Source organism: Xanthomonas sp. WHRI 6108 (assembly GCF_040202385.2).
GTDB lineage: Bacteria > Pseudomonadota > Gammaproteobacteria > Xanthomonadales > Xanthomonadaceae > Xanthomonas > Xanthomonas arboricola.
In genome coordinates, this window is the sequence record NZ_CP168198.1 from 2,799,600 (window position 1) to 2,914,187 (window position 114,588).

A 114,588-nucleotide genomic window follows, 5' to 3' on the forward strand; every position below is an offset into this window, starting at 1 on the left:
GCAGCAACGGCGCAGCGCCCAGTTGCCGCCCCCTGCCATTTAGCCACGTGACTTTCTGGCCACGCCGGCATCTGCGGTGACAGCCACACTGGCTGCACAGACGCAGGCAGCACTGTCGCCAGACCGCCACGCAACCCAACCCCACCCACAAGGACCGTCATGCAGCCATCCCTACCGCGCGTCGCGCACAGTGCCCGCGCCGCAGCGCGATTTTTCGATGTCGGCAGCGCGTCTGCCAGGCGGTTGCAACGTCCGGCGCATCGCTGGCTGTGGCTGGCCTTGATCGCGCCCTGCATCGCGCAGGCGCAGGTGGATCTGTCGCAACTGGATGCCGAGATGGCCGCGCCACGCACCCAGGTGCTGGTGCTCGGCAGCGTGCATCTGTCGCAGTTGCCCAAGGGCAGCAATATCGGTGCAGCACGGCTGCAACCGTTGATGGACCGGCTGGCCGCGTACGCGCCCACCATCATCACCACAGAGGACCTGGCGGGCGAAACCTGCGACCTGATGCGGCGCCATCCTGCCGTCTATCTGCCCGAGGACACCACGACCTATTGCCCCGACACCAGCGAGGCGGCGCGTGCCACCGGGCTGGACGTTCCCACCGCTCTCGGCCAGGTCCGTGCAGCGCTCCGCAGCTTGCCCAGTGCGCCCACGCCGGCACAGCGTCGGCACCTGGCTGCGCTGTTTCTGGCCTCGGGCGAATCACCATCTGCGCTGGTGCAATGGCTGCAGCTTGCGCCGGCAGAACAGCGCAGCGGCGATGGCCTGGATGCGGCGCTGGTGGCGCGACTGCGCAGCATGGAACAGCGCCCCAACGAGAGTTACCAGATCGCCGCACGGTTGGCGGCACGCCTTGGCCTGCAACGCGTCCACCCGGCCGATGATCACACCGGCGACAACGTTGACCTGGGCGACCCGGCGGCGTACGGCAAGGCGATCCAGGCCGCCTGGGACAAGGCCGCACCGCGGGCAAGCGCCATGCGTGAGCGCGAGGACCAGCTGGCAAGTCAAGGCAAGTTGCTGGAGCTCTATCGCGCGATCAACCTGCCGGCCAGCCAGCAGCTGGCCATCGCGGTAGATTTTCGCGCCGCACTGAGCGAGGGCTCGCCGCAGCGCTACGGTTACCGCTACATGTCCGGCTGGGAAATCCGCAACCTGCGCATGGTGTCCAACGTGCGCGCCAGCTTTGCCGACCAACCCGGTGCACGGGTGCTGGCGGTGGTGGGCGCTACGCACAAGCCCTGGTTCGACAACTGGCTGGGACAGCTGCAGGGCGTGGATATCGTGGATGCGGCGCAGGTGTTGGGTAATGACGGAAAGTGAGTACAACGACTTCAGCGTGACGCTCTAAGTCAAAAGCCTGATTGGCCGAGGGCGCGGTGCCCTCGCCGCTCGCGGGACACGCCGTAAATCCTTCCCTGGGGGCTCGGTGTCGGCATCCATGCCGCCACACGGTCCCGCAACCGGCGAGGACACCGCATCAGAGAGTTGGTCGGTGATTTGGCAAAAATCTGCTTGTTGCTCGGGGTGCATTGGAAGGCTGATCGGAGGCGACGCTATCCAAACAACACACGTCATGGTTTGCTTGCGACCTTGCGCGCCGACCATCTCGACTGGTCCTTGCCCGCCTACCGTCGCGGGACCTTACGCGGCATGGATGCCGCGTAAGAGCCTACACGGACGTACTTGCGGCGTGTCCCGCGATGGTGGGCGGGCAAGGGCCCTGCAGCCAGGTAACAGATCAGCCGCTCTACGCTTGCGGGCTGCCCGCACGGTCCCAACACCCGCAGACAAAACAACTGCAGTTATCGATACCAGCATAAGCAGCAGCCATCACTTCGCTGACTCCACAAAATGCAGAACGTAAATCCGGTTTCAGGTGCGGCCAGATGCGGCACCAAGGCGAAGGCCGCGCACCTAATGCACTAGATCGACAACCGGCCTTCGTCAATCCAGGCTCTCAGCTCAGCACATCCAGCAAGCTACCCAGCATTTCGTCGGAGCGCCGCAGCGCCGTGGCGTTGGCCTGGAAGTCGTTGCGTGCCGAGAGGCCTTCGACCAGATCGCTGGCCGGTGCCGATGGATTGGCGTTGGCGTCGACCACGCTGGCTGCCACTCCACCATTGAGCTGCGTGCTGGCTGCAACGGCCTGACGTGGACTGCCGTCGACCGGCTGACGCGCCACATTGCTGGTGGCCACCTGCTGGCGCAGTGCGGCGACCTGCATTCCGGAACTGGCGATACTGCTGATGCTCATGATTGCTCCGGTGCAGAAACTGAGAAATAACCAATGACGTTTGTTTACCAACCAATCAACACAATCGTTGCCGGCAATCGCGCCGCACTGCTGTCTTTCCTACGCCCACCGAGGCGCGTGGCGAGCGTGTCTCACAAGGTGGAACCAGCTGACAGGAACCGCAATGACGTGTCCCACCCACCGATTCCGATCACGCCCACCTCACGGCTGCCCAGCCGCCTCACGCAGGCTCAATAGGTGCCTACCCGCACACGCAAGACCACTGGAACCTCTCCCGCCGCATCCACACGACCGAAGTTGAGCCCGTAGTCGGTCTGGTCGCCGTTGAGCTGTCTTTCGACCTGCCAGCGCCCGTCCACGTACCGCCCCTGCTCCACCCGCAACAGTTGTCCATGACGGGTATCGGCCGCCTCGCGGAAAAATTCAATGCGGGCGGCCATGCCGGTGACCAGGAACTCCTCCGGCCCCAGCTGCGCCACCAGCAGCCGGCCGGCGTGGTCGTCGTTGCCGGGCAGGATCGCCGGCGCATCGCCCCACATCGGCGCACCGAACGACACCTTGGCCTGCCAGTCGCCAAAGCGCAGCGTGCGTTGCGGCGCGCCGGGCTGTTCGGCCACCGCCTGCAGCCGGCCGTCGAAGGCGGCCTGGGCGATCACGCGCTGCAGCGGGGCCAGCAGCTTGAAGTTGGCGGCGTGTGCAGCGATCGCGTCGCGGTTGGCCTGGCTGTCCTGGTTGCCATCCATGCCGAACACCGAAAAGCCGATCCCGCCCTGCCCCAGCACATGGAACAGATACGGCGCGGTGGCCGCCTCGAAGCCGGTCTCCGAAACCCAGGCCGGGTTGTCCGGCCGCGCGTACTGGCCGATGACCTTGGTGTACTCGTTGTAGTCGTTGGTGTAGATATCGGTGCCGATGAAGTCGACCGACGGCGTGGCCGCGCGCCACAGCGCGAACACATTCACCGTCGCACCGCCGGACGGATAATCCATGCCCGGGTAACGCTTGCCCTTGTAGCGCAGCCAGGTGTTGACGTAGAGCGGCAGCGGATAGGCGCGCTTGCCGGCTGCGGCCACCTGTTCGATATACGCCGCCGTCGCATGCGCATTGAAGGCTTCGGCCGCTTCGGCACCAAACAGCTGCTGCCAGCTGCCCTGCGGTTTGCCCAGTTTTTGCGCGATCGCGGCGGGCACCGGTTGCGCGAACGCCGCCTCACCGGCCGGGCCATGGTCGCGCACCGTGCCGATTGCGCCGGGCTCGTTTTCCACCTGTACCAGGATCACCGTGTGGCGGTCGCCATCGACCTTGCGCAGGTGCTGCATCAATGCGGTGAACGCACGCACATCTGCCTGCACGTTGGCGGCCACATGCGGCGACAGCACATCCACCGGCTCACCATTGGCATCGCGCATGCGCGGGTAGGTGGCGTCGTCGCGCTTGATCCACTCCGGCACGTAATGCATCTGGCCGTTCTTCCAGCTGCCGAACCACAGCAGGGCCACGCGCAGGCCACGCTTGCGCGCGCCGGCAATCAAGGCATCCACGTTGGTGGTATCAAAGCGCCCGGGCGCCGGCTCGAACTGCTCCCAGTACACCGGCGCTTCCACCGTGTTGGCGTGCAGCGCGACCACCTCGTCCAACGCCTTGGGCAGCACCGCCGGCCAGGCGCTGGAATTGTGCAGCTGCGCGGCCAGCACGGTGTATGGCGCGCCATCGACGAACAGCGCATGGCGGCCATTCTGGGTAACGAAGCGCGGCAGTTCTTCCGCGCTGGCCAGCAGCGGCACGCAACCGGCCAACATCGCCAGCGACCACAGCAGGGCTGCGATGCGGCCGCGCGGCCGCGGCATCTTCAGGACAAGCAAACGCATCATCGCGCCTCCGACGGTAGTGAATTCCAATGCGGCGTGGGTTCGTCGCGCAGATGGCGCACGAAGAAGTCGTACTGGCGACGCTGCACATAGTCGATCGGCCCGCTAGAGCGGCCTACCGAATGCTCGCCACCAGGCACGTTGAGCAGCTCGAAGTCCTTGCCGGCCTTGATCAGCGCATCGACCACCTGCGCGGTGGAGGCCGGGTCCACATTGCTGTCCTGCTCGCCGACGATCAGCAGCAGGTCGCCCTGCAACTTGGCCGCATTGACCACGCCCGAGGCCTGCGCATAACCGGCATCCACCGGCCAGCCCATCCACTGCTCGTTCCAGCTGATCTTGTCCATGCGGTTGTCGTAGCAACCGGCGAACGCCACGCCCACCTTGTAGAAGTCCGGATGGCGTTCGAGCGCGCCCAGCGTGCTCTGCCCACCGGCCGAGGCGCCATAGATGCCGACCCGGCCGATGTCGTAGGAAGGGTCCCTGGCCGCCAACGCACGGTGCCAGGCAATGCGATCGGCAAAGCCGGAATCGCCCAGGTTCTTCCATGCCACATCATGAAAGGCCTTGGAGCGGTTGGCGGTACCCATGCCGTCGATCATCACCACGATAAAGCCCAGATCCGCCTGCGCCTGCATGCCGATCTGCTTGTCGCCACCGGAGTGATAGCCAAACGGCCAGAACGTCTTGGGCACAAAGGAATCGTGCGGGCCGGCGTAGATGTTCTCGATCACCGGATACTTCTTGTGCGGGTCGTAATCGCGTGGGCGCACCACCATGCCCCAAATGTCGGTGCGGCCATCGCGGCCCTTGGCCACGAAGGTCTCCGGCGCGCGCCAGCCGGCGGCCAGCAACCTGTCGATCTTGCCCTGTTCCACCTGCTGCAGCAGCCGGCCATCGATTGCGTGCAGCTCCATCACCGGCGGCAGATCCGGGCGCGAGTAGACATCGACGTAATGCCGGCCGTCGTCTGCGATCGCCACATCGTGATCGGCATCGCTGTGGGTCAGCCGGGTCAACTGGCTGCCATCGAAATCCACGCTGTACAGCTGCCGGTAGTACGGGTCCTTGCCCGCATCCATGCCGCTGGCGGTGAACCAGATGCGCCGCTGCGCGTCGTCCACGCGCAGCACATCGCGCACGATCCACGGCCCGTGCGTGAGCTGCCGCTTGAACCTGCCGCTGCGGCCATCGACCAGGTACAGGTGCCGCCAGCCGTCGCGCTCGGAGATCCACAGCAAATCATCGCCGCGCCCATCCACGTCATGGCGGAAACTGCGGTCGGCGTAGACGAAGGTGCGCGCATCTTCGCCGACCGCCACGTGCGCGCGACCGCTCTGCGCATCCACCGCGATCACCCGCATGCGCTGAAAGCCGCGCTGCACGTAGTCGAAGCTCACGCTGCGGCCATCGCTGCGCCACTGCAGCGGCGACAGCGCATACGGATTGGCGAACAAGGCGGTGTCCACCTCGCGGCGTGTGCCGTCCACGGCAAACAGCACCGGCCGCTCCACATCCACCGCATCGCCAGGCTTGGGATATAGCTGGGTGCGCACGCGCGGCTGGCCGCCGCCTGCAGGCGCCGCTTCCACGCGGGTGACGCGGCGGGCCAACCCGGGACGCACGCGATACACCGCCAGCCTCTGCGAGTCCGGCGACCAGGCGATGCTTTCCGGGTCGAAATAATCGTCTGCGCGGCCATCGTCGCTGAGCCGGGTCAGCTGGCCATCGGCAACACGACGCAGCAGCAGGTTCCAGCCATCGGCGAGCGCTTCCCAACGGCCATCGGGCGAACGGCGCGGCGTGGTGTCGGCTGGCACCGCAGGGTCGCGCACCACACCGAAGCCGCGTGGACGCTGCTGCGTGGCGGCGTCATCGCGGGCGCAGCGGTCGTCCGTCAGGCTGCAACGCCAGGGCGCTTCGCCAAGCGCGAAGCGAATCGCCCCGTCGCTGCGCTCGCCGTCCGGCGCATAGGCAAAGCGCTCGAACGGCAACTGCAACGCGGTGTAGGGTGTGCCGGTCGCTGCACTCAATGCCTGCGCCACGCGCAGCTGGTCGAACGCCGGCGTTTTCTGCAGCGTGGCGACATCCATACGGACGAAGGCGAATCCGCCCGGCACCGTCTTGCGGTAATAGAACGTGCCGTTGTCCTGCCATTGCGCCGGCCAGGCCACGTTCTCGGTCAGCGTGCTCCAGTGCGCGCGCAAGCCCAGCGCGCGTTGGTAGTCGGCCACGCTGGGCGCGGCCTGTGCCGCCGTCGATAGGAACACGATGCACGCAGCCACCCCGTTCAAGCAGCCACGCAACCAACGCGATGCACCCGCGCTGCGGCGCAGCTCACTCGCCATCGTCCTCCTCCAACACCAGCTCATCGCTGCGCAAGCCGCTACGCGCGCCCCAGTGATAGATGAAGAATGCAATCACCGCCACGCTCAAGGTGTCGAACGGATGCACGATCCAGCCGTGACCGCCGAACGTACCGGCCCAGGACACCGCCATCACCAGCACGAAGAACACGATCAACCACAGCGATGCGCGCACCTGGCGCAGCAGGCGTGCCCTGCCCTGGCGCGATGGCAGGCGATACAGCACATACAGCACGAACGCGACCACCTGCAGGCCCAGCAACCACGACAAGGTGGGCCAGGTCGACCAGTAGACGATCAAGGCGGCGACGATGAACGACAGCGGCCCCAGCACGGCAAGGCCACGGACGCGAAACGGCCGCGGCAAGTCCGGCGCACTGCGGCGCAACGCCGCCACCGTCACCGGCGCCACCGCGTAGCTCAGCACCAGGGCCGCCGACACCACGCCGATCAAGGTCTCCCACGAGGGGAACGGCAGCGTCCAGAAGATCGACAAGCCCAGGCTCAACCACAATGCCGGACGCGGAATGCCCGATTGCGGATCCACCCGCGTCAGCACCGGCAAGAACCCGCCGCTACGCGCCCAGCCGTACACCACGCGCGGGGTGGCATTCATGTAGATGTTGCCGGTACCGCTGGGCGAGACCATCGCATCGCAGATCACCAGCGCAGCCAGCCACGCCATCCCCAACGCCAGCGCGATGTCGTGATACGGCAGCGCAAACACCTTGTCGATGCCGCTCCAGCCCGGTGCCAGTTGCGTGGCGGGAATGCTGCCCAGAAACGCCAGCTGCAGCAGCACGTAGATCACCGTGGACAAGGCCACCGACAGGATCAGGGCGATCGGGATATTGCGCTGCGGGTCGCGCACCTCGCTGGCCACCGACACGATCGGGGTCAGGCCCAGATAGGCAAAGATGATGCCGCCGGCAGAGATCGCCGCTTCCACCCCGGCCATGCCCGAGGGCGCAAACCCGTGCACGCTCAGGTTGCCCGGATTGAAGTGCTTCATCAGCAGCACGATCACCAGGATCGGCACCAGGAACTTGAAGATGCTGACGATGTTGTTGGCCAGCGCGAAGGTCTTGACGCTGAAATAGTTGAGCAGGAAGAACAGCACCAGCAGGGCCAGTTGTACCAACCAACCCCACACGCTGGGATGGCTGCCGCCGGGTTGGTTGAGCAGCGGAAACCACGCCGCCGCGTACTGGCGCGCCGCTTCCACCTCGATCGCGATCAGGCTGGAAAACGCGATCAGGGTGATGAAGCCGGTCAACGAGCCCAGCAAGGCGCCATGCGAATACTCCGGGTAGCGCACCACGCCACCGGCACGCGGCAGCGCGGCGCCGAGTTCGCAATACACCAGGCCGAGCAGCAACACCGCGATGCCGCCAAGGATCCACGACAGGATGCCGGCCGGCCCGGCAATGGAAGAGACATGGCTGGCCGAGAACAACCAGCCCGAGCCGAAGATCGAACCCAGCCCGATAAAGGTCAGGTCGGTCAGGCTGAGTCGCTTGTGGAACTTGCCTTGCGTGGTCGCACCGTGTGTGGTCATTGGTCGCCCCGAAGCGTGAATAGCGCGGTTGGTGTTGCGAGGAACGTCGGCTGGTGATGTTCCGGATCAGTCGCTGGCAGCGGCCTTGGCCGCTGCTGCCGCCGAACCGGCAGCATCTTCGGCGGCATACGGCGAGACACCACCGTCGGCGATGAAGCGGTCGATGCGCGCCTCCAGTACTGGCAGTGGCACCGAGCCGGTCTGCAGCACCGCATCATGGAAATGGCGCAGGTCGAATTTTTCGCCCAGGGCGGCTTCGGCCTTGCGCCGCAGCTCCAGGATCTTCAGTTCGCCCAGGTAATACGACAACGCCTGCCCCGGCCAGGCGATGTAGCGGTCCACCTCGGTGGTGACTTCGTGCTCGCTCAAGGCGGTGTTGTCGCGCAGATAGGCCTGCGCCTGCGCGCGCGTCCAGCCCTTGTGGTGGATGCCGGTATCGATCACCAGGCGGCAGGCGCGCCACATCTGGTAGGTGAGATAGCCGAAGCGGTCATAGGGCGTGTCGTACATGCCCATTTCCTGGCCCAGGTACTCCGAATACAGCGCCCAGCCTTCGCCATAGGCAGAAATGTAGGCGTAGCGGCGAAACTCCGGCAGCCCCTGCGCTTCTGCCGCCAGCGGCATCTGCAGCGCGTGGCCGGGCGAGGACTCGTGCAGCGTCAGTGCGGTCAGGTTGTACAGCGGCCGCGACGGCAGGTTGTAGGTGTTGACCAGATAGATGCCCGGGCCACCGCGCCCGCCGGTGTAGAACGGCGCCAGCTCCGGCGGCACCGGTTCGATCGCGAAGCGTCGGCGCGGCAGCCGGCCGATGTAATCGCCCACCTTGGCGTCCACGCGCTTGGCGATCCAGGCGGCCTGCTTGAGCAACTGTTCCGGCGTCTTGGCATAGAACTGCGGGTCGCTGCGCAGGAACTGCAGGAAGGCCGGAAACACCGCCTGCCCGGCCGGTGCCTTGAAGCCGCTGTCGGCGATGGTCTGATCCATCTGCGTGCGCAGCTTGGCCACTTCCTGCAGCCCGATCTGGTGGATCTGCTCCGGGCTCAACTCCAGCGTGGTGAATTCGCGGATCTGCGCGCGGTAATACGCCTGCCCGTCCGGCAAGGCTTCGCCGGCCAGCGTGGTGCGCGCGCGCGGCTGGTACTCGTTGCGGATGAAGTCCAGCAGCTTCGCGTAGGCCGGCAGCACCTGCGTATCGATGGTCTGCACTGCCTGCTGGCGCAATTGCGCCTGCACATCGGCAGGCAGCGTCGCCGGCATCTGCTTGAACGGTGCGTAGAACGGATTGGCCTCGCCCTTGGCCTGCACCACGTCGGCGATGGACTGGTCGCGCCCGGTCAGGGTCACCCGGGGCTGGCTGAAACCGCGCGCCAGGCCGGCACGCATATTGTCGGTGTGCTCGGCGAAATAGCGCGGGATATCGGCCAGCATCTTGAGATAGCGCTGGTAGTCCTCGCGCGTGCGCAGCTTGGCCTCGGCGCTGAAGCCCAGGTCGCTCCAGAACGCCGAGTCGCTGTTGAACGGCATTTCCCAGGCGCGAAAATGCTGCTGGTCCAGCAGCACCAGCAGCTGCTGCCGGTACACCTGGTAGCTCACCTGATCTTCGGCCGGCAACTGCGCTGCCGGAATCGCATCCAGCTCCTTCAACGTCTGTTGCCAGTAGGCGGTGCGCAGGTTTTGCGTGGCCACATCGACCTTGGGCAGATGGTCGGACTGCCTGTCCTGCGTGGCCTGGTTGTCTTCATCCACCGCACCGGACAGCTGCGCCTGGCGCCAGCGCCATTCGCGCGTGTACAGCGCCTTGAAGCGTGCCGCTGCACTGTCTTGCGTGCTTGCTGCGGGTGCAGGTGCTGCGGCCTGTGCTTGCGACACCGTGCCGCCCAGGCTGGCAACAATCAGCACGCTCAATGCGCTCGCGCGCCAGACACTGCTGGTCTTCATCCGCGTGCCTCCGGCGCCGCCTTGGCCTGTGCAATCCACTGGCGCACGCGCTGCTGCAGCATCGCCAGCGGCATTGCGCCGCCGCCGAGCACCGCATCGTGGAAGGCGCGCACATCGAAGCGATCGCCGAGTTCTTTTTCCGCCTCCGCACGCAGCGCAAGAATCTGCAGCTGCCCCAACTTGTAGCCCAACGCCTGGCCCGGCCAGACGATGTAGCGATCGGTTTCGGACTGGATGCTGGGCTCGTCATCGGACGGATGCGCATGGAAGAAATCCACCATCTGCTGGCGGTTCCAGCGCTTGTAATGCACGCCGGTGTCGAGCACCAGGCGATTGGCGCGCAACAGCTCGCCGGACAGCCGGCCGTAGTCGTTGTACGGGTCCTTGAAGAAACCGATCTCCTTGCCCAGGCGCTCGGCGTACAGCGCCCAGCCTTCGATATAGGCGTTGTAGCCGGCCTGCTGGCGGAACGGCGGCAATGGCAACGTCTGCGCAAGCGAGATCTGCAGGTGATGGCCCGGCACGCCCTCGTGATAGGCGGTGGTTTCGATATTGACCAGCGTGCGGCTGGCGAAGTCACTGGTGTTGACTTTGACGATGGCCGGCTTGGTGCCTTCCGGATTGCTCTGCCAGTATTCGGCGCCGGGCGCGCTGCGCCGGAATGCGGGCATCGCCTGCACTTCCAGCGGCGTCTTCGGCAAATGACCGAACAGCTTGGGCAACTCGGGTTCCATCGCGGCGATGTAATCGCGGTACTGCTGCAGGATCTGCTCGCCGGAGCTGGCGAAGTGGCGCTTGTCGGTATCCACCGCCTTGCGGAAGCTGGCCAGGTCGGCAAAGCCCTGCGCCTTGGCGATCACCGTCATCTCGCCTTCGATGCGCGCCACTTCCTTCAGGCCGATCTGATGGATCTCCTCCGGCGCCATGTCGGTGGTGGTCTGGGTGTGGATGGCGTAGCGATAGCGGCGTTCGCCATCGGGCAGCGACCACAGGCCTTCCTGCGCACGCCCTTGCGCGGCGTACTCGTCACGCACGAACGCCGCCAGCTTGGTGTAGGCCGGGCGCACCTGTTGCTCGATCGCGGCCAGCAACTGCGTGCGCAGCGCAGCGCGCTGCTCGGCCGGCACCGCGGCATCGAGTTTTTTCAGCGGCGAGGCGAACGGGCTCTGCTCGCCGCTCAGCGCGGCGATCTTGTCGATCTGCTCGGGCAGGCGCTCCAGCAGATAACGCGGCTGCACCAGCCCCTCCTTGGCGCCCTGCCGCGACACCGCGATCACCTGGTCGATCACCGTCGGAATGGTCTGCAGGCGCTTGATGTAGTCCTGATAATCCTTGGCGTTCTCGAACGGAAACGCATCGCCGTAACCGGCCAGCCCCAGCTGGATGCCGCCGATCGGCTCCAGCGGCATCGCATAGGTTTTCAGGTCGATGCCTTCCAGCTTGTCGCGCAACTGGCCAAGCATCATCTGCAGGCTGAGCTGGCGCTGTTCGTCCAGCGTCTTGCTGTCGATCGCTTCGAATTGCGTGAGCAGCTCGGCAGTGGCGGTGCGCTCGGCCTGCACGGCCTGAAGCGAATAGTCGCTCCAACGATCGTTGTACCGCTTGTCGCCGATGATGCTGGCGAACTCCGGGTTGTGCTGCAACTGGTACTGCCATTGCTTGTCCAGCAGCGCATCGAAGGCCTTGGCGGCTTGCTCGCCGGTTGGCGCAGCGGTGGCTGCAGCCGACGTTTCCGCTGCCGGCGGCGCCGGCTTGCAGGCAGTGAACAAGGCGGCGGCCAGCAGGCCGATGGCGACGGGACGCAGGTGGTTCATGCAGTTACTCCAAGAGGCAATGGCGGCTGTAGGAGCGCGCCTGAGCGCGACGGCTTTATCGGGACTGCCCGTTGCGCCCGGGCGCGCTCCTACGCGTGCGTGAGCCTGTAACGGCTCATGCAAACGGTTGGTCGATCGCCGGCGACGGCGGGGTAAACCACTGCGCGCCGGTATCGGTGACGTAAAAGTGGTCTTCCAGGCGCACCCCGAACGCACCGGGCACCACGATCATCGGCTCGTTGCTGGCGCACATGCCCGGCTGCAGCGGCTGCGCATTGCCGCGCACCAGATACGGCGCTTCGTGGATCGCCAGGCCGCAGCCATGGCCGGTGCGGTGCGGCAATCCTGGCAAGCGGTAGTCCGGGCCCAGCCCAGCGGCCTCCAGCACGCTGCGCGCGGCCTGGTCCACCGCTTCGCAGGCGAGCCCGGGGCGGATCGCCGCAAACGCCGCTGCCTGCGCCGCCTGCTCCAGGTCCCAGATGCGCCGTTGCGCGTCGTCGGGCGTGCCGTAGATCCAGGTGCGGGTGATATCGGAGTGGTAGCCCTGCACGGTGCAGCCGGTGTCGATCAGCACCAGCTCGCCTGCACGCAGGTGCTGCACGCCGGGAATGCCGTGCGGAAAGGCGGTGGCATGGCCGAACTGCACGATGCAGAAGGTCGAGCCGTTGTCCGCGCCCAGCGCGCGATGCGCCTCGTCGATGAAGCGCACCAGCTGGTCGGTGCCGATGCCCTCCTGCGCGATGCCGGCGGCCAGCCGCTGCACCAGCAAGGTCATGTCGCAGGCCTGCTGCATCAGCGCCAGCTCGGCCGGCGACTTGCACATGCGGCAGCCGTCGATGATGGCCGCGGCATCGCGGATCGCCGTGCCCAGGTGCGCGCGCAGGCCGGTGTGTACGGCAAAGGCGATGCCCGGATCCAGCGCCAGTGCATGCGCGTGGCGGTCGTCCATCACCTGCACCACCAGTGCGTACGGGTCCTCGTGTTCTTCCCACAGATGTTTGGCGACCGCGATCTTCAGCACCGCATCCAGCGAGCCTTCTTCGAACGCGGGGCAGATCAGCACCGGGTCGCCGTCCAGCGTGAGCAGCAGCGCGACCAGCCGCTCGCTCGCGCCCCAGGGCACGCCGGTGAAATAACGCAGCGACGTGCCAGCGCCGATCAACAGCGCATCCACGCCGTGCGCGCGCATCAGGCGGCGTGCGCGTTCGATACGCTGTGTGTATTCCTGCGCGGCGATCGGCGCGGCGCGCTGCGTCCACGGCGTCAATTGCGCGCGCGCCTGTTCCAGCGACAGCCCGCCGATCTGGCTGCTCATGCGCCGGCTCCAAGGTCGGCGGTGCTCCATTGCCCATCGACCAGGCGCGCCACGCCACCCGGATTGCGCTGGCGCAAGTCGGCCGGCAGCAAGGCGTCCGGCACCGCGTCGTAGCTGTGCAGGGCGGCGAAGCGGCGGATCGAACCGGGCATGCCCACCGCGGTGAAGCCCGGGTGCCCGGTGCTGGGAAACGGCCCGCCATGGTTCTGCGCCGCGCTCACCGCCACGCCGGTCGGCATCTTGCTGTTGATCAAGCGCCCAACCCGCGCCCGCAGCACCGGGGCGATGGCCCGCCAGGCCGCATCGTCGCTGCCATCGTCCGCGCGGTACAGGGTGCCGGTGAGGTTGCCTTCGAATGCAGCGGCGATTTGCGCCATCTGCGCCACGTCGCGTGCACGCACCAGCAGGCTCACCGGGCCGAAGGCCTCGGTCTGCAACGCATGCGGGCTGGTGAGGAAGGCCTGCGCATCCACGCTCAACAAGGTCGGCGCATGGCGATAGCCGTCTTCGCCGGTATGCCCGCCGGCAAGCAGCGCGGCGCCGGCAGCGCGCAGCGCTGCCACACCGTGTTGCACGCCTTCCACGCCTGCGCTGGAAAACAGCACCATCGGCATGGCGGATTCGAAATGCGCCGTGGTCGCGGCCACGAATGCATCGCCGGCCTCGCCCTGCGGCACCACCACCACCCCGGGATTGGTGCAGAACTGGCCGCTGCCCAGCGTGCACGAGGAGAAGAATTCCTGCGCCAGCGCCGCGCCGCGTTCGGCCAGTGCGCCCGGCAGCAGGAACACCGGGTTGACGCTGGACAGCTCGGCATAGAACGGCACGCCGGCCGCATCGGCGGCGGCCTTCAGCGCCAGCCCGCCCGCACGGCTGCCGGTGAAGCCGATCGCCCCCAGCCGCGCATCGCCGGCCAGCCGCAGGCCGGTGGCGTTGTCGAAGTGATACAGCAACTGCACCGCCGCAGCCGGCAGGCCCGCCGCAAGCAAGGCTGTGTGCGCAAGCTGCGCCATGCGCTGGCTGGTGGCCGGATGCAGCGGATGCGCCTTGGCGATCACCGGGTTGCGCGCGGCAATGGCCGAGGCGAAATCGCTGCCGGCAATCGCATTGAAGGCGAACGGGAAATTGTTCGGGCCAAACACCACCACCGGCTTGCCGAGTGGCGCCAGATGCGAACGCAGGTCGGCAGCGGTGTCGATGATGGGTTGGGTCCAGCTGTAGCTGCGCACCGCCTGGGCGGCCTGACGCAACTGCCCGCTGGTGCGTGGCAGCTCGTTGCCACGCAAGCGTGTGGGCGCCGGCAATGCGGTTTCGGCATGGGCCAGCGCGACCAGCGCGTCGGCATCGGCATCCAGCGCGTCGGCGTAGGCGTCCAGAAACGCCGCAATCTTCTCGACCGGTGCCGCGGCAAGTTCCGCCGCAACCGCTTGCGCTGCCGCAACCGCGGTTTCGACATCCTCCGCACCGCTGACCGGAAACTGCGGCCCGATCGCCTCGCCCGTGCTCGGGTCGGCGGCACGGAAACTGGCGCTCGCCGCGCGGCTGGGTTGCCACCGGCCGGCCAGCAATACCTCGGCCTGCTGTGCGGGAGGGGATTGGAGCGTCTCGTTCATTGCGGCACCTTCGGTTGCATGAGGACAGACCCTGCGCACTGTGCGGCAGCGGCCGACCAAAAAACGACGAGGATGCCGCGCTGATGCGACATCCTCATCGACCCACCTCGCGCTACGCCGGCCACCGCGTCCGCGCGTGCATCCGTGCGCGGCGCTCATCCAGTGGCGTGCAGCGCGAGCTCATCGTCAGGACAGTGTGGGCGCAGTGGCGATGGCGTGGTCGATGACCTTGAGCGCGGCCTCGCGCTCGGCACCGTCGACCACCAGGCGCGGCGCGCGTACGCGCTCGCTGCCCAGGCCGACCTTTTCCTGCACCAGTTTGATCAACTGCACGAACTTGGGCACGGTATCCAGGCGCAGCAGCGGCAGGAACCAGTCGTAGAGTTCCTTGGCCGCAGGGTATCCACCGTCACGCGCGAGTTCGAACAGGCGCACCGATTCCTTCGGGTAGGCGTTGACCAGGCCGGCGATCCAGCCCTTGGCGCCCATGCTCAGGCCTTCGACGATGGCATCGTCCATGCCCACCAGCAGCGCCAGACGATCGCCCAGCAGCTCCTGCAGCGCGGCGAAGCGGCGCACGTCGCCCGAGGATTCCTTCACTGCCTGCAGGTTGGGGAATTCGGCGGCCAGCTCGGCGATCTGCGCCGGGCCGAAATCGGTCTTGTAGGCCACCGGGTTGTTGTACAGGATCACCGGCAGGTCGGTGGCGGCGATCACCGCGCGCACATGCGCGCCCATCTCGCGCCAGTCGGTGGAGTAGACGTAGGGCGGCAACACCATCAGCCCGCCGCAACCGAGGTCCTTGGCCGCCTTGGCCAGCGCCACCGCCTCACCGGTCGCCAGGCTGGCGATGCCCGGCACCACCGGCACGCGGCCATTCAATGCGCTAACCAGCGTCTTGAGCACGGCGATCTTGTCGTCCACGCTCAAGGTGGCCGCTTCGCCCAGCGAGCCCAGCGGCACGATCGCGGTGCAGCCGGCATCCACCAGTTGATTGGCGTGCTTGGCGAGGAAGTCGTGATCGATCTCGCCGGAGGCGGTGAACGGGGTGGTGATGGCCGGCAGCACGCCATGCCAGAACGCAGCAATACTCATGGATGATTCCCTTGCGAGTCGGAAGTGAACGGGTCGGCCAGCGCCGCGAGGCGGACCGGGAACAACGGCGGCCGGCGGCCGGCGTCGGTGGAAAGCGCGGGCGGGCAACGCCCCAGTTCGGCGAGCGCGGTGCCGCAGATGCGGCCCTGACAGGCGCCCATGCCGCAGCGCGAAGCGAGCTTGGCATCGCGTGCATCGTTGAAGTTGTCCAGCGCGCCCAGCGGCACGTCTTCGCAGCGGCACACCAGCGTGTCGGGCTGCGCCAGCGCGCGGATGCGTGGATCAAGAGCGAACTGCTGTTGCAGCACCCCGGCGAACGCACGCGCGGCACGCCGCCGCGGCTGCAGGCGCAGCGCCGCATCCGGCGCGTCGGCAGCCATATGCCCGGCCATCGCACCTTCGATCAGCGCGCAATCGCGTCCGCCAATGCCGCAGGCCTCGCCCGCTGCAAAGACCTGCCGCACGCTGGTGCGCAGCAGTGCGTCCACATGCACCTGTTGATGCGCGCCGTACGCGTCCAGCCGGCAACCGAGCAACTGTGCGAGCTCGGTGTTCGGCACCAGGCCATAGCCCACCGCCAACTGGTCGCAGGCAACACGCGTGCGGCCGGCCGGCCCTTCGATCTCGATTTCACGCAGTTGCGTGTCGCCGTGTGCGGCAACGACAAAGCTGCCGGCGCGATACGCCACCGCGCGCAATTGCAGGCGCAGCGCCACCGCCTGCGCCGCCTTGCCCGGCCAGCGCCACAACTGCAGCGCAAAATGCCGCAACGCAGCTTGAGAGGTCTGTTCGTGGATGCCAAGCACCTGCGCGCCATGCCGTTGCAAGGTGGCCGCACTTGCCAGCAGCAGCGGGCCGCTGCCGGCGACCACCACGCGCTTGCCGGCCAGCGGCCAGCCCTGTTTGGCCAGCGCCTGCGCCGCGCCGGCGCCGGTGACGCCGGGCAAGGTCCAGCCCGGAAACGGCAGCAGCAATTCGCGCGCGCCGGTGGCCAGCACCAGGGCGGCGTAATGCAGTTGCAGGGAACCGTGCGGGCCATCGGCCAGCAGCCAGCCCGGCTGCGCCAGCAGGATCTGCGTTTGCGTCAGCAGCGTGATCGACGCCGCGCCCTGCACCTGCCGCAACAGCGCGCGCGCATCGGCCGGCGCGCCGTGCCGCACATCGTTGCGCCACACCTGCCCGCCGGCACGCGGCTGCAGGTCGACCACGCCCACCCGCACGCCATGACTGGCCGCTGCCTGCGCCGCCGCCAGGCCGGCCGGGCCGGCGCCGATCACCAGCACATCGAAATGCTGCACGCGCTCAACCATCGGTGCGTACCTGCATGCCGTCGCGCGCATCCACCAGGCAGGCGCGTTGCTGACCGATGCCGTCGATGCGCACCCGGCATTCGAAACACACGCCCATGCCGCACAACGGCGCGCGCGGCTGGCCGCTGCACGACTGCCGGAACTGCAGCGTCGCCAGCGCCACCGCAGCGGCCACGCTGGCGCCGGCCGGCACCTCGACCGCTTGCGCATCCACGTGCAGGCGCACCGTCGCGCTCATGCGGCTGCACCATGCACGGCGCGCGCCGGAGCGTATGGGCTGGGGTCGATGGCCGGCGTGCGCCCGAGCAGGCTGTCCACGATCACCCGGGCGCTCCCCAGCGCCGTGGTGACGCCCAGCCCCTCATGGCCAGCGGCCACCCACACATCGCGCCGGCCGGGCACCGCCCCGAGGTACGGGCGCCCGTCCGGCGTGGCGGGGCGCAGTCCGGTCCACACCCGGATCGCCTGCAACTCGCGCAGCACCGGCAGATAGGCGAATGCGCGCTGCAGCATCTGCTGCAGTACCGGCAGCGACAGCGCGCGGTCGTGCTCGCCGAACTGGCGCGAGGAGCCGATCAGGATCTGCCCGGTCGGCCGCGGCTGCACATTGAAGGCCACGCTGGTGGCGTCGGCGCCATGCGCCGAATCGGCATAGCCCAGTTCCAGTAGCTGATGCCGGATCAAGCCCGGGTGCCGGTCGGTGATGACCAGATGGCCCTTGCGCGGGCGCAGCGCCAGCTCCGGCAACAACTGCGGCAAAGCTACTCCGCTGGCCACCAGCACCGGGCCGGCCAGCAGTTGGCCATCGTCCAGACGCACGCCCTGCGCCTGCAACTGCTCCACCTTCCGCCCGGCAAACAGCTGCGCGCCCGCCTTGCAGGCCAGGCTCACCAGATGCCGCGCCACCCGCGGCGGATACACCACGGCCTCATCGGGCACGCGCATGCCACCGGCCAGGCCCGCCACCAGTTGCGGCTCCAGTGCATACAACTGGCTGGCATCGATCGCGTCGGCATGCAGGCCGGCCGCCGCCAGCCGCACGATCTTGGCCGGCACCGCCGCCAGCTCGCGCGCATCGCGGGCCACCCACAGCGTGCCGCAGCGGCTGAATTCGGCCTCGCTCAGTTGTGCGAAGCGCTCCCACAGCCGCAGCGAATACGCCGACAACGCCAGCTCGGCCGGGTCGTCGTCCATCGCCACCAGGTGCCCCATCGCCGCCGCGGTGGAACCGCCGCCGATCGGCCCCGGCTCGACGATCGCCACGCGCAGCCCTTCGCACGCGGCCGCCTCGGCGCAGGCCGCGCCGACGATGCCCGCGCCCACCACGATCAGGTCGTAGCTGCGTCGCGTGGACGCTGCCGACGGCGCCGCATCGGCGGCCGGCGCGCTGCCAACTCCCTCCGATGCGGGCCGCACGTCGTCCATCAGGCCACGATGCCCCAGGCGAACGGGTCGGCCGGGTCGATCAGCAGCTGCGCGCGCGCGGTGATGTAGGCGTGCCCGCTGATGCGTGGCGCAATGCCGCGCCCGCTCAGGCGATAGCTCCCTTCGAAGGCGCTGCCCAGAATGCCCTGCTGTACCCAGCGCTCGCCTTCGGCCAGCTTGCCGTCGGCGGCCAGGCAGGCCAGCTTGGCGCTGGTGCCGGTGCCGCACGGCGAACGGTCGTAGGCCAGCCCCGGGCACAGCACGAAGTTGCGCGCCACGCCACTGCCGTCCGGTGCGCTGCCGTTGATTTCGATATGGTCGATCTCGCCACCGGCCTCGCCGGTGATGCCGGCCGCTTCCAGCGCCAGCCGGATCGCTTCGGTATAGGCGGTCAGCTCGCGCTGATGCGCCAGGTCCAGCGCACACGGCGCCTGCCCGGTGATGAAGAACCAGTTGCCGCCCCAGGCCACATCGCCACGCACCGGCCCGTAACCGGGCACGTCCACGTCCACCTCGGTCGCGACGCGATAGCTGTCGACATTGTCGACCGACACCGTGCCGTCTTCGGCCAGTTCCACGCCGACCGTGCCGACCGGCGTCTCGATGCGGTGCTGGCCCGGTGCGATGCGCCCCAGCTCGGCCAGCGTGCGCACCACCCCGATGGTGCCGTGCCCGCACATGCCCAGGTAGCCGACGTTGTTGAAGAAGATCACCCCGGTGCAGGCGCTGGGGTCGCGGGCCGGCAGCAGCAAGGCGCCGACCATGGTGTCCGAGCCGCGCGGTTCGCAGGCGATCGCGCTGCGCCACTGGTCGAAATCGCGGCCAAACCGCTCGCGGCATTGCGCCAGATCGCCATCGCCCAGATCGGGGAAGCCGGAGAGGACCACGCGGGTAGGTTCGCCGGCCGTATGGGAGTCGATGACGTCGATGGTGTGCATGGCTCATGCTCCCACTGCCGGCTGGCGGACGACTAGCGTCCAATGCGAGTTGCAAATGCGGAAATCCGCACAATCGACAACCCGCTTCACAGCCCCGCGTTTGCGCTAGGATCAATACAGGGCCGCGCCTTTCGTGCAGCCGTCAATCGTGACCGCCACCATGACGCCGATGGACCTCAATCTTCCCGCGCTGGAAATGCAGACGCTGTTCGATGCGCTGCCGGACGTGGTGTTCTTCATCAAGGACAGCGAGGGCCGCTACACCCATTGCAACCTGACGCTGGTGCGCCGGCTCGGACGCAAATTGCGCAGCGAAATCATCGGCCGCTCGCCACTGGAAGTGTTCCCGCTGCCGCTGGGCGGCAGCTACATGATGCAGGACCGCCGCGTGCTGTGTGGCGAGCTCATCGACAACCAGCTGGAGGTGCATCTGTATCCCAACCGCCTGCCCGGCTGGTGCCTGACCTTCAAACGCCCGCTATGCGAGGCCAATGAAGTGATTGGCGTGGTCGGCATTTCGCGCGATCTGGGCCAGCCCGACAGCCGGCACTCGGCGTACGAGCGCCTGAGCCAGGTGATGGATCACATGCAGGCCAACTTCGGCGACAACCTGCGGGTGCAGAGCCTGGCCGACCTGGCCGGCCTGTCGGTGGCGCAGCTGGAACGGCACTTCCGCCGCGTGTTCCAGGTGACCCCGCAGCAACTGCTGACCAAGCTGCGGATCGAATCGGCGATGCGGCTGCTATACGGCGACGACAGCATCGCCAGCATCGGGCAACGCTGCGGCTTTGCCGACCAGAGCGCATTCGCGCGTCAGTTCAAGGCAACCGTCGGCATGACCCCGCGCGATTACCGTGCGCTCAAGGGGCAGTTGTAGGCGCGCAAACACAGGCTGACACACCGCTGGCACAAATGCCGAATTCGGCAGCATTGGCGATACTGCGGCGATGTAGTTTGCGCAGGTCGTTGCACCGCTGTCGCGACGCGCAGGAGGTGGCACAGGCAGGGCCGCGCTGAAGGTCGCGTCAAGGCGACCCCGGGCCCGGATGGTAGAATTTCTGGTTTCCCCTACCGCGTTGCCAATGGCCAGCTTTTTCCGCCGTAACAAGCCCACCACGCCCGACAGCGCGCGTACCTCGCGCTATAGCCTGGAAGAACTGGCAGCCGCATTCCCCACCGCGCCGTCTGCCGCCACCCCGGCATCGCCGGTCGAGGCAATGCCGACTGCCGAACCCGGCACATCGGCCACACCAGCGTCGTCCGCGCCTGCTGCACCGGCTCGCAGCGATGCGGTAACGCCGACGCCAGCCGTAACGCCGCCGGCCGCGGCACCGGCCGACCAACTTGCCCAGGACATCGCCACGCGCACTGGCCAGGCGCAGAGCATTGCCGCAGTCCCCAACGCACCCACGCCGTCGGCCACGCCGGCACCTGCGGCCCTGCAGGCGCTGCCCGATCCGCTTCCGTCTGCCGCGCCGCACGCACCCACGGTAGTGGTGCCGCCACCGGTGGTCGTGCCGCCGCACAGCGCACCCGCGCAGCCGGCAGGCACGCCTGCGCAAGGCGCCGCGCCCGCCGTCGTACCGTCGACCGCAACGCCTGCTGCCACGCCTGCTGTCGTGACACCTGCCGCCGCAACAGCTGCGCCCGCAGTGACACCGGCCGTTGCCCCGTTGCCTGCCGCCGCGCCCGGCGTCGTCGCCCCGGCCGTGATCAGCGCCCCAGTGCCGGCCAGTTCCGACAACGACAGCATCGTCGGCCAGCGCGATGCGCTACCGGCCGCCCCGGCCGGCAAGCCGGGCTGGCGCGACCGCCTGCGCAACAGCAGCTTCGCGCGCAGCTTCGGCGGCCTGTTCTCGCGCAACCCCAAGCTCGACGACGACCTGCTCGACGAGATCGAAACCGCGCTGATCACCGCCGACGTCGGCATCGGCGCGACCACCGCCCTGGTCGAAGGGCTGCGCAAGCGCATGAAGTCGCGCGAGTTCGCCGATGCGCAGGCGATGTTCAAGGCCTTGCGCGCCGATCTGATCGCGCTGCTGCAGCCGGTTTCCAAACCGCTGGTCATCGACCGCTCGGCCAAGCCCTTCGTGGTGCTCACCGTCGGCGTCAACGGCGTCGGCAAGACCACCACCATCGGCAAGCTGGCCAAGCGCTTCAAGGACGACGGCAACAGCCTGATGCTGGCCGCCGGCGACACCTTCCGCGCCGCTGCGGTGGCGCAGCTGCAGGCCTGGGGCGATCGCAACGGCGTGGCCGTGATCGCGCAGGGGCAGAATGCCGATGCCGCCTCGGTAGCGTTCGACGCGCTGCAGGCTGCCAAGGCGCGTGGCACCGAGGTGTTGATCGCCGACACCGCCGGCCGCCTGCACACCCAGACCGGGCTGATGAACGAGCTGGGCAAGATCCGTCGCGTGCTCGGCAAGATCGATGCTGCCGCACCGCACGAGGTGCTGATGGTCATCGACGGCACCACCGGCCAGAACGCCATCTCGCAGCTGCGCCAGTTCCATGCCGCGGTCGGCGTCACCGGCCTGGTCGTCACCAAGCTCGATGGCACCGCCAAGGGCGGCGTGGTGTTCGCACTGGCGCGCGAATTCAATATCCCGATCCGCTTCGCCGGCATCGGCGAACGCCCGGAAGACCTGCGCGTGTTCGACCCGGTCGCCTTCGTCGACGCCCTGCTGCCGGAAGCCCTGGGCAGCTGAGTGGCAGAGGCCTGCCCGCATCTGCAAGCGCTGTGCGCGCAGGCGCTGCAGGCAAGCTGCACGGTGCGGGGAGTGTCCGGCGACTGGTCGCGCGCCAGACGTGTCCTGGAGTTCTCCCAGCCGTTGCCGGCGGCGTTGCGCAAGCAGGCGCGGCGCCATGCAGAGCTGGTTCATTACCATGCACCGGCCGCACCGCACTGGCCTGGCGATGAAGGCTTCTTCTGCGACCAATGCCGGGTTGGGCTTGCGTTTCCGCTGCACTGACCGGCCTACCGCCATACGCGTACAGCCGGGCGTCATCCGCCCGCCGTCATCGCCTTCCTTCGCCAGCAGACCTCATGCCAGCCGATCACGCCACTGCCACCGCTGACTCCTTCGTCGACCGCCTGCTGCACTGGTTCGACGGCCACGGTCGCCACGACCTGCCCTGGCAACATCCGCGCGCGCCTTACCGGGTGTGGTTGTCGGAAATCATGCTGCAGCAGACCCAGGTTGCGGTGGTCATTCCGTATTTCCACAAGTTCGTCGCCCGCTTTCCGACCCTGGCCGACCTGGCCGCAGCCGACAACGACACCGTGATGGCGCACTGGGCCGGGTTGGGCTACTACGCACGCGCACGCAACCTGCATGCCGCAGCCCGGCAATGCGTCGCCCTGCACGATGGCGAGCTGCCACGCGATGTCGATGCCTTGCTGGCGTTGCCCGGCATCGGCCGCAGCACCGCCGGCGCGATCCTCAGCCAGGCCTGGAACGACCGCTTCGCGATCATGGACGGCAACGTCAAACGCGTGCTGACGCGCTTCCACGGCATTGCCGGCTACCCCGGCCTGCCGGCGATCGAAAAGCAGTTATGGCAACTGGCGACGACGCATGTGGCGCAGGTGCCGGCCGGCCGCCTGGCCGACTACACCCAGGCGCAGATGGATTTCGGCGCCACGCTATGCACACGCGCCAAACCGGCCTGCGTGCTGTGCCCGCTGCAGGACGATTGCGTGGCGCGCCGCGATGGCCTGGTCGACGCACTGCCCACGCCCAAGCCCGGCAAGGCGTTGCCCGAGCGCGAAGCCACCGCCTTGCTGCTGGAAAACGCAGACAGGCAGATCCTGCTGCAGCGCCGCCCGCCGACCGGCATCTGGGCCTCGCTATGGACGCTGCCGCAGGCCGAGACCGACAGCGGCATGCGCGCATGGTTCGACAAACACATCGATGGCAACTACGACCGCGCCGACGAACTGCCGCTGATCGTGCACACCTTCAGTCATTACCGCCTGCATCTGCAGCCCTTGCGCATCGGCAAGGTCGCACTACGCCCGGCGGTACGCGACAATGACGACCTGCGCTGGGTCGCCCGCGCCGATCTCGCATCGCTGGGCTTGCCGGCGCCGATCCGCAAACTGCTCGACGCCCTCTAGGCGCGCACTCAGAGGAATCCGCATGTCCCGCACCGTGTTCTGCCAGTACCAGCAATGCGACACCGAAGGCCTGGATTTTGTGCCGTATCCCGGCGAGCTCGGCCAGCGCGTGTTCGCGCAGATCGGCAAGAGCGCATGGCAGGCCTGGCTGGCGCATCAGACCATGCTGATCAACGAAAACCGGTTGTCGCCACGCGACCCCAAGCACCGCGCGTTTCTCGAAGCCGAGTTGCAGAAGTTCCTGTTCGAACGCAATGCCGACAAGCCGGATGGCTATGTCGCGCCGATGAGCGAAGAATAAGCACGTCGGGATTCAGCGCGGCCAACAGACCACTGCGCTCACTGCCGGGCGGGCGCGGCCGGTAACCGGGATCGGCATGCATCACGCATGCCGTCCAGGTCCTGCGCAACCCTTCCTTCGGGCCGGGCACTGCTGGCCGCGGTTTTAGCCGTTGTCAGACAGGACAGAGCGAGCGCAGCGAAGGATAGGCCTGCAACGCAGCAGCCGCTACACGACCGCAGCGACCATCTGCAGGCGACTTCAGGGCATCGCACCGCCCTGAATCGCACCGCCCGAATGCGTGGCCTCAACCGACGCCGGTCGGCCCGTCCAGCAGCATGCGGATCCGCTTGAGCAGCTCCTTTTGCGTATACGGTTTGTTGACCACGTCGAACTCCGCGCCGCCCACGTCGGTGCGCTGAATGCTGGCGTCGGCATAGCCGGTGGTCAGCAGGACCTTGATCCTGGGCAGCATGCGCCGCGCCTCGCGGGCCAGCACCACACCATTCATGCCGCCGGGCATGATCAGATCGGTGAACAGCGCATCCACTTCCGCATGCTGCTCGAGTAACTCGATCGCCTCGCGCCCGCTGGCTGCAGAGAGAATGCGGTAACCGGCGTTTTCCAGGAACATCCTGGCCACCACCGCCACGTCCTGCTTGTCTTCCACCACCAGGATGGTTTCGCTGCCGCCCTTGTCGATGGCACGGCTCTTGACGGCCTGCAGGTCGTTCTCGAATTCGTTGGATGCGGGGAAATACAACCGCACCGTGGTGCCTTCGCCCACTTCGCTGTAGATGCGCACGGTGCCGCCGGACTGCTTGACGAAGCCGTACACCATCGACAGACCCAGGCCTGTGCCCTGCCCCTCGTCCTTGGTGGTAAAGAACGGCTCCATGACGCGGCTGGCCACCTCCGGCGGCATGCCCAAGCCCGTGTCGCTGACGGCAATGCTCACATAACGACCCGGCGCCAACTGGTGGTGCATGGCCAGATCGTGGCTGGTGATTTCCACGTTCTGGGTCTGCACGGTGACTTCCTTGCGCTCGGACTGTGCCATCGCATCGCGCGCATTGATCAGCACGTTCAACAGCGCCACTTCGGCCTGGGTGGTGTCGATCTGGCAGTTCCACAGCCCCTCTTCCAGCGACTGCCGCAGGCTGATGCCGCCCCCCAGCGTGCGCTCGGCCATGTTGTTCATGCCCGACACCAGGCCATTGAGATTGACTACCCGCCCCCGCAATTTCTGCTTGCGCGAAAACGCCAGCAATTGCTGGGTCAGGGTGGCCGCCTTGGCCGCGGCCGTTGCGGCATGTTCGGCGCTGAAGGCGATGCGTTCGGCATTCCTGGCGGCATCGCCGGAGACCATCATCTGGATCACTTCCAGATGCCCGGACATCACCTGCAGCAGATTGTTGAAATCGTGCGCGATGCCGCCGGTCAACTGCCCCAGCGCTTCCATCTTCTGCGCCTGGCGCAAGGCGTCCTCGGCATCGCGACGACGACTCACGTCCAGCTGCGAACCGAAGAAGTAGACCAGGTTGCCTTGCTCGTCGAACACCGGCGAGACGAACAGCGCGTTCCAGAACGAGGAGCCATCCTTGCGGTAATTCAGCACCTCGGTGGCGAATTCGCGGCGTTGCTCGATGGACTCGCGCACGTCCTGCACGCTGGCCGGATCGGTTTCCGGGCCCTGCAGGAAACGGCAGTTGTTGCCGATGATCTCCTCGGACGAATACCCGGTCATTTCCAGGAACGCCCGGTTGGCGAACACGATCGGATTGTCGGGCAGGTGCGGGTCGGTGACCGTCATCGGCATGCGCGTGGTTTCCACCGCGGCAAAAAAGATATCCGAGCGATGCTTCTCCACAGGCAGGCTGCGAGATTCGCTGATATGAGGCGCCCGCAGCTCTCCGTTACCAGGATCGTTCAAGTGCATGTTCTCCGCGGGGCCATTCCCGTGGCGATAGTCTAGTTGGGGCCGGTGAGTTGATTCCTCACATCCATGAGCCTTTCCCGTACGGCCGCGCCCGCCGATGCAACCCGGTGTGCGGGAGGCAGCACGCGCTAATGTGGCGCCACCTTGGAAAACACGTTGATGACCACCGCACCGGCCACGATCAGGCCCATGCCCAGCAGCGCTGGCGCATCCACCCGTTGTCCGTGCACGGCCCAGGCCACCAGCGAAATCAACACGATGCCCGCGCCCGACCACATGGCGTAGGCGATGCCGACCGGGATCACGCGCAGCGTCAGTGCCAGGAAATAGAACGAAATGCCGTAGCCCAGCACGGTGAGCAGCGATGGCCACATGCGCGTGAAGCCTCCGCTCGATTTGAGCGCCGCCGTGGCAGTGACTTCTGCGCAGATCGCGATTGCCAGGAATATCCAGTTCTTCATCGCCGCACCTTGCCCGTGGAATGCGGCGACCATAGCGGCAGGCACCGGCTTGCATGCAAGCCCGCCGCTGTGCGCCATTGCCTGCGCCGTCGCTTGCTGAAAGCAGGCTAATGAAGGCACGGCGGGCGAGCATTGGCAGGCAGGTGCATCGGTCGTTTTGCCGTAGCATGCGCGGGCAGCAAGCAGCTCTTGCGCTTCATTCGGCCGTTCTGGCGCCGTTGCGCGCGTCTTTCCAGCCAGCGCAGGCTCTGGCAATCATGCGATGCCACCATGCCGGGCTACCAGACCCAGATTCACGAGTTGACCTTCGGGCAACTGACCTACGTCATCCGCGCACTTGCCGATAAACAGCAATACGCCGATCCGGACGAGAGTGCGGCCGATGCCGGCATCTCCTCGGCGCAGTGGAGCCTGTTCGGGCAGGTCTGGCCTGCCGGCCAGCTACTGGCCGAAGCCATGGCCACGCGCCCGATCGAAGGCAAGCGCATTCTCGAACTCGGCTGCGGCCTGGGGCTGGCCAGCCTGGTGTTGCGCCGGCGCGGCGCCGACGTGGTCGCCAGCGATCATCACCCGCTGGCAGAGGTGTTCCTGGCGTACAACGCCGCACTCAACTCCCTGGACTCGGTGCCGTATCGCCGGCTCGACTGGGACGCCGGCGCGCTGAACATGGGCCAGTTCGACATGATCATCGCCAGCGACGTGCTGTACGAAACCCGCCACGCCACCATGTTGGCCAGCCTCATTCCCGCGCTGGCCAGGCCTTCGTGCGAGATCGTCATCAGCGATCCGGGCCGCGGCAACGCCAACGCGCTCTCGCGCATGCTGGCGGACATCGGGTTTTCGTTGGTCGCCGGCGAACGCCAGGCCGCAGCGCAGGTGGCCAAGGCGCCGCGCCTGTTCGTCTACCGGCGCAACATGGACAACTGGTAGCGGGCAGGCGGCTGAGGGCACCGTGCCTCAGGGCGCAGGCGTGTAGTCGGACAACAGCACCGGCTTGCGCGGATCGGCCTTGATCTCTTTGTGCTCGCTCAGGCGCAGCGCATCGGCGTCCGGCGTGTCGTCGGTATTCAGTTCCCAGGCTTCGATCACGCGCTTGTGGAACAGGAATGCACGGCGTGTGCGGGCGTAGCGGAAGGTGATGTAGTCGGTCCAGTGCTGGCCGCAGGCCACGCCATTTTGCACGGTGAAGTAGGCGCCCTTGGCCACCAGGCCGTGTTCGTCATCCAGAAACGGATCGCACTGCCCGCCCTCGTCGGCCTTGAAGATCACCCGCGTGTTGCGTGCGGCTTCGACAACGCCACCGTCCGCGGTCGCAACCAGAACCAGCAAGGTCCGCGCCGGCGCCGCGCGGCCATCCGCACGCAACGTCTGTTCTGCGGATGCACGTAATGCGACCACATAATCCTGCCGGCCATCGCCAGTCAGATCTGCGCTGGCGACACGCATCACCGACTGCCCGGCAGGCAATACGTTGGCAGCGGCTGCGGGCAGCGTGGCGGCGCCAGCTGGCGGCGCCATTGCCATTGCCATTGCCATTGCCATTGCCATTGCCATTGCCGCCGTCCACCACCAGCATCGTATTGTCATGGCCGTTCCCTCATCTGGTCTGCGTCGAGCGCGCAAGCATAGCCGGCCATCCTTGCAGTCGCGCGATGCCTGCGGCTCGACCACACGCTCGATGACGATGCCGACCTGGGCGCCGCTCAGGAGCGGACAGTAAGTCCACCCACCCAACTACAGACGGCGCCCCTACCGCACGACAGCGCTCAGTCGCGCTCTTGCACGGCCTCGCTCGGTGGATGCTTTCGACATCGTGCGCCAGAGGTCACCGTGCCGTTTAGCACCCCATCACCACGCAACCGCGCCTTATCATCGACGCAGGCGAAGCCGCGCTGCAGGCGCGCCAAGCCCGCACCGCCCCACCGGGCAACAGCCCTGCACCGCACTTCTTGGAACTCCATGAAACGATTCATCGCCTGTCTCGTACTCGCCACATGCTGCCTTTGCGCCACAGCGTCGGCCGAAGAGTTAGGGGCTTATCTGCGTACCCACTACCCCTCGTTGAGATACGTCGAGCGCTACCGCGCCACGCATCCGGAAGACGTGCTGGGCAGCGCTGACGCATGGGCGGCAAGCGCCAGACTTGCGCCCGAAACGACAGCCAGCGCTGTTTCGCGGCGCCTCGTCGGCCTCGCGGATCAGCACGTCGCGCTCACCGGGGCCAAGGCCGGCAAGACCGAGACCCTGGGCGTTCTGTTCAGAACCTCGAGCGATGGTCACATGATCGTGTGGCGCATCCTCGATGCGCGCATCACCGGCCTCGCGCAAGGCGACACGGTTCTGCAAATCAACGGAACCCCTACGGCGGCATGGCTGAAAAGCGCGGCAGACCTGACGTTCGGCGGCAACACGCGCGCGAGACAAGCCGAAGCCGCCCTGTCGCTCGCACTCGGCACCCCTGCGGCGCATCAGGTGGCCGGTGCCGGCAAGACGGTTGCGCTGCGCGTGCAGAGGTTTGCGCAGGCGCCGCGCCAGGTGGCGCTGCACTATCAGCCCATGACCCAGGAGCTTGCGCGCATGCTGGCATCGGCGGTCGACGTGCCCGATCTGCCGGAGGTTGTGCAAATCGGGAACACCAGGGTGGGCAGCATTCGCCTGGGCGCGTTTGCGCCGCAGTACAACCCCACGTTCACCCAGGCGGCGGACGCCAGGGAGACCGCAACGCCACAGACCAACGACCCGGACGCTGCCATGTTGGCCGGGTTTTGTGCGGTCACCCGGGAACTGATCGGTCGCTACGATGCCATTGCCGGGCGCTCGGATGTCATGCTGATCGACTTGCGCGGAAACATGGGTGGGTTCGCCCGCGAAGTTCGCGGATTTTCCTGGGCGCTCACTGGACGCAAGCCAGTGAAGACGTACGAGATGCGCGCCTCGGGAACGCCGGGAAGCGTGCGCCTGGAAGCGCTGCAGGACGATGCCAGCTGCGGCAGCGTCGCTTCGCACAAGCCGCTCCTCGTGCTGGTGGATGCAGGCACCCGATCGGCCGGCGAATTGCTGGCCGCCTACCTGTGGGCCAGCGGCGCCACGATCATGGGCGAGCGCACCATCGGTGCCGGCGGCGGCCGGGATTCGGAAAGCCAGGGTGTGGCGTTGGGCGATTCCGGATATCGCGCGCTTGTCAGCGAAAATTTTTATATTTTCGATCCGACGGAAGATCTGCGCGTTGGCGAGATGGACGAAGCGACGCTCGTTGATCGCGTGGCGGCAGACGGTTTTCGCCCGAGCCGAACGCACCCGTTCGCGACCCAGTCCATCGGCGTCGTGCCTGATGTGCCGCTTGCGATCGATGCGGCGGACTTGAACGATGGCGGTCAGGGTCTATTGCTGCGCGGCTTGGTCGCCGCCGGATTGACCAAGTGATTCTCCGCCGCTCCACCGCAGGCCTGTGAATACATCAGCGCTGATTGCGATCATGCCGCGTTGCATCGATCGCCGGATGCAGCCACTCCAGTGGCGATGGCAAGGCAATGGCGCGGCTACAACTGCCCAGCGACTGCCAGAGCTTTGCTGACTGCGTTGTTGGCGCGGTTGTCTTGGCGCGGTTGCGCTCGCGTCCAAGTAAGTGAGCATATTGCAACCCAGCCATGCAAAAGCGCGCAGGCCAATCAATCAACTACGGCATGACGTAAACCAGAATGCATTGCATGCCAGCAGGAAGAACACCTGCGCGCGGCGCTGCAACATCTCGAGCGGCGGTGCGGCCACTGCCGGTGCGGTGGCGCTGGAGGAACACGGCGCATCCGACCCAGGCCCGCGTGCTGCGCGATGCGGCGTTATCGGGGCAGCAGCACGTCGCTGACGGCTGCGCGCAAGCTCACGATCGCGCCTGGCGGTGTCGGCCGCGACAGCGGGCGCATCCTGCGCGAAGGACTGCAAATGCAACTGCATTGCGTGGTGCTGCTCCAGCGGAACGGTGAGCGACGGACTGCAGCGAGGGCTGGGGTATATCGACGCGCCGACCGACAAGGCGTTACTGCCCATCCAGTTCGCAGGCGCGGTATTCCTTCGGGTCGAGAAAATCCGCCAGACAGGACCCCACGCGCAAGGCCTGTTCCCGCGCATCGCCGCGATAGTCGCCCTCGCCCGCCCCTTCGATGGTGGCGATCGGTGCGGCGCGGTCGCGGTGATAGACGAATGCGGTCGACGACCAGCGCGTCTGCCCGGGCGCCTGACTTTCCATCGTCTCCACGCGGAACTCGCCGCAATACCCGTGGATCAATGTGCGTCGAAGTGTCTTGTGCGTCATGCGCAAAGTATCGCCATGCCGAGTTGAAGATGACGTGGAAACACGCGCCGACCACCCTGCGCATCTCAATGCGTGTCGCCGCACGACGCATAAACAGAGGCCAGAGACCCCTACCGGTAGTCGCATCGCATGGCGTCGAAACAGACAGCAACCGGCACAGCCAGCTGCAAGCGCTGGCAACCAGTGCAGAGTCAATCAAATCGAAGTGAGATGTTGCCGTCATCAGCAACGCGAAGGAATCACCCACTTGCGCTGCGAGACTGAAGAAATGGTGGCCGAGGACGGAATCGAACCGCCGACACGGGGATTTTCAATCCGGAGCCGCAAAACTAAGTAGTTGATCCTAAAGCCTTCCTCCAACTAACGTGGAGGAAGCGGGAATGAAACAGAAGGCTCTGACGCGGCATGACAAGCCGGCATTGGTGCAGAATTGGCTCAAGCTTCTGCTACTGACTTGGGCCATTTGGATCAGCCCAGCAAGCGCCGCTCAACGGATGACACACCTGTCCACCGAGCTCTCCCAACCAGGTGAGAGCATGGATGACTTCATCCTCCGCATAGCGCCAAAGCTGAACAAGCTCACAGCGGACCTGCGCGCGGAAGTGTGCGGAACAATCCGCACAGAGCAGGGTCAGCATGCCGTGGACATCCGCACCTACCATCACCGGTACAGCTGCTTCGTCGAGCGAGATGGACTGCTGCCATACGTGCATACCCATCCGAGCTTGCTGAAGGAGTGCTGGACGTTCAGCCTAGAGGACTGGAAGCGACCCGGGTATTTGGTGACGGAGATAGGGGTGCGCTACCAAGACACTCGCCGCTCGAGGAAAATCAAGCCGCCAGCTGGCCGGACGGTGCGATGAGGGGACTATCTAGCCGAGTGACGCGCGAACTCTGCCGCCACCTCGAAAGCTTGAGCGATCGGCAGCGTTACCGCCGGCGGTATCACTGGGCTTCCCGCGACCTTCAGCGACACGTCGGCCTCACTCGCCCCATTACGCCGAATCCTTGCCAGGACTTCTGAGTCCCCTGGACCGACACGCAGCACGTGCCATTCTTCCCGCTCGAATTTATCGCCGATGACAGAGTTGTTCCAGTTCATACCGCGAGGGAGAGACGGTAGCGTCACACCTTCGGGAGCAATGACGCTGGGCTCCTTAGATCGCTGAAGCGCGGCGCGATGTGCAGATCGTGATGGTATGGCTATCTATCCTGGATGTGGGTGCTGCAGGTCATGCTGCTAGCCGGTGCTCGTAGAACGGGTGCTGCTTGTCGTCGAAGATGGCGTACAGAGCACCCAGGTTGCTCGGATCCGGATTGAGCCAGGCGTCGAGGTGCTCGGGCTTGATGTTGATGATCGTCCGGTCATGGCCAGCGGCGGCGACCTCCGGCTCCGGCTTATCGGTGATCGCGGCGAACGACAACAGGTCGGGTTCGACGCCTGCGGGATCGCGCCAGTGCGACCGGAGGCACGCCACCAGCATCGGCTCGCCGGTGCGCGGCACGAACTCGATGCGCTGGTTCTGCCCGTTTGGGCCTTCGACGTTCTCGTGGAACCTGTCGGCCACCATCGCCCCTGGGTGTAGCCGAACTGCCGGCGCCAGAACCCTTCCAGGTTGTCGCGGCGGGCATTATAGGTGCCGGGAGATTTCCGGTCGTACATCGCCGGCGTGCCGGCCGGGCGGCACTGGTAGCGCATCGGCTTGATGACACGCGGGCCGTTCTCCACCACCAACACCGGGCAGTAGACGCCCGGGAATATCCGGCCGCGCGTGCCCTTGAGCGTATCGAGACGCCGCTGGGCCTGTTGGATCTTGTTCGTGCCGATGCGCACGTCCTTGCCCGTAATGGCGCCGTCCTCAATGACGTCCGCCATTCCGGAAAAGGCCTGCCAGAAGTGGCAACGGTCGGGGCTGCTCTTCAATAGCGCCGGCACCGCGGCATCGAGGTTTTCGAGATGGGTTCGGAGTTGGGCTCTTTCCATGCCCGCAGTATCGGCACGGCCATCTCAGGGCGTGAGACAAGGGGACCTAGAATCTGCCGACATGGACACCCCGCCCCCCAGCCTCTTCGAACAGCTGCAGCAGCGGCTGGCGTGCACTTCCGAGCCGCTGGAAATGCTCAACCAGTTCGAAGCGGAGCTGCTGTATGCATTCCCTTCCGAGGCGACCGTGATTGTCGAACTGGTTGCGTCCTGGGGCCATCGTCCGGGTGCGCTCACACACGACGACCTTCAAGGCTACGTCTAGGGTGCCGGCTTGGCGCTGCTCAGGCGCCACGCGGGCGAGCGGCCAGTGGCCCCCGTCCGGCATCTAATAATCGGCTATCTTCCAAGCGGCAAACATAAGCAAATTGCTTTTCGCGTTGTAAGGCTTTTCTGCCCTCGGATCAACATCGATTAGCGGCCAGCCGGATGTTAAGCTCATATTAGGCTAAGGGGACGACAAGCGCACACCAAGGCGGGTAGAGGGCAGCGGTTTAACCTTCTTCGCGCCCGTATGACTCTCAAGCATAGATTCGAACCGCTTGAGTCGATCCTCAATCTCAATCGACTTCTGCCCGTGGACGAGGGGCGATATTTTTCCAAGCGAAAAGGCCCGATCCAACTTTTGCCGCTGAGATTGCGTCTTTATAATATTAATTCTAAGCTGCGCTATTGCCATCAATGTATTAAGGCGATACTCAACTACCGAAGAGTCGTTCAGATTAAGTAGAGTTACAGTGTGAGCCCCATGAAAGTCCTTTGAGTTAACCTCCCCAGAAGCCTTATCAAAATGGAGATGAGAGGCCATAACATGATCACACGGATTCACAATAACCGGACCCTTTTTTTCGTCTATAGGCCAGTAATCGCTTTTGTAGGTATTACAATTTCCACAACAGTAATACAAATTTTCATAATCACACACAAGTGCGGGAAATACTGACTTAGGCCGATAGTGATCGACACCAAAAGATAAGTTAGGCGCACTTGTGTCGGGTTGACGGCAGTAAACGCAAGTGCGCCCAAATTCCAGCTGTAGATACTTTTTATAAGTACGATAACGCCTAAACTTTCTGGGATTTTGCACCCTTTTATGCTTTCCCTTCGGATAATAAAATACTTCCATCAATTAAAATCCAAACATTAAAGTTCAGCTAGGAATTCGTCAAATTCACGACTCTCTTGCTCTAAATACTTCATCTCATTCACCGTCCCCTCGAGAAATGCAACTTGCTTGTCCGAAACGCGAGGAAGACGTTGCGCAAGACGCCTATTTAGGATCTCTAAACGCGCAATTATTTCCGAATTGTTCCCCTCTTGAGAAACATAGCTCGCTGCTAAGATTTTCACACGCTGCGCAGCAAGGCGTTCTATGTCGGACTTTTCAACCCCGCCAATTGCAAAACCAGTATTCTTATGAGACGCGAGCGCTATAACTTCCGTAGAGGTAGGCAATTTCGAATTGGCGACAATAGGGTTAGCTGTATCACCGCCACCAATGACTGTTGTTTTCTCCAGCTGCCCGCTTCGCTCGGCAGTAGAAATTAGTTGAGTAAACTGACTTTCAAACCTTGGCTCAGAAATTACCCAGGCAGATCGGCCAGAAAATCTCGACGACGAGTCCCATACTTCATTTGGCAACGTATAATCCATAAATTCCTCAATAGTTAACTATATAAGAATTGCCGTGCCTTATCGCCCAATGACCAATCAAAGACATTAAAAGCAACGCCATGAAGTCCGTCTAAAATGCTGATTGTATCTCCCAAAGAAACTTCGTTGTAGTAGGCGTCGATGTCAATATTATACTTAGGCATTTCTCTCGGCGCGTCCCTTTTGATTCCATGCTGAAGCAAAAACCCAGCTCTACCCGAAGGTTCACCACAAACAATGCGCCCTTGGAAGTCATCAATTAATCCAAGCCCTTCGGATAAAATCGGAGCCACCAACTCAGGATTCAACCACCCCTCAAACGATTCCTCAGCGCCATTTCGCAATGTGTTCATATACCGAAGGCCAATGCGCGTCCAGAAATCGCTGTCGATCACGTCTTTTGCGGCGTCTAGAACCTCCTGAACCCTAGCTTTGAGATCAGCGTAACCTGAATAAGAGGCTGATTCTACGGATAGCGAGCTCTGCTTCACAGAAACGGCCCAGGAACCACGCAGAGATCGTAAGACATGTGAGTGTACGGGCTTCCCGCCACTAAACTCGCCTGAAAAAGTGACTTCACTCACCTTTTCAAGCTGAGGATATTTTTTTCTAAGCCGCTTAACCAATACAGCTGGAGGACTCGAATCCCCAAACTCAAGCAAGGTTGGGAACCGCAGCTCACACACCAATGTGCCAACCAAACTCTTCCTGAACTTATTCACGTTCGGGGACGCATACCTAATTAGGCTCGCTAGCTCTTGCGCGTCATTCATCTTATTGGCGGTGGCAAAGGCGTGGGGAAGCCTAAGTTTGCCACGGATTGTTGTAACTCGCATGTCAGCGGCATGACCGGCCCGAGCGCGTCGGCACCACTATTCGTTGTGGAGACCACCGGAATAGCGTACTTAGGAGCTTGCAAGTCCCCATCTTAATTCGTCCACCTAGCCCCCGAAGGACTGCTCAGCACTGGCCGAACTGCTGGAGATGGCACTGTCCGTTGCCGACGCGATCAGTGCCTTGAGCTTCCAGCCCTCCAGCGCCTTGGTCGCTTCCGCGCCGGGATAGCGGATGGCGTAGGTCGGAGCGATCAGGTCGGCGATCGGCGACGCCAGCACGCCGAGGGCGGTACCGCGGTCCTCGACTTGGAACGTGACTGTGCCGGTATCGTTAATCGGGTTCCAGATGATCGTGATCTGCTGCGCAAGCGGGTCCGCATCCGGGTCCGGCATCACCACGTTTGCATCGTAGGCGGCGCGGGTAGCCGCCTTGATGCCCAGCAGCAAGTGCACGCCAGGCTCGGTGACCGTTTGGCCCGGCACCTCCACTGCCCTGGCAGTCGCCGGGTAGACATCAGTCGTAGCCGGCGCGGTGATGTCGTAGCTGCGGCCGATCAGGTCGCTGATCTGCACAGTGAGCACGCGCAGGAAGAATCGCTCCAACGTCTGCGTCCACCCATCCGGGTGCGGCTTGGTGGTCATCTGCTCGAGGTGAAACTCGACCGGCCCGTCGTTGGTGGCCGGGTTCCATCGGATCTCGATGCGCGGCGACACGATCTTTGTCTGCGTGCCGAAGGTAGGGTTTTCGCTGATGAGCATGGTCAGTATCCAGTAACGTCAAGGATGGGGGCGCGCACCCAGGCCTGGCCGTAATTGCCAGGGGGCGGCTGGGGAGTTCCGCTAGTGCCTGTGCGCAGCTCCTGGGCAGTATCAATGGTGGCAATCGACGCGACATTGCCGTTGATATTGACCACGCCCTTGCGCCACAACTGCTGCACCTGCCATTGCGGGCCGCCGCCGACGAGGCCGCCGATAGCGAGCATGATGTTGCCGGTGGAGCCGGCCAGCGCAGCGTACGTCCGACCTGCAGGCAAGGTGATCGAGCCACCCTGATTGGCATTACCCTGCAGCAGCCCGCGCACTTTCATGTACTTGAGGGTGGCATCAAAATGCACCTCATCGGTGTCGGGATTGGTGACCACCAAGTAGTCTCGCCGCCCGAAGTTCGGATAGTCGAAGACCATGGCAGTGAAGCTGCCGCTGGTGGTGAAACCGGTGAAAGTGAAGCTGTTCCCGCTCTGGGTTCGCGTTGCAAGCGTGGCATTGTTCTCACCCAGAAACGCAAGAACTGGATTGGTGCCGGTGACCGTCAGGCTTCACGTCTTCAAGACGCCACTACCGGTCGGAGTGATCGTCTGCGTGGACGCCTTCGCCAAGTTCTTCCACGTCTCGGAGATCACGACCCGATTCGGGCCGGCCTCGAAGATTGCATAGGCCATCAGAACCTCCCATAGAACAGAGTGCCGCCTGCTCGCGCTCCGAAGTTCGCTCCCGGCGACGACCAACTGATCGTGTTGCCGTCATCGCTGAGGTACCGCAGCAGGCTGTTGCCTGCGCCGGTGTCGGCTACGAACCAGTAGTACAACTGGTTGGCGCTTCCGGTGACCGGTACCGGCACGGAGCCGTTGCTGCCGCTCGCGATTGCGACAGCGCCCATGTGCTGTGTCAGCAGATCCGAGTCGGCCTGATCGGTGATCTGCAGCAACACAACGCCGGTGTCGGCGTCGTTGATGATCAGGACGTTTGTCATGTCACTCCATACCCGAGTGCCACCAAACGGCGACCGTTGGGGGCGTATGCGTAGAACTTCCCGCCCACGAACTCGTTGCGACCGCCGCCAGGTGTGGCGCTGATGATCTCCACCACGTCAGCCGAAAACGTGATCTTGCCGATGGTGCCATTGTTGACTGAACGCATGCCGATGACCCTGTTGTTGACGTCAAGCGCCCACGTGTAAGAAGCCTCGTAGTTGGCCACCCCGTTCTCCACGCTGGTGATTCGTGTGGACATCGACTGGCTCACCTGCGCGTACTTCGCATCGATACCACTCGCGGAAGGCTGCCACTTCGAAGGCTCGGTCTGTGCTGCACCGGCCTCCTCCAGCATTGGCATTAGCCAGAACACGTAGGGGTTGCTGCCCTGCCCCGACCACAGCTGGATACGTGCGGCCACGGTCCCTGACGGAGATGTCACAGCGACAAACGGGCGACGCCAGTTTTCAATCAATCTGCCGCCGCCACCGCCGGGGTCGTAGGGCAGCTCGGTGGTCTGCCCGCCGTTACCGATCTCATTGCCATTGACGTCGAGAAACACGACGCGGGCAAAGACCCCATAGGCGCGGTTTGCCGCTACGTAGATCGACAGCATGTACCGCTTGTTGGCCTTGGCAGCGAACGGAGCGGTGTTCCACATGTAGATGCAAAAGACATTGCGCGGGTCGCTCCATCCGAAGCATGCCGGCGATCGCGTTGCCACTGCCCCAGTCGCGCGCCAACTTGCGGCTGCGCGATGGGCGGGTCACCTCATGGGCGCGTGCTAGTACGCGCAACTGCTCGTTGCGCTGGGCGAGCTCGGTTTCCTTAGCCGTGATGACATCGGCGGCGCGGGCCTCAATGGCACGCACGTTCCGGTCGTGGGAAATAGCGACGCTCAGCCGGTCGCGGGCAACAACAGCGGTAGCCATCAAGTCCGGCCACCGAAATCAACCGTCGCCCAGCGAGCGCGACGGCCAGTACAGGCCTGCCGGTCAACGGCGGCCTGCCACTCCTGACGGCCCTTGCGGATCTCGGCCAGATCCGCGCGGGTAAGCATGCGCTCACCGAACCGAACGCTCTGCCCTTGCAGCACGGCAATTTCTGCCTGCTGGTACGTGGTGAGCATTTCCTGAGCCGTCTTCATGACGAGTCAGGCTAGGGATTGAGATCTCCCATAACTAGGCAAAACCTGCAACGAAGGCTTTCCCCAAACAACTGAAAGTCATGGATTTTCTACAAAAGTAGTCTCCACTTTTGGCAGAATCGCTACACATGGCCAAAATTGGAAGTGTGAGCAGACAACAGCCGCTCGCATTGATCCAATGGGGATTTCTAGAACGCACCGGTTCAAAATGCTATTCTCAGAAGGCAGGGGAAGATTTTCACCACAAGGAGCGTCATATGAAGTGGATTCATCGCGCAGCAGCACTCTCGTTGTTGGCACTTTCGCCCAGCCTGGTCATAGCACAAGCGAACCAGGCTGCGCCGCAGGCTGTCACTGCAAGCGTCTGGGCCGACGTTCAACCGCAAATTCAGGCTTCCATACAAACTTTTGTAAACAAGCAGAAGAGATATCCAGGTCAAGACACGACGATCGTTGCGCGCGTTTCATACGAGCCATCGACTAGACTTGTGATTATTGACCTTGGAAGGGGCTTTCTCCCCAAAACCATGACGAAATGGAAGGAGGGCTTTAGTCCAACTTATAACCAGGTCAGCCAGTACGGACACGACTTAGTCGACAATATATTTGATGTCTCGACAGTCACACTCCGCTTTGACGGCTTGTCCATCAATGAAATATTTCCAGATGATTTCCCCGTACAAGTTGCCAAGATTGAGTCACCCAATCCTCCATCCCCTCCGACCCTCTTATTAAACCCAGGGGGCGGATACTATTACAATCTAAAAAGTAAAAAATGGGTCACACAACAAGCCAAAGCCAATGAAATTGATGAGGACGTAATCACCTCAACCCTCGCATCATTGACTGATGACAAAATTAAATCTTATTGGCCATATTTAACGTACAAACCCTACTTTTCCAATGTTGTATTCAGCCGAGAGCTTGGTAACTATTGGGTTGAACCGATCAGCAAAGTATCTCATGAAAGGCTTGGTACAAGGTATTACACAAAGGCACTATACCCTGACAAAAGCGCTACGTTGTGGAACATCTTCCCCCAGGGCACCGACGACACAGCGCGAAGCCATTTGCGCGAATGGGATGAAGATTATGCCGCCAGGGCGCTCTATGCGAACCTTTTGAATGCAGATTATCTCATCACCTTTCACACGAACGGTGGGTCGGCGGTGAAAAAGGGCATCGAGGTTGTGGTTCAGACCGGTAGCCCTGGCGCCCAACAACTTGGGAACAGCATTCTTTGCTATGCCAAAGAACAGATACATGCCGACCCCGCCTATAGCGACTTCAAAATTGCAGGAAGCGTTACTGAATTAGATAAGATCGAAAACCGCCTAAGCACCATGCCAGCAATTAGCATAGGCGTTGGATATACCACCGATGTTGCAGATGCCAACGCACTGAAAGATCAATTTTTTAGAGAAGCTCTCGCGAGAGCGATCGAGAAAGGATTGAGACTTCGGGCTGAGCCTTGCTCACCCTTTAAATTGGTTAGTGTTGAGAACGCAACTACGGGCCCATGGCAGAGTGTTTATCCGAAACTCACCTACTCGGGCGACTTCGACTACTGGCTCCACGCGGAGACAACCTTCATTAGTTGCCCCACCAATGACTGCAAGGTAAAAAAGTTCTCCGAGGTTCACAACCCGGATAAAACCAATAAAACCATAGAACTGGACTTTCATTGCCCAGGACCTTTAAAGGCTCCTTTAACCTACATCGCCAAGACGAAAATCTTCGACAGATATAACGTGCAAGGCGGCGAAGTTCAGCATCAATACACTTGTAAAAATTAGTATTTCCAAGCCCGGGCGCGCTAAGCGCCAGGGAATTTTCAAGAGCCCGCTCTGTTGGAGCGGGCTTTCAGCCCGCCTGGAAACAACCTGTACAGATGAGCTCTGGACAAACCGTGTTTGGCGGCCACGGAAGCAACCGGCACGCCCGCGTCCAGGTCTGACTCGATGGCTTGCAAGTGATGGATCCTTGGTCTCGCAGGGAAGTATGGCCGTTCTCCTGCAAAGCACCCCAATATGGATTCTGCGAACGGCGCAGCGAGCTGACGGCTTACGCCGACGTCTCGCTGCATTGCAGAGATGATGCGCTCGCGAAGCTGATCCGCCGATTTCTTTTGTTTTTCCATTAGAGCGACCACCCATCCCGTGCGAATCCGGTCACACGTGTCTGATGGAAACCTGCGGCTTCACGGGAATCCACTGGTGACTTCGGAGTGCACCGCAAATCTTGTTCAGAAGCGTTGACATCCTGATCGAATAATCCGTTCGTAGCCGGTTGATATTGTTTTTCCAGCATCACCCATTGGGACTCACTAGTCACATCAGCCTTCACTGCGGGCGCGAGCGACGCCCATATCGCATACACAGCCGTATCCAGCGGCTCGTTTCTCGCCCCTTCGGCTTGATCCAATAACCTGACTCTTTGTCGTAGAACTCCACCGTAAGCCCCTTGTAGTACGCCGGCAGCAGCGCGCCCTGATCTGGATTAATTGGATCCAGCACCTCATCACCATGGCCAGACGCTGGCGCTGATGATCTGCACCGACTGGATCTGGGCTGGCCTGTACGACGGCAAGGTCACCCCGTCGCTAGATGGCTGCGCCGTTGCGCCGCGCCTGCGTGCACGCACCACCGCCCGCCATCTGTGCATCGGCAGCGACACGTTCGCACTGGCACCACGCGTGCTGCTGCGTGCAACGCGCTGCTGCGGCAACACGGCGTGCAGGTGCGGGAGCCACGCGCATGAACCGCACTTATCAGCGCGCCCTCGCCGTTGGCTGGACAGTCGTGGCAATCACCGCGGCCATCTGTGTGCCGCTGCGCCTGGTCGAACTCCACACGGCGCATCGCAGCGCCGGCGCAACGCACGCGGTGGATAGCGAGCAATCGCCCGCCCTCCCCCACGTTCGGCTGGCGCAAGCGGAGGACTGACATGCGCCAGGAAGCCATGCCGCTGCCGCCCACCATTCCGCAGTGCCAGCCGGGCCACCGCCCGCAGCTGGTCACCACCCACGGCGCGCCGCACCGCTACCGCATCGGCGGCCCGGCGCCGACCACGTTCCACATTGAGTGCTGCCGGTGCGGCAGGGCCACCGCGCCAAGCACCAGCCGCGCGCTCACCGAGAGCCGCTGGACCGAACCTACCGGCCAGCACCGCATCCCGTTGTCCCACCTGAGCCGTGCGTGCGAGCAGCTGTTTGCCCAGCTGGCGCACGCGGCCCTCGCCGCCTGATCGAGGTCACCATGCATCTCCAACCCAAAGCACAGGCCGCGCTCAAGGCAGCCTACGGCGCCCAGGGCCGCACCCTGCGCCGCACCCGCGGCGGCTTTGCCGCCATGCCCGCACAAGTGCAAACCAGCGGCCCCGTGCAGATCCAGGCGTTCACCCGCCGCTGCATCAACTGGCTCGACGAAGCCGGCCTGGTGCAATTCGACGACCCGCAATTCCCCAACGTCATCACCCTCAACCCGCGCGGCATCGCCTACGCCGAGCAGCTGCTGCGCGACGAACCCGCTGCACGTAGCAAGGCAGGTGCGCAATGAGCGCCTTCGCCCTCTCCACCGTCCGCCACAAAGACCGCGAACGCGCCGACTTGGCCAACGACCTCAAGGCCTTCGCCAAGCGCGGCGGCAAAGTGCAGAAGCTGGGGACCACGCCCGTGCGCAGGAGCCTCTCGCGGCGCGAGGTCAATGATGCGCGTCCAATCAAGACCCGGGAGAACGTGCTTTGAGCCAACGTATCAGAGCCGTGAACCCGGCCCATTTATTGCTTATCCGCATCGCCGCCGCGCTCAGCAGCGTTCAACCGCTTAGCCTCCTCTTCAGCCTTCTGTGCGTTGAATGCGCGTATTTCTTCCACGGTAAACACCTGGATACCTGGAAGGTCCGCAAAGTAGATATGCAATTTGTCTTTTGTCTCCCCCATCAGCTTCACGACTTCCTTTACCTCCGCCAGCAGCTTCGGCCGGATACGTACCAAATCGATCCCAGCCGCAGTATCAAGGCCTTCGGAGAAGAGAGTAATGCTGGACCAGTTGGTCCTATTGTTTACGATCTCGATCGCCAAGTCGTCCGGGAAAACGTCAAGCTGATCGATAAATCGATCATGCATCTGAAAAACCTCTTTATTGAGCGGCTTTTCATAGATTTCTCTAAATTGATCTTCATTGTTCGGGTTGAGAGCACCGATCAACTTGATCAAAGCGAGAAGCTCGCGAGCGGCCTCTGTAAGCTCCCGATCAAAAATTTTCGCGAGTCGCCTAGCCTTGGACTTTCGAGATTCTTCCTGACGATTCAACTCCGCAATTTCGCGCTCGCGTGTCGAGGTCAGTTCTTGAAGCCTAATCTCGTCGGCACGGTTTCGCTCCATATTTCGATGCTTGTTTTCACTTTTAATCGCGATCATTGCCACTACGACAGCAGCAGACGTCGCAATTGCGGCCAGAGCATCCCAATCGAGTACACAAGCAGCACTCAAGGGGGCACATTGAACGACGCCGTCGAGCCAGCACATTGGAATCCCTTCTACGTTGCAGAGATGGCCATTGTGCGCTCACGGCTGGATCGCAGGACCACCCTCTCTCAAGAGAACTTCACGGCCGGGACAAACTGCAAGCTAACTCAGCCGGAACTTTTAAATGGCTGACGGCTCGCACTCCTTCAACTTCCCCGCTCCGCAGGTCTCGTGCCTGCGCCCCGGCGAAATCGTGGTCGACCTGTTCGCCGGTGGCGGCGGTGCCAGCGAGGCGCTGAAGCAGGCGCTCGGCGTCGATCCGGTCCTGGCCTACAACCACGACGAGTGGGCGATCGGCATGCACGCGGCCAACCACCCGCTGACGACCCACCACCGCGAAGATATCTGGCATGCGGACCCGCGCAAAGACGTCGCAGGCCGGCCCGTGGGCTGGTTCCATGCATCGCCAGACTGCACGCACTTCAGGCAGGCCAAGGGCGGCCAGCCGCGCAGCCGCAAGACGCGCGCCTTGTCGTGGGTAGTGCTGAAGTGGGTCGGCCAACTGCGCCGTGCCGACGAGCGCAACGACACCAATACCGCACCGCGCATCCTGTCGCTGGAGAACGTGTGGCAGATCCTCACCTGGGGTCCGCTGGTGGCCAAGCGCTGCAAGATCACCGGCCGCGTGATCACGCTCGATCTGGTGATGGACCCAGCTACCGGGCGTATGGTCAACCGCGTGGCTGCGCGCGGCGAGCAGGTGCCGGTGGCGAATCAGCAGCTGGTGCCGGACAAGCGACGCAGCGGGCGCACCTGGCGCCAGTTTGTGGACGCACTGGAATCCAAGGGTTATCGCGTGGAGTGGCGCAAGCTGACCGCCAGCGATTACGGCGCCGGCACCAGCCGCGAACGGCTCTTCCTGCTGGCGCGACGCGACGGTCAGCCGATCGTGTGGCCGGCGCCGACGCACGGCACTGCACCGGGCTTGCAGCCGCGCGTGCGCGCCGCTGACTGCCTGGACTTCGCTATTCCCTGCCCGTCGATCTTCACCCGCAAGCGTCCGCTGGCGGATGCCACCCTGCGCCGCATCGCCAAGGGCGTCATGCGCCACGTGCTGCGGTCGGCCGACCCTTTCATCGTGCCGGCCACGCACCAGGGCTCGGACCGGGTCAACGACATTCAGGCGCCGCTGCCGACGATCACCGCCGCAAACCGCGGCGAGCTGATGCTGGTCGCGCCAGAATTCGCGCCCTTTATCGCTGAGCATGCGAACAGCAGCCACACGATCGGCAGCATGCGTGCAGATGAGCCACTGCGCACGATATGCGCCGGGGTGAAGGGCGGGCACTTCTCGGCCGTGGCGCCAATCCTGGCCGGTGTGGGCGGCCGTGCCGGACAGTCAGAACCGCGATCAGGCGCCGAGCCTCTCTACACAATGACCACAAAGGCAGACACCGCGCTAGTTGCGCCGCTGCTGGTACAGACCCGCTACGGCGAGCGTCAGGGCCAGACACACCACGCCCTGGATATTCAGCAGCCCCTCGGCACGGTCGTGGCCGGCGGCGTGAAGCACGCTACGGTGGCTCCGATCATGGTGCAGGCCGGTCATGGCCAGGGGCGGCCTGGCGGTGTGCAGCGCTGGGGCGTCGGCAGCAAGGATGCCCGCACACCGGTGGGGACGGTGACTGCAAGCGGCAGCGGCGGGCACGCGGTCGCATGCGCCTTCCTTGAGCAGGCGAACAGCGGCTTCTACGAAGGCGGTGGCCGCGACGCGCGCGAGCCGATGAGCACCATCACCGCGACCGGCAGCCAACAGCAGCTCACAACCGCGCACTTGGTGACAATGCGCAAGAGCGCACACGGCCAGGATGCAGCAGATCCGCTGGGCGCGGTGTGCGCCGGCGCGGTGCATCACGGCGTGGTCGAGTGCAAGCTCAGCGCCGAGCAGCAAGCCGGCGCGCTGCAAGTCGCTGCGTTCCTGGTGAAGTACTACGGGAGCGGCATCGCCGTGGACCTACGTGAGCCGCTGGACACCGCGACCACGCGCGACCGCATGGCCCTGGTCACGGTAACGATCCACGGCACGCCGTATGTCATCGTCGATATCGGCCTGCGCATGCTCAAGCCGCACGAGCTGTTTCGGGCCCAGGGCTTCCCGGCCAGCTACCAGATCCAGCGCACCGCAGACGGCCGCGCCATCAGCACCAGCGCCTCGGTGCGAATGTGCGGAAACAGCGTCAGCCCGCCACCGCTGGTCGCCCTTGCGAAAGCCAATCTCAACATGGCGCCAGCACCGATTGTGGTGGCCGCATGACCAGTGTCCCGTCGGCTGAGCGCTCGCCATCGCGCAGCACAACATCGCAGGCAGGCCACGCCATGTCTAACGAAGTCGCCCCACGATCAAGTGCGATGCCGAAGGCAGGTACTGATCCAAACCGTGGCGCCATGTCCTTAAGAAACGGGGTCTTCCTCCGGGCCTCTCTCACCCATAGAGATAGCTTCGCGAGCAAGCTTTACGGCGGCTTCGTGCGCTTGATTTACATCATCGAATTTCGTCGCACTCCAACTCCAGACATCGTCGTTGAGTCGATAGCCCGCCTTGAAGCCCCCTTGCGCATGCACGCCAGATCTAGCTTCGTATCGCACATGGTTAAAAACGTTACTGGATTTTCTACCCATTACAGCAATCTTCATGTCAGCAGCTCAAGGTGGATTGAGGCAATTAGGTTACACCGCTGCATCTTCCGACGACTCGTAAAGAATGGCGCTGCAGCGGAGGAGGCAGATGGTTGATGCCGGAGCCACCGAGGTGATGACGCTCCCGCAGGCCGCTGATTATCTGAAGCTCCACCCAGTCACCCTGCGCGGAATGATGAAGACCCGCAAGCATCCACCCGGCCGCAAACTCGGCGGCCGATGGAGATTCCACAAGGCGGCACTCGACGCCTACCTATCCGGTGAACCATGGCAAGAAGCCCTACACCCTCGTCCCACGCGGCAAGAAAAACACCTGGTACGTCCGCTACACCGACCCAAGCGGACAGCGCGTATTTCGAAGCACTGGGACTGCCGACCGGACGCTTGCAACCGAGTGGGCGTCAAAGCTCCACGCCGAAACGTACCGAACGAGCCGCCTAGGCGAGAAACCACAGCGCCGATGGGTCGAAGCAGTGCCGCGCTGGCTGGCCGACAAACAGGCCAAGCGCAGCCTCGGCAAAGACCTGCATAACCTGCGCTGGCTGGATGCACATCTGCGTGAGAAAACGCTGGGCGAGATCGACTCGGATCTCCTTGCGGAGCTGCTGGTCCTCCGCATGGCCGAGCCGCGCGTGAAGCGCGCTGGCCGTAAGGACGAACGCACGACCTCCCGTTGCACCGCTGAGAAGATGCTTGCATTGATCCGCTCGATCCTGCGCGCGGCGCACAGCTGGGGGTGGCTGGATCATGTCCCTGCGATGCGCCTGCAAGAAAACGGCAAGGCAAAAGAGGACTACCGCTGGCTCACCGTGCGGGAGGCTGAGAGGCTGCACGACGAGTTAGCCGAGCACCTGCGTGCGCCCTACCTCTTTGCGCTGGCCACCGGCTGGCGCGAGCAGAATGTGCTGCGCCTGGAGTGGAGCCGGATCGATCTGCGCCGCAAGGTGGCATGGGTGGCCGGCATCCAGGTCAAGGCGAAGCGCGCGATCGGCTCACCGCTCAACGACCAGGCCATGGCCGTGCTGGCCACACAGAAGGGCAAGCACCCGTGCTGGGTGTTTCCGAACGACGAGGGCGAGCCGTACGACCGTGGCAATAACCACGGCTTCAAGGCAGCCCAGCGGCGCGCACGCATCGCGCCACTGCGTTGGCACGATCTGCGGCACACCTGGGCGAGCTGGCACGTCATGGCCGGCACGTCGCTGCGCTCACTCATGGAGCTGGGTGGCTGGCGCTCGTACCAATCCGTCTTGCGCTACGCTCACTTGTCGCCGGAACACCTGGCGATCGACGCAGCACGTCTACCGACTTCGGCAACTGGTGCAAAATCGGATCAAATCACCTGGAAGGCTGTTGGATCAGCAGCGGTTAGAAGGGGCGAAGTGCCCGCGCTGCAACGCTTAGAAATGGTGGCCGAGGACGGAATCGAACCGCCGACACGGGGATTTTCAATCCCCTGCTCTACCAACTGAGCTACTCGGCCACTATCGCAACATGCTGCCTGCGTTGCGAGGACGCGCATCATAGCGAGCAGGCGCAGTTTGAGCAAGCGTTGCGATGAACTTTGTTGCGGCCTGACGTCAGGGCCTGCATTTCTTGCGCCGGTTCACGCCGCGCGGCGGGGGCGATGGCCTAGCCTGCGCGCGCCAACCGGAGATCGTCATGCGCCTGCCTCGCCTGCTGTTGTCGTTCCTCCTCCTGCTGCCGCTTGCTGCGTCTGCGCAGCAACCGGTGCGTGCGGTGACGCAGCTGGACCTCTCGCGCTATGCCGGGCAATGGCATGAAATCGCGCACCTGCCGGTGTCGTTCCAGAAGAAGTGCCGCAGCGACATCACCGCCAGCTACACCTTGCGCGACGACGGACTGATCGGCGTGCGCAATGGCTGCCGTACCGCCAATGGCACCATGGCGCAGGCCGAGGGAGTGGCGAAACCGGTCGCCGGCCACGCCGGGCAGTTGCAGGTGCGCTTTGCGCCGGAGTGGCTGAGCTGGTTGCCGCTGGTGTGGGCCGACTATTGGGTGATCGCCCTCGACCCTGACTATCAGTGGGCGATGGTCGGCGAGCCGGATCGCAAATACCTGTGGATCCTGTCGCGCTCGCCACAGATGCCGCGCGCGCAGTTCGAGCAACTCAAGCGTCAGGCCACGCAGATGGGCTACGACCTGTCGCCGCTGATCGTGGCTGCGCCCTTGCGTTGACGCCAGCAGCCTGAACGCAGGCCGTGCCGCGTGATGTGCCGCAACGCCTGCATACGGACACGCCGCAAGGCAGCAAGGCAGCGTCCGTACTGCGTAGTATTCTTGGCGCCGCCTTACACCCGCCAAGGACCTCAGTACATGCGTCGTGCCTACCGTCTCCTGATCGTGTCGCTGGCCTGCGGCCTGCTGCTGAGCGCCTGCGGCGGTGCGGTCCGCCGCGTGTCCGAGCCGGCCGCCAGCATCCAGCAATTGACCGTGCGTGCCGACGGCTCCTGGTCGGTCGATCTGCGGCTGCAGAACTACAGCAGCATCCCGATGCAGTTCGAGCGCGTGGCGCTGGAGATTTCCGCCGGCGATCAGCTGGCCGGCAAGCTCGACCAGAGCGTCGGTATCTCGATCGGCCCGGAAACTGCCGACGTGGTGACCGTCAGCGTGCAGCCGACCTCGCTGGGCCGACTCACCGTGGCCGATGTGCTCGCCGGCGGCCGCTCGCTGCCTTACTCGCTCAAGGGCACGGTGTGGGCGACGCCGCAGGACAAGAAGCAGCGCGATTTCAGCGTCGAGTCGCGCAACACGCTCAGCCCGGCCCCCGGCCTCAACGGCGTGCTGCGCTGACGCGCACGCCTTCCCGCACTCGTTTGAAGGATTCCGCATGAGCAGCTACACCGCCCCGCTGACCGATTTCCGCTTCGCCCTGCACGACGTGCTCGGCGCGCAGGCCCTGTTCGCCCGGCTCGGCTATTCCGACGCCAGCACCGACATCATCGACGCCGTGCTCGAGGAAGCCGGCCGCTTCACCGCGCAGGTGCTGGCGCCGCTCAACAGCATCGGCGACGAAATCGGCTGTGCCTTCGACAAGAGCACCCACGCGGTGACCACCCCGCCCGGCTTCCGTGCGGCCTACGACCAGTTCGTGGAAGGCGGCTGGAACGGGCTCACCGCCGAGACGCAGTTCGGTGGCCAGGGCATGCCGCACACGCTGGGCGTACCGTTGAGCGAAATGATCAACGCCGCCAACCTGGCCTGGGGCAACTTCCCGCTGCTGTCGCACGGCGCGATGGAAGCGCTGCGCCAGCACGGCGAAACCTGGCAGCAGGATGTCTTCCTCAAGCCACTGATCGACGGCCGCTGGACCGGCACCATGTGCCTGACCGAGCCACATTGCGGCACCGACCTGGGCCTGCTCAAGACCCGCGCCGAGCCCAACGCCGACGGCAGCTATGCCATCACCGGCACCAAGATCTTCATCACCGCCGGCGAGCACGACCTCACCGACAACATCGTGCATCTGGTGCTGGCCAAGTTGCCGGACGCACCGGCCGGCGCCAAGGGCATCTCGCTGTTCGTCACCCCCAAGTTCAAGGTGGACCGCGACGGCAACGTGGGCGAACGTAATGCGCTGCACTGCGGCTCGATCGAGCACAAGATGGGCATCAAGGGCTCGGTGACCTGCGTGATGAACTTCGAAGGCGCGCAAGGCTATCTGGTCGGCCAGCCGCACAAGGGCCTGCAGGCCATGTTTACGATGATGAATACCGCGCGCCTGAGTGTGGGTCTGCAGGGCATCGGCCTGTCCGAGCGTGCGTATCAGAACGCGCTGCGCTACACCCGCGAGCGCCTGCAGTCGCGCGCGCTCAGCGGTGCCAAATTCCCCGACAAGCCGGCCGACCCGATCATCGTGCACCCGGACGTGCGCCGCATGCTGCTGACCATCAAGTCGCTGACCGAAGGCAGCCGCCTGCTGGCGCTGCACGCGGCCAGCCTGGTCGATGTGGCCCACCGCGGCACCTCCGAGCAGGAACGCGCCGATGCCGAGACCCTGGTGAGCTTCCTCACCCCAATCTCCAAGGCCTGCCAGACCGAGTGGTCGATCGAGAACACCTACCACGCGCTGCAGTGCTTCGGCGGCCACGGCTATATCCGCGAATACGGTATGGAGCAGCTGGCCCGCGACGCGCGCATCACCACCATCTACGAAGGCACCACCGGCATCCAGGCGCTGGATCTGATCGGCCGCAAGACCGCTGCCAGCCAGGCGGCGGGACTCAAGCTGTTCCTGGCCGATGTGGAAACCTTCGCCAATGCGCAGGAAGGCAATGCCGCGCTGGCCGAGTTCATCAAGCCGCTGCGCGACAAGTGCAGCGAGTGGGCGATGCTGACCCGCGACGTGCTCGATCGCGCCGCCCGCAACCCGGACGAACTCGGCGCCGCCAGCTACGACTACCTGTTCTATTCCGGCTACGTGGTGCTGGCGTACTGGTGGGCGCGCAGCGTGGCCGCTGCCGATGCGTCCGCGCACAGCGAGGAGTTCAAGCGCGCCAAGCGCGAAACCGCCCGCTTCTACTTCGCACGCGTGTTGCCGCGCACGCTCACCCATGCCGCCACCATCCGCAGCGGCGCAGCGCCGTTGATGACGCTGGAAGCGGAATTGTTCGGCGAAGCCTGAGCAAGCGTCATCGTCGCGGTGGGCTGCCGCGGTCGTAGCAGCGGACCTGGCCGCGACGAGGTGGTGCCGCTCGGCAAGACGTCGCGCCCGGGTGCGCGCCTACGGCAACACCGCAGAATTCCGCCGCCGTCGTAGGAGCGGACCTGGCCGCGACGAGGCAGTACCGATCGGCAAGACCTCGCGCCCGGGTGCGCGCCTACGGCAACACCGCAGGATTCCGCCGCGGTCGTAGGAGCGGACCTGGCCGCGACGAGGCAGTACCGATCGGCAAGACCTCGCGCCCGGGTGCGCGCCTACGGCAACACCGCAGGATTTCCGCCGCCGTCGTAGGAGCGGACCTGGCCGCGACGAGGCACTACCGATCGGCAAGACGTCGCGCCCGGGTGCGCGCCTACGGCAACATCCCAGGATTCCGCCGCCGTCGTAGGAGCGGACCTGGCCGCGACGAGGCGGCACCGCTCGGCAAGACGTCGCGCCCGGGTGCGCGCCTACGGCAACATTCCAGGATTTCCGCCGCGGTCGTAGGAGCGGACCTGGCCGCGACGAGGCACTACCGATCGGCGAGACGTCGCGCCCAGGTGCGCTCCTACACGGCTAAGCAAGGCCTGCAAGGCGTCAGAAGATGGTTGCGCAGCGCGGCGGCCGGGGCGGCTGCGCGGAGACGTGCCGACCGATGATTGCAAGACGCGCACCAAAGCAATTCGCTGCGATACACAAACTGTCAACGATCGGGTATAAGCTGTTTTCCCGATGGAGACAGACACGCACGCAGGTGATGTGATCTTCCCCGGAGGCTCTTCTGCTCCGGTCGCGGGCAGCGCTGTCGCTGCAATCCAGCAACTTCCCACCTTGCGCCTGCTGTCGCTCGATGCGCATGGCCGCGTGCTGGACTGGATCAATTGGCAGGACGCCGCCTGTCTTTACGCACGCGATGCGGTGTCCTGGACGCTGGGCGAGCCCTGCATGCAGATCCATGGCGGCATCTCGCGCCTGACAGGCGAGCGCAGCGTGCTGGAACTGCATCCCATCATCGCCGCACGCGGGCACGCGCGTTCGCGTGCGCTGGACCCGACGCCGACGCTCAGCAACACCGCCCTGTTCGCGCGCGACGCGCAGCTGTGCATGTATTGCGGCCAGCATTTCAGTCGCCCGCAGCTGACCCGCGATCACGTCATGCCGGTCTCCAAGGGCGGCCGCGACAGCTGGGAAAACGTGGTCACCGCCTGCTTCCAGTGCAACTCGCGCAAGGCCAACCGGACGCCACAGCAGGCGCATATGCCGTTGCTGGCCGTGCCGTACCGGCCGAGCTGGATCGAACATCTGATCCTGTCCAACCGCAACATCCTCTCCGACCAGATGGCGTTCCTGCGCGCGCAGTTGCCCAAGCGCTCGAAACTGTCGCTGTAGTCCGCCATGCCGGCTCGGCGCGATGTTGCGAGCGCCAAACACGACCGTTGGCAATGGCCGATCGAGAGAGAGGCATCGTCGACGGTGTCGAGCGTATCGGCTCACGACGGCGCATTGCCCCGCATGGCCTCCTACCCGTTCTCCCCTGTGCGCCGGCTTCACCCGCGAGCCATACGACGGCCAGGCAACCCTGACCTATCCCCAGGCCACTGACCCAGGTGCGGCAGATTGCCGCAGCCCTGGAAACCCGGCGCGCCCGCCTGCGCTGCCAGCGCGCTCGGCCATCACTTCCCGCTGACAGCTGAACCGGTTTGCTTGCCGGGCCTTCGCATGGGGAGGACAATACGGCTTCAGAACATTGACACGATGATGATCGACTCCACCCGCTATCCGCGCCTGTCCCGCATCCAGACCCCCGACGATCTGCGCACTTTCGACGAGGCCGATCTGACCGCGATCGCCGAAGAGCTGCGCGCCTACCTCATCGAATCGGTGGGCAAGAGCGGCGGGCATTTCGCGGCCGGGCTGGGCGTGATCGAGCTCACCGTCGCCCTGCACTACCTGTATCAGACCCCGGTCGATCAGCTGGTGTGGGATGTGGGCCATCAGACCTATCCGCACAAGATCCTCACCGGCCGCCGCGACCAGATCCACACGGTCAAGCAAAAGGACGGCGTGGCGCCGTTCCCCAAGCGCGAAGAGAGCGTCTACGACACCTTCGGCGTCGGGCATTCCTCGACTTCGATCTCGGCCGCGCTGGGCATGGCGATCGCCGCGCAGCGCAACGGCGACGAGCGCAAGGTGGTGGCGGTGATCGGCGACGGCGCGATGACCGCCGGCATGGTCTACGAGGCGCTCAACCACGCCGGCGGCATGGACCCGGAGCCGAACCTGCTGGTGATCCTCAACGACAACCGCATGTCGATCTCCGAAGCGGTCGGCGGGCTGACCAAGATGCTGGGGCGTGCCAGCGGCAGCCGCACCCTCAACGCCATCCGCGAGGGCGGCAAGAAGATCCTCGGCGACAAGAAGAACAATCCCACCGCGCGCTTCGTGCGGCGCTGGGAAGAACACTGGAAGGGCATGTTCGTGCCGTCCACGCTGTTCGAGGAAATGGGCTTCCACTACACCGGCCCGATCGACGGCCACGACCTGCCCGGCCTGGTCGGCGCACTGAAGACCCTGAAGACGCTCAAGGGCCCGCAGCTGCTGCACGTGATCACCACCAAGGGCAAGGGCTACGAACTGGCAGAAGGCGACCAGATCGGATACCACGCGGTGGGCCCGTTCGATCCGAGCAAGGGCCTGGTCGCCAAGGCCGGCGCCAAGAAGCCGACCTATACCGATGTCTTCAGCGACTGGGTCTGCGACATGGCCGCGGCCGAACCCAGGTTGCTGGTGATCACCCCGGCGATGCGCGAGGGCTCGGGCCTGGTGCGTTTCAGCAAGGAATATCCGCAGCGCTATTTCGACGTGGCGATCGCCGAGCAACACGCGGTGACGCTGGCCGCCGGCATGGCGACCCAGGGCGCCAAACCGGTGGTGGCGATCTACTCCACCTTCCTGCAGCGCGGCTACGACCAGCTGGTGCACGACGTGGCGGTGCAGAAGCTCGACGTGCTGTTCGCGATCGACCGCGGCGGCGTGGTCGGCCCGGATGGCGCCACCCATGCCGGCAACCTGGACCTGAGCTTCCTGCGCTGCGTCCCGCACATGGTGGTGATGGCGCCGGCCGATGAGGCCGAGTGCCGTCAGATGCTCACCACCGGCGTGCGTTACGAAGGCCCGGCGGCAGTGCGTTACCCGCGTGGCACCGGCCCGGGCAGCGCACTCGATGCATCGCTCACCAGCCTGCCGATCGGCAAGGCGCAGCTGCGTCACAGCGGCACACGCATCGCCCTGCTGGGTTTCGGCGCCAGCGTCGATGCCGCAGAAGCGGTCGGCCGCGAACTCGGCCTGACCGTGGTCAACATGCGCTTCGTCAAACCGCTCGATAAAGCCATGCTGCTGGAGCTGGCCAAGAGCCACGAAGGCTTCGTCACCATCGAAGACAACGTCGTTGCCGGCGGCGCCGGCTCGGGCGTGGCCGAGCTGCTCAACGCCGAAGCGGTCACCATGCCGATGCTGCACCTGGGCCTGCCGGACAGCTTCCAGCATCACGCCAGCCGCGAAGACCTGCTGGCCGAAGCCGGCATCGACCAGGCCGGCATCCGCGCCGCCGTGCTCAAGCGCTGGCCGCAGCTGATGGCAGGCAAGCCGCCCGCGTTGAATGCCGCTGCAGGCTGAGGCCTGCGCGGGTCACACACGGCGGCAGTTGCGGCAGGCGGTTACAGAACCGCCTGCCTGTGCCGGCAATGACGGATGCCGCGTGCTGACGCCGATGTAATGACCCGCAACACGAGCGATCCCGCGCGATGACGCATCACACCTGCGGCACCGCCCCGGTGCGTGCAAACGCCTCCACCAGCCGCACGATGCGCGCCTGCGCATCGATGTCGTGCAGCTCCGTCTGCAATCTGCGCACGCCCGCCGGCAGCTCGGTGGCGGCAAGTGCCGCGCGCAACAGCGCAGGCAGGCCGTCCAGCTCGCGCAGCCACCACGACGCACCTGCGCTGTGCAGGCGCGCGGCATGGTCGAACTGATCGTAATCCAGCGGGTAGACGATCGACGGCAAGCCCGCGGCCAGGCAGGCATACAGGATGCCGGCACCGCCATGGTGGACGACCAGGTCGTAGCGATGCAGCTGCTGTGCGTAGTCCACGTATGGCAGGCGCTGGTAGTTGCCGTGCGTCTGCGCTGGCGGCGCGGCGGTATCGCCATCGCTGAAGTGGAAGATCACCTGCGGAAACTGCACTGCGACGGCACGCAGCACCTGGTCCATCCGCTGCTTGACCCATTGCAGATGCGTGCCCAGCGTCACCAGCACATGCCGACGACCGGGGACGAACTGCGGCGGCGCAACCGCCGCGGGCGGCGTGCACAGCTGCGGCCCGACGAAGCGCACCGCCGCCGGCCAGCGCCGTGCCAACTCGAACGACGGCAGCCCCAGGGCCAGGATGCAGTGCGGCGAATACACCGCCTCGCTGCGATCGCTGCGATAGATCGCCGGCAATCCGGACGCGCGCATCTGACGGCGGTAACACAGGTGCAGGCTCCGCTTGAAGCCGCGCGTCAGCCGCCGCGCCATCGCCTGCCAGATCCGCTGCGCTGCCGTGGATGGCGGAAGCAGGCCGCCGAAATACGCCGGAGGCCCGTCGCCGGTTTCGATCACGCATGGCGACGGCATGCTGGTCCACCAGGCGATGCCCATCGCCTGCGCTGCCAGCCCCGCGCTGGGCAGGGTGAAATCGGCGATCACCAGATCCGGCCTCCGCTCGCGCCAGCGCTGCCGTACCGCATCGCCCACGCGCGCCATCAGGCCAAGCGCGCTGTGCAACTGTCGGCGCAGCCGCAAGGGATTGTGGCCTACCGCATGCGGTGGATTGGCGATATCGAGCAGGTGCCGATCGGCTTGCGCATCCAGCACGCTGACCGCGCTCAGTCCGCATGCACGGATGCGCGCCAGTGCCGCCGGCGTGCTGATGACCTGGACATCGTGGTGTGGCGCCAGCTGCCGGGCGATCGCCAGGATCGGATGCAGATGCCCGCTATACGGCGGCGCGATCAGATCAATGCGCATGTTCCCTCCCCTGCACTGCCTGCTCGACCTGGGCGATGAAGGCCTGGCACTCGGCCAGCACTGCCGCATCGCACAGATAATGCAGATGCCCGCAGGCAGGCGTCAGATCTGGCGCACCGGCGAACAGCGCGCGCGAGATCCAGTCGCCGCTGCCCTGGACCACGCGCAACTGCCCGAACGCGGCAGGCGCATTGCACACCGGGCCATAGGCGAACACCGCAAGACGCGTGCGCAGCGCCTGCGGCAGCCGTAAGGCTGTCAGCAGCTGCAGGCCACAACTGCCGGCCAGCAGCACCGTCGTCGGCGCCTGCTCCAGCAGCGCCACCACGCGCATGCGATCCGCATCGGCAACGCGTGCGGCGCGCGCGGCCAGATACTGGCGCGCGTTGGACACGCTGGCACGCCACAGCGGCATGTGCCGGTGAGTTGGACTAGCGGAGCGATACGGATAATTGCAGTCGATCAGCCGCCGGCCCGGGCCTTGCAGCTGCTGCAGAAAATGCCGTTGCTGCATGCTCAATGCGCAACTCTCCGGATCGCTTTGCCCGGTGAGGAAGGCGATCTGCAGGCTGGCGCTGTCAGTCCGCACGAAAATGCCCATCCGGCAACACGCGATAACGCCGGGTGCGCCAGCGGATCGTGCGCACCAGCGCCGCATGCAGCAGATGCAGCGGCTGCAGGCACTCCGCAACGACCGACAGCAATGGACGGTGGCGAACCGCGCCGCTCACCCGCCATTGCACCAGGCACAGCAGCAGCGCACGCAGCAGCACGGTGCCCAGCACCCAGGCCAGCGCCGGCCAGCTCGCCTGCGCGCAGGCACAGACCAGCAAGGCCAGCAGCAGCAACGGCGGCAGCCCCTGCAGCACGCCGATCGCCGAACACACGCCGACGGTCTGCCGACGCAGCAGGATCAACGCGAACAGCATCCATCGATGCATCTGGCGTGCGTAGCTGGCCAGATCCGGCATCGCGGTGCGCATCGCCACCGGCGCAACGGATTGGCGGAGTCGCCCGCCGCGCTCACGCACCAAGGTGGCAACGGCCAGATCGTCGGTGAGCTGCTGCAGTAGCGCAGCAAACCCGCCCCAGGCACGCAGCTGCTCGGTACGCGCGGCATAGCACATGCCGTTGATGGTCAGCGGCGCGGCGAACGGCAGCCAGCCCAGATAGGTCAGTGCCGCATTGTTGTTGACGAATTGCGACAACAGCCGGCCTGGCAGCGTGGCGCTGTCCTGGTAGTACGGCAACGCGGTGACCATATCGGCGTCGGTCAGATCCTGCAGCAGGCGCGCGAGCGCGCTGGCGCTCAGCTGTGCATCGTCGTCGAGGACCAGGCTGATCGGCGCGCGCACATGCGCCAGCGCGTGCTCGAGCTTCCAGGCCTTGGGGTTGATGCCGGCTGGCGCGGCCGGCACCCGCATGCGCTGGATGCGTGCATGCGGGTGCAGTGCGACCAAGGCATCGGCAACGCTGTTTCCCGGGACATCGTCTGCATCCAGCAACCAGACAAACTGCGCATCCGGCAGCGCTTGCAGGTTGGCCGCAAGCACCTGCTGCAAATGCGCATCGCCCCCCAGCACCGGCTGCAGGATCGCCACCTCGGCCTGGGTTGCGCTGGCGCCCCCCGCTGGCAGTGCGCGTGCACCACGCAGCACCCACAGCACTGCAGCCGTCTTGACCATCAGCACCGCCAGGTAGGCAGCTGCCACTATCGGAACGACTACGCCCACTGCGCCGCCTGCCAACGCACGAATGCCTCGATGCCTTGTTCCAGACTGACGCTGGGCGGCCCGAGATCGGCAAGCGTGCGGCGTGGGTCGAAGGTCTTGGAATAGGCGAACGCACCCACGCCGAAGCGCGTGATCGGCGGCTCGCCGCGCAGGCGCAGCACGCGATACGCCGCTTCCACCACGCTGGCCATGCGCAGTGCGGTGGCGATGCGCACCTCGCGTCGCGGCAGCGGCAGCTGCAGGCGCGTGAGCAGGTCCAACAGCAACTGCTGCAGATCCACCGGCTGCGCATTGGTGAGGTTGTAGGACGGCTGCAACTGCGGCGCGGTCGCAGCGCGATAGAGGTAATCGCACAGCGTATCGATGTAGATCAGGTCGCCGATCACCGGCTGCGTCTGGCCGACGAAGCGTGGCAGCGCACCCTTGCGCGCAGCGGCGATCACGCGCGGGAACAGCACCGTGTCTCCCGGCCCGAACACCGCACGCGGGCGGAGCACGGATTTGTCGCCCGGATACTGCTCCAGCAGCGTTTCGCCAAGGTATTTGGTCTGCGCGTAGGTGTTGACGAACGCCGGCCCGATCGGGCTGTCCTCGCTGAGGTCGTATTGATGCTCCTCGCGATAGAACACCGAACTGGACGACACATACAGCAGACGCGGGCAGCCATGGCGCTTGCAGAAGTCGATGACGTTGGCAGTGGCCTGGACGTTGTGCAACTGGAACTGCGCGCGCGTGCCCCACGGCGAGGCCAATGCCGCAGCGTGGATCACCACATCCGGCTGCCACTGCAACGAGAACGGCTGGCTCAGATCGATACGATGGTAGTTGGGCAGCTCGCTGGCGCGGCGCCCGATGCCGTGGATCTCCACACCCGGCCGCCCCTGGAAACGTCGCAGGAAGGAACCACCGACAAAGCCGGATGCCCCGGTCACGAGAATACGCAGGCTCATCGCCACTCCGGTTGATAACGGTCAAGGCTGGGTTGGCAGTGCGACGGCAGGATGGCCAACTCCGGGTGTGCATGCGACAGCGCGTGCAGCTGCTGCACGGTGCGCCGGAACGCGCGCCAATCATGCATCAACAAACGTGTGGGCCAGGCAGGCCACTGCAGTGCAGACCAGGTCGCCGACGACCACACCGCGTCGGCGCACAGCAACACCTCGCGGTCGTGTTGATCGCGCAACCACAGGCCCATCTGCCCGGGCACGTGCCCGGGCAACGGCACGGCCAGCACGCTGCCGTCCTCGAACAGATCGTAGGCCCCGCCCAGACCTTGCCAGGCGCCGGTCAACGCACGCAACGGCGCCTGCTCGGCAAACTGCAGGCGCCGATCGAAATCCTCGGGGAGCAGCTGCGGCAACAAGGCACGCCGCAGGCCGCCGATGCGCGAACAACCGCGCAGCTGTTGATAGTCGGCGCGCAGGCACAGGAAGCGCGCGTTGGGGAGATCGCGCAGACCGCCGACATGGTCGGCATGGAAGTGCGAAATCAGGCACCAGGCGATCTCCTCCAGCTGCACGCCACGGCGTGCCAGCTGTGCGCCCAGCGTTTCGTGCGCGGGCAGGTGCACCGGCGTGGTCCAGCGATACAGGCGCTCGGGCCAGGGATCGGTCGCGCGGAAAAAATGCTCCGCATACCCGGTGTCGTACAACAGCGCGCCGCGCTGCGGATGCCGGATCAGCACGCTCAACGCGGGAAATTCCACCGCATGCCAGTGGCCGTCCGCACGCACCATGCGCTCGCAATGGCGGCAATGGCCGATGCGCAGCAACTCGAGCGACACGCGCGGCGGCATCAGGGCGCGACCTGGTCGGAACATGCGCACACGCCCTAGTACCGCAACACCATGCCGCCGATCGCCAGCCCGGCACCGGTGCCGAGCAGCGCAACCAGATCGCCACGCTGCATGCGCTGTTCGATCCGGGCGTGATGCAAGGCATGCGGCAGCGAGGCGGCGACCTGGTTGCCGGAGGTCTGCAGGATGCGAATCACCTGATCGGGGCGCAGCCCCAGCGCCTGCACCACATGATCCAGGCCGCCACCGGAGGCCTGGTGCGGGACCAGGCAGCGCAACGCTGCCGTGGTGGTGCCGGCCTCGCCCAGCAACCGCTCCCAGAACGCAGGCAGATGGCGCGCCGCGAACCGGTAGGCGCCGCGCCCATCCATGCTGAAGCTGCGCAAGGCCTCGGGCGACTGTTCTTCGCCGCGCGGATAGCGGGTGCCGCCGCCGCGAATGCGGCACAGCTCCGCGCCGTCGCCGTAACTGGACAGGCGGCTGGACAGCAGTGCGGAGCCGTCATCGGCAGCGCTATGCCCCACGACTACCGCGGCCGCGCCATCGCCAAACAGGCCGGCGGTGGCCGGCGTCGATGCATCCAGCCCGCCCGACGCCACCTCGCTGGAAACAATCAACACGCACCGGTAGCGCCCGAGCGCCAACGCATTCGCGGCCATGTCCAGCGCCACCAGAAAGCTCAGGCAGGTCGCATTGACGTCGAAGGCCGGAATGCCCGAATCGCCCAGCCCGAGCGCGCGCTGGATCAGCACCGCCTGGCAGGGAATTGGCTGCTCCATGACGCTGCAGGCCGAGATCAGGCAATCGATCTGACCGGGGTCGATGCCCGCGCTTGCCAGCGCCCGGGTCGCCGCCGCCGCACCCATCGACGAAGCCGTCTCGCCCTCGCCCACGTAATGGCGCGTGGCCACTCCCGAGCGCGCGAAGGTGGTGCCTGCCGGCAGCTGCCAGCGTTGATCCAGCTGTTGCGAGGTCACCTCCGTGGCGGGGACATGGCGCCCGGTGCCCAGAATGCGCAGCGGCAATGCGTTCAACACGGAGGTCTCGTTGGACAAGGCGCGCAGCATACCGTGGCTGGCGTGGGCCGAGCCGATCGATCGCCGAAGCGCGCAATGCGCATCGCCCGCCTGCGAGGACGGCGATCGGTCAGTCGATCGCCACCTCGTTCCAGACCACAACCGCCGGGCAGTTGTGCCGATGTGTCAAGGCGCTTCCACCGCGTATCCCAGGGTCTGCAAGCGCGCCAGATAGCCATCGGCTGCGGTCAGCCGGCTGATCGGCAGCACTGCAAAAGTGCTGCGATTGCGTTGCAGCGCGGTGGTGGCGATGCTCAGCCAGTGCTCGCGCATGCGCCGTTCCAGATCGTCGATGCCGCGCTTCCTGGCGGCGCCGGAACTGGCCATGGCGCTCATGCAGGCGGCCTGCGGATCCTCGCGTGGCAACTGGCGCAGTGCCTCGATGTCGCCCACCGACCAGGCGTTGGCGCGCTCCACCATCGTGGGCAGGTCGCGCTCGACGGTGACCAGGATGCTGCGGAAGCACGCGGTATCGTCCATGCCACCGGCGCGGAACTCTTTGATGGCCTGGCGCGGGTCGGCGATCTTGTAATCCAGCGCGGTGGGGGTCGGCTTGATCCCGGCGCGCTTGGCGGCACGCTCCACCACCGACCAGATCACCGGCGAGCGCGCCAGGCCGGAGCGTTTGATCGCCGCCTGATACAACTCGCCGGCGGCAAGCATCGGGCGCTTGCGCTCCACCCCACGGTCGCTGCCGAGATAGCGCGCCTTGGCAACCGACCAGCGCGCATACAGATCGGCCGGCAGCAGCTCGCGCAGTTCGCGGCCGTCCTCGTTCTTCATCGCCTTCATCGCCGAGGGCAACAGGGTCAGTTTGCCGAAGAACCCCATGTCCGCATCGATCTGGACGGTTGGGGCCATCAGCACCTGCTGCGACTGGCCGATGATCGTCTCCACCTCGGCCGACTGCCACTGCAGCCGCTTCGGCAGCGGCGACACGGTGCCCAGGATCCACAGCACATGATCGCCCTTGCTGACCTTCCACAGGCCCGGGCCGGGTTGCACGCCGCGCACCACCATCGCTTCCAGATCGACCACGGCCGGCGGCGATGGCGCGGCCGGCTGCGGCGTCGTGCCATCGCTGGCCGACGCCAGCAACGCCACCAGCATCATTCCCACGCCCCACCCCGCCCGCTGGCCTCGCATCACGTCTCGCCCCCTGTGTGAGAACGCGGACACTACGCCAAGCCGGCCATGGCCGCGTTAGGGAAATGTTCGCCGCCGCAGCCGCCGATGGCTCAGCGTGGATCCAGGCTGGCCAGGTGCGCAGCTAGTGGCGAGCCGCCGTCGAGCAGTGCGAATCCTTCCCAGACGAATCCCGGCGAGACCGTGCAGCCCACCAGGGTGAAATCGCCAAGCGACCGCGCCGCCTGCCAGCACCCTGCCGGCACCACGTGCATCGGCTCGCCGCGCTCGGCGGCATCCAGGATCAGGCGTTGCAGCTGCCCGCTGGCCTCGTCGTAGATCGACAACTCCAGCGCATCGCCCTGCTGCCAATGCCAGCTTTCTTCCGCATCGACGCGGTGCCAGGCGCTGGATTCGCCGGCAGCAAGCAGGAAGCGGATGGCGGTCAGCGCCGGGCGCGGCTGGCCGCCCTCTGTGACCTGGCGAGCCGACGCATACACGCGACGGAAATGCCCGCCCTCGGGATGCGGGGCGAGTTCGAGCGAATGGATCAAGCTGGCGGCGGTCGGATGCATGCCTACATGCTAAGCCAGCCAACGCCGCGCATGCATCACGGCAGGTGCTTGCCCGCACGCAGGCAGGTGCGGAAGAACACCAGCAGATCCCAGCTATAGCGCTTGAGCAGACGACGCGGCTCGTTGAGCAGCCGGTACATCCATTCCATATGCAGGCGCCGCACCCAATCCGGCGCACGCTTGGCGGTGCCGGACAGGAAATCCAGCAACGCGCCGACCCCGAACACCAGCGGCACGTTCAAGGCGTGGCTGTGATCCAGGATCCAACGCTCCTGCAGCGGGTTGCCGAAGGCCACCAGCAGCACATCGGCGCCCGAGCGATTGATGCGCTCGGCCAGACCCTCGCCGGCGGCGGCAAATTCGCCGTAGCCGTCGCACATGCCGACCACCTGCTGGCCCAGGGTTCCAGTCAAGGTCGCGGCAGCGGTCTTGCCCACGCCCGGACGACCGCCGAGTAGGAAGAACTTGAGCGGCTGCGCGGCCTCGCGACACAGATACGGAATCAGGTCGGTGCCATTGAGGTTGCCGGCAAAGCGGCGGCCATGGATCAGGCGTGCTGCCAGATCCATGCCGATGCCGTCGTTGACGATGCGCACGCTGGGCTCGCGCATCCGCAGACGCAGTGCCTGGCATTGCACGATGAAATTGGTGTTGGCGAAAAACACCCGGCGTGGTTGCCGGGCGGCCAATGCGTGAAACAACTCCAGTGCAAACGCTTCCTGCGTGGTGGAGAGCACCGGAAATCCGCCGAGCGGAATCACCACGCCCTGCGGCATCGCCGTGTTGGCGGTTGCTGTCGTCTCCGTATCCACCTGCCGGCCGTGCATCATCGAATCACCAAAGGTCGTAAGGAAACGCGGCCAGCAGCCCGGCCTGCAGTTTCTCCAGGTCGAAATCGCCGTTACCGCCAAGCTTCAGGCACTCTTCCACGCTGTTGCCCGAGTGCCACTGCATGCGTCCGGTGCCGTTGTAGTAGTCGTCGTACTTGAAGCGATCCTCGCCGTTACCCCAATCCAGATACACCGCCGGAATCCCGTACGCTTCGGCAAGAATCAGCCCGTGCAGCGAACTGCTGATCACCAACTCGGCGCCCAGCAACGCACTCATGAAGGTTGCAGGTTTGACGTTCGGAAACACCAGATGGTCCGCATACGCGCTGTACTTCTCGACCGGCTCGTTGAAATGCGGAACGATAGCGAAGGGGCGCTTGTTCGCCATTCCCAGCGCATCGGCGGGGAAAAACATCGGTGTCAGCAGACCGGGGTCGCCATAGACTTCCGGCACCGCGATTCCGCGGTCGAGCAGGAATTGACGCGTCTTCGGACCACGCACTGCACGCACATCGAGCGTGCTGAAGGTATTGCGCTCGGCGGGAATCTTGCCGTTGATGCCGCTGCCCCAGACGGTGTCGCCGTCCTTGGCAAAATGCAGCACCGACCCGATGGCGATCAGCTTCTTGCTGAGATCACGCTTCTCGATCAGCGTCTTGTCCTGCAAGGAGAGCACACAGGACACAATCACCTTGGACAGATGATCGCCCATGTTGACGCCAGCGTTCTTCGGCTGCCACCAGAACAAGGCACGGCGTTCCGCATGTTCGATCCATTTCTGCAGCAAAGCATTGGCCATAACGAGCAGTCTCCTTCTAAAGTTGGGTGCGCTGCATCAGTGCGAGAGCGCGGCCTCCGAAGAAGCACGCACCGCTGCGCCATCTTGCTGCGGGTACAAACGGGTTTCCGGATACGCACCTGGATTCAGTACGCGGTCGGTGGTGTCGGACCAATTCAGGCATTGGCGGTAACGCACGCGCGGTGCTTCCAGCGCGCGACTGATCGCCGCAATGACCGACTCACCGTTGCCGGGAGTGTAGCCGAAACGCGATTGATACGGCCCCACGACGGCATTCGGACACACCGCAGGCAGGCCGAAGAAATCGTACTGCAGCAACTTCATCGAACTATCGGCCAGATACACCGGCACCTGCTCGGATGCGTAAGGCGCGATCCCGAAACGGGCGTGCTTGATGTAGCCGATGGTCTCGGCGTGCTTCATCTCGCCATAGACGACCACGTTGTCGCCATAGCCGGGATGCCGGCCCATGCCCGAGCCGATCACATGGAACGTGACCTGTGGGAATGCCTTGCTGGCAACCACGAAGAAGTCCGGATCGAACAACATCGAGCCCACCGCAACCGCATGGATGCCCTCGCCATACGGCGACGGGTCGCCCAGCTGATCCAGGTTGTGATCCACACCGTGGCCGACGTGATACACGTTGTCGCGGCTTGCCACTTCCTCCGCCATTGCCGGCGACACCAATGCGATCACATCCAGCGTCGGTGCAACCCGATCGAACTCACGCTCGATATAGGACGCGACATTGATCGTGCTCAGACCATCGGAAGCGCGATAAACCAGCTTCGCTGCCGGATTGACGCGCTTGGCCAGCTCGATGAAGGCCACCGCGATACCGCTTTCGAACACGATCACGTCCGCCTCGCGCATCCAGTCCAGCAACTGGCGTGGCGGATGCGCGGCATACCAGCGGAACATCGCATCTTCGACAGAACGCAGCCAGGCGCGGCGCGTGTTGAACGGATGCACCGTCGTGCGCCACAGATAGCACTCCACGCCCTTGTGCGACACCACGGTGTTTGCGGTGTCGTCCAGCGGCAGCCGCATGTCGCCCTTCATGCGCGATAGCCGGCTATAGCGCAGCGAGAAAAACCGCGTGGTGCCGCGCAGCGCGAGTTGATCGGTGATGAAGTGGATATTGGCGCGCCGTGGCGTGCGGTAATCGTGGGCGGACAAGACCAGATAGCAAGGCCGGCGAATGCCGGAAGCGGCGGCGGGTGTATCGCTCATGGGCCGTGTCCTATGAATGAGTGGGAGAAAGCATGCAAGAACGCAGGCGAAGACGATGTCGATCTCATTGGCGTGCCTTGGCCTGCTTCAGCAACTTGCGGATGTTGAGAATGGCAACGACATCGCGGCGGAACGCCGGCCAGATCGCCAACGCCAGCAGACAGACCGCCGCCATCGTGGCCGCACCAACGGCCAGCTGCTGCCACAGCGGGCCACCGACGGTGATGGATACGTAATACGCGCACACGCCCGCCACGCCGTACGCGGTCATCGCGCGCACCGCATTGGTGAACAGTGCAACCACCGGTGCGTCGGAGATCTTGCCGACCCAGACCAGCGACAACGGCCAGGTCACCAGCAGGCCGAATGAATAACCGATCGCCACGCCCATCGCGCCCCAGCGCGAGCCGACGAAGATGCAGCCGATCAGCACGATGCGGCTAACCAGCGAGAACAGCAACTGCGCGCGCATCAGGCCCCTGGCAAGAAACACCCAGTAGGTTGCATAGGACGCGGTCTGGAAAATACCGCCCAGCGTCAGCACCTGGAACAGGGGCACCGCCTCGCGCCACTGCTCGCCCAGCACCAGCACGATCAGCGGCATGGCCAGCGCGCAGGCGAAGGCGAACAGCGCGACGATCAGATGCACCATCACCGTCTGCCCGCGCAGCAGAAAGGCGCTGAAGCGCTCGCGGTCGTCCTGCAGTTGCGACAACACCGGCAACGCCACGCTGGTGGCGGGCGCGTTGATCTGATTCAACGGCATCATCAACAACTGAAACGCACGGTTGTACAGGCCCAGTGCGTCCGGGCCGGTGCGCCAACCGATGATGACCTGGCCGACGTTGCGGCTGGCATAGCCCAGCAACTGCGCAGCCATCAGGTTCCAGCCGAAGCTCATGAAGTCGCGCATTGGCGCCGAGCGTTGGTACCCGCCCGGCAACCAGCGTGCACAGCTCGCGGCGATGATGAAATTGACTACCGCCTGCACCACCTGCTGCACCACCAGCGCCCAATAGCCCCAGCCCAGCAAGGCGGCAGCGACGGCCGCACCCAGGCCCAGCACCTGCGATCCCACATCGCTGAGCGCGACCTGGCCAAACCGTAGCCCGCGGCTCAGGTGCGCGCGGTACTGCGTGGTCATGCCGTTGATCAGGAAGGTCACCGCCAGCGCCTGGGAGATCGTCACCAGCGCCGGCTCCTTGTAGAAGTTGGCGATCACATGGGCAGAGGCGTACACCATCACCGACAGCGACAAGCCGATGCCGCTGTTGATCCAGAACAGGTTGTCGCGCTGCTCGCGGCTGACATGCTTGGCCTGCACGGCAGCGGCAGACAGGCCAAAGTCACGCAGGATCTCGGCCGCACCGACAATCGCGGTGACCATCGCCATCAGGCCGTAGTCGTAAGGCGTCAGCAGGCGCGCCAGCAGGATGATGCCGCCGAACTGCACGACCATCTTGGCCGACTGGCCGATCATGGTCACCGCTGCGCCGCCAGCGGCGCGCGAACCGAGGCTGCGCTGTGGCGGCGGCGTGGGGGAATTCATCGTCGGGATCTCTGCGGTCACAGCGCGGCGTCTCCATCCTTGCCGAGCGCTTCCAGGTAGGTGCGGTAGTGCAGCTGTCCGATCCGTGGCCAGTCGCGTTGCGAGAGATCCGGTGCCGGGCCGCGCGGCGCGGCACGCACCTGGTCCAGCATGCCGGTCAGCAGCGCCGCATCGAATTCGCCGTCATAGAGAAACACCCAGCCCGGCCCCACTTCTTCGGCAATCGCCGCATTGGATTCGCTCCACGGTGCCAGCACCGGGCGCGCCAGCGACAATGCCAGCAACAAGGTGCCAGAGTTGTGCATCTGCCGGTACGGCAGCACCACCAGCTCGGCCTCGCTGACTTCGCGTGCGAGCACCGGTTCTTCAACATAAGCCAGCAAGGCACTCACACGTGGATCCTGCGCGCAGGCCTCCTCCACCAGGCTGCGCATCTGCGGCGTGGCCGGGTTGCCGACGATACGCAGCTTCAGGCGCGGATCGTCGACCTGACGCATCACCTCCAGCAGCGTTTCCACGCCCTTGTACGGGCGGATCAGACCGAAATGCAGCAGCCGCCCCGGAACCGGCGTGCCTTGCGGCATCTTTGCAAACCACTCGCGATAATGGCCGTGCAGGATGGTGTCGGTGAATGGCGGTCGCGGCGGCGTGGTCGCGTTGATGCGGATCCAGCGACGCGTCAGCCGATCGATCCAGCGCAACAGGCCGCGCTCGCGCCAGCCGCGATCCTCGTGCGGTGCCAGGTTGTGCAAGGTGCGCACCACCGGCGTGCCGGTCAGCTGCAGCTTGAGCAGCAACAGCGCCGCACACATCTGCTTGGCCAGGGTGCCGATCGCGCTGGGATGGCGCAGCAGATATTCCGGCCAATGCAGATGCAGCACGTCGTAGCGCGACAGCAGCGCATCGCGCATCGAAAAGAAGCGCGGCTGCACTGCAGCGGGCAGCGATGCGTAAAGCTGGGTCAGATACGGATTGGTGCTGGCATTGGGCTTCTCGGTGGAGAACAGCACGGTGACCTGCGGCTGCGCGGACGCACGCACAGTCGCTGCCGATGCAGGCGCGCTCATCGCACTGCCTCCTGGGTACGGCGGGTGCCCAACGCGGTGTGGTATTCGTCGACGTAGCGCCCGACCACATGCTTCCAGTCGTAGCGGCTCACGTACGCCATGGACGCTGCACGACGCGTATCGAAATCGGCATCCGCCTGCAGCGCAAGCGTCTGTACCTGCTCTGCGGCCGCATCGATCCGGTCGCGGTTGACGATCACGCCTTGCCCCGATTCGCTGGCAAGACGCACGAACGGCGGGATGTCGCTGAGGATCGGAATCAGGCCGGCACTCATCGCTTCGACCGCAGCGATGCCGAAGCCTTCATGGCGCGACAGGCAGACGAAGAACTGCGCCTGCTGCATCAGGCTGCGCAGCTGCTCCTGCGACGGCGACATGCTGAGCTGGACCTTGTCCTGCAAGCCCCGCTCGGCGATCGCCTTGCGCAGGTCGGCCTCGTTCAAATCGTATTCGCGCCCGGCAATGATCAGGCGCCACTGCGGATCGCGCTGCAGTACCGCCTGCAGCAGCTCCAGGGTTTCGATCAGGCCCTTGTTCACCGACCAGCGGCCGAAATACATCATGGTCCGCCCCGGCGTCGCTGCGCCCTGCGCTGCGTATTTCTCCACGTCCACGCCGTTTTCGATCACCCGCAAGCGCGCCGGCGACACCACCTTGGCGAACAGCTCGCCGTCGTTCTCGCTGGTGGCGATCACCCGCGCATACGCCAATGCGGAAGTGCGGGTGAGCGTTTGAAACCATAGCTGCTTCATCCGCGAGGCATACGCAGTGTGGAAGAAGCCGCCGTGCGTGGACACCACCATCGGCTTGCCATGCAGCGGCCTGGTCAGCGCCAGATAGTCGTAGAAAAAATCGATGCCATGCAGATGCACCAGATCGGCCGAGCGGATCGCGCTCAGCACGGACGGCGCCAACGGATAACGCGACGAGCCGCGATAACCAATGCGTCGGATCGGCAAGCCCTGATACGTCTCCTGCTCCGCAAGCTGCGCGCCCGGATCGGTAAACACCCGATCCAGCGTCACGACCTCCACCGTATCGGCACTGGTGGCCTGGTGTTGACGGGCCACATTGAGAACGACTTCCTCCATGCCTCCGATCGAAGGATGGAATTGGCGGACGACATGCACCACTTTCATTACGCCAATCTCCTGTGCCAGCGACGCAGACACATCTGCATGCTCGGCTGATCATTCTGGAAGCTCGTCATTTGCGTTTCAATCCCAACATCCACGGTGCAACGCGCACCAGCACCGCGCGCATCGGCACACTGACCGCGACAGCGAACGCGCTCAGGCCCATCGCCCAGGCCGGTGTGCCGATCAGGCTGCGAGCGATCACACCCGTTCGTGCCACCACACTGGTGAGCACCAGAAACACCAATGTGTGCGTGCACAGGATCAGCAAGGTATTGCCACCGATCCACTGCAGCCAACGCCACTGTCGGACGAAATACGCCACGCACAAGGTCATTGCGGTACCCAGCAGGCTGACCAGCAGGAACACCGCAGCGGAATGCCCGAACTGCAGATTGTTCACATCCACTTGCCCGTTCCATCCGGCCAGCCACCACCACGCTGCTGCCAGCACCGGCAGTGCCAACGCCCACACCGAGGCGCCAAGCGCGCGCAGTGCATCGGCGTAGCGCGACAGCCATCCGCCCACGGCGATGAAGAACAGCGCGACAGGCAATACATCCAGCGCCAACGGAAGCCGCAGGTGCAACGACGGAAACCAGCCCGCCCATGCCAAGGCGAACAACAGACTGACTGCCGCCAGCGCCGTCGTCGTCAGGCGCGTGCGCAAGGCGATATAGGCCAGCGTGGTGACGAACAAGGCAGGCAGGAACCACAACGCCGGAAGCACGTACAGACGCGTGCCGTTGGCCCAGAACAGGCCGATAAACGGATCCCACCACGGCAGCACATGCGATGGATGCGCCGCGCGGCTGGTCACTCCCATCAGCAGCCAGCAGGCGTAGGCCACTAGGAAAAACGCGACATAGGGAACCAGCAACGTGCGCGCCAACTTCGCAATCGTCGCCACCGTCATTGCGCGGTGGCCGAAGCGTTCGCCGACCCAGCCGGACAGCACGAAAAACAGCGGCACATGAAAACTGTAGGCGAACAACTTGTAGGCGGCCGGCATGCCGTTGGCATGCCCCAGCACCACCAGGAAGATCGCCAGCGCCTTTGCTGCATCGATCTGCCAATCGCGGGTCAATGCAGGCGTTGGCGCGGCCTTGGCACCCAGACCGTCGTGCCTGGCCGCGTTGGAATACGGTGCGGTGGTCATGGCGCAGCGCCGCTCATGCCGCCACCGGGCGGGCACCCAGGGTCCACGGCGCAAAACGCATCAGCAACAAGCGCAGCGGCACGCACGCGAGCAGCGCAAACACCGTCACGAACACTGCCCAGCCCAGGCCCGGGCGCGAGGCAGCGAATCCGCCAGCCAGCGCCGCAACACCGGAGAGCACGAAGAACACCAGCATATGGGTGCACAGGATCAGCAAGGTATTGCGGCCGATCCACTGTATCCAGGCCCAGCCCTGCACCAACCGTGCGGCACAGATCACCATCAGTGAGCCAAGTACTGCGCTGACCACAAACCCGACGTGGTTGCGGCCGAACTCCAGCATGTTGACGTCGATGCGGCCATTACGATCGGCCAGCCAGGCCACCGGCAACGCCAGCAGCACGGTCGCCAGCGCGCTCACCGGCAAGGAGCTCGGCAGACGTGCGGAAACATGGATCAGCAAGGCACCCACCGCGTAGAAGCTCAGCGACACCGGTAGAACGTCCAGGCCAAAAAAAAGCCGTACCTGTTGGCCCGGAAACCAGCGCATCCAGCACCAGGCCAGGATCAACGACGCCACCGCGATCACCACAGGCGACAGCCAGCGGCGCAGCATCACATAGCTCAGCACCGTCACCAGCATCACCGGCAGGAACCATAGCGGGGGCTGCACATACAGATCGGGGCCGATCCCGGTGAACATCGCCACGATCGGCTCCCACCACGGATGGCTGCCCCAGCGCGCCGCCTTCTCACCGATATTGCGCGTCAGCAACCAGTACGCGTAGCCGAGCAGATAGAACGTCACATACGGCAGCAGCAGACTGCGTGCCTGCTTGCTGATGGTCTGCGGCAAGCCGGTGGTCCGCGACGCATAGCCCGCCGCCAGCCAGCCGGACACCATGAAAAACAGCGGCACGTGGAAGCTGTAGGCAAACAACGTCATCGCATGCGGCACGCCCTTGGCGTGGCAGAACACCACCAACAGGATCGCCAGGGCCTTGGTGGCATCGATACGCGGGTCGCGGCTGCGTCCGCCGGTGGCAACGGACGCACCGACGACCGGTGCCACCGGCTGCGGTGCTTGCGTTGCCGCCAAACTCATCGTGTGCCTCCTGCGGGCAGTGGCAATCGCGCATCCTCGTCGGCCGGATCCTGTCTGGGCAGCTGCTTAGCGCTGGCAGCAGACCAGGTCGGCCGCATGTGCCACAGGCAGCCGCACACGAACCACCACAATGCCGACGTCTTGATCGAGAAGTAGCCGTTGGACACCAGCAGGCTCAGCGCGAACGCAAAGATTGCCAGGTTCTTGAACAACTGCCCTTCCTTGCTCGGCATCAACAACAGGAACGAATACGACAGCAGGAAGGCGAGCACGCCGACGATCGACTGCGATGCGATGAAGTAGGCAATGCCGCTGTCGAAGTAACGGTACGCCTGCGCAAAATCCAGGCCCATCCACGAGTTGAAGGACAGGTTGTTCATCGAATTGACGGTGAAGAAGATGCGGCCCATCGTGTTGTCCTGATAGGCCGTGATCCCGGTGATCCACACCAACAGCCACGCCGTCATGATCACGAGCAGGAAGACCAGGAACGCCAGCCGTTGATCCAGGCGTTTCAACAGCGGCGACAGCAGCACCATCAGCACGCAGGTGCCCGCCGCAAGTCGGCCGTCGGAGGCCACGACCATGAAACCGATCAAACCGACCGACAGGATCAGCATCGCCGGACGCATCCAGCGCCAGAACACCAGCACGATCGCGGTAAAGAAGCAGATGTAGTTACCCATCGTCACCGGCTCGATGAACATCGAGGAGGCGCGGGGAAGATTGGAGCCCGGCAGGAAGTTGCGCTCGCCCGGACGCGTGGCGCTGACGAACAGGTTGCTGTCTTCGTTCCAGAACCCTTCCGCGCTCATGCCACGCGCGTTGACGAAGAAGCTCTTCGGGTTGACCAGATCGCCATAGGCGCTGGGCATCGCCAGTTCGAACGCCGCAACCAACGACACGATGATGGTCATGCGCACGAACAGCTTGGGCACCGACCCGGTATAAGCCGAACCAAGCACCACGAACGCGAACACCACCAGCGCGTCGCGGAAGAACTTCGGATCGATCTGCCAGTTCACCAGGAAGCGCACGAACATCAGGGTGACGATCAGCCCTAGGCCGCTGATGATCAATGCAATGCGCTTGCGGCTCATCGAACCCAGGCCGAGCAGGAAACACGCGGCGTAGACCATGAACTCGACTGCGTAAGTGATCACCGGACGTACGGTGAACACGTTCGCGTTGATCAGCGCCAGCAGCAGGTTGTAACCGACGCCGACCAGCAGCGTCAGCTCGATCAGCAGGTTGTGCCAGCGAACGCGGGCCTCGTCGCTCATTCGGATCAGCATGCAGACGCCTGCTTGAAAGGGGCGGCTGCGATGCAGCCGCCCGCGGCGCTCGGCGCGCCAGGTCGCACACTCCCCGCCATCATCAGTACGCGGTCTTCTGTCCGAGCACACGCACTGCGGTCAGCACGATGATGCGGATATCCAGCCACAGCGACCAGCGACGGATGTAGTCCAGGTCGTACTGGATGCGCTTCTTCATCGTGCGCAGCTCCGGGGTTTCACCACGGAATCCATTGACCTGCGCCCAACCGGTGATGCCCGGCTTGACGTAATGGCGCTGCATGTAGTGATTGATCAGCTTCTCGTAATGGGTGTTGTGCTGCGCGGCATGCGGGCGCGGCCCCACGATCGACATGCTGCCACCGAGCACGTTGAAGATCTGCGGCAACTCGTCCAGGCTGCTGCGGCGCAGGAACGCACCGAAACGGGTGATACGGGTGTCGTTCCTGGTCGCCTGCTGGATGGTGGTGCCATGGTCGTCATGCACACGCATCGAGCGGAACTTGAACATGTAGAACTCGCGCCCACCCAGGCCATGACGACGCTGGCGGAAAAACACCGGGCCCGGCGAACTCATCTTCACACCGACCGCAATCGCAGCCATCAACGGCCACAGGCCCATCAGCGCAACCACGGCCAGGATCTTGTCCTGCAGCGCCTTGGCGACCACGAAGTAGTTGTCGCGGTCCACACCGCCCTGGCGCAGGTTGATCACCGGCACGTTACCGATCTGCTCGCCGGACTGGTTCAACAGACCGAAGTCGAACAGGTCCGGCACCAGCTTCACGTTGATCGGATAGCGATCCAGGCGCTGCAGCAACTGCTTGATATGGTCACGTTCGCCCAGCGGCAGCGAGATCCACACCTGCTCGACCTGGTTGTCCTTCAGGTACTCGATCAGCGCGTCCGGATCGCCCAGGCACGGCAGCGACTGGCGTTGCTCGGTCACGGCGATGTCGTACGGCGTGCGGAAATAACCGACCAGGTTCATGCCGACCCAGGGATTGCGGCTGAGGTAGTGATTGATCTTCATCACCGGGTGGCGCAGACCGACCACCACCACCCGCTGCACATCCACGCCCTGGGTGCGCAGGTGATTCAGGAAGCCGCGCAGCACCGTGCGGGCCGCCACCAGCGAGGCCAGCCCACCGACGAACCACAGGCCGATCCAGCCGCGCGAGACCTGCTCGCCAACCTGCACGATCAGCGCATGCACCGCGAACAGCGCAAACACGCCACCGAATGCACCGCCCAGCACCATCAGCTCGCTCAACAGCCCGCGACCGCGCCAGCTGCGATACAGCGGGAACAGCGCAAAGCAGATTACCGAGTACAACAGCGTGGTGGCGATGGCGACCCGGTACGGTGCCGCAGGCACCCAGGAGCCGAAGACGATGCGATAGGCGATCAATCCGGAGACCACGACCATGGTGAGGTCGAAGACGCGCAGGACCAGATCGGCCGCAGCCGAATACTTGGACAACAATCGCGGCGAGGATGTGGTGTAAGTCGCGCTACTCAAGTCTGCCAAAAGCATGGGGATGTCCTCCAAACTCGATACGGCGCATGCGGGGGAACATACGAAACGCACGCGAGCTTTCAATCATCTCCGTCGGGCGATCACCGCGGTAATACCTACCGACCCCAGATCGCACGACAGCCCTTTGTTTCAACAGAGACAAACTTTCAAACGAAGGAGCCCGAAACATACGGGATCCAACCTTTTCCACGCTGAATCAGTTGTCACTTCAATTAACCATCGTTGTGCAAAACGACGATGTCAGTCCAACCGCGTCTGCGCTGCCGTGCCACGCAGGAAGTAGCGCACCAGTGCCACAGCCACACCCAGGAATACGCCAAAGATGAAGCCCAAAGCGAGGTTCAATTTAAGTTTCGGCGAAGTCTTAGACGTAGGCACGTCTGCGGTATCGATGATGGTCACGTTGTTGGCGCCGACGTTGCTCGCCACACCGATCTCCTTGTAGCGCTGCAGGAGCGCATCGTAGAGCTGGCGGTTGGTATCGACGTCGCGCTTGAGCATGTTGTAGCGGATGCTGCGGCTCTGCAGATCGAGCTCATCGTTACGCAATCCGGCGATGCGCTGGTTGAGCAGCTGCTCCTGATGCACCGACGCGTCGTAGGTCGCCTTCAGCGACTGGCGGATATTGAGGACCTCGCCATTGATCTGGCGACGCGACTCTTCGATCTGCGCCTTCAGACGCTGCATTTCTGGATAGTCCGGCTTGAAGGTCGACAGCTTCTGCTGATATTCGGTGTTCAAGCGGATCTGCTCGCCGCGCAGGCTCTGGATCAGCGGATTGCTCAGCACTTGCGGCAGCGACATCGCGTCACCGCTGCTGACCTGACGCCAGGCTGCCTCGGCCTTGATGCGGGCGTCCTGCGCCGATGCCAGCATCGCATTGAGGTCGCTGAGGTTCTGCGCCGGAAGCGATGGCTTGTCGTCGCCCACCGACACGATCTGCTCGTCGGTGGAATAGGAGACCAGATTCTTCTCTGAGTCCTCCACCTTGTCGCGCAACTGCTCCAGGCGCTCGGCCAGGAACTTGGTCGCGAACGAGGATGCCTTGATGCGGCGTTCCTGCGTGCTGACGATGAAGACCTTGGTATAGGTGTTGGCGATCTTGGCAGCCAGCACCGGGTCCGGCGAATCGTAGTTGACGTAGACCAGGCGCGAATTGAGGATCGGCTCGACCACCAGCCCGGCCAGCAGCGTATCGGTCAGGCTGCGCTCGATGATGGCCTGGCGCGAGTCGACCGACTTGCCGGCTTCCGGATTCTTGGCAGCAGCCTTTTCCAGCGCTTCGTCGACCTGCTGCTTGAACGCCGGCTCCTGATCGAGCTTGGCTTCGCGGATCACCGCACGGGCCAGCGAGCGGCTCTGCAGCAGCTGGTACTGGGTCTGGTAGAAATCGCGATCCTGCGGCGATTCCACCGGCATCAGGTTGTCGACATTCACCACGTTGAGCGAGTCGCGCTCGATCTGCAGCGTGCTGGTGGCGCGGTATTTTTCCGGCATCAGCAGGGTGACGCCAAACGCCAGTGCCACTGCCCCGACGGTGATCAGAATGATCAACCAGCGCTGTGAGACCAGCGCGCGCCAGTAGTCGAGCAAGCCAACGTCGGCCAGCTCGAGATGCCCGTGACGATGAGACGGGGAAGAACGATTGTCTGAATTCATACTCATCGGTAAGCGCGCCACACCATCACAAGGGGGGTCAGTTCCAGCATGGTGCGCAGCCAGACGCGTGCGTCGGAGCGGTACACCACAACGATGTCGCCGCCGTAGATCTCAGGATCCGGGTTGGCCCCCTTCTCGATCTGGGTCAGATCGAATCTGGCGATCATCTTTTGACCGTTGACGGTGCGAAACACGATGACGTTGCCGCGGCTGGCCACGGTGCTGACGCCCTTGGCCTGCGCGATGGCCTGCTGCAGGGTCAGGTTGGCGCCGATCACCGGATAGATGCCCGGCTCGTCGACCGCACCGGTCACCGTGACCCGGCGACCATTGGATTCCTGCACGAACACCGACACCTGCGGCTGCTGCAGATAACCGGCGGCGTAGCGTTCTGCCACCAGCTTTTCCAGCTCGCCGACACCCAGGCCGGCTGCCTTGACGTCGCCGATCAACGGCAGCGAGATGTGGCCGTTCTGATCGATGCGGACCTGCCGCTCCAGATCGTCGACCTGGAACACCTTGAACAACAGCAAGTCGCCTGGGGCAAGTCGATACTCCGGTTGCACGGCGGACATCGCGAGCGGATCCGGAAGCGGCAGCGAATCGGCCATCTTCGGACCGGTGCTGCATGCGCCCAGTGCCATCGAGCAGATCAACGCCAGGCTGAGGCCTTGGCAAAATCGTCCGATCAGTTTTTTCATGCGTGTGGCTGGCTGCCTCGGTTGGGTGGGACAGGACCTCGCGCAGCATTCAACCGGCCAACACGCCAGCAAGAACGTACGACAGAGAAATTCATCCCAAGACGCTTGGGATCACGACAGGTGTGACGTGTTGCAGTGCACTATGGCATAGAACCAACGCATCGCAAGACGCTGCTCGCCATTTTTTTGACGGCGTTGGCCTATTGATTCAAGTTCGTCGTTGCGGCGTTAACAAAACGTGATCCAAGTACGAATCCGCCGCCAATGATTTGGAGCATTTTCGGGGACTTAGCGACATTGCGTGACCCAGGTCCATAGCGAACAGAACTGCAACCAAACGGGCTCGGCCAGGCATTTCATGCTGCTGTGCAGTATGCCGATGGACATATCGTGTCAGGCGTATGACAGACCGCCGATCGCATTGTGCGGCGCAACAAAAAAGCCCATGTCCGTGAAGACATGGGCTCCGTGTTTGGTCGGGGTAGCCGGATTCGAACCGACGACCACTAGTCCCCCAGACTAGTGCGCTACCAGGCTGCGCTATACCCCGAAGATGTTGCGTCCGCCGCGAGGGCGGCCTGCGATTATAGCGGCTTTGTGAAACGTTTTCCTAGCGGCGCAGCAGTTGCAGAACCTCTTCCAGCTCCATGCGCACCTGTTTGATGATCTGGTTGCTCAGCGCCGACTCGCTCTTGGCGCCATCGCCTTCAAGACGCAGGCGTGCGCCACCGATGGTGTAACCCTGCTCGTACAGCAGGCCACGGATCTGGCGCACCATCAGCACGTCGTGGCGCTGGTAGTAGCGCCGGTTGCCGCGCCGCTTGACCGGTTCCAGGCTCGGAAACTCGGTTTCCCAATAGCGCAGCACATGCGGCTTGACGTCGCACAGCTCGCTGACTTCGCCGATGGTGAAGTAGCGCTTGGCCGGGATTGGCGGTAGTTCGCGATTACTGCCCGGATCCAGCATAAGCCTCCACCCGCTCCTTGAGCTTCTGGCCCGGACGGAAGGTCACCACCGTGCGGGCCGAGATCGGAATTTCCTCGCCGGTCTTGGGATTGCGACCGGGCCGTTGATTCTTGCGCCGCAGATCGAAGTTGCCGAAACCGGACAACTTCACCTGACGGCCCTGCTCCAGCGCATCGCGCAGCACATCGAAGAACGCGTCGACAAATTCCTTTGCCTCGCGCTTGTTCAGACCGACCTCGTCGAACAGACGTTCGGCCATCTCCGCTTTCGTCAATGCCATGCCAATCCCCTGGTTACCGCCTCAACTCCGGATCCGGGCGCGGTGTTCGCGCTCGATCACGGCCACCACATCGGCAACGACTGCGTCGACGTCCCGGTCGGTGAGAGTGCGCGAGTTATCCTGCAAAATCAAGCCCATAGCCAGACTCTTGAAACCTGGCTCGACCCCCTGCCCGACGTAGCGGTCGAACAGCTGCACCTCGCGCAACAACGGTCCGACGGTGGTGCGCACACTGCTCGACAGCGCCGCCCAGCTCACCTCTTCCGGGACCAGGAAGGCCAGATCGCGACGCACCGAGGGGAACCGCGACAGCTCGCCGGCACGCGGCAGCGCACGCTTGACCAACGCCGTCAGCTGCAGTTCGAACCCGATCACATGCACGTCGATGTCCAATGCCTTGGCCAGGCGCGGATGCACCTGCCCGATCCAGCCGATGCACACGCCATCGCGATGGATGTCGGCCGAGCGCCCCGGATGCCCGAAGGGCTGGGCAGAGGGCTGGAACTCCAGCACCGCGCCACTGGCCGCGGCCAGCGCCATCAGGTCGCCTTTTAGGTCGTGGAAGTCCACCTTGCGCGCGGGCTCGCCCCACTGCAGCGCCAGGGCATCGCCGCATACGGCCGCGGCGACATGCTGCGACTCCTGCGGGGCGGCGCCGGCATCGGACGCGGCCGCGAACACCTTGCCCAGCTCGAACAGGCGCACCCGCCCGGCCTGGCGGGCGGCATTGCGGCCCAGCGTCGCCACCAGGCCCGGCAACAGGCGCGGACGCATGATCGCCAGCTCGGCGCTGAGCGGATTGGCCAACGGCACCAGGCCGTCGGTAAGCTGCCAGCGCTCCAGCAAGGTAGCGTCGACGAAGGCGTAATTGATGGTTTCCTGCAGCTCGCGCGCCACCAGCTGGCGCCGCACGCTGAGCTCATCGAGCTGGGTTTCGCTCGGCATCGCAATCCGGCTTGCGCCGCCCGGCAGCGTGGTTGGCACGCGATCGTACCCATGGATACGCGCCAGTTCTTCGATCAGATCCTCTTCGATGGCGATATCGAAGCGACGGCTCGGCGCCATCACCTGCCAGCCTTCGGCAACAGCCTCCAGCTGCATGCCAAGCGCACCCAGAATGCGCACGACCTCGGCATCGTCAATCTGGATACCGAGCACGCGCGCAATCCGCGCACGCCGCAGCAGGATGCGCGCCGGCTGCGGCAGATGCTCCGGCAATTGCGCATGCATCACCGGGCCCGGCGCACCACCGGCCAGTTCCAGCACCAGCCGCGTCGCCACTTCGATCGCCTGTGGCGGCAATGCCGGATCCACACCACGCTCGAAGCGATGACCGGCATCGGTATGCAGACCGAACTTGCGGCCACGCCCCATGATCGCCGCCGGATCGAAGTACGCCGACTCCAGGAACACGTTGCGCGTGGTGTCGGTGACGCGGGTATCCAGGCCGCCCATCAGGCCGGCCAATGCGACCGGGCGGTCGGCATCGGTGATGGTCAGGAAGCTGTCGTCCAGCGTGACCTGACGCCCGTCCAGCAATGCCAGCTGCTCGCCGCTGCGCGAATGGCGCACGCCGATCGGGCCTTGCAGGGTGTCCAGATCGAACGCATGCATCGGCTGGCCAAGTTCCAGCATCACGTACTGGGTGATGTCCACCAGCAGCGAGACCGGACGCACGCCGCTGCGACGCAGCCGCTCGGCCAGCCACACCGGCGTTTTTGCGGCCGGGTCGATGCCTTCGATCACCCGCCCGCAATAGCGCGGCGCGGCGTTGCCGGCATGCAATTCCACCGCCAGCGTGCGCGTGGACACCGGCGCCACTGCATCGGCTTCAAAGGCCACCACTGCGCTGGCACAGGCGGCCGCCACATCGAAGGCGATGCCGCGCACGCTGAAGCAGTCGGCGCGATTGGGCGTCAGCTTGATCTCGATGCTGGCATCGGGCAGCCCCAGATACTCGGCCAGCGCCTGACCCACCGGCGCATCGTCGGGCAGCTCGAACAGGCCGGACGCATCGCTATCCAGCCCCAGTTCCTTGGCCGAGCACAGCATGCCGTTGGACGCCACCCCGCGCAGCTTGGCGGCGGTGATGGTGAGCGCGCCGATCTGCGCACCGACCAGCGCCAGTGGTGCCACCAGACCGGCACGCGCATTGGGCGCGCCACACACGATCTGCAGCAACTCGCCCTGCCCTGCGTCGACACTGCAGACCTGCAGACGATCGGCTTCCGGATGACGCACCGCCTCGACGATACGCGCCACCACCACCTGCCCCAGCGCCTCGCCCAGTGGCGTGACCTCTTCGACCTCCAGACCGATCGCCGTCAGCGTCGCGGCAAGCTCGTCGCGGCTCGCCTGGATGGGAACGTGGCTGCGCAGCCAATTTTCAGAGAATTTCATGAGGAGCCGGGATTGGGGATTCGGGATTGGGGATTAGCTAAAACGCGTCGACGGAGTCTGGGGCGGACCGGGGCGCCGTTGCGAATCCCCAATCCCGAATCCCCAATCCCCGCCGTCAGGCGAACTGCCTGAGAAAACGCACGTCGTTTTCGAAGAATGCGCGCAGGTCGTTGACGCCGTAGCGCAGCATCGCAAAGCGCTCCACGCCCAGGCCGAACGCGAAGCCGGTGTAGCGCTCCGGGTCGATGCCGACGCTGCGCAGCACGTTGGGGTGCACCATGCCGCAGCCGAGCACTTCCAGCCAGCGCGTGCTGCCGTCCGGCTGCTGCCAGGCGATGTCCACTTCCGCGCCCGGTTCCACGAACGGGAAATAGCTGGGGCGGAAGCGCATCTCGAAATCGCGTTCGAAGAACGCCCGCACGAACTCGGACAAGGTGCCCTTGAGATCGGCGAAGTTGGAGTGTTCGTCGACCAGCAGGCCTTCGACCTGATGGAACATCGGCGAATGGGTCTGGTCCGAATCGGAGCGGTACACCTTGCCGGCCGCGATCATGCGCAGCGGCGGTTTGTGCGCATCCATGTAGCGCACCTGCACGCCGGAGGTATGGGTGCGCAACAGGCGGCCATCGCCGAAATAGAACGTGTCGTGCATTGCGCGCGCCGGATGGTGCGGCGGAAAGTTCAGGGCTTCGAAGTTGTGCCAGTCGTCCTCGATCTCCGGACCATCGGACAACTCATAACCCAGGCGCGCAAAGATCTCGACGATGCGCTCGAGCGTGCGCGTAACCGGGTGCAATCCACCGCGTTCGCTGCGACGCCCCGGCAAGGTGACATCGATCCGCTCCCCGGCCAGCCGTGCGTCCAGCGCGGCGTTTTCCAGCGTGTGCTTGCGCTCGGACAACGCCGCGGTCAGCGCATCGCGCGACAGGTTGATCGCTTCGCCAGCGGCCTTTCGCTGATCGGCCGGCAGCGTGCCGAGCTGCTTGAGCTGGGCGGTGATGCTACCGCTCTTGCCGAGCAATGCGACGCGCAAGGCTTCCAGTTGGTCCGGCGTCTGCGCGGCGGCGACATCGGCCAGCGCACGCTCGGTCAGGGATTGAATCTCACTCATTGCACTCGCGCCTCAACTGCGTCTACCGAACGGTGTTTCCGGATGCACCGGAACGCATTGCCACTCAAATCTGGTCTAGCCCGGCATCCAGTCAGCAATGCCGGCCATCTAAAAACGCAAAAGGGGAAGGACTCGCGCCCTTCCCCCTGCATATCTGCTTGCCCTCGCCGGAAGCCTGTACACGAATGCGCAAACCCCTTCGAGACGCTATCCCTTCAAAAGTCCGCACATGGATGTGCGGGCTCTTGCGAGGGACTCGCACCTATGCCGCCAGCGCGCCCTTGGCCTTCTCCGCCAGCGCGGCAAAGCCGGCGGCGTCGTGCACGGCGATATCAGCCAGCACCTTGCGGTCCAGGGTGATGCCAGCCTTGAGCAGGCCATTCATGAAACGGCTGTAGCTCAGGCCGTTGATGCGGGCAGCCGCATTGATGCGGGTGATCCACAACGAACGGAAGTTACGCTTCTTCTGCTTGCGGCCAATGTAGGCGTACTGCTGCGCCTTGATGACTGCCTGCTTGGCAACGCGGAAGACCTTGCGGCGAGCGTTGTAGTAACCCTTCGCCAGGGTCAGAATTTTCTTGTGGCGGCGACGCGCCTGTACGCCACGCTTTACTCGTGCCATGGGTCAGTCCTCAGAGGTAGGGAAGCATACGATCGAGACGGCCAGCGTCCTCGGCACGGACGTGGTTCGTCTGCCGCAGGTTGCGCTTCCGCTTGGTCGCTTTCTTCGTGAGGATATGGCTACGGTTTGCGTGGCCGCACTTGTACTTGCCGGAGGCGGTCTTGCGGAAACGCTTGGCCGCCGCCCGGTTGGTCTTGATCTTGGGCATTGCAATGTCCTTGATGGTGTTTTGTCACTGACCCGGGCGGCAGTCTTGCGACCACGCTTTCCATCCTTGCCCTTGCCTGCTTGTAAGTCCTTGATCGAACACGATCCGGACAGGTCCTGTACCGCTTGCGCGGCGCCCCGGCAAAACCGGGCCGCGCAGTATGCCCGTTGCCGGGAATTCTTGCAAATGGATGCTGTCGCCGGCTAGGGCTGGCCCGTCGGGCCCGCCCTAGCGCGGGATCAGATCTTCTTCTTCGGCGCGATCATCATGACCATCTGGCGCCCTTCCAGGCGCGGACGCGACTCGATGACGATGTCGTCGCCCAGGTCGGCCTCGATCCGGGACGCCATTTCGCGCCCCAGCTCCTGGTGGCTCATTTCACGACCACGGAAGCGGATATTGACCTTGACCTTGTCGCCCTCTTCCAGGAAGCGGCGCATGTTGCGCAGCTTGATCTGGTAGTCGCCCTCGTCGGTGACCGGACGGAACTTGAGTTCCTTGATCTCGACCTGCTTGGTCTTCTTCTTGGCCTCGTTGGCCTTTTTCTGCTGCTCGAACTTAAACTTGCCGAAATCCATGATCTTGCAGACCGGCGGGTCGGCCTGCGGCTGGATTTCGACCAGATCCAGGCCTTCTTCCTCGGCCTTGGCGAGCGCTTCGTCGCGCGACAACACGCCGACCATCTCACCGTCACTGCCGATCACGCGGACGCGCGGCACACGGATTTCTTGGTTCTTGCGGTTCTGTTTGTTGTCAGGGGTACTGATATTGCAATCTCCCAGGGGAATCGAACCGGCGCATCCGGATCATCCAGACCGGCCGGGGTTGGCTCACGCTGCCTGCTCTGCCTGCAGACGTTCGATGAAGGCCGAGACCGTCATGGTCCCGAGGTCCTCTCCCGAGCGTGTCCGCACGGCGACGGCACCGTTTTCCTTCTCGCGGTCACCGACGACGAGCAGATAAGGCACGCGTTGCAGCGTATGCTCGCGAATCTTATATCCGATCTTCTCGTTACGCAAATCGGCGCTCACACGGAAGCCTTGATTTGCAAGGGTTTTCCGAACCGAGTCGACATAGTCTGCCTGGGCGTCGGTGATATTTGCGACAACGACCTGGACCGGGGCGAGCCAGGCGGGGAAGGCGCCGGCGTGGTGTTCGATCAGGATGCCGATGAAACGCTCCATCGAGCCGACGATCGCCCGGTGCAGCATGACCGGATGCTTCTTCTGGCTGTGCTCGTCCACGTACTCGGCGCCGAGGCGGCCCGGCATCATGAAATCGACCTGCATGGTGCCCAGCTGCCAGGTACGGCCGATCGCGTCCTTGAGGTGGTACTCGATCTTGGGGCCGTAGAAGGCGCCCTCGCCCGGCAGCTCCTGCCACTCCACCCCGCAGACGCCCAGCGCGCTGCGCAGCGCGGCTTCGGCCTTGTCCCAGGTGACGTCGTCGCCCAGGCGCTTTTCCGGACGCAGCGCGATCTTGATCTCGATGTCCTCAAAGCCGAACGCGGTATAGACCGCCAGTGCCTGCTGATGGAACGCGGTGACTTCGGCTTCGATCTGCGATTCCAGGCAGAACACGTGGCCGTCGTCCTGGGTGAAGCCGCGCACGCGCAGGATGCCGTGCAGCGCGCCGGAGGGCTCGTTGCGGTGGCAGGCGCCGAACTCGCCGTAGCGGATCGGCAGGTCGCGGTAGCTGTGCAGGCCCTGATTGAACACCTGCACGTGGCCCGGGCAGTTCATCGGCTTGACCGCATAGGTGCGCTTCTCCGACTCGGTGAAGAACATCGCGTCCTGGTAGTTGTCCCAGTGGCCGGATTTCTGCCACAGCGACACGTCCAGGATCTGCGGGCAGCGCACTTCGCCGTAGCCGCTGTCGCGATAGACCTTGCGCATGTACTGCTCGACCACCTGCCACAGCGACCAGCCCTTGGGATGCCAGAACACCAGGCCCGGCGCCTCCTCCTGCAGATGGAACAGGTCCTGCTGCTTGCCGATGCGGCGATGGTCGCGCTTGTCGGCTTCTTCCATGCGCAGGATGTAGGCGTCCAGCTGCTTCTTGTCGGCCCAGGCGGTGCCGTAGATGCGCTGCAGCTGCTCGTTCTTGGCATCGCCGCGCCAGTAGGCGCCGGAAATACGGGTCAGTTTGAAGGCCTTGAGGAAGCGCGTATTGGGCACGTGCGGGCCGCGGCACATGTCCACGTATTCCTGGTGGTAGTACAGGCCCATCGCGGTGATGTCGTCGGACATGTCCTCGATCAGGCGCAGCTTGTACTCCTCGCCGCGCTGGGCGAACACCTCGATCACCTCGGCGCGCGGGGTGACCTTCTTGATCACGTCGTAGTCCTGCGCGATCAATTCCTGCATGCGCTGCTCGATCGCGGCCATGTCGTCCGGCGTGAACGGGCGTTCGCTGTAGATGTCGTAGTAGAAGCCTTCGGCGATGACCGGGCCGATCACCATCTTGACCTCCGGGTACAGCTGCTTGACCGCATGCCCGACCAGATGCGCGCAGGAGTGGCGGATGATCTCCACGCCTTCGGCGTCCTTGGCGGTGATGATGCGCAGGCTGGCATCGTGGTCGATGACGTCGCTGGCATCGACCAGCTGGCCGTCGACCTGGCCGGCGATGGTGGCCTTGGCCAGGCCGGCGCCGATCGACTGGGCGACCTGCATCACCGAGACGGGGGATTCGAATTCGCGGCGGCTGCCGTCGGGGAGCGTGATGTTGATCATGGGCAAGGATGAGGTCTGTGCTGGCTGCAGCGCGGCGGCTGCAAGGGAGATCTGCCCGTTGCGGGACAGGCTCGGATAAGGGTATGGCGAGAGGTGGGGCGGAACGAACGCCGTGCGGGCGCCCTGCGGACTGGCGCGGCCGGAATCAGCGGTGGGCGGTGGTAGTGCTCATGTCGCACGCTGGGCCGGCGCGGGGCGCGGGCCACCTTCTCGCAAGGGGTCTTGGAAGCGAATGGTAAACCAATCAGGCCGCTGTTGCGCATGCCGGCACGGGGCCGGCGGGCGCGTGGCATGATGCCGGCCACCTGTGCTGCCAGTGCCGACCATGACCATCAAGGGTAAAGCCACCTCGCTGGATATCGCCTACCTGGCCGGCGTGTCGCAGCCGACCGTGTCGCGCGCACTGCGCGGCAGCCCGATGGTCAACGAAGAAACCCGCAAGCGCATCCTGCGCATCGCCAAGGAATTGAACTACAAGGTCGACAAGAACGCCTCGTCGCTGCGGCTGCGCAATGCCGGCACGCTGGCGCTGCTGTTCTTCGAAGACCCCACCGCCGACGATTCGCTGATCAACCCGTTCTTCCATTCGATGCTGGGCTCGATCACCCGCGCCTGCGCGCTGCAGGGTTACGACCTGCTGGTGTCGTTCCAGCAGCTGTCCAAGGACTGGCAGGCCGATTACGAAGACAGCAACAAGGCCGACGGCATCATCCTGCTCGGCTATGGCGATTATCAGCAGTCGCGCCAGCGGCTGCAGTTGCTGGTCGAACAAGGTACTCACTTCGTGCGCTGGGGCGCGGCGCTGCCGGGGCAGCCGGGCATCTCGATCGGCAGCGACAATTACCAGGGCGGGCTGGATATCACCGAGCATCTGCTGGCGCAGGGCTGCCGCCGCATCGCCTTTCTCGGCCACGCGTCCAACCACTATCCCGAGTTCGAAGAGCGCTACCGCGGCTACGTGGCTGCGCTGAAGCAGCAGGGTTTGGTGGCCGATCGCGCGCTGCAGTTCGACGCGATCACCACCGAGTCGTCCGGCCATGCCGCGTGCCTGGCGCTGCTCGACAGCGGCAAGGCATTCGATGCGGTGTGCGCGGCCAGCGACCTGATTGCGATCGGCGCAATGCGCGCCTTGCGCGAGCGCGGCCTGCGGGTGCCGCAGGATGTGGCGGTGAGCGGGTTCGACGATATCGCATTGGCGGCGTCGGTGGCGCCGGCGCTGTCGACGGTGCAGCAGGACACCAAGCAGGCCGGCACGCTCCTGGTGGAAAGCCTGGTGGCGCTGATCCGCGGCGAAGCGGCGCAGAGCCGCACTATTCCGGTGAAGCTGGCGCTGCGTGATTCCTCGCGCAGCAGTGGGCTGCAGCCACCGCTGGGCTGGAGACCGTCCGGCGCGGAGACCGGCGAGGCGGTGCTTGGCCGGGCCGCTGATGGGGCTGTCAGGCGTTGAGTCGTGAATCGGGAATCGGGAATCGGGAATCGTTGGAGCATACGTGGCGGGCTGCGAATCGGCTGCAACCATCGATGCCTCGTAGGAGCGCACCCGGGCGCGACAGGGCGTTCCCGGTAATGCCCCTCGCGCCCGGGTACGCTCCTACCTGTTGCGGGCGGCCCCGTCCCGCCGCGGCCCGCAGCGTGACCAGGATCGAAATCACCGTCGGCCGGGAAAGCTCTCAAGCTGACATCCGGTCAGGTGGCCAGCGGAATCGCTGGGCGCCGAGGCTTGAGATTCGGGATGAGATTCGGGATTCGTTGGAGCGTGCGCGATAGCCGCGAATTGACGCCTCGTAGGAGCGCACCCGGGCGCGACGGGGCGTTCCCGGCAACGCCCATCGCGCCCGGGTGCGCTCCTACCTGTTGCGGGTGGCCCCGTGCTGTCGCGGCCCGCAGCGTGACCAGGATCGAAATCACCGTCGGCCGGATTCGGGATTCGGGATTCGGGATTCGGGATTCGTTGGAGCGTGCGCGAAAGTCCCCGATCTGATGCCTCGTAGGAGCGCACCCGGGCGCGACGTGGCGTTCCCGGCAGTGCCCCGTCGCGCCCGGGGGCGCTCCTACCGGTTGCGGGCATCGCGCGCGGCTTGCTCGGCCATCTGCGCGTCGAGCTGCCTGCGCAAGTCCGGGTCGGTGATCGGCGCGTCCGACAGCAGCACCCGCACCCCATGCGCGGGCACCGGCGCCAGCAGCCGACGCTGCACCGGCACCTGCTCGCCACTCATCGCGTCGCGCCATGTGCCGGGCTGCAGAAAACGCGTCACCTCGACGTTCGCCGCCGCATCACCCTTGTTGAGCAGCACCAACGCCGTCTGGCTGGCGCCCGCATGCTGATAGACCCGCAAAAATGCCGCGTGATCCCCGCGTAGCAGCACATCCACCTGCACGCCGCGCTGCAATGCCGGGATATCGCGACGCAGCCGCGCGATCTGCTGCAACGGGCCGAAAATCGGGCTATCCGGTGCAGTGCGGATGCGCTCGGCACCGAAGTAATTGCGGTTGCCTGCATGTTCGGCGCGCCCGCGCATGAAGCCGGTCTCCGAGCCGTAATAGATCACCGGGATGCCGCGCGCGGTAAACAGCCAGTTGTGCGCGTCGATGAAGCCGGTGTCGCTGGCATCCAGGCGCGCCATGTCGTGATTGTCGTAGAAGCTCATCAGCTCGTACGGGTTGGCATATGGCCCCCGACGCAGAAACAGCGGCGCGGCAAGCTTCTCGAACCCGGCCTGCTCATGGCCGAAGACAGCGGACAGCTGCTGCTTCAACGGGAAATCCAGCACGCTGACGCCGGCATTGCGCGCCCAGGTATGCCCGGCAATCTTGTTGGCGTCGTAATCGAAGGCTTCGCCGAACATGAAGAACCCCGGACGTTTTTCGCGGATGCGCGCCACGAAGGCATGCCAGAAACGGTCGGGCATCCAGCCGATGGTGTCGATACGGAACGCGTCGGCGCCCTGCTCCATCCACTGCAGATACGCGCCAGCCAGATAATCGAGCACGGCGGGATTGTTTTCGTTGAGATCGGACAACTCGGCCAGGCCGCCGCCGGTGTTGTAGAACGCGTGCAGCGGAACGTGCTGCAGATCCAGCTGCGCCGGTGGCAGATTCTGGTGATCGGCGACCAGTCGGCCATCGGCGTCGTACAGCTTGCCGAAGCCCGGCTGCGCCACCGGCATGCTGTAGGCCGGCGAGCCGTGATTGCCCACGATATCCAGCACTACCTTCAAGCGGTTGGCATGCATGGCGCGGGTGAAGCCGGCAAAGTCCAGGCCCGGACTGGGCAGATGCTCGTCGAGCTTGTAGAAATTCACGCCCCAGTAGCCGTGATAGCCGGTCTTGCCGTGGTCGCTGAGCGTACTGCCGCAGCTGATCGGCTTGCCGCCGGTGAAGGCCTCATCCGGATTGTCGACAATCGGCGTGATCCATACCGCGCCAAAGCCCATGTCGCGGATGTAGTCGGCATGTTCGACGATGCCCTTGAAGTCGCCCCCCAGGTAACCGATGTTGTCGCCGACTCCATCTGCGCAAGGCGTCGGCACATCGAACGTGCGATGCGCACCGCCCTGGTCGCGCTGGTCGTTGCCGGGGTCGCCATTGACGAAACGGTCGGTCACCACGAAATACACCGCGTCGGCAGCGAACGGCTCCAGCGTGCCGTAGTAATCGCCGGGTGCAGCCGCCGCGCTCGCCGCTCCTGCAGATACGATCAATCCAGCCATCATCACATGCCGCATCACTGCCCTCCCGAGGCCATTGGAACCCGCACCACGCACACACCGGCAATGAGCAAACTGGCGCCACCGATGGCCAGCGCATGGATTGGCTGACCGCCCAGCCAGACGCGCAGCACGAAGCCCAGTGCGCTGGCTGCGACCAGCTGCGGAATCACGATGAAAAAATTGAAGATGCCCATGTACACGCCCATCTTGGCGGCGGGCACGCTGTCGGACAGCAAGGCATAGGGCAGCGACAGGATCGAGGCCCAGGCAAAGCCGACACCCAGCATAGACAGCAGCAGCCACTGCGGGTCGCGGATCACCAGCATCGACAACAGCCCGGCCGCACCCAGCCACAGGTTGCACAGATGACTCCAGCGCAGGCCGATCGCACGCACCAGCAGTGGAATGACCAATGCCGCCAACGCCGCAAATCCGTTGTAGGCGCCAAACAACACGCCTACCCAGTTCGCACCTTCGTTGTAGGCTGCCGATGCGGTGTCCTTGGCACCGAAGTGCACCTGGGTGACTGCGGCGGTGGTGTAGATCCACATCGCAAACAGCGCGAACCAGGAGAAGAACTGCACCCAGGCCAGGCGTCGCATCGTCAGCGGCATGCTGCGCACGTCCTGCACGATCGCCACCAGCATGCCGGTCGATGGCAGCGCGCGCGCCAACGCAAGCAGCGCACCGTAGGCGATGCACAGGCCGGCCAGCACGTAGAGCATGCGGTCGCCGTGCTGCCAGGCGATCGCAGCGGCGAGCAGCACACCGATGCCGCACCAGAGCGCACTCGCACGTTGCGGCGGCAAGGTGCCGGCGATCGCTGCAGCCGCTACAGGCGGATGCGCATCGTCGAAACCGGCCAGCTGCTGCGGGCTGTATTCGCGCGTGCGCAGCACCGTCCAGCTGATCGACAGGAACAGCACCGCGGCACCGAGGTAGAAGGCGTAGCGCACGCTGTCGGGCAACTGCCCCGGCGGCGCGGTATTGGCCACGCCCCAATGCGTGAGCAACCACGGCAGGAAACTCGCCACAATCGCGCCGACCCCGATGAAGAAGCTCTGCATCGCATAGCCGGTGGGCCGCTGCGCCGGTGGCAGTTGATCGCCGACCAGGGCGCGGAATGGCTCCATCGAGATGTTGATCGATGCATCCAGCACCCACAACGTGCCGGCGGCAATCCACAGCATCGGCGCGTTGGGCATCACCAGCAAGGCCAGTGTGGTGAATACCGCGCCGACCATGAAATACGGACGCCGACGCCCCCATGGCGTCCAGGTGCGGTCGGACAGGTAGCCGATGATGGGCTGCACGATCAGACCGGTGAGCGGTGCGGCGATCCACAGACCGGGCACATCGTCGACCTGCGCCCCCAGGGTCTGGAAGATGCGGCTGGCGTTGGCGTTCTGCAGCGCGAAGCCGAACTGGATACCGAGAAAGCCGAAACACATGTTCCAGATCTGCCAGAAACTCAGGCGTGGCTTGGCGGTCATTGCGCAGCCTCCGTGCTCGCTGCGGGGCCGACCAGCAGCGCACTCACCTGCGCGGTGTTGACCACGCCATCGCGACCACCGCGGCCGCCGTTGTACTGCGCAAAATGCGCGAGTGCGCTCATGTTGAAGCCATCTTCCAGCCGGAACCTGCACTGCTGCCCGGCCACCACAGTAAAGCTGACCTGCGTGGACAGCTGCTCGCCCACGCTATGCGGCATCACCACGACCTGCGACTGCGTCGCCTGCCCCAGGCATTCCAGCAGCAGCCGCTTGACCGCCGCAGTGACGCCGGTATTGATCGGCCCGTTGGGGTTGCGATAACGCAGCGATACGCGATGCTGGCCCGCGCGCGTGGCAGTCCAAACCCAGGCCTCGCTGCCCGGGACTTCCTGCAACGCACCGAGCGTCAACGCGGGACTGTGCAGCGACTCCAGGCCATCGGCGCGGCGGGTCAGGCTGAGCACGTGCAGCCGGCCGTCCTCGCGCAGGTCTAAGTGCCGCGTGGCGTCCAACGCATGCCCATCCATGTACAGCGTCGTCCCAGCCGGAATCACGATGCGATGGCCGTCGCCCTGCCGTTGCGCGACGGGCGCCTCCGGCGTGCTGGGTGCGAACACCTGGCCTGGCTGCGGCGGGGCGGTGGTATCGGCCTTGCGACCGATCAGATGCACCAACGTGGTCTGGCCTTGTTGCTCGACCTTCCCCGCCACCAGCAACTCACCCGCACTCGCCGTCGGCCGCTGCAGCACATAGCGTCGGGCGCCCTGTTCAAGCACGATCTGCTGGCGATCGCCAAACAACAACGGCACCAACGTACGCGGCAGTTTCGGCATCACGCTGCCATCGGCGCCAATGCCGAACACGCCTTCCAGCACCGCGGAGAGATAGCCGGCAACCGACCACAACTGGCGCGGCGAATTCACCACCGGGCCACTGCGGGGCCCCTCCTCCACATGCACCGCCAGGCTCTGCATCTCGTAGTTTTCCATGTTGGAGCCAGCCAGCGCGCTGCCGCGCATCAACGACTGCAGCTCCAGCGCAATGCGCGGCGCGTCGTCCAGCTGGCGTGCGGCGCGTAGCGCGTACGCACTGACGAAGGGCCAGACGGCGCGATTGTGATAAATCGGCTGTTCGGCGTCCTGCGGCCACACCACCGGGCTGCCGCCGGCAACCAGCGGATACCCGCGCAGCGCGGCACGCGCACGCTCCTTCGGAAACACCTCGGCCAGCACGCCAAGCGACACGCCGAGCAGATCGACCTTGGCATAGCGCACCGGATGCGCCGCATTGCCCAGATAGCTCACATACTGATTGCTGGGCGCATCCCAGAAGCGCGTGGCGATGGCCTGACGCAGCGCATCGGCCCACTGGGCGTACCTGGACGCACGCGCATCGCCATGCTGGCGCGCCAGCTGCTCGGCCAGGCGCAGGGCCTGGTAGTGCAGCACGTTGGTGGACAGGGCGAAGGACTCGGCAATGAAGCGCACATCCTGGCGCGTCCACTCCGGATAGGTCTGCTCGCGCCAATCCAGAAACGAGGTTTCGCCGCGGTAGAGGCCGGTCTGCGCATCGAAGACCGCGTCACGATCCTGCGCGAGGGTGGCCTGCAACGCCTCCCACACCTCTTCAGCGAATGCCTTGTCATCCAGCAGGCCGCGCGCGGCTAGGAACCACACCACGCGGTCGCTGCTGATCGGCCAGCTGCCGCCGGAGCCGGTGTCCTGCGCAACAAACACCCCTGGCGTCTGCCCGTCGCGCGCCGCCGACAGCTTGAAGCGCAGCGCATTGCGCGTGCGCTCCGGCTCCAGCCGCGCCAACGCCAGATCGGCGGCGAAGCTGACATCGCGCGTCCATACGTAAGGCCAGCGCTCACCGGTTTCGAAACACGCGCACGGCACCGGCTTGCCGTCGTTGAAGGCCGGATCGCGAATCGCCTCGACACGGTCGTCGGCCATTTCCTGCTGCGCCATGGCGAACAGGGCGTCAAACAACGGACTGGCGGTATGGGTGCGCATCGGCTGCGGCCCGATGCGGCGCTCGCCCTGCGGCCAGCGCAACACGAAACCGCCGTCTTCGAGCGCCTGCGCTTGCGCATGGCGGCCCTGGAACTCCAGCTCATCGGCCAACACCGGCGAGCTTGCCGCAACGCCGAGCGTTGCAGCCATGCAGATCATCTTCAGCATCGAAGCGGCCAGACGGCTTGCACCGTCGGCCTCCCTCCCTCGTTGCACGCGTTGTAGTGCGCGGCACTGGCGTGCCACGGGCGCGGACCCTCCCAGGTGCCGTGACGCCATGGTAGACGCGCGCTCAGCGGTTCCGCATCAATGCATACGTATTCATGGCAATGGCCGCAGTGCAGCATGGCCCATCCACGCCACAGCGCTGCATAGTCGCCGCTGACGCAACGGCCGCCTTGGGAGGGGATATGCCGCTGGTTTCACATCGCGTGCGTTCGATAGCGCGCGCCGCACGCAGTGCGCGACTGCTTGTCCTGTTGCTTGGCAGTCTTGCGGGCATCGCGCAGGCCGAGCGCATCGCCATCAGTGCCGATTCGCCTGGCAACGTCCTGCAGGTCACGCTGGAAGTGGACGGCGGCACGCCCTATTACCGCGTGCAACGCCTGGGCCAGCCGGTGCTGGAACGCTCGCGTCTGGGTTTCCAGTTGCGCGACGGCCGGCTGGACCGCGGCCTGGTCGTCCTCTCGCAAGCACGCCAAGCCCATGACGATACCTGGGAACAACCCTGGGGCGAGACGCGCCTGGTGCGCAACCACTACAACGAACTAAGCGTCAGCCTGGGCGAACGCAGCGGCGCGCAACGCCGCTTCGATGTGATCTTGCGCGTGTACGACGATGGCATCGGCCTGCGCTATCACTTTCCCGAGCAGGCGGGATTGCGCGAAGCCATCATCGACGAGGAAGTCACCGAATTCGCCATCGCGCAACCGTCCGAGGCATGGTGGATTCCGGCAGGCGAGCCGATCCACTACGAATACCTGTATCAGCGCACGCCGTTGAACCAGGTCGCGCTGGCACATACGCCGCTTACCTTGCGTACCGACAGCGGGCTGCATGTCGCGCTGCATGAGGCGGCGCTGGTCGACTACGCCGGCATGTGGCTGCGCCGTACCGAAGGCCAGCGCCTGCGCGCGCAGCTGTCGCCCGCTGCCGAAGGCTGGAAGGTGCGGCGCAAGCTGCCGTTCGATACGCCGTGGCGCACGCTGCAGATCGCCGACCAGGCCACCGGGCTGGTGGAGTCCAACCTGATCCTCAACCTCAACGCGCCCAACGCCCTGGGCGATGTGAGCTGGGTCAAGCCGTCCAAATACGTCGGGGTGTGGTGGTCCATGCATCTCAACCAGCAGACCTGGGCGACCGGGCCGACACACGGCGCCACCACTGCCAACACCAAGCGCCTTATCGATTTTGCCGCGGCACACGGCTTTCGTGGCGTGTTGGTGGAAGGCTGGAATCCGGGCTGGGACGGCGAATGGTTCGGCAACGGCGGCAGTTTCGATTTCACCAGGCCGACACCGGATTTCGACCTGCCCGCGCTGAGCAAATACGCCGCCGGCAAGGGCGTGCATCTGATCGGCCATCATGAAACGGGGTGCGCAGTGGATCATTACGAAGACCAGATTGCCGAAGCGATGGACCTGTATGCCCGGTTCGGCGTGGACTCGGTCAAGACCGGCTATGTCTGCGACGACGGCCAGGTGGAACGTCGTAACCCGGCAGGCGGCACATCGCTGCGCGAATGGCACGACGGCCAATGGATGGCACGCCATCATCTGCGCGTGGTGCAGGAAGCTGCCGCGCGCCACCTCGCAGTCAATGCGCACGAACCGATCAAGGACACTGGCCTGCGCCGCACCTATCCCAACTGGATCTCGCGCGAGGGCGCGCGTGGCATGGAATACAACGCCTGGGGCCAGCCACCGAATCCGCCCGAGCACGAGGTCAACCTGGTGTTCACCCGCCTGCTCGCCGGGCCGATGGATTACACGCCCGGCATCCTCAGCCTGAAAGGCCGCAACGGCCAGGCGATTCCCAGCACGCTCGCGCGCCAGCTGGCGCTGTACGTGACGCTTTACAGCCCGATCCAGATGGCCGCCGATCTGCCCGAGCGTTATCTGCAGCACCGCGATGCCTTCCGCTTCATCGAGGACGTGGCGGTGGATTGGGATCAGACCCGCGCCTTGAATGGCGAAGTCGGCGACTACGTCACCATCGCGCGCAAGGATCGGCATAGCCGCGACTGGTTCCTGGGCAGCATCACCGACGAGCATGGCCGGTTGCTGCAGGTGCCGCTCGGATTCCTTGAGCCGGGCGTGCGCTACACCGCGCAGATCTATCGCGACGGCGACGGTGCGGACTATGTCAGCAACCCATTCGCCTTTGTCAGCGAACAACGCCAGGTCAGCAGTGCCGATACGCTGGAACTGCGTCTTGCGCCAGGTGGTGGGCAGGCGATTCGCTTCGTGCCGGTGGATGGCAGGCGCTGATTTGGTCGCAGCGGGCTGAAGAGCCCTTCAACGCGACCGAGTGCATCACGCAATGGCACCGCAACCGCTGCAGATTGCGCGTTGGCGTTGCCTCACGACAGGCCAAGAGCGTACCGCGCCGCAGCAAAGCCGGCGTGGAATCGATTTCAGCGCAATCAGCCGGAGTGAATACGTATGCAGTGCCCGTTTGCACCCAGGTGCCGTGTCTACCATACGTCGCAGTCGTAACGTCCGTCGTGGCGCGCGATGCAATGCATCCAGGCGTCTGCCGGATCGAAAAATCAAAGAACAACATGTACCTGGGAGGGGAAAATGTTGAAGCACAAGCGCTCTGCGCTGAGTATCGCCCTGGCCGTTGCCATGGCACCGACGTTGGCCGCCGCGCAATCGGCGACACCGGCGCAAGCAACCGACACCGAACAAACCGCCGGCGCGGTGACCGACTTGGACAAGGTCCAGGTCACCGGCCTGCGCCGCGCGATCGAAGGTGCCATCTCGGTCAAGCGGGATTCGACCTTGATCGTGGAAGCCATTTCGGCCGAAGATATCGGCCGGCTGCCCGACGTCAGCATCGCTGAGTCGCTCGCGCGCCTGCCTGGCCTGGCGGCGCAACGTGTGGCCGGTCGCGCACAGGTCATCAGCGTGCGCGGGCTGTCGCCGGACTTCTCCACCACCCTGCTCAACGGCCGCGAAGTGGTCAGCACCGGCGATAACCGCAGCGTGGAATTCGACCAGTACCCGTCCGAACTGGTCAGCGGTGTCACCGTCTACAAGACGCCCGACGCCGGCCTGGTCGGCCAGGGCCTGTCCGGCACCGTCGACATGCAGACTGCGCGCCCGCTCAGCTACAACGAGCGGGTGATCGCCATCGGTGGCCGTTACCAACGCAATTCGCTGGGCAAGGCCGCCAACGTCGATCCGTACGGCAACCGCTTCAATGTCAGCTACATCGACCAGTTCGCCGACCGCACCATCGGCCTGACCATCGGCTACGCACACACCGACATGCCGATCCAGGAAAACCAGGTCGGCTTGTACGAACCATGGCAGCCGGTCAACGCACAGCGCCTGCGCCCCGGCGTGGCCGACGGCGTGTATTTTTCCGACGGCATCAAGGCATTGCGCCGCACCGGCAACCAGAAGCGCGACGGCGTCATGGCCACCTTGCAATACCGCCCGTCCAATGCCTGGACCAGCACGCTCGACGCCTTCCACACCAAGGCCGAGCAGATCGACACCGCCAACCAGTTCGAGCTCAACCTGAGCAACTACAACGGTGGCTACACGCCGGGCCTGAACATCAGCAACGTGCGCGTCAACGACAGCAACAGCTTCACCGGCGGCGACGCCAGTGGCGTCTATCCGCTGGTCCGCGGCATGTACAACAAGCGCGAAGACACCATCGATGCGTTCGGCTGGAACAACGAGATCACTGCCGGTGCGGTCAAGATCACTGCCGATCTCAATTACTCCAAGGCCACGCGCGACGAACTGAACCTGGAGAACAATCTTCAGCGTGCGCCGATGCCGCAGCTGGATACCGTCGGCGTAACGGTTGTCGGCAACGGCTTCTCCCAGCTTGCGCCCGGAATGGATTACTCCAATCCCGATCAGCTGTTTCTGACCAACACCATCTACGGGTCCGGCTACGGCAAGGTGCCGAGCGTGGAAGATGTGCTCAAGGGCGCACGCCTGCAGGCCAGCTTCCCGATGCCCGAAGCGCTGAGCTGGTTCTCGGATCTGGATGTGGGCGTCAACTACGCCAATCGTGAAAAACAGAAAACCCAGCCGGAAGGCAACATCACCCTTGGCGCGCAGGGCGAATCCACCATCGCATCGGACCTGCAATACGCGCCGGTCAACCTGGGCTTTGCCGGCATCGGTGCCCTGCCCGCCTGGAACGTCCCGGCGGTGGTCTCGCGTTACATGCTGTTCAATCCCAGCGACGATGCCTCGTTCCTGGTGTCCAAGGCCTGGACCGTGGAAGAAAAGATCACCACCGCCTGGCTGCGCGCCAATCTCGATACCGAATGGGGCGATGTGGGCGTGCGCGGCAATATCGGCGTGCAGCTGCAGAGCGCCGACCAATCCTCGCGCGCAAATTATTGGGACGCGTCGCAGCCGGCAGGCAGTGAAGTGCGCCCGATCGACGACGGCAAGACCTATCGCGACTGGCTGCCCAGCCTGAATCTGGCCTTCCAGTTCCCGTACGAACAGACACTGCGCTTTGCGATGGCAAAGCAGGTCGCACGCCCACGCGTGGATCAGCTGCGCGCCTCGCTGGAATTCGGCGTCGACACCTCCACCGGCCGCCCCGGCGCCAGCGGCGGTAACCCGATGCTGGATCCCTGGCGCGCCAACGCCATCGACCTTTCCTACGAAAAATATTTCGCCGAACGCGCCTACGTGGCTGCCGCGTTTTTCTACAAGGACTTGAAGAGCTACATCTACACCCAGAGCCGCGACAACTACGACTTCTCCGCGCTGGTGGCCGGCTACGTGCCGCCGCCGGGCTCGGCACCGGTGCTGACCACCGGCACCTTCAGCGCCCCGTTCAACGGCAAGGGCGGCACCCTGCGCGGCGTCGAACTCACCGCTTCGCTGCCGCTGGATCTGGTCTTCGCTCCGTTGGAAGGTTTCGGCATCCAGGCTAGCGCCACCTTCAACGACAGCGACGTCAAGATCCGCGACCCGGAAAGTGCTTCCAGCGTCGGTGACGGCGAAATCAGCCTGCCCGGCCTGTCCGAACGCGTCTACAACCTCACCGCCTACTACGAGCACAAGGGCTTCGAAGCACGCGTCAGCCAGCGGCGCCGCTCGGACTTCATCGGCGAGATCGGCAACTTCAACGGCAACCGCACGCTGCGCTACGTGGTCGGCGAAAACATCACCGATGCGCAGATCAGCTACAGCTTCAACGACAGCAGCGATCTTGCCGGCCTGACCTTGCTGCTGCAGGCCAGTAACCTCAGCAATTCGCCCTACCGCACCTATGCCGAAACCAAGGACCGTCCACTGGAATACATCGAATGGGGCCGCACCTTCGTGCTGGGCGTCAACTACAAGTTCTGATGTGCTGTGAACTGCAAACGACGCGCTGATTGGCGACATCTTTGTCTGTGGCCACATCGCTAACTGCGGCTACGCTACCTACGTGACAACGGCGCATCACCTGGCTGGCCGGCCCCGGTGCCAGCCCTCTCCACCGGGACACCAAAGCCCCTCTCCCACCGGGAGAGGGGTTGGGGTGAGGGTTCGGCACAAGCGCAACGCGCGCCAATCAAGCAGGGCCAGTTCTGCTCTGTCGGGCTCCATGGGCCGTCATTCAAGAGCGGCCTCTAACTAGAAGAACCGAATGCTCTCCTGATCAAAACGACGACATCGACCAAAGAAAACCCGCCGACGTGACACCGGCGGGTTTTCTTTTGATCCAAGATTTTCAAAATCCAAGCTCGCATTGCCCCTCGCAAAGCGCACAGGATCGTCCGCCAGTCATGCCCCCCTGCGTATCAGCACCTCCCCGCGCATAGCATTCGCCTGTCGCACCGGAACGGGGCCAATCTCCCGATACCATCAGCGCCTGCCTGCACCAACACGAATCCAAGCCGTTGCTGCAAGGCCGCCGGCAACGCTGACGTCCTCGCAGTCCATTGCCATCCACGTGCAGCCTTCTGGTCAGACCACCCCGACTGGCATGGAGAACAGCACACCCTGCCTCATCCAGAGAGCAAGGACCTGATCGACTGGGAATAGCCGCACAGCTGGCGTAACGCTATAAATGCTTGGCAAACCAAGCAATCGTCACTAAAAAAAAAGCGAGGCATTCCCCTAAGGAATGCCTCGCTGCGTTCCAGACAATCACGCACAGACAGCTAGCTGGCGCGACACACCGTCAGCGAACTTCGATCGCACAAACCACTGCATGCCCGGCCAAGCGCAGGCGGTCATGTTCGATGGCTCCGCGCTCCACGCCGGGCACATCGACCTGCTTCCACGCGCCAGCCGGCAGCCCAAGCTCGGCTGCATCGGCCGACAGATTGAATGCCAGCAACATCACCTGGCCGGCGTGCTCGCGCCGGAACATCAGCACAGGTTCGGCGGTGTCGTAGAACGTGATCGCCCCCTCGCGCAACGCAGGCTCGCCCCTGCGCCAAGCCAGGAACTGTCGCACCGCACTGAGCACGGACAACGGATCGTCCTGCTGCACGCTCACCGCAGCCGCACGATGCTCCTCAGCGAGCGGCAACCACGGCTTGCCGCTGCTGAACCCTGCCGACGGCGCATCCGTCCATGGCATCGGCGTGCGGCAGCCATCGCGACCCTTGAAGGTTGGCCAGAAGGTGATGCCATACGGATCGCGCAGATCCTCGAACGCCACATCTGCCTCGCCCAGGCCCAGCTCCTCGCCCTGGTACAGGCAGATCGAGCCACGCAGCGAACACAGCATTGCAACCACCATCCGCGCGAACGCCGGCGATGCATCGGCCCCGCCCCAGCGTGTCACCGCGCGCACCACGTCGTGGTTGGAAATGGCCCAACATGGCCAACCTTCCAACATCGTGGCTTCGAGCCGGCTCACCGTCTCGCGGATATAAGCAGCACTGTAGTCCTGCACCAGCAGCTCGAAGCTGTAGCCCATATGCAGGCGGCCATGAGCGGTGTACTCGGCAGTGGTCGCCAGCGAGTCCTCCGACGAGATCTCGCCAAGGCTCACTGCATTCGGATAAAGATCTAGCAGTCCGCGCAAGCGCTCGAGGAACGCTAGATTTTCCGGCTGCGTGTTGTTGAAGTAGTGATACTGATACGCGTAAGGGTTGTCGGCACTGAACCCACGCCCCACCCGCTTGTCGGCCGGCTTGGCCGGATTGTCACGCAGCTGCGCATCGTGGAAGCAGAAGTTGATCGCATCCAGGCGGAACCCATCCACCCCGCGATCCAGCCAGAAGCGTACGTTATCCAGCGTCGCCTGCTGCACCTCGGTGTTGTGAAAGTTGAGGTCCGGCTGATCCACCAGGAAGTTGTGCAGGTAATACTGCTCACGCCGCGGCTCCCATTGCCACGCCACCCCACCAAACAGCGACAACCAATTGTTCGGCGGGGTCCCGTCCTCACGCGGATCGGCCCATACGTACCAATCCGCCTTTGCGTTGGTCCGGTCCTGCCGGCTCTCCTGGAACCACGCATGCGCGATCGAGGTATGGCTCAGCACCTGGTCGATCATCACCTTCAAGCCAAGGCCATGCGCCTTGTCGAGCAGCCGATCGAGATCGTCCAGCGTCCCGAACAGCGGATCCACTGCACGGTAGTCCGCGATGTCGTAGCCGAAATCGGCCATCGGCGACTTGAAGAACGGCGAAATCCAGATCGCATCCACGCCCAACTTGGCGATGTAGTCGAGTTTGGCGATGATGCCGGGCAGATCGCCCACCCCATCGCCATTGGAATCCAGAAAACTGCGCGGATAAATCTGATAGATGACGGCCCCGCGCCACCATGGTGTCTGCGACATGTACGCCCCTCCCGGGCCATTGCGGGCGCCAAATAGACGCTCAGCCAAGTCCGTTAGCGTAGCTGTGCCCACCGCATGCGGGGCATTTTTGCATACGTATTCATAGCGCTACGAAGCGACGCGCAAATACCTCAGAAACTTACATTATGGCGTGCACCATCTCACTCGCCGTCAAGGGAGATGGCAGGGAAGAAGCTTCACTCAAAAAATCAAACCGCCGCATACGGAATGTTGTTCTGCGACTGAAACAGCCTTAAAGCAAACGACGCTAAAGCGAGTTACTAAAAATCTTCATCAATCAGTATATAGCCCGTACACCAATCCGTGACGGGCTTTAAAAACGTTGCGTCTACAGGGGAGAGGTTATGCTCGACTCTCAAGGTCGTCGTCTTTGGCGCGCTTGCGTTTTCCCGAGCCCTTTCGGTTCGCATAAAAGTCTTCCAGCCACTGCTCCGGCGTCAGCTGGTCTACGCTTACACCCAGCTTGTCGGCTTTCCGCGACAAAATTTGATGCATGATTTCAATGTTGTCGGTTGAAGATGAAATCACCGAAAGGGCATCATCCATCCCACGCAGGTTAAGCTGGCACACCGCCGAGGCATGGCCCTGCTTGACCAGGAAGCAACGCGAGCGCTCGTCCAGCGACACCACCACCTGATACTCGGCATCGGTGAGCTTGAGCCCTTCCATGTAGTCATCGCGGCTGGCGCTGGGATTGGGCAGCAGGATCATGGTCGCGGTCTGTTCGATCAATGCAGCCGCGATGTCGCTGGCAAGTGCATCCTCCGGACTTTGGGTGGCAAAAATACCCAGGCCATTCTGCTTACGGATGGTCTTCTGCTTGTTCTTGGCGAACTCCTTCAGCCCACCCTTGCCGTCCAAAATCTTCCAGAACTCGTCCATCACGTAGATCAGCGGACGACCATCAATCAGAGCCTCCAGCCGATGCAGCAGATAGTTGATCACCGGCACACGAACTTCTGCATTATCGATCACATCGGTGTAGTCGAAGCCGATGATCGATGCGCGCGTCAGGTCGATGGTGTCCACCGGATTATCGAACACCCAGCCGAGCGAATTGCCGGCAGTCCAGCGGCGCAGGCGCGCATATAGCCCATCGTCGCCCATGTTCGGCAGGCTCTTACGGAAGTTGCTCATGCTGCGCAAATGCATCGGCGTGTCCAGCATGCCCTCCACCGCACGATAAATGTCTTCTTCCTCGCGCGAACTGTACTCCGACTTGCCGCCCAGCACCTTCATCAGCTCAGCCAGAAATTGCGTGTTGGCCTCATTACGCTCGCACTGAAACGGATTGAAGCCGGTCGGGGAGCCGTTTTCTAAGGCCAGATAATTGCCCCCGCAAGCGCGCACGAAGATCTCCGCGCCGCGATCCTTGTCGAAAAAGAAGATCGTCGGGATCGGATCGAACTTCTGCACCTGACTCAACAGGAAGTTGATCAGCGCCGTCTTGCCGGTACCGGACTTGCCGATCACCATGGTATTGCCGATAGCCTTCTCGCCCAACGAATTCTCCGCCGGATGCGTGGCGTGGAAATTGAAGTAGTACGGCTGGCCGTTGGTAGTCTGCAGGGTTGTGACACAGTCGCCCCACGGATTGTTGTGCTGCTTGCCCTGGGCGAAATTGTGCAACGGCGACAAACCGAGGAAATTGAGCGAACTCAGATTGGCAATACGCGTGCGGAAACGCCAATTTCCCGGCAGCTGCGCGTAGAACGACGAGGCAATTGCAAGGTCTTCCTTGGACGACACGAAGCCGGCGTTTGAGAGCTCGGCACGCGTGCTCGCGATTTGTCGGGCAAGCTTTTCCTGGCTATCGGCATACACCGCTACAGTGAAGTGATATTCGCCCAGCACGAAGTTGCCCGAGGCCACATCATCCATTGCCAGATCGAGATCGCGGATCTGGCTAGACGATTTGTCGCCCGAGGAAATCATCATGCCCTTGGTACGTTCCAGCACCTTCAGCGCGTCGTGGCGACCGACCGGGCTGAAGGAATGCGTCATGACATACTCGAAATCAAGATACTTCAGACCATTGAGAATGCCGGGATAGGTTCCGTCTGCGTATTCCTTGATATTCAGGATTGCGCCGAAGTGATTGATGCCATCTGGCGTGCGGATGACGAAGTCACCGGTCTTGTTTGCGAACATATGTTTGCTGACAGGCAGATACGCTGGAACCGGCGCCTGCAGCACCGGGACCGGCTCGTCAATGCGATTTAATAAGTAACCAAGAAACTCTAAGGTCTCAGAAAACACCACACCGTTCTTAGCTTCGTACATCCCAAGCCGATAGGGGGAATAGTCTTTGAGCACCGCCTCCACGTTGGTCGCCAGCTCGATCACCTTCGCAATCGCCTGCTCTTCTTCGACCCGAATCCTGTCAGGATCACTGGATTTCTCGACCAGTCGGCGTCCGCTAACCACTGGGCGGTAAATCATGCTGAAATATAATTCATTCTGCATGATTTTCTGGGACGACAACGCTGCGTAGTATTCGTTGGACAGTGACTGATTAAAAGCCTGCTGGAAACGGCCGGAGTTGCCGATCCTGCGACGACGTCGGACATCATGTGCCCAGAACGCCACGTTGGCGAAATCAGGCGCGCGCAGGGTCTGTACAAGACGGTTGAACGTATTGTGTCGCTGTTCCAGCTCGAATTCGTCACGTCCAACGAAAGGCAGACCCGCAAGATGCCAAATCAAAAGATAGTCACCACCGGTCGTTTTTAGAACGGACGGTGCGACATGCGTCGAAATGGAGACGAATTCGCTGATCGGACTATCTGGGCTGAACATGGCCTTACCAGTTTAAGAGGAAGCATCACAGTTATGTAGTCGCGCAAAGCGCCAACCCCACGCGACTTGCGGGCGTGGGGTCGGTTAATAGCCTATTCGCTTACTGACGTTTTCCAGCGGGATTCTTTCGATATTCGTTAGGACTGAACACCCACATTCCCGAGTAACGTTCGACATTCCGCGCGCGCATGCGAAATAACCAACGCAACCCCAGCAACCTGAAGATCATCTCGTCTCGTTTTGCCATCTGCTGCATAGCAAAAATAATGACCGGAATTGTCAACAGATACCAAAGATCAAAATACATTCCCAACAGCAGGCCACTGCCGGCACCGATGAAAAACGGGATGTAAGGCACTCCCAGGAACATCGCCGGACGGGTACACCCACGAAAGAGAACGTCTTTATGCATAGTACTGAGCAATTTGAAGCAGCGTCATGGAGGCAGCGGTGCAGTCCTGACCACTACCGTCTTTGCCAATCACCATGTTAGCAATCTGGGCGGCCGCGCCGATCAATACACCACCGATCAAAATCGGAGACACTTCAGAAATTCGCTTGTGAGCAAATGCAATTTGATAGCCGGCAATGATCACCGCAATCGTGACAACAAGCGCTGAGCCCATGTTCAACAGACCATTGACGTTTTCAAGGAAACCGCACATCTTTTCGCCGGTCTCTCCGAGGCCACTACCATTTGTTGCCAAGGCCCCACCGGCGACCAGTAGCAACGAAGTAAATACCAGCGCTTTCAGGGCTTGGGTTCCAATCATCTTGGCGTCGGCGGCCGTCTTCTTGTCAACTTCAAACTTCATGTCAATCTCCTTGGGAACAGGGGGGGTCTAGCAGCCAATCCGTGGCAGGTTTTCCATCCTGGTTAAAAAACAAATGCGGTATCTACCTGCTGTGTTGCAGGCATCGGTCGTGCCGGGGCCACACTGGCCGGTGTTTGATTCGTTACGGCTGGGATTTGCTGCATGCCTACAGGTAGGGCAACCCCCCGCCCCTGCCCGGTTGCCTTGACGACATATAGCTCGTCGTCGGCAGAACGGGCCGGGGATACCTGGGGCGGTGGCAATTGCGCTGCTGTGGGCAATGCAAGCATAGGGCCTTGCTGTGAAGCTTCTGTGCGCCCGGGATTTGCAAGGTCCTGAATCCGACGTGCCACGATCGCATCGGCTAGCTCGGTGGCTGCCTGACGCAGGGGATTTTCGACACGAACCTTGATCGGGCGATTCGGAACCACGGCGATCGGCTCGGCTCCTGAAGATGCCACCGACTGACGAATGGAGGCATAGATCTTCTGGACATAGCCATGCTTGAAGCCGGTTTCGAAATTACCTGAATAGTAGCAACTGAATGACTTGCCCCAGTTGGCACCCGATCGCGAGTGACACTCGGCCAGAATTCTGGAAGCAGCCACTAGGTTAGGACACTTGGCAAATGCCATCTCGTAACTAGTCAGCCCATACTTCTGCAGGTTGTAGCGATTGACCTGGCCAAGTCCCAAGGAGAAATTGTAGCCCTTCTGCTCCAGCATCTTGGCCGTAGCCACGGCTTCTTCCAGTCCACGCGGTTCGCGTACCAGTCGACCGCCGACCACGCCGATGGCGTACGGATTGCGCGAAGACTCCACGCGAACGACGTGCTGCATGACCTCACCGGGGACGGCAAGTCCAGTACAACCCATCAATTCCATGCCAGGCAGCATAGCGGTCTCCTTGAAGCTGAATCAACGTCAATCATTGGCGGCCGGTCAGCCGCCACGCAGGGTTCTTGCCGGATCGAAATCGATCCCGGTAATAAAGCGGCGCCCGGCGTGCGCCTTGATGTGCACCACGATATCGATGGTCATACGCAGCAGCCGTTTGATCACCTCGAACTCCAGGCCGGAACCTTCGTTCGACGCCTTCACCATGAGCGCCAGCTGGTCCCAGGTCTGCTCTACGCTGCCAGCATGGCAGCTGGTGATCGAACCTGGGTGGCCGGATGCGCAGTTACGGATGAAGTAGAACGATTCATCGCCGCGCAACTCAGCCAGGATGATTCGATCCGGCTTCATACGCAGGCACGCCTCCATACAGCTCTTGGCAGTCACATTACTCGCACTTTGGCCGCCTTTCGAGTACAGCAGGTGCACCGAATTGGGCTGACTGATGAATAGCTCGCGGGCGTCTTCGATGGTGACCAGGCGTTCCTCGTTCGGAATGTGATTGACCAGAGCCTTCATGAAGGTGGTCTTGCCGCTACCTGTCGCACCCGCAACCACTACATTTTTCTTGTAAAGCACCGATTTTTTGAAGAATTCGGAATATTCCCTGTTGCGACGCAACTCGAGCAGTTCGCGGTCGTGATCGCTGACATCGGTAACCTGCTCAAGCACCTGGTCGAAAAACCCGTCGCTGGTGTACTGCTCAAGGGTCTTGGTGTGCTTGGACGGCAAGCGAATCGTGATCGAGACCTTGCCGACATCGCAGGCTGGCGGAATAACGAACTGCGCACGCTGACCGGTGGGGAAGGTAAGCGACACCACCGGATCGGCATCGGTAATGCGCTGCCCGGTATTGCTTTCATTGACGACAGCCGTGCAAAACTGCCTAGCCCGATCAAAGGTCAGGGATGGCACCTCCACACGTTGCCAGCCATTGATCGTCTCCAGGTATAGCTCACCGGGACGATTGATGCAGATTTCTGTGACTTCGGGCGAATTCAAATAGTCCAGGATTCCCAGTACCGAGTACTGGTAATCCAGGAAATCATTCGAGATCCGCGCAGTCGGAGAATCATCGATCGTCATGGCGGTCGTCGCGCTCACTTAGGCAGCACCGCCGAGAAATCGACATCCTTTGCAACATAAACGTTCAGTACCGTCCCTTGATTGATCGTCAGCGTTGCAGGTCGACGCCCGGATTTTTCCACCGCCTGCTGCGCGAGTTGCTGCACGCTCTGTGCGGTATTGCTCTCGAATGGCTGCTGCGTGATTACTCCAGAACCCAAGCCAATGGTGGTCGTCTCAGGACCATACTCTGCAGCCGCGTACTTGAACGCATCGCTTAAAAGACTGATGAACAAGGCCGAAGCGATCTTGTTGCCCCAGTGCGCATCGTACTGTCCGGGGTGACCGGCGCTACCGAGCGTGTCAATACCTGGGCCGACCAGAGTGACATCGAGCCCGGTAGGCGTAGTCACGCGATCCCAAACGACTTGCAGGCGCCGGGTAGTTGGCTCGCCGGCGCCATATTGACCAAGCATCTTCGAACCCTTCGGCAACAGCAGATTATGCCCGTTGATCGAATAAACCGGTTCTGTAACGATGCAGGATGTGTAGCCACCGAAGTCGGAAATGATCCGCGTTTCGAGAATGCAACGGATATAGGTACCGCGCACGAGCAAACCGTCAGGATTGCTGATTGGCTTGGCCAGCGTAACCTGCTCATCTTCTTGAGCTCTAGGTTGTGCACCGGGCTGACCCGGCATCCCTGGAATGCCGTCACTGCCGCCAGCTGCAGCGGACTGCTCGGCCAAAATGCGTCGCTCCAGCAAGGTCGGAGCCCGCGGACGCTCTGGAACGGCAGCTATGCTGTCGCTATCGTCGGTAGGCATGGGCGGCAGCGGCGGCAAACTTGGCTGTTGCACAAGAGGCACCGGAGCCGTCTCGACGGGTGCGGTCATATTTTGCGGAAGCGCCGGCGCGACGACCGTCTCGGCACGCGGCTTGACCGGTGCAGAATCGTCCGAGCCGTCTTTCGCTAACCAGAAAATTGCCAAAAGCAACAAGCCGGCAATCAGTGCGAGAAAAACCATCGCCTTGCGGTTCAGCCGTTTGATGTCGCTGGACCGCAACACAGGCTCATTCGCATCCAGATCCGGCTCCGCAGCCGCCTGCTGGCGCGCGAAATAAGGATTGCTGCGCTCGTCGTACTCGTTTGTCGTGGGCTCGTCCGCTCGGTTGTCCCGGGAGCGTTCATCAGGGCTGTTTGGAATGTTCGAGTTCACTTTTGCTTGTTCCTTCGCAGGCCGACGACATTATCGCCATGACGAACCACCAGGAAGGGATAGGTTCCATGAACGATCAAGGTATTACCCTCAACGGTCGTATTCACGAGAAAATCCTCGCTATGCTCTTTCTCGCGAGCAAACACCGCTGGGAAGTTACCAGTAGGGAATCGTGTTAAATCCATATTTATATAAGTGAATTTACCGTCATCATAGACCCGACTCGGAACTAGCCAGGACTTTTTAGTCCGTGTGGCATAGTCATAGTCGTAGTAATAGCGACGATCCTTGAGAATTTTTGCATTCAGCAGCGGACCATTCTTGGCGGCAGCTGCATCTTCGACGTTGTTGAAGCTCGTATCCTTGGGATAACTGAATACGACTTTGTATTGTACGCCGGCCTGTTTGGCCTGCTCCAAGCGCTGCCAATCGGTCGCAACGACCTTGAGCTCGAGGATATAAGAATGCGTGGCCGTACGAATCATCATATTCGTATCGACATCGACATTCTTGGGCTTCAAATAAAAGACATTTTCACGACGGGTCAGCTCCCAGCCCCCAGTGAAACCGGTGCTGTAGTCGAGAATCTTTTCATTGGGACTGAGTTCGATCTGGGTGGTGATGCCCAGTCCGGTACGCACCTGATAGATGCGGTCAGGTGCATATTCGTATTCTTGTACGACCTGGGCTGCAGCCGAGAATGCGCACAATACAAGTGGCAATACTGCAGCCAATGCAGCCCTGTAGGGGTTAGAGGGTTTCATCGACCGCTTGCTCCATTGACATTGTTCGGCATCCCTTGGGGTTGGATCGTGGGCTGGGCTTGAATCTGTCCGGCCGGCTGAGGCTGTGCCTGGCCAGGATATCCGGGCTGCTGCACCGGGGCGCTACCTGGAACAACCTGCATGCCCTGCTGCACCGGAACACCGGCCGGCGCTGCGGCGCCAACTGCATTCGGATCAACCGCGCCAGGTGTTATGGGCTGCTGATAAGCGGCGGCCTGTGGCGCAGCTTGCGCTTGCGTGCTGATCGCGGACGGAGCGGCGGGCAAGGCCGAGTAATCGTTATCGACACGATAATCGGTCACTCGGAAACCTAGGGGATTTTCCACCCTAAGGCTATCATTCATCTGGAGGTTATCCTGGTACACGAACCCCATAGTTGCAATCTTGCTATCCAGCAGCGTGGTGACAGTAGACGTCTTGTCGTAGACATTCCGCTGAAAACGTACCGTTGCGCCGGTATAAGGCTTACCCTTGCCGCCGATAAGGGTGATGCTAAGAATATTGATGCGGACTGCCCGCAACCTTCCATACGTATTGAAAGGCCTCGTTGGATTATTGCCGGCGTGCAGTGTGCGATACTCGGCAAGCACATTCGTCGCCGCCATCGAGGCAACCGTATTCCAATCACGATCACCGATCGTGGACGCATCAAATGATTCACGCGCTAGAATGAAACGCGCGATATTGCTGCGCGCTAGCGCCTCACTGGTACTGATCGTCCGACCACCAAAATTCGCCTCGAGTTTTGCGATCGTGCTGGTTCCCGAGTAGGCGTCCGCCATCACCAGGTACGGCACCTTCTCTTTCAGCGGCAGCATGTAGTAATAGCCGCCGGCCGTCATAACGGTAATGATCATGGAAACGGTCGCTACCATCCATGCACGCTTTTCGCTGCGGCGCGCGAGATCGGCGATGCTGACCTCGTAGTTCACCGCTTTCTGGACGGCCGCACCCACTTGGGCAGATCCGTCCTTTTCACTGACCTTCTTACGCAACATGTCTAGATCCGTCACCGTAAGGCCTTGTCAGGCCTGAAACTATCGCCGCGACCAGCGCGGGCACATGGGAGGCTTGAGCTCAGTCACCGACCGAATGCCGTTAGCATCGGATCAGCGGTTCAGCTCTTAGAGCTTGGCTCCAGACGATACCGGCACCGGCTGTACCAGCAGCTTGTTGGCAGAGACCGAGACCGAGACACCTTGCGCTGCGTAGACCGCGCTCAGCTCGGTGGCGGCTTGCTGCACGCTGGTGGTGCTGATATTGGAAACCGGGGCGATCAGGGTGTAGTCCGAAGGCAGGTTGTAGGACAGCTGCATGTTGGAATCCGCGGCCCACCGTTCCAGCATCGTCTTCAACGTGCCGTCCATCGGCGTGGCCTGATACGTATAAGAGGTGTAGAGCGGAATTTCGGTAGGTGCTTCGTCAAAGTGATTGACGTGCTTCCAACGCCCACCAAAATCGGGAGCAGGCTTGGTCGCGCAGGCACCGACCAACGCAGCGACTACCAAGACCAGCGACAGCTTGGACACAGACATCGGATTCACTCTGACTTCTCCAACTCATGAGATTTCGGGCTTAAGACGGACAGCACAACAGCTCCGCTCACCTTCGGGTGACGGAGGGGATCTGCCTTTGATGACTCGATCGAGTGTGCATGGCCGCCCGAACCAGCCCGAACAGGCCAGTCAGCGCCATGCATGCGCACACCCGGTAAAAATGAATACGCCGAAGAACCATCCATAGCCTTACTCCTGTACGACCCCGTCCGGCGCCGCCCCTCTTAACAAAAAATCAACACTGCGCGAATTCTGGGTAACTTTGCCCTTAACGAACACATGAGTCAAGAATTACCGGCGTCCCTTCGCAGCCGTTGTGCGACAACCGTCACAACCTGATGGGAAGCGTTTTCACGTCTGTCTTGGGCAGCAGGCGTGCGGTGAAATAGCGGTCTTCGTAGTAGCGGATCTTGTCGCATTTCACCGGATGCGGGATGCCTTCGTACAGGAAGACCTCCTTCTCGTTGCCCATCGCCTTCAGCTCCTGCGGCAACATGAGCGCACGCCGCTCCTCGGAAATACTCCGGGTGGTTTCCCTGCCGCGTGTGACGTTCTTCTTCTTGATGGTGGTGTAGCCCAACATCTCGGAGTAGTCGTTCGCATCCTGCTGCTCGCGCGGCGCGTAGAGGATTTGCAGCGCATGGTTGGTGATGATGGTGCGCGACAGATCCTTGCCATAGGTGGCGTCCAGCTGCGCCATGCTCTGAATGATCGGCAGCAGGCGAAGGTTGTAACCCGCCATATAGGCTACCGCGGTGGCAATGATGTCCACTTTGCCGATCGAGGTGAATTCGTCCATCAACAGCAAGCATTGATACTTGAGTTCCGGATTGGACTTCGGAAGCTCGCGGGTATTGAGGTTGATGATCTGACTGAAGAGCAAGTTGATGATGAGCCGGCTTTCGGCCAGCTTGTTCGGCTGGATGCCGATGTAGATCGTCATCTTCTTCTTGCGCAGGTCGGTGAGCAGGAAGTCGTCCGCGCTTGTTGCCGCATCCAGGACCGGGTTGATCCACGCGTTGAGCGGCTCCTTCAGGGTTCCCATGATGGACGCAAAGGTCTCATCGGCCTGTGACAGCATGTTGGCAAACGCTGAGCGCGCATTGCTGCTGAGGAATCTGCGCTCGGACAGTGACTTGAGGTATTTCTTGAGGTCTGTGCCATCCCCGGACGAGAGGCGATAGATGCCGCCAAGCGTGGGAGCCCCTGCCCCGCCCGGGAAGCCGAGCGACAACTCTTCGTCCTGGTTTTCGAACAGATACAGGGCGAACGCCATGAACGCGTTACGTGCCTGACTGACCCAGAACTTCTGGTCATCCGACCCGTCGGGATACAGCATCGCGGCGATGCTCATCAGATCCGACACACGGAAGGCGGGGTCGCTGGACACGTAAGTCAGCGGATTCCAGCGATGGGTGCGCCGGTCTTCGGCGAAGGGATTGAAGAGGAAGACCTCATGCCCCTGACTGGCGCGCCAGCCGCTGGTGAGGTCGAAGTTCTCCTGCTTGATGTCCAGGACCACTACCGATTCCTGGTACTCCAGCAGGTTGGGAATGACCACGCCGACGCCCTTGCCGGAGCGCGTTGGCGCGGCCAGGATCACGAACTGTTGCCCGCTCAGCCGTACAAGCTTGCCGTTGAACTTGCCCACCACAATGCCGTTGCCGCTCGGCTTGAACAAACCGTGCTTGGAAAGGTCTGCCGCTCCGGCAAAGCGCGCGTCGCCATGCAGCGCCCGCGCCTTCGGCTTGAGCAGGAGCACGACCGTGATGGCCCAGATGATCCCGGGCAGACCAAAGCCGAGAATGCCGGACATCTTGATCTTGGTTGCGTAAGGCGCCACTTCCGGCAAGCCCAACGCCTTGACGTAGCGGTAGTAGGTATCCCACGCGTACAGCGCGGTATCGAGCCGCAACAACAGAAGCGTCAGATATCCGGACAGGAAATATCCAACAAGCAATGTCACCACGGTGGCGATTGCAATTAGTTTGGCTTTGGACACGCGGCCCTACTCCTTGGCTTACTTCTCGACGGCACTCAGCGACGAACGACGGGTCTGTGATCGAGCAGATCCGACTTGCGTCCGCCACTCTCGCTCTCGACGAGCGAGTCGATCCAGACTCTGGCTTGATCCAGGGAAAGATCCGGCGTGATCCGGGTTCCGGCATCCGTCACCACGGCATAGGCCACCACAGCGTCGGGCGCATAGGTGTCTTCCCGGGTGATTGCCACGACACGGTACCCGCCCCTGGTCAGCACGGTGTGCTGATACTCGTCCATCGCCAGCCTTCCTTTTCGTCAGCGCGGAGGCGATGCTAAAGCAAGACGTGTGATGGAGAAAGCGGTTTCGGTGAAGCCGGCACAACCGCGCGCGCATTCGAGGCAAGGCGCGGATCGGGATGGGTCAGCGCCGGCGGAATTCCGTCAGCACTTGATGTGCTTTCTTGGCAACACACGCGCCTGGCACTAAAAAACCTGCTCACCGCTTCGGAGAAAGGGTGACCAGCGCTGAGACGAAATGGCACGCTGAGCGGAAGCTTGGCCTGACGCCAGAGCCTCGTCCGCAGGTGCGAAAGAGTGCCCAGCTTGCTAGCCAACCGTTCCGCCGTCCGCAATACCCGACTGCTGCACGAAATTCGTCCACCACGCCTGGGCGATGCACAGAAGGAAGTGAAAGCGATTGTCGAAGACCAAATACAGGACACGCGGAAGCTGCAAGAGCTGCTGCGTAAGTCACTTTCGGATCCGCGGCAGCAGTCGCTGCCGATGTTGAAGCCACTCAAGTCGCCGTGCTGTCCGGACTTGGAGTGGTGGGCGGTACAGGGTTCGAACCTGTGACCCCTACCATGTCAAGGTAGTGCTCTACCGCTGAGCTAACCGCCCGTTTCCTGCGTCAGCATTGCGCTGTGCAGGGCGCGCATTCTAGCGCAGGGTTTGGATCACCACAAGCCCTCCCTGCGCTCTAACTTTCGTGCTGTCGCCCTGCCCTACGCCAGGCTGGCAGCTTTGAGTTTCTGGATCTGGTCGCGAATCTGCGCGGCCGCCTCGAACTCCAGGTCCTTGGCGTGCTGGTACATCTGCTGCTCCAGGCTCTTGAGCTTGCCGGCGATCTGGGCAGGCCCCATCGCGCGGTAATCGGGCATTTCCTCCGCCACCTGACGCGACTTCGAGCGCCCCTTGCCTGCCTTCTTCTCGGCGGCATCCTCGCGCGCACCTTCCATGATGTCGGAGATCGGACGCGCCACCGACTTGGGCGTGATGCCATGCTCCAGGTTGTACTCGACCTGCTTCTCGCGGCGCCGGTCAGTCTCGTCGATCGCGGCCTGCATCGAACGCGTGATCTTGTCGGCATACAGAATGGCCTTGCCGCGCAGGTTGCGCGCTGCGCGGCCGATGGTCTGAATCAGCGAGCCGGTCGAACGCAGGAAGCCCTCCTTGTCCGCATCCAGGATCGCCACCAGCGACACTTCCGGCATATCCAGACCTTCGCGTAACAGATTGATGCCGACCAGCACGTCGAACTTGCCCAAGCGCAGGTCGCGGATGATCTCCACGCGCTCCACCGTGTCGATATCCGAATGCAGATAGCGCACCCGGATACCGTGCTCGCCGAGGTACTCGGTGAGGTTCTCGGACATGCGCTTGGTCAGCGTCGTCACCAACACGCGGTCGCCAAGCTTGATGCGCTCCTGGATTTCGGACATCAGGTCGTCCACCTGCGTTCCGACAGGACGAATCTCGACCACCGGATCGATCAGGCCAGTTGGCCGCACCACCAACTCAGTGATTTCGCCCGCAGACTCGCGCAACTCGTATGGACCCGGTGTGGCCGACACGTAGATGCTACGCGGCGAACGTGCCTCCCATTCCTCGAAACGCAATGGCCGGTTGTCCAGTGCCGATGGCAGCCGAAAACCGAACTCCACCAGCGTTTCCTTACGCGAGCGGTCGCCTTTGTACATCGCGCCGATCTGCGGAATGGTCACGTGCGACTCGTCGATGACCAGCAGCGCGTCCGGTGGCAAGTAGTCGAACAGCGTCGGCGGCGGCTCGCCGGGCGCCTTGCCGGTGAGATGCCGCGAGTAGTTTTCGATACCGTTGCAGAAGCCGACCTCGGCCATCATTTCCAGATCGAACTGGGTGCGCTGCGCCAGGCGCTGCGCTTCGACCAGCTTGTTCTGCGAATACAGTTGCTCCAACCGTTCCTTCAATTCTTCCTTGATCGTGTCCACCGCGCTCAACGTGCGCTCGCGCGTGGTCGCGTAATGCGTCTTGGGGTACACGGTGTAGCGCTGCAGCTTGCGAAGCGTTTCGCCGGTCAACGGATCGAACAGGGTCAGCCGCTCGATGTCGCCATCGAACAACTCGATCCGCAACGCCTCGGTGTCGGATTCGGCCGGGAACACGTCCAGCACTTCGCCGCGCACGCGGAACGCGCCGCGTGTCAGCTCGAATTCGTTGCGGGTGTACTGCAGATCGGTGAGATGGCGGATCAACTGACGTTGATCGATGTGCTCGCCCACCGACAGGATCAAGCGCAGCGACAGATAGTCTTCCGGCGCACCCAGGCCGTAGATCGCCGACACTGTGGCCACCACCAGTGAGTCGCGACGCGACAGCAGGGTCTTGGTCGCCGACAGACGCATCTGCTCGATGTGCTCGTTGATCGAACTGTCCTTCTCGATGAAGGTGTCCGACGAGGGCACGTAGGCCTCGGGCTGGTAGTAGTCGTAGTAGCTGACGAAGTACTCCACCGCGTTGTGCGGAAAGAACGACTTGAACTCACCGTATAGCTGCGCCGCCAGCGTCTTGTTCGGCGCCATCACCAGGGTCGGCTTCTGCACCTGCTGGATCACGTTGGCAATGGTGTAGGTCTTGCCGGAGCCGGTCACGCCCAGCAAGGTCTGCTTGGCCAGACCGGCCTCGAAGCTGGCCACCAGCTTCTCGATGGCAGCAGGCTGATCGCCGGCTGGGGAGTACGGGGATACGAGCTGGAAACGGTCGGTCATGAAGCGGATCTCGGGGGGAGGACTGCACAAATGGCGGAGGCCACTTTCGGTGAAAGTCTGACACCTCATCACGTGGGAGCCGACCTTACCTGAGCCTTGGACGCCGTAGAGACTGCTTGCTTCGAGCCGAGGAGCAGGACGGTGAAAGCAGTGACTCGTTCGTATGCAAAAGGGTACACGGCGCTACAGCTAGTGATCGTGATGGCGATCGTCGGGATCATGGCGGCCATCGGCCTGCCCAGCTTCAAAGGTCTGGTCGAGTGGCAGCGCGCACAGGCACGGGTTCACTTGCTCACCGCACACTTGGCGATGGCGAGGAGCCTGGCCATCACCCATCGCCTGCCAGTTAGCGTCTGTCCATCCGTCGACGGTGCCAGTTGCCGACCTGACAGTGACTGGGGCCAGGGGTGGATTCTTTTTAAGGATCCAGCGCGCAGTGGGCAGCCTGCGGACGCGGGCTCGATCCTGCGGGTCGAGCAGTATGCTGCGAGCGAGGGCATCAGCATCACTGGAACGATTGGCCGATCGCTTGTCCGATTTCTTCCGAACGGCCGCAACGGCGGCACCAACATCACGATCAGCCTCTGCACCCGTGCGCAGCGCCTGGCAGACGTCATCGTCAACAACTCAGGGCGGACGCGCTCTGTCCGCTACAGGCAACCAACCTCCTGCCCTGCACGGTGAGCTACAGCAAAAACGAAGAGGCCGCGACTAATCGCGGCCTCTTCAACATCTTGGCGCCCGAAGTTGGACTCGAACCAACGACCCCCTGATTAACAGTCAAGTGCTCTAACCGGCTGAGCTATTCGGGCGGGGAGGCGTATTCTAGATGCAAGCTTTCGATAGTGCAACACCCCAGGCTCTGGCTACCAGCACCCTTGGGTCGTGGCAGCACTCGGCGTCTTCACCCCCGCCTGATTCAGTGTCATCGTGCCGCACGTATCCCTAGCCTGATTGCCTTGTGGCGTGGCAGTTATCGTGAAGGTGGCCTGGTTACCAACGAACCTGATGGTGTATTGGGCAGTCCCGCCCTCACGCGGCGATTGGATGGTCGTCGAGCCGTTGCCAAAAAGAAAATTCGCATAGGTGTTGTTCGTCGTATGCGAGCGCTCGGCCAATTGCGCGTATTCGACCAGATCCGCCTTGGCCTGCGCGCGGCGCGACTTGCGGATATGTTCGGCATAGGAGGGATATGCCACTGCCGCCAGAATTCCGACGATAGCGACAACCACCATCAATTCAATCAAGGTGAAACCATCGCCCCTAGTGTACTGAGACAGCCGACGAGAGGCGAAACGGGACAGGCGTAGCGACATTGAAAACCTCCGTCACTGAATCTGGCGCCAGGATTGGCGACCGCAGGGATAAGGGACATACATGGGCGCGGCGCCTGCTACGTTGACGACCATCCAGCAACCCGCACCTGACGGGACAGCGGGCGCGGCTGAACCGTCTTTTGGATTGACTTTGGGTTCAAGCCGAGGCACGACCGATACACCAACATCCTTGACCGGAGCATTTCCGCCAGTGTTGAGCGAGATACCGGCGGAACCGGTAGCAAGCGTGGAACCACTGATGCCCCCCATTCGAACACCAGATAGTGCGCCTATGCCGGTACGCGGGTTCAG

General features: G+C 63.6%; 100 protein-coding genes, 4 tRNA genes and 2 pseudogenes (1 of these 106 cut by a window edge). 28 read left to right on the forward strand and 78 right to left on the reverse strand.

Features of this window, described 5'->3' with window-relative positions:
* Positions 1–159 precede the first annotated feature (159 nt).
* Positions 160–1,326: a DUF5694 domain-containing protein gene (locus tag ABQ039_RS11690; RefSeq protein ID WP_260297219.1), complete on the forward strand. Its 1,167-nt coding sequence runs from the start codon at positions 160–162 to the stop codon at positions 1,324–1,326.
* Positions 1,327–1,963: 637 nt separating this feature from the next.
* Here ABQ039_RS11690 and ABQ039_RS11695 read toward each other — a convergent pair.
* From ABQ039_RS11695 to ABQ039_RS11755, 13 genes are all read right to left on the reverse strand, one after another.
* Complete coding sequence (locus tag ABQ039_RS11695; protein WP_184609285.1) at positions 1,964–2,260, reverse strand: hypothetical protein; 297 nt, start codon at positions 2,258–2,260, stop codon at positions 1,964–1,966.
* A gap of 230 nt (positions 2,261–2,490) precedes the next feature.
* Positions 2,491–4,128: a DUF5597 domain-containing protein gene (locus ABQ039_RS11700; RefSeq protein WP_374057797.1), complete on the reverse strand. Its 1,638-nt coding sequence runs from the start codon at positions 4,126–4,128 to the stop codon at positions 2,491–2,493.
* Complete coding sequence (locus ABQ039_RS11705) at positions 4,128–6,476, reverse strand: DPP IV N-terminal domain-containing protein (protein WP_349778436.1); 2,349 nt, start codon at positions 6,474–6,476, stop codon at positions 4,128–4,130. Before ABQ039_RS11705 ends, ABQ039_RS11700 begins: the two co-directional genes overlap by 1 nt.
* On the reverse strand, positions 6,466–8,052 hold the full coding sequence (locus tag ABQ039_RS11710; RefSeq protein ID WP_228911289.1) for an APC family permease: 1,587 nt from the start codon (positions 8,050–8,052) through the stop codon (positions 6,466–6,468). Before ABQ039_RS11710 ends, ABQ039_RS11705 begins: the two co-directional genes overlap by 11 nt.
* A 66-nt stretch (positions 8,053–8,118) precedes the next feature.
* On the reverse strand, positions 8,119–9,990 hold the full coding sequence (locus ABQ039_RS11715; protein WP_349778435.1) for a DUF885 family protein: 1,872 nt from the start codon (positions 9,988–9,990) through the stop codon (positions 8,119–8,121).
* Complete coding sequence (locus tag ABQ039_RS11720) at positions 9,987–11,804, reverse strand: DUF885 family protein (protein ID WP_349778434.1); 1,818 nt, start codon at positions 11,802–11,804, stop codon at positions 9,987–9,989. Before ABQ039_RS11720 ends, ABQ039_RS11715 begins: the two co-directional genes overlap by 4 nt.
* Before the next feature lie 115 nt (positions 11,805–11,919).
* On the reverse strand, positions 11,920–13,119 hold the full coding sequence (locus tag ABQ039_RS11725; protein WP_126966016.1) for a Xaa-Pro peptidase family protein: 1,200 nt from the start codon (positions 13,117–13,119) through the stop codon (positions 11,920–11,922).
* A complete protein-coding gene (locus tag ABQ039_RS11730; protein WP_349778433.1) occupies positions 13,116–14,732 on the reverse strand; it encodes an aldehyde dehydrogenase family protein in 1,617 nt (538 codons plus the stop codon). The genes ABQ039_RS11725 and ABQ039_RS11730 overlap by 4 nt, the downstream gene beginning before the upstream one ends.
* Positions 14,733–14,918: 186 nt before the next feature.
* Positions 14,919–15,827 (reverse strand): dihydrodipicolinate synthase family protein, encoded by a 909-nt coding sequence (locus tag ABQ039_RS11735; protein WP_167709101.1) that lies wholly within the window; start codon positions 15,825–15,827, stop codon positions 14,919–14,921.
* The gene (locus ABQ039_RS11740) at positions 15,824–17,137 is read right to left on the reverse strand and encodes an FAD/NAD(P)-binding oxidoreductase (RefSeq protein ID WP_349778432.1); all 1,314 of its coding nucleotides are present in this window, start codon (positions 17,135–17,137) and stop codon (positions 15,824–15,826) included. The genes ABQ039_RS11735 and ABQ039_RS11740 overlap by 4 nt, the downstream gene beginning before the upstream one ends.
* A complete protein-coding gene (locus tag ABQ039_RS11745; RefSeq protein ID WP_006451839.1) occupies positions 17,130–17,375 on the reverse strand; it encodes a 2Fe-2S iron-sulfur cluster-binding protein in 246 nt (81 codons plus the stop codon). The genes ABQ039_RS11740 and ABQ039_RS11745 overlap by 8 nt, the downstream gene beginning before the upstream one ends.
* Positions 17,372–18,562 (reverse strand): FAD-dependent oxidoreductase, encoded by a 1,191-nt coding sequence (locus ABQ039_RS11750; protein WP_349778431.1) that lies wholly within the window; start codon positions 18,560–18,562, stop codon positions 17,372–17,374. The genes ABQ039_RS11745 and ABQ039_RS11750 overlap by 4 nt, the downstream gene beginning before the upstream one ends.
* Positions 18,562–19,500, reverse strand: a complete 939-nt coding sequence (locus tag ABQ039_RS11755) for a proline racemase family protein (protein WP_024937897.1) — start codon at positions 19,498–19,500, stop codon at positions 18,562–18,564. The genes ABQ039_RS11750 and ABQ039_RS11755 overlap by 1 nt, the downstream gene beginning before the upstream one ends.
* 160 nt (positions 19,501–19,660) lie before the next feature.
* On the opposite strand from ABQ039_RS11755, the gene ABQ039_RS11760 reads away from it, so the two are divergent.
* The 4 genes from ABQ039_RS11760 (at position 19,661) to ABQ039_RS11775 (ending at position 23,921) form a co-directional block, all read left to right on the forward strand.
* Entirely contained in the window at positions 19,661–20,377 is a 717-nt protein-coding gene (locus ABQ039_RS11760) for an AraC family transcriptional regulator (RefSeq protein ID WP_024937898.1), read from the forward strand.
* 205 nt (positions 20,378–20,582) lie between these two features.
* Positions 20,583–22,208, forward strand: a complete 1,626-nt coding sequence (ftsY, locus tag ABQ039_RS11765) for a signal recognition particle-docking protein FtsY (RefSeq protein WP_349778430.1) — start codon at positions 20,583–20,585, stop codon at positions 22,206–22,208.
* 338 nt (positions 22,209–22,546) lie between these two features.
* Positions 22,547–23,620 carry an A/G-specific adenine glycosylase gene (gene mutY / locus ABQ039_RS11770; protein WP_349778429.1) on the forward strand — a complete coding sequence of 358 codons (1,074 nt, stop codon included), beginning with the start codon at positions 22,547–22,549 and terminating at the stop codon, positions 23,618–23,620.
* Between the two features lie 22 nt (positions 23,621–23,642).
* The gene (locus ABQ039_RS11775; protein ID WP_016902008.1) at positions 23,643–23,921 is read left to right on the forward strand and encodes an oxidative damage protection protein; all 279 of its coding nucleotides are present in this window, start codon (positions 23,643–23,645) and stop codon (positions 23,919–23,921) included.
* A gap of 286 nt (positions 23,922–24,207) precedes the next feature.
* Here ABQ039_RS11775 and ABQ039_RS11780 read toward each other — a convergent pair whose 3' ends face one another.
* Entirely contained in the window at positions 24,208–25,833 is a 1,626-nt protein-coding gene (locus ABQ039_RS11780) for a hybrid sensor histidine kinase/response regulator (RefSeq protein ID WP_054592577.1), read from the reverse strand.
* A gap of 134 nt (positions 25,834–25,967) precedes the next feature.
* A complete protein-coding gene (locus ABQ039_RS11785; RefSeq protein ID WP_349778442.1) occupies positions 25,968–26,300 on the reverse strand; it encodes an SMR family transporter in 333 nt (110 codons plus the stop codon).
* Between the two features lie 270 nt (positions 26,301–26,570).
* Here ABQ039_RS11785 and ABQ039_RS11790 point away from each other — a divergent pair, with 270 nt between their 5' ends.
* Positions 26,571–27,230, forward strand: coding sequence for a methyltransferase domain-containing protein (locus tag ABQ039_RS11790; RefSeq protein ID WP_349778428.1), 660 nt, complete (start codon positions 26,571–26,573; stop codon positions 27,228–27,230).
* A gap of 27 nt (positions 27,231–27,257) precedes the next feature.
* Here the strand turns inward: ABQ039_RS11790 and ABQ039_RS11795 are convergent, their stop codons facing one another.
* Positions 27,258–27,830, reverse strand: a complete 573-nt coding sequence (locus tag ABQ039_RS11795; protein WP_374057798.1) for a hypothetical protein — start codon at positions 27,828–27,830, stop codon at positions 27,258–27,260.
* Positions 27,831–28,259: 429 nt separating this feature from the next.
* Here ABQ039_RS11795 and ABQ039_RS11800 point away from each other — a divergent pair, with 429 nt between their 5' ends.
* Positions 28,260–29,723: a S41 family peptidase gene (locus ABQ039_RS11800; RefSeq protein WP_184609269.1), complete on the forward strand. Its 1,464-nt coding sequence runs from the start codon at positions 28,260–28,262 to the stop codon at positions 29,721–29,723.
* 610 nt (positions 29,724–30,333) lie between these two features.
* Here ABQ039_RS11800 and ABQ039_RS11805 read toward each other — a convergent pair.
* Entirely contained in the window at positions 30,334–30,609 is a 276-nt protein-coding gene (locus ABQ039_RS11805; protein WP_046962452.1) for a hypothetical protein, read from the reverse strand.
* 380 nt (positions 30,610–30,989) lie between these two features.
* Here ABQ039_RS11805 and ABQ039_RS11810 point away from each other — a divergent pair, with 380 nt between their 5' ends.
* Positions 30,990–31,472, forward strand: coding sequence for a hypothetical protein (locus ABQ039_RS11810; protein WP_349778427.1), 483 nt, complete (start codon positions 30,990–30,992; stop codon positions 31,470–31,472).
* A 369-nt stretch (positions 31,473–31,841) separates the two neighbouring features.
* Here ABQ039_RS11810 and ABQ039_RS11815 read toward each other — a convergent pair.
* A pseudogene (locus ABQ039_RS11815) lies at positions 31,842–32,449 on the reverse strand (SOS response-associated peptidase family protein); the annotation flags it as partial.
* A 205-nt stretch (positions 32,450–32,654) separates the two neighbouring features.
* Between ABQ039_RS11815 and ABQ039_RS11820 the strand changes: the two are divergent.
* Positions 32,655–32,858 (forward strand): hypothetical protein, encoded by a 204-nt coding sequence (locus ABQ039_RS11820; RefSeq protein WP_184609265.1) that lies wholly within the window; start codon positions 32,655–32,657, stop codon positions 32,856–32,858.
* An 878-nt stretch (positions 32,859–33,736) separates the two neighbouring features.
* On the opposite strand, the gene ABQ039_RS11825 is transcribed toward ABQ039_RS11820, so the two are convergent.
* The 4 genes from ABQ039_RS11825 to ABQ039_RS11840 all read right to left on the reverse strand — a co-directional run bounded on the left by ABQ039_RS11825 (position 33,737) and on the right by ABQ039_RS11840 (position 36,266).
* Positions 33,737–34,246, reverse strand: a complete 510-nt coding sequence (locus tag ABQ039_RS11825) for a hypothetical protein (protein ID WP_184609263.1) — start codon at positions 34,244–34,246, stop codon at positions 33,737–33,739.
* Positions 34,247–34,260: 14 nt separating this feature from the next.
* Complete coding sequence (locus tag ABQ039_RS11830; protein ID WP_349778426.1) at positions 34,261–34,968, reverse strand: TIGR04255 family protein; 708 nt, start codon at positions 34,966–34,968, stop codon at positions 34,261–34,263.
* A 219-nt stretch (positions 34,969–35,187) separates the two neighbouring features.
* Positions 35,188–35,841: a hypothetical protein gene (locus ABQ039_RS11835; protein ID WP_184609259.1), complete on the reverse strand. Its 654-nt coding sequence runs from the start codon at positions 35,839–35,841 to the stop codon at positions 35,188–35,190.
* A gap of 2 nt (positions 35,842–35,843) precedes the next feature.
* The gene (locus tag ABQ039_RS11840) at positions 35,844–36,266 is read right to left on the reverse strand and encodes a hypothetical protein (protein ID WP_260297209.1); all 423 of its coding nucleotides are present in this window, start codon (positions 36,264–36,266) and stop codon (positions 35,844–35,846) included.
* Here ABQ039_RS11840 and ABQ039_RS11845 point away from each other — a divergent pair.
* The gene (locus tag ABQ039_RS11845) at positions 36,265–36,516 is read left to right on the forward strand and encodes a hypothetical protein (protein WP_260297207.1); all 252 of its coding nucleotides are present in this window, start codon (positions 36,265–36,267) and stop codon (positions 36,514–36,516) included. The genes ABQ039_RS11840 and ABQ039_RS11845 overlap by 2 nt on opposite strands.
* Before the next feature lie 4 nt (positions 36,517–36,520).
* Here the strand turns inward: ABQ039_RS11845 and ABQ039_RS11850 are convergent, their stop codons facing one another.
* The 3 genes from ABQ039_RS11850 to ABQ039_RS11860 all read right to left on the reverse strand — a co-directional run bounded on the left by ABQ039_RS11850 (position 36,521) and on the right by ABQ039_RS11860 (position 37,980).
* On the reverse strand, positions 36,521–36,832 hold the full coding sequence (locus tag ABQ039_RS11850; protein WP_184609258.1) for a hypothetical protein: 312 nt from the start codon (positions 36,830–36,832) through the stop codon (positions 36,521–36,523).
* Entirely contained in the window at positions 36,829–37,494 is a 666-nt protein-coding gene (locus tag ABQ039_RS11855) for a hypothetical protein (protein WP_184609256.1), read from the reverse strand. Before ABQ039_RS11855 ends, ABQ039_RS11850 begins: the two co-directional genes overlap by 4 nt.
* Positions 37,495–37,764: 270 nt before the next feature.
* Entirely contained in the window at positions 37,765–37,980 is a 216-nt protein-coding gene (locus ABQ039_RS11860; RefSeq protein WP_115530656.1) for a primosomal replication protein PriB/PriC domain protein, read from the reverse strand.
* 128 nt (positions 37,981–38,108) lie between these two features.
* On the opposite strand from ABQ039_RS11860, the gene ABQ039_RS11865 reads away from it, so the two are divergent.
* The 5 genes from ABQ039_RS11865 (at position 38,109) to ABQ039_RS11885 (ending at position 41,725) form a co-directional block, all read left to right on the forward strand.
* Positions 38,109–39,776: an N-acetylmuramoyl-L-alanine amidase gene (locus tag ABQ039_RS11865; RefSeq protein ID WP_260297204.1), complete on the forward strand. Its 1,668-nt coding sequence runs from the start codon at positions 38,109–38,111 to the stop codon at positions 39,774–39,776.
* A gap of 960 nt (positions 39,777–40,736) precedes the next feature.
* The gene (locus tag ABQ039_RS11870) at positions 40,737–40,925 is read left to right on the forward strand and encodes a hypothetical protein (protein ID WP_184609254.1); all 189 of its coding nucleotides are present in this window, start codon (positions 40,737–40,739) and stop codon (positions 40,923–40,925) included.
* 1 nt (position 40,926) lies between these two features.
* Positions 40,927–41,226 carry a hypothetical protein gene (locus tag ABQ039_RS11875; RefSeq protein ID WP_184609252.1) on the forward strand — a complete coding sequence of 100 codons (300 nt, stop codon included), beginning with the start codon at positions 40,927–40,929 and terminating at the stop codon, positions 41,224–41,226.
* A gap of 11 nt (positions 41,227–41,237) precedes the next feature.
* Positions 41,238–41,537 carry a hypothetical protein gene (locus ABQ039_RS11880; protein WP_184609250.1) on the forward strand — a complete coding sequence of 100 codons (300 nt, stop codon included), beginning with the start codon at positions 41,238–41,240 and terminating at the stop codon, positions 41,535–41,537.
* Positions 41,534–41,725 (forward strand): hypothetical protein, encoded by a 192-nt coding sequence (locus ABQ039_RS11885; RefSeq protein WP_184609248.1) that lies wholly within the window; start codon positions 41,534–41,536, stop codon positions 41,723–41,725. The genes ABQ039_RS11880 and ABQ039_RS11885 overlap by 4 nt, the downstream gene beginning before the upstream one ends.
* A 32-nt stretch (positions 41,726–41,757) precedes the next feature.
* Here ABQ039_RS11885 and ABQ039_RS11890 read toward each other — a convergent pair whose 3' ends face one another.
* A complete protein-coding gene (locus tag ABQ039_RS11890; protein WP_184609246.1) occupies positions 41,758–42,507 on the reverse strand; it encodes a hypothetical protein in 750 nt (249 codons plus the stop codon).
* Positions 42,508–42,631: 124 nt separating this feature from the next.
* On the opposite strand from ABQ039_RS11890, the gene ABQ039_RS11895 reads away from it, so the two are divergent.
* Positions 42,632–44,761 (forward strand): DNA cytosine methyltransferase, encoded by a 2,130-nt coding sequence (locus ABQ039_RS11895; protein ID WP_184609243.1) that lies wholly within the window; start codon positions 42,632–42,634, stop codon positions 44,759–44,761.
* A 137-nt stretch (positions 44,762–44,898) separates the two neighbouring features.
* Here the strand turns inward: ABQ039_RS11895 and ABQ039_RS11900 are convergent, their stop codons facing one another.
* Positions 44,899–45,141 carry a hypothetical protein gene (locus ABQ039_RS11900; RefSeq protein ID WP_184609241.1) on the reverse strand — a complete coding sequence of 81 codons (243 nt, stop codon included), beginning with the start codon at positions 45,139–45,141 and terminating at the stop codon, positions 44,899–44,901.
* A gap of 175 nt (positions 45,142–45,316) precedes the next feature.
* Here ABQ039_RS11900 and ABQ039_RS11905 point away from each other — a divergent pair, with 175 nt between their 5' ends.
* Complete coding sequence (locus ABQ039_RS11905) at positions 45,317–45,676, forward strand: hypothetical protein (protein ID WP_374057864.1); 360 nt, start codon at positions 45,317–45,319, stop codon at positions 45,674–45,676.
* Here the strand turns inward: ABQ039_RS11905 and ABQ039_RS11910 are convergent.
* Positions 45,582–45,893 (reverse strand): hypothetical protein, encoded by a 312-nt coding sequence (locus tag ABQ039_RS11910; protein WP_349778425.1) that lies wholly within the window; start codon positions 45,891–45,893, stop codon positions 45,582–45,584. The genes ABQ039_RS11905 and ABQ039_RS11910 overlap by 95 nt on opposite strands.
* A 9-nt stretch (positions 45,894–45,902) precedes the next feature.
* Between ABQ039_RS11910 and ABQ039_RS11915 the strand changes: the two are divergent.
* Positions 45,903–46,361 (forward strand): annotated as a pseudogene (locus ABQ039_RS11915) (tyrosine-type recombinase/integrase); the annotation flags it as partial.
* Between the two features lie 190 nt (positions 46,362–46,551).
* Here the strand turns inward: ABQ039_RS11915 and ABQ039_RS11920 are convergent.
* A tRNA-Phe gene (locus tag ABQ039_RS11920) sits at positions 46,552–46,627 on the reverse strand.
* Between the two features lie 179 nt (positions 46,628–46,806).
* Here ABQ039_RS11920 and ABQ039_RS11925 point away from each other — a divergent pair.
* The 5 genes from ABQ039_RS11925 (at position 46,807) to dxs (ending at position 53,482) form a co-directional block, all read left to right on the forward strand.
* Positions 46,807–47,343 carry a lipocalin family protein gene (locus ABQ039_RS11925; protein ID WP_184609239.1) on the forward strand — a complete coding sequence of 179 codons (537 nt, stop codon included), beginning with the start codon at positions 46,807–46,809 and terminating at the stop codon, positions 47,341–47,343.
* 138 nt (positions 47,344–47,481) lie between these two features.
* Positions 47,482–47,958 (forward strand): LEA type 2 family protein, encoded by a 477-nt coding sequence (locus ABQ039_RS11930; RefSeq protein WP_039522095.1) that lies wholly within the window; start codon positions 47,482–47,484, stop codon positions 47,956–47,958.
* Positions 47,959–47,995: 37 nt separating this feature from the next.
* Positions 47,996–49,789 carry an acyl-CoA dehydrogenase C-terminal domain-containing protein gene (locus tag ABQ039_RS11935; RefSeq protein ID WP_126943844.1) on the forward strand — a complete coding sequence of 598 codons (1,794 nt, stop codon included), beginning with the start codon at positions 47,996–47,998 and terminating at the stop codon, positions 49,787–49,789.
* A gap of 750 nt (positions 49,790–50,539) precedes the next feature.
* A complete protein-coding gene (locus tag ABQ039_RS11940; RefSeq protein ID WP_039815122.1) occupies positions 50,540–51,196 on the forward strand; it encodes an HNH endonuclease in 657 nt (218 codons plus the stop codon).
* A gap of 369 nt (positions 51,197–51,565) precedes the next feature.
* Positions 51,566–53,482 (forward strand): 1-deoxy-D-xylulose-5-phosphate synthase, encoded by a 1,917-nt coding sequence (dxs, locus tag ABQ039_RS11945; RefSeq protein ID WP_104607984.1) that lies wholly within the window; start codon positions 51,566–51,568, stop codon positions 53,480–53,482.
* A 136-nt stretch (positions 53,483–53,618) separates the two neighbouring features.
* Here the strand turns inward: dxs and ABQ039_RS11950 are convergent, their stop codons facing one another.
* The 29 genes from ABQ039_RS11950 to thrS all read right to left on the reverse strand — a co-directional run bounded on the left by ABQ039_RS11950 (position 53,619) and on the right by thrS (position 83,578).
* Entirely contained in the window at positions 53,619–54,875 is a 1,257-nt protein-coding gene (locus tag ABQ039_RS11950; RefSeq protein ID WP_184609237.1) for a glycosyltransferase, read from the reverse strand.
* The gene (locus ABQ039_RS11955; RefSeq protein ID WP_184609235.1) at positions 54,865–55,476 is read right to left on the reverse strand and encodes a hypothetical protein; all 612 of its coding nucleotides are present in this window, start codon (positions 55,474–55,476) and stop codon (positions 54,865–54,867) included. Before ABQ039_RS11955 ends, ABQ039_RS11950 begins: the two co-directional genes overlap by 11 nt.
* Positions 55,454–56,608, reverse strand: a complete 1,155-nt coding sequence (locus tag ABQ039_RS11960; RefSeq protein WP_184609233.1) for a glycosyltransferase — start codon at positions 56,606–56,608, stop codon at positions 55,454–55,456. The genes ABQ039_RS11955 and ABQ039_RS11960 overlap by 23 nt, the downstream gene beginning before the upstream one ends.
* Positions 56,599–57,558, reverse strand: coding sequence for an NAD(P)-dependent oxidoreductase (locus ABQ039_RS11965; protein WP_184609231.1), 960 nt, complete (start codon positions 57,556–57,558; stop codon positions 56,599–56,601). Before ABQ039_RS11965 ends, ABQ039_RS11960 begins: the two co-directional genes overlap by 10 nt.
* On the reverse strand, positions 57,555–58,403 hold the full coding sequence (locus ABQ039_RS11970; protein ID WP_349778441.1) for an MBL fold metallo-hydrolase: 849 nt from the start codon (positions 58,401–58,403) through the stop codon (positions 57,555–57,557). Before ABQ039_RS11970 ends, ABQ039_RS11965 begins: the two co-directional genes overlap by 4 nt.
* 35 nt (positions 58,404–58,438) lie before the next feature.
* Positions 58,439–59,470, reverse strand: coding sequence for a 3-oxoacyl-[acyl-carrier-protein] synthase III C-terminal domain-containing protein (locus tag ABQ039_RS11975; RefSeq protein ID WP_184609229.1), 1,032 nt, complete (start codon positions 59,468–59,470; stop codon positions 58,439–58,441).
* 135 nt (positions 59,471–59,605) lie between these two features.
* Positions 59,606–60,625 carry a TraB/GumN family protein gene (locus tag ABQ039_RS11980; RefSeq protein ID WP_184609228.1) on the reverse strand — a complete coding sequence of 340 codons (1,020 nt, stop codon included), beginning with the start codon at positions 60,623–60,625 and terminating at the stop codon, positions 59,606–59,608.
* Positions 60,626–60,717: 92 nt separating this feature from the next.
* The gene (locus ABQ039_RS11985) at positions 60,718–61,179 is read right to left on the reverse strand and encodes a cupin domain-containing protein (RefSeq protein WP_184609226.1); all 462 of its coding nucleotides are present in this window, start codon (positions 61,177–61,179) and stop codon (positions 60,718–60,720) included.
* 35 nt (positions 61,180–61,214) lie between these two features.
* Complete coding sequence (locus tag ABQ039_RS11990) at positions 61,215–62,009, reverse strand: WecB/TagA/CpsF family glycosyltransferase (RefSeq protein ID WP_161961052.1); 795 nt, start codon at positions 62,007–62,009, stop codon at positions 61,215–61,217.
* 4 nt (positions 62,010–62,013) lie between these two features.
* On the reverse strand, positions 62,014–62,808 hold the full coding sequence (locus tag ABQ039_RS11995; RefSeq protein ID WP_184456260.1) for a polysaccharide pyruvyl transferase family protein: 795 nt from the start codon (positions 62,806–62,808) through the stop codon (positions 62,014–62,016).
* Between the two features lie 36 nt (positions 62,809–62,844).
* Positions 62,845–64,044, reverse strand: a complete 1,200-nt coding sequence (locus tag ABQ039_RS12000; protein WP_047128907.1) for a glycosyltransferase — start codon at positions 64,042–64,044, stop codon at positions 62,845–62,847.
* A gap of 64 nt (positions 64,045–64,108) precedes the next feature.
* Positions 64,109–65,593, reverse strand: coding sequence for a lipopolysaccharide biosynthesis protein (locus tag ABQ039_RS12005; RefSeq protein WP_184609224.1), 1,485 nt, complete (start codon positions 65,591–65,593; stop codon positions 64,109–64,111).
* A 17-nt stretch (positions 65,594–65,610) separates the two neighbouring features.
* Positions 65,611–66,660, reverse strand: a complete 1,050-nt coding sequence (locus ABQ039_RS12010) for a glycosyltransferase (protein ID WP_184609222.1) — start codon at positions 66,658–66,660, stop codon at positions 65,611–65,613.
* On the reverse strand, positions 66,657–67,799 hold the full coding sequence (locus tag ABQ039_RS12015; protein ID WP_184609205.1) for a glycosyltransferase family 4 protein: 1,143 nt from the start codon (positions 67,797–67,799) through the stop codon (positions 66,657–66,659). Before ABQ039_RS12015 ends, ABQ039_RS12010 begins: the two co-directional genes overlap by 4 nt.
* Before the next feature lie 67 nt (positions 67,800–67,866).
* Positions 67,867–68,955, reverse strand: coding sequence for an acyltransferase family protein (locus tag ABQ039_RS12020; RefSeq protein WP_260297195.1), 1,089 nt, complete (start codon positions 68,953–68,955; stop codon positions 67,867–67,869).
* A gap of 13 nt (positions 68,956–68,968) precedes the next feature.
* Entirely contained in the window at positions 68,969–70,060 is a 1,092-nt protein-coding gene (locus tag ABQ039_RS12025; protein WP_184609203.1) for an acyltransferase family protein, read from the reverse strand.
* Entirely contained in the window at positions 70,057–71,343 is a 1,287-nt protein-coding gene (locus ABQ039_RS12030) for a polysaccharide biosynthesis protein GumE (protein ID WP_167709914.1), read from the reverse strand. Before ABQ039_RS12030 ends, ABQ039_RS12025 begins: the two co-directional genes overlap by 4 nt.
* Positions 71,344–71,437: 94 nt before the next feature.
* Positions 71,438–72,892, reverse strand: a complete 1,455-nt coding sequence (locus tag ABQ039_RS12035) for an undecaprenyl-phosphate glucose phosphotransferase (protein WP_046343239.1) — start codon at positions 72,890–72,892, stop codon at positions 71,438–71,440.
* Between the two features lie 243 nt (positions 72,893–73,135).
* Positions 73,136–74,575 (reverse strand): GumC family protein, encoded by a 1,440-nt coding sequence (locus tag ABQ039_RS12040; RefSeq protein WP_179465573.1) that lies wholly within the window; start codon positions 74,573–74,575, stop codon positions 73,136–73,138.
* On the reverse strand, positions 74,557–75,255 hold the full coding sequence (locus ABQ039_RS12045) for a polysaccharide biosynthesis/export family protein (RefSeq protein WP_016903310.1): 699 nt from the start codon (positions 75,253–75,255) through the stop codon (positions 74,557–74,559). Before ABQ039_RS12045 ends, ABQ039_RS12040 begins: the two co-directional genes overlap by 19 nt.
* A 473-nt stretch (positions 75,256–75,728) precedes the next feature.
* Positions 75,729–75,805, reverse strand: a tRNA-Pro gene (locus ABQ039_RS12050).
* A 60-nt stretch (positions 75,806–75,865) separates the two neighbouring features.
* Complete coding sequence (locus tag ABQ039_RS12055) at positions 75,866–76,222, reverse strand: MerR family transcriptional regulator (protein ID WP_005995911.1); 357 nt, start codon at positions 76,220–76,222, stop codon at positions 75,866–75,868.
* On the reverse strand, positions 76,203–76,502 hold the full coding sequence (locus tag ABQ039_RS12060) for an integration host factor subunit alpha (protein ID WP_002811076.1): 300 nt from the start codon (positions 76,500–76,502) through the stop codon (positions 76,203–76,205). The genes ABQ039_RS12055 and ABQ039_RS12060 overlap by 20 nt, the downstream gene beginning before the upstream one ends.
* Before the next feature lie 21 nt (positions 76,503–76,523).
* Complete coding sequence (gene pheT / locus ABQ039_RS12065) at positions 76,524–78,902, reverse strand: phenylalanine--tRNA ligase subunit beta (protein ID WP_184609201.1); 2,379 nt, start codon at positions 78,900–78,902, stop codon at positions 76,524–76,526.
* A 115-nt stretch (positions 78,903–79,017) separates the two neighbouring features.
* Positions 79,018–80,013 (reverse strand): phenylalanine--tRNA ligase subunit alpha, encoded by a 996-nt coding sequence (gene pheS / locus ABQ039_RS12070; protein WP_016903312.1) that lies wholly within the window; start codon positions 80,011–80,013, stop codon positions 79,018–79,020.
* Positions 80,014–80,275: 262 nt separating this feature from the next.
* The gene (gene rplT, locus ABQ039_RS12075) at positions 80,276–80,635 is read right to left on the reverse strand and encodes a 50S ribosomal protein L20 (protein ID WP_003484828.1); all 360 of its coding nucleotides are present in this window, start codon (positions 80,633–80,635) and stop codon (positions 80,276–80,278) included.
* Between the two features lie 10 nt (positions 80,636–80,645).
* On the reverse strand, positions 80,646–80,843 hold the full coding sequence (gene rpmI, locus ABQ039_RS12080) for a 50S ribosomal protein L35 (protein WP_002811096.1): 198 nt from the start codon (positions 80,841–80,843) through the stop codon (positions 80,646–80,648).
* A gap of 239 nt (positions 80,844–81,082) precedes the next feature.
* A complete protein-coding gene (gene infC, locus ABQ039_RS12085) occupies positions 81,083–81,625 on the reverse strand; it encodes a translation initiation factor IF-3 (protein WP_080591364.1) in 543 nt (180 codons plus the stop codon).
* Positions 81,626–81,673: 48 nt separating this feature from the next.
* Positions 81,674–83,578, reverse strand: coding sequence for a threonine--tRNA ligase (gene thrS, locus ABQ039_RS12090; protein ID WP_046343264.1), 1,905 nt, complete (start codon positions 83,576–83,578; stop codon positions 81,674–81,676).
* A 325-nt stretch (positions 83,579–83,903) separates the two neighbouring features.
* Between thrS and ABQ039_RS12095 the strand changes: the two genes are divergently transcribed.
* Positions 83,904–85,025 (forward strand): LacI family DNA-binding transcriptional regulator, encoded by a 1,122-nt coding sequence (locus tag ABQ039_RS12095; RefSeq protein WP_024937933.1) that lies wholly within the window; start codon positions 83,904–83,906, stop codon positions 85,023–85,025.
* Between the two features lie 604 nt (positions 85,026–85,629).
* Here the strand turns inward: ABQ039_RS12095 and ABQ039_RS12100 are convergent.
* The 3 genes from ABQ039_RS12100 to ABQ039_RS12110 are packed head-to-tail and all read right to left on the reverse strand — an operon-like array spanning position 85,630 to position 90,964.
* Positions 85,630–87,291, reverse strand: coding sequence for an alpha-amylase family glycosyl hydrolase (locus ABQ039_RS12100; RefSeq protein ID WP_184609199.1), 1,662 nt, complete (start codon positions 87,289–87,291; stop codon positions 85,630–85,632).
* Positions 87,292–87,302: 11 nt separating this feature from the next.
* Complete coding sequence (locus ABQ039_RS12105) at positions 87,303–88,781, reverse strand: MFS transporter (RefSeq protein WP_184609196.1); 1,479 nt, start codon at positions 88,779–88,781, stop codon at positions 87,303–87,305.
* Positions 88,778–90,964: a Six-hairpin glycosidase-like protein gene (locus ABQ039_RS12110; protein WP_184609194.1), complete on the reverse strand. Its 2,187-nt coding sequence runs from the start codon at positions 90,962–90,964 to the stop codon at positions 88,778–88,780. Before ABQ039_RS12110 ends, ABQ039_RS12105 begins: the two co-directional genes overlap by 4 nt.
* A 242-nt stretch (positions 90,965–91,206) precedes the next feature.
* Here ABQ039_RS12110 and ABQ039_RS12115 point away from each other — a divergent pair, with 242 nt between their 5' ends.
* Complete coding sequence (locus tag ABQ039_RS12115; RefSeq protein ID WP_349778424.1) at positions 91,207–93,285, forward strand: glycoside hydrolase family 97 protein; 2,079 nt, start codon at positions 91,207–91,209, stop codon at positions 93,283–93,285.
* A gap of 312 nt (positions 93,286–93,597) precedes the next feature.
* Complete coding sequence (locus ABQ039_RS12120) at positions 93,598–96,357, forward strand: TonB-dependent receptor (RefSeq protein WP_184609190.1); 2,760 nt, start codon at positions 93,598–93,600, stop codon at positions 96,355–96,357.
* 820 nt (positions 96,358–97,177) lie between these two features.
* On the opposite strand, the gene ABQ039_RS12125 is transcribed toward ABQ039_RS12120, so the two are convergent.
* The 12 genes from ABQ039_RS12125 to ABQ039_RS12180 form a co-directional block, all read right to left on the reverse strand.
* Positions 97,178–98,794 carry an alpha-glucosidase gene (locus tag ABQ039_RS12125; RefSeq protein ID WP_184609188.1) on the reverse strand — a complete coding sequence of 539 codons (1,617 nt, stop codon included), beginning with the start codon at positions 98,792–98,794 and terminating at the stop codon, positions 97,178–97,180.
* 363 nt (positions 98,795–99,157) lie between these two features.
* Positions 99,158–101,614 carry a VirB4 family type IV secretion/conjugal transfer ATPase gene (locus tag ABQ039_RS12130; RefSeq protein WP_054592551.1) on the reverse strand — a complete coding sequence of 819 codons (2,457 nt, stop codon included), beginning with the start codon at positions 101,612–101,614 and terminating at the stop codon, positions 99,158–99,160.
* 100 nt (positions 101,615–101,714) lie between these two features.
* Positions 101,715–102,026 (reverse strand): type IV secretion system protein VirB3, encoded by a 312-nt coding sequence (locus tag ABQ039_RS12135; protein WP_184609185.1) that lies wholly within the window; start codon positions 102,024–102,026, stop codon positions 101,715–101,717.
* Positions 102,019–102,429 carry a TrbC/VirB2 family protein gene (locus tag ABQ039_RS12140; RefSeq protein WP_054592549.1) on the reverse strand — a complete coding sequence of 137 codons (411 nt, stop codon included), beginning with the start codon at positions 102,427–102,429 and terminating at the stop codon, positions 102,019–102,021. Before ABQ039_RS12140 ends, ABQ039_RS12135 begins: the two co-directional genes overlap by 8 nt.
* A gap of 62 nt (positions 102,430–102,491) precedes the next feature.
* A complete protein-coding gene (locus ABQ039_RS12145) occupies positions 102,492–103,313 on the reverse strand; it encodes a lytic transglycosylase domain-containing protein (protein ID WP_184609530.1) in 822 nt (273 codons plus the stop codon).
* A 57-nt stretch (positions 103,314–103,370) separates the two neighbouring features.
* A complete protein-coding gene (virB11, locus tag ABQ039_RS12150) occupies positions 103,371–104,411 on the reverse strand; it encodes a P-type DNA transfer ATPase VirB11 (RefSeq protein WP_184609183.1) in 1,041 nt (346 codons plus the stop codon).
* 14 nt (positions 104,412–104,425) lie between these two features.
* Positions 104,426–105,610 carry a TrbI/VirB10 family protein gene (locus tag ABQ039_RS12155; RefSeq protein WP_311547778.1) on the reverse strand — a complete coding sequence of 395 codons (1,185 nt, stop codon included), beginning with the start codon at positions 105,608–105,610 and terminating at the stop codon, positions 104,426–104,428.
* Positions 105,607–106,374, reverse strand: coding sequence for a TrbG/VirB9 family P-type conjugative transfer protein (locus tag ABQ039_RS12160; protein WP_065031746.1), 768 nt, complete (start codon positions 106,372–106,374; stop codon positions 105,607–105,609). The genes ABQ039_RS12155 and ABQ039_RS12160 overlap by 4 nt, the downstream gene beginning before the upstream one ends.
* Positions 106,371–107,393, reverse strand: coding sequence for a type IV secretion system protein (locus tag ABQ039_RS12165; protein ID WP_054592547.1), 1,023 nt, complete (start codon positions 107,391–107,393; stop codon positions 106,371–106,373). Before ABQ039_RS12165 ends, ABQ039_RS12160 begins: the two co-directional genes overlap by 4 nt.
* 126 nt (positions 107,394–107,519) lie before the next feature.
* Positions 107,520–107,930, reverse strand: coding sequence for a TcpQ domain-containing protein (locus ABQ039_RS12170; RefSeq protein WP_104600352.1), 411 nt, complete (start codon positions 107,928–107,930; stop codon positions 107,520–107,522).
* 349 nt (positions 107,931–108,279) lie between these two features.
* Entirely contained in the window at positions 108,280–109,953 is a 1,674-nt protein-coding gene (locus tag ABQ039_RS12175) for a type IV secretory system conjugative DNA transfer family protein (RefSeq protein ID WP_184609181.1), read from the reverse strand.
* A gap of 35 nt (positions 109,954–109,988) precedes the next feature.
* Complete coding sequence (locus tag ABQ039_RS12180; RefSeq protein WP_024937949.1) at positions 109,989–110,231, reverse strand: hypothetical protein; 243 nt, start codon at positions 110,229–110,231, stop codon at positions 109,989–109,991.
* A 297-nt stretch (positions 110,232–110,528) separates the two neighbouring features.
* On the opposite strand from ABQ039_RS12180, the gene ABQ039_RS12185 reads away from it, so the two are divergent.
* On the forward strand, positions 110,529–110,789 hold the full coding sequence (locus ABQ039_RS12185) for a hypothetical protein (protein WP_349778423.1): 261 nt from the start codon (positions 110,529–110,531) through the stop codon (positions 110,787–110,789).
* Here the strand turns inward: ABQ039_RS12185 and ABQ039_RS12190 are convergent.
* Together ABQ039_RS12190 and uvrB are read right to left on the reverse strand one after the other, a co-directional pair.
* Positions 110,760–110,834 (reverse strand) — tRNA-Val (locus ABQ039_RS12190). The genes ABQ039_RS12185 and ABQ039_RS12190 overlap by 30 nt on opposite strands.
* Before the next feature lie 104 nt (positions 110,835–110,938).
* Positions 110,939–112,960: an excinuclease ABC subunit UvrB gene (gene uvrB / locus ABQ039_RS12195; protein WP_024937950.1), complete on the reverse strand. Its 2,022-nt coding sequence runs from the start codon at positions 112,958–112,960 to the stop codon at positions 110,939–110,941.
* 141 nt (positions 112,961–113,101) lie between these two features.
* Here uvrB and ABQ039_RS12200 point away from each other — a divergent pair, with 141 nt between their 5' ends.
* Positions 113,102–113,644, forward strand: a complete 543-nt coding sequence (locus ABQ039_RS12200; protein WP_184518652.1) for a Tfp pilus assembly protein FimT/FimU — start codon at positions 113,102–113,104, stop codon at positions 113,642–113,644.
* 51 nt (positions 113,645–113,695) lie between these two features.
* Here ABQ039_RS12200 and ABQ039_RS12205 read toward each other — a convergent pair.
* From ABQ039_RS12205 to ABQ039_RS12215, 3 genes are all read right to left on the reverse strand, one after another.
* Positions 113,696–113,772 (reverse strand) — tRNA-Asn (locus ABQ039_RS12205).
* Between the two features lie 54 nt (positions 113,773–113,826).
* The gene (locus ABQ039_RS12210; RefSeq protein ID WP_081008611.1) at positions 113,827–114,276 is read right to left on the reverse strand and encodes a type IV pilin protein; all 450 of its coding nucleotides are present in this window, start codon (positions 114,274–114,276) and stop codon (positions 113,827–113,829) included.
* A 12-nt stretch (positions 114,277–114,288) separates the two neighbouring features.
* Positions 114,289–114,588, reverse strand: partial view of a pilus assembly protein gene (locus ABQ039_RS12215; protein ID WP_260297186.1) — the end only. Its footprint extends 3,576 nt past the window's final position; 300 of the gene's 3,876 nt are visible here — the last part of the coding sequence; the start codon falls outside the window, past its right edge — the gene reads right to left on this strand; the stop codon is at positions 114,289–114,291.

What these genes read in the sequence shown, in the direction of transcription:
- ABQ039_RS11690 (WP_260297219.1), top strand. Translation starts at nt 160, where the DNA reads ATGCAGCCATCCCTACCGCGCGTCGCGCACAGTGCCCGCGCCGCAGCG.
- ABQ039_RS11695 (WP_184609285.1), bottom strand. Translation starts at nt 2,260, where the DNA reads ATGAGCATCAGCAGTATCGCCAGTTCCGGAATGCAGGTCGCCGCACTG.
- ABQ039_RS11700 (WP_374057797.1), bottom strand. Translation starts at nt 4,128, where the DNA reads ATGCGTTTGCTTGTCCTGAAGATGCCGCGGCCGCGCGGCCGCATCGCA.
- ABQ039_RS11705 (WP_349778436.1), bottom strand. Translation starts at nt 6,476, where the DNA reads ATGGCGAGTGAGCTGCGCCGCAGCGCGGGTGCATCGCGTTGGTTGCGT.
- ABQ039_RS11710 (WP_228911289.1), bottom strand. Translation starts at nt 8,052, where the DNA reads ATGACCACACACGGTGCGACCACGCAAGGCAAGTTCCACAAGCGACTC.
- ABQ039_RS11715 (WP_349778435.1), bottom strand. Translation starts at nt 9,990, where the DNA reads ATGAAGACCAGCAGTGTCTGGCGCGCGAGCGCATTGAGCGTGCTGATT.
- ABQ039_RS11720 (WP_349778434.1), bottom strand. Translation starts at nt 11,804, where the DNA reads ATGAACCACCTGCGTCCCGTCGCCATCGGCCTGCTGGCCGCCGCCTTG.
- ABQ039_RS11725 (WP_126966016.1), bottom strand. Translation starts at nt 13,119, where the DNA reads ATGAGCAGCCAGATCGGCGGGCTGTCGCTGGAACAGGCGCGCGCGCAA.
- ABQ039_RS11730 (WP_349778433.1), bottom strand. Translation starts at nt 14,732, where the DNA reads ATGAACGAGACGCTCCAATCCCCTCCCGCACAGCAGGCCGAGGTATTG.
- ABQ039_RS11735 (WP_167709101.1), bottom strand. Translation starts at nt 15,827, where the DNA reads ATGAGTATTGCTGCGTTCTGGCATGGCGTGCTGCCGGCCATCACCACC.
- ABQ039_RS11740 (WP_349778432.1), bottom strand. Translation starts at nt 17,137, where the DNA reads ATGGTTGAGCGCGTGCAGCATTTCGATGTGCTGGTGATCGGCGCCGGC.
- ABQ039_RS11745 (WP_006451839.1), bottom strand. Translation starts at nt 17,375, where the DNA reads ATGAGCGCGACGGTGCGCCTGCACGTGGATGCGCAAGCGGTCGAGGTG.
- ABQ039_RS11750 (WP_349778431.1), bottom strand. Translation starts at nt 18,562, where the DNA reads ATGGACGACGTGCGGCCCGCATCGGAGGGAGTTGGCAGCGCGCCGGCC.
- ABQ039_RS11755 (WP_024937897.1), bottom strand. Translation starts at nt 19,500, where the DNA reads ATGCACACCATCGACGTCATCGACTCCCATACGGCCGGCGAACCTACC.
- ABQ039_RS11760 (WP_024937898.1), top strand. Translation starts at nt 19,661, where the DNA reads ATGACGCCGATGGACCTCAATCTTCCCGCGCTGGAAATGCAGACGCTG.
- ftsY (WP_349778430.1), top strand. Translation starts at nt 20,583, where the DNA reads ATGGCCAGCTTTTTCCGCCGTAACAAGCCCACCACGCCCGACAGCGCG.
- mutY (WP_349778429.1), top strand. Translation starts at nt 22,547, where the DNA reads ATGCCAGCCGATCACGCCACTGCCACCGCTGACTCCTTCGTCGACCGC.
- ABQ039_RS11775 (WP_016902008.1), top strand. Translation starts at nt 23,643, where the DNA reads ATGTCCCGCACCGTGTTCTGCCAGTACCAGCAATGCGACACCGAAGGC.
- ABQ039_RS11785 (WP_349778442.1), bottom strand. Translation starts at nt 26,300, where the DNA reads ATGAAGAACTGGATATTCCTGGCAATCGCGATCTGCGCAGAAGTCACT.
- ABQ039_RS11790 (WP_349778428.1), top strand. Translation starts at nt 26,571, where the DNA reads ATGCCGGGCTACCAGACCCAGATTCACGAGTTGACCTTCGGGCAACTG.
- ABQ039_RS11795 (WP_374057798.1), bottom strand. Translation starts at nt 27,830, where the DNA reads ATGGCAATGGCAATGGCGCCGCCAGCTGGCGCCGCCACGCTGCCCGCA.
- ABQ039_RS11800 (WP_184609269.1), top strand. Translation starts at nt 28,260, where the DNA reads ATGAAACGATTCATCGCCTGTCTCGTACTCGCCACATGCTGCCTTTGC.
- ABQ039_RS11805 (WP_046962452.1), bottom strand. Translation starts at nt 30,609, where the DNA reads ATGACGCACAAGACACTTCGACGCACATTGATCCACGGGTATTGCGGC.
- ABQ039_RS11810 (WP_349778427.1), top strand. Translation starts at nt 30,990, where the DNA reads ATGAAACAGAAGGCTCTGACGCGGCATGACAAGCCGGCATTGGTGCAG.
- ABQ039_RS11820 (WP_184609265.1), top strand. Translation starts at nt 32,655, where the DNA reads ATGGACACCCCGCCCCCCAGCCTCTTCGAACAGCTGCAGCAGCGGCTG.
- ABQ039_RS11825 (WP_184609263.1), bottom strand. Translation starts at nt 34,246, where the DNA reads ATGGATTATACGTTGCCAAATGAAGTATGGGACTCGTCGTCGAGATTT.
- ABQ039_RS11835 (WP_184609259.1), bottom strand. Translation starts at nt 35,841, where the DNA reads ATGCTCATCAGCGAAAACCCTACCTTCGGCACGCAGACAAAGATCGTG.
- ABQ039_RS11845 (WP_260297207.1), top strand. Translation starts at nt 36,265, where the DNA reads ATGGCAGTGAAGCTGCCGCTGGTGGTGAAACCGGTGAAAGTGAAGCTG.
- ABQ039_RS11840 (WP_260297209.1), bottom strand. Translation starts at nt 36,266, where the DNA reads ATGGTCTTCGACTATCCGAACTTCGGGCGGCGAGACTACTTGGTGGTC.
- ABQ039_RS11850 (WP_184609258.1), bottom strand. Translation starts at nt 36,832, where the DNA reads ATGACAAACGTCCTGATCATCAACGACGCCGACACCGGCGTTGTGTTG.
- ABQ039_RS11855 (WP_184609256.1), bottom strand. Translation starts at nt 37,494, where the DNA reads ATGTGGAACACCGCTCCGTTCGCTGCCAAGGCCAACAAGCGGTACATG.
- ABQ039_RS11860 (WP_115530656.1), bottom strand. Translation starts at nt 37,980, where the DNA reads ATGAAGACGGCTCAGGAAATGCTCACCACGTACCAGCAGGCAGAAATT.
- ABQ039_RS11865 (WP_260297204.1), top strand. Translation starts at nt 38,109, where the DNA reads ATGGCCAAAATTGGAAGTGTGAGCAGACAACAGCCGCTCGCATTGATC.
- ABQ039_RS11870 (WP_184609254.1), top strand. Translation starts at nt 40,737, where the DNA reads ATGAACCGCACTTATCAGCGCGCCCTCGCCGTTGGCTGGACAGTCGTG.
- ABQ039_RS11875 (WP_184609252.1), top strand. Translation starts at nt 40,927, where the DNA reads ATGCGCCAGGAAGCCATGCCGCTGCCGCCCACCATTCCGCAGTGCCAG.
- ABQ039_RS11880 (WP_184609250.1), top strand. Translation starts at nt 41,238, where the DNA reads ATGCATCTCCAACCCAAAGCACAGGCCGCGCTCAAGGCAGCCTACGGC.
- ABQ039_RS11885 (WP_184609248.1), top strand. Translation starts at nt 41,534, where the DNA reads ATGAGCGCCTTCGCCCTCTCCACCGTCCGCCACAAAGACCGCGAACGC.
- ABQ039_RS11890 (WP_184609246.1), bottom strand. Translation starts at nt 42,507, where the DNA reads ATGTGCTGGCTCGACGGCGTCGTTCAATGTGCCCCCTTGAGTGCTGCT.
- ABQ039_RS11895 (WP_184609243.1), top strand. Translation starts at nt 42,632, where the DNA reads ATGGCTGACGGCTCGCACTCCTTCAACTTCCCCGCTCCGCAGGTCTCG.
- ABQ039_RS11900 (WP_184609241.1), bottom strand. Translation starts at nt 45,141, where the DNA reads ATGAAGATTGCTGTAATGGGTAGAAAATCCAGTAACGTTTTTAACCAT.
- ABQ039_RS11905 (WP_374057864.1), top strand. Translation starts at nt 45,317, where the DNA reads ATGATGAAGACCCGCAAGCATCCACCCGGCCGCAAACTCGGCGGCCGA.
- ABQ039_RS11910 (WP_349778425.1), bottom strand. Translation starts at nt 45,893, where the DNA reads ATGATCCAGCCACCCCCAGCTGTGCGCCGCGCGCAGGATCGAGCGGAT.
- ABQ039_RS11925 (WP_184609239.1), top strand. Translation starts at nt 46,807, where the DNA reads ATGCGCCTGCCTCGCCTGCTGTTGTCGTTCCTCCTCCTGCTGCCGCTT.
- ABQ039_RS11930 (WP_039522095.1), top strand. Translation starts at nt 47,482, where the DNA reads ATGCGTCGTGCCTACCGTCTCCTGATCGTGTCGCTGGCCTGCGGCCTG.
- ABQ039_RS11935 (WP_126943844.1), top strand. Translation starts at nt 47,996, where the DNA reads ATGAGCAGCTACACCGCCCCGCTGACCGATTTCCGCTTCGCCCTGCAC.
- ABQ039_RS11940 (WP_039815122.1), top strand. Translation starts at nt 50,540, where the DNA reads ATGGAGACAGACACGCACGCAGGTGATGTGATCTTCCCCGGAGGCTCT.
- dxs (WP_104607984.1), top strand. Translation starts at nt 51,566, where the DNA reads ATGATCGACTCCACCCGCTATCCGCGCCTGTCCCGCATCCAGACCCCC.
- ABQ039_RS11950 (WP_184609237.1), bottom strand. Translation starts at nt 54,875, where the DNA reads ATGCGCATTGATCTGATCGCGCCGCCGTATAGCGGGCATCTGCATCCG.
- ABQ039_RS11955 (WP_184609235.1), bottom strand. Translation starts at nt 55,476, where the DNA reads ATGGGCATTTTCGTGCGGACTGACAGCGCCAGCCTGCAGATCGCCTTC.
- ABQ039_RS11965 (WP_184609231.1), bottom strand. Translation starts at nt 57,558, where the DNA reads ATGAGCCTGCGTATTCTCGTGACCGGGGCATCCGGCTTTGTCGGTGGT.
- ABQ039_RS11970 (WP_349778441.1), bottom strand. Translation starts at nt 58,403, where the DNA reads ATGCCGCCGCGCGTGTCGCTCGAGTTGCTGCGCATCGGCCATTGCCGC.
- ABQ039_RS11975 (WP_184609229.1), bottom strand. Translation starts at nt 59,470, where the DNA reads ATGCTGCGCGCCTTGTCCAACGAGACCTCCGTGTTGAACGCATTGCCG.
- ABQ039_RS11980 (WP_184609228.1), bottom strand. Translation starts at nt 60,625, where the DNA reads ATGCGAGGCCAGCGGGCGGGGTGGGGCGTGGGAATGATGCTGGTGGCG.
- ABQ039_RS11985 (WP_184609226.1), bottom strand. Translation starts at nt 61,179, where the DNA reads ATGCATCCGACCGCCGCCAGCTTGATCCATTCGCTCGAACTCGCCCCG.
- ABQ039_RS11990 (WP_161961052.1), bottom strand. Translation starts at nt 62,009, where the DNA reads ATGATGCACGGCCGGCAGGTGGATACGGAGACGACAGCAACCGCCAAC.
- ABQ039_RS11995 (WP_184456260.1), bottom strand. Translation starts at nt 62,808, where the DNA reads ATGGCCAATGCTTTGCTGCAGAAATGGATCGAACATGCGGAACGCCGT.
- ABQ039_RS12000 (WP_047128907.1), bottom strand. Translation starts at nt 64,044, where the DNA reads ATGAGCGATACACCCGCCGCCGCTTCCGGCATTCGCCGGCCTTGCTAT.
- ABQ039_RS12005 (WP_184609224.1), bottom strand. Translation starts at nt 65,593, where the DNA reads ATGAATTCCCCCACGCCGCCGCCACAGCGCAGCCTCGGTTCGCGCGCC.
- ABQ039_RS12010 (WP_184609222.1), bottom strand. Translation starts at nt 66,660, where the DNA reads ATGAGCGCGCCTGCATCGGCAGCGACTGTGCGTGCGTCCGCGCAGCCG.
- ABQ039_RS12015 (WP_184609205.1), bottom strand. Translation starts at nt 67,799, where the DNA reads ATGAAAGTGGTGCATGTCGTCCGCCAATTCCATCCTTCGATCGGAGGC.
- ABQ039_RS12020 (WP_260297195.1), bottom strand. Translation starts at nt 68,955, where the DNA reads ATGACCACCGCACCGTATTCCAACGCGGCCAGGCACGACGGTCTGGGT.
- ABQ039_RS12025 (WP_184609203.1), bottom strand. Translation starts at nt 70,060, where the DNA reads ATGAGTTTGGCGGCAACGCAAGCACCGCAGCCGGTGGCACCGGTCGTC.
- ABQ039_RS12030 (WP_167709914.1), bottom strand. Translation starts at nt 71,343, where the DNA reads ATGAGCGACGAGGCCCGCGTTCGCTGGCACAACCTGCTGATCGAGCTG.
- ABQ039_RS12035 (WP_046343239.1), bottom strand. Translation starts at nt 72,892, where the DNA reads ATGCTTTTGGCAGACTTGAGTAGCGCGACTTACACCACATCCTCGCCG.
- ABQ039_RS12045 (WP_016903310.1), bottom strand. Translation starts at nt 75,255, where the DNA reads ATGAAAAAACTGATCGGACGATTTTGCCAAGGCCTCAGCCTGGCGTTG.
- ABQ039_RS12055 (WP_005995911.1), bottom strand. Translation starts at nt 76,222, where the DNA reads ATGCTGGATCCGGGCAGTAATCGCGAACTACCGCCAATCCCGGCCAAG.
- ABQ039_RS12060 (WP_002811076.1), bottom strand. Translation starts at nt 76,502, where the DNA reads ATGGCATTGACGAAAGCGGAGATGGCCGAACGTCTGTTCGACGAGGTC.
- pheT (WP_184609201.1), bottom strand. Translation starts at nt 78,902, where the DNA reads ATGAAATTCTCTGAAAATTGGCTGCGCAGCCACGTTCCCATCCAGGCG.
- pheS (WP_016903312.1), bottom strand. Translation starts at nt 80,013, where the DNA reads ATGAGTGAGATTCAATCCCTGACCGAGCGTGCGCTGGCCGATGTCGCC.
- rplT (WP_003484828.1), bottom strand. Translation starts at nt 80,635, where the DNA reads ATGGCACGAGTAAAGCGTGGCGTACAGGCGCGTCGCCGCCACAAGAAA.
- rpmI (WP_002811096.1), bottom strand. Translation starts at nt 80,843, where the DNA reads ATGCCCAAGATCAAGACCAACCGGGCGGCGGCCAAGCGTTTCCGCAAG.
- thrS (WP_046343264.1), bottom strand. Translation starts at nt 83,578, where the DNA reads ATGATCAACATCACGCTCCCCGACGGCAGCCGCCGCGAATTCGAATCC.
- ABQ039_RS12095 (WP_024937933.1), top strand. Translation starts at nt 83,904, where the DNA reads ATGACCATCAAGGGTAAAGCCACCTCGCTGGATATCGCCTACCTGGCC.
- ABQ039_RS12100 (WP_184609199.1), bottom strand. Translation starts at nt 87,291, where the DNA reads ATGATGGCTGGATTGATCGTATCTGCAGGAGCGGCGAGCGCGGCGGCT.
- ABQ039_RS12105 (WP_184609196.1), bottom strand. Translation starts at nt 88,781, where the DNA reads ATGACCGCCAAGCCACGCCTGAGTTTCTGGCAGATCTGGAACATGTGT.
- ABQ039_RS12110 (WP_184609194.1), bottom strand. Translation starts at nt 90,964, where the DNA reads ATGCTGAAGATGATCTGCATGGCTGCAACGCTCGGCGTTGCGGCAAGC.
- ABQ039_RS12115 (WP_349778424.1), top strand. Translation starts at nt 91,207, where the DNA reads ATGCCGCTGGTTTCACATCGCGTGCGTTCGATAGCGCGCGCCGCACGC.
- ABQ039_RS12120 (WP_184609190.1), top strand. Translation starts at nt 93,598, where the DNA reads ATGTTGAAGCACAAGCGCTCTGCGCTGAGTATCGCCCTGGCCGTTGCC.
- ABQ039_RS12125 (WP_184609188.1), bottom strand. Translation starts at nt 98,794, where the DNA reads ATGTCGCAGACACCATGGTGGCGCGGGGCCGTCATCTATCAGATTTAT.
- ABQ039_RS12130 (WP_054592551.1), bottom strand. Translation starts at nt 101,614, where the DNA reads ATGTTCAGCCCAGATAGTCCGATCAGCGAATTCGTCTCCATTTCGACG.
- ABQ039_RS12135 (WP_184609185.1), bottom strand. Translation starts at nt 102,026, where the DNA reads ATGCATAAAGACGTTCTCTTTCGTGGGTGTACCCGTCCGGCGATGTTC.
- ABQ039_RS12140 (WP_054592549.1), bottom strand. Translation starts at nt 102,429, where the DNA reads ATGAAGTTTGAAGTTGACAAGAAGACGGCCGCCGACGCCAAGATGATT.
- ABQ039_RS12145 (WP_184609530.1), bottom strand. Translation starts at nt 103,313, where the DNA reads ATGGAATTGATGGGTTGTACTGGACTTGCCGTCCCCGGTGAGGTCATG.
- virB11 (WP_184609183.1), bottom strand. Translation starts at nt 104,411, where the DNA reads ATGACGATCGATGATTCTCCGACTGCGCGGATCTCGAATGATTTCCTG.
- ABQ039_RS12160 (WP_065031746.1), bottom strand. Translation starts at nt 106,374, where the DNA reads ATGAAACCCTCTAACCCCTACAGGGCTGCATTGGCTGCAGTATTGCCA.
- ABQ039_RS12165 (WP_054592547.1), bottom strand. Translation starts at nt 107,393, where the DNA reads ATGTTGCGTAAGAAGGTCAGTGAAAAGGACGGATCTGCCCAAGTGGGT.
- ABQ039_RS12170 (WP_104600352.1), bottom strand. Translation starts at nt 107,930, where the DNA reads ATGTCTGTGTCCAAGCTGTCGCTGGTCTTGGTAGTCGCTGCGTTGGTC.
- ABQ039_RS12180 (WP_024937949.1), bottom strand. Translation starts at nt 110,231, where the DNA reads ATGGACGAGTATCAGCACACCGTGCTGACCAGGGGCGGGTACCGTGTC.
- uvrB (WP_024937950.1), bottom strand. Translation starts at nt 112,960, where the DNA reads ATGACCGACCGTTTCCAGCTCGTATCCCCGTACTCCCCAGCCGGCGAT.
- ABQ039_RS12210 (WP_081008611.1), bottom strand. Translation starts at nt 114,276, where the DNA reads ATGTCGCTACGCCTGTCCCGTTTCGCCTCTCGTCGGCTGTCTCAGTAC.